General features: G+C 68.6%; 108 protein-coding genes and 1 rRNA gene (1 of these 109 running past the window's edge). 56 read left to right on the top strand and 53 right to left on the bottom strand.

The annotated features are described in order from the left end of the window. From ABZ345_RS29445 to secA2, 3 genes are all read left to right on the top strand, one after another. Positions 1-2,025, top strand: partial view of a carboxyl transferase domain-containing protein gene (locus ABZ345_RS29445; RefSeq protein WP_359855675.1) — the 3' portion only. It extends 1,158 nt beyond the left edge of the window; the window shows 2,025 of its 3,183 coding nt (coding positions 1,159-3,183); its start codon lies beyond the left edge, outside the window; the stop codon is at positions 2,023-2,025. Positions 2,026-2,035: 10 nt separating this feature from the next. Next, the gene (locus tag ABZ345_RS29440; RefSeq protein WP_359855568.1) at positions 2,036-3,319 is read left to right on the top strand and encodes an MFS transporter; all 1,284 of its coding nucleotides are present in this window, start codon (positions 2,036-2,038) and stop codon (positions 3,317-3,319) included. A 185-nt stretch (positions 3,320-3,504) separates the two neighbouring features. Continuing rightward, complete coding sequence (secA2, locus tag ABZ345_RS29435; protein WP_359855566.1) at positions 3,505-5,790, top strand: accessory Sec system translocase SecA2; 2,286 nt, start codon at positions 3,505-3,507, stop codon at positions 5,788-5,790. A 3-nt stretch (positions 5,791-5,793) separates the two neighbouring features. On the opposite strand, the gene ABZ345_RS29430 is transcribed toward secA2, so the two are convergent. From ABZ345_RS29430 to ABZ345_RS29420, 3 genes are read right to left on the bottom strand one after another with little or no spacing between them, the layout of a single operon-like run. Then, positions 5,794-6,045: a hypothetical protein gene (locus ABZ345_RS29430; protein WP_359855672.1), complete on the bottom strand. Its 252-nt coding sequence runs from the start codon at positions 6,043-6,045 to the stop codon at positions 5,794-5,796. A 43-nt stretch (positions 6,046-6,088) separates the two neighbouring features. Then, a complete protein-coding gene (locus tag ABZ345_RS29425) occupies positions 6,089-7,201 on the bottom strand; it encodes an aromatic ring-hydroxylating dioxygenase subunit alpha (protein ID WP_359855563.1) in 1,113 nt (370 codons plus the stop codon). Next, on the bottom strand, positions 7,198-9,570 hold the full coding sequence (locus ABZ345_RS29420) for an FAD-dependent oxidoreductase (RefSeq protein ID WP_359855560.1): 2,373 nt from the start codon (positions 9,568-9,570) through the stop codon (positions 7,198-7,200). The genes ABZ345_RS29425 and ABZ345_RS29420 overlap by 4 nt, the downstream gene beginning before the upstream one ends. Before the next feature lie 120 nt (positions 9,571-9,690). On the opposite strand from ABZ345_RS29420, the gene ABZ345_RS29415 reads away from it, so the two are divergent. Beyond that, entirely contained in the window at positions 9,691-10,095 is a 405-nt protein-coding gene (locus ABZ345_RS29415) for a hypothetical protein (protein WP_359855557.1), read from the top strand. Here ABZ345_RS29415 and ABZ345_RS29410 read toward each other — a convergent pair. After that, positions 10,077-10,850: an IclR family transcriptional regulator gene (locus tag ABZ345_RS29410; RefSeq protein ID WP_359855555.1), complete on the bottom strand. Its 774-nt coding sequence runs from the start codon at positions 10,848-10,850 to the stop codon at positions 10,077-10,079. The genes ABZ345_RS29415 and ABZ345_RS29410 overlap by 19 nt on opposite strands. A gap of 120 nt (positions 10,851-10,970) precedes the next feature. Between ABZ345_RS29410 and ABZ345_RS29405 the strand changes: the two genes are divergently transcribed. The 6 genes from ABZ345_RS29405 (at position 10,971) to ABZ345_RS29380 (ending at position 20,749) form a co-directional block, all read left to right on the top strand. Further along, positions 10,971-11,291 (top strand): bifunctional 3-phenylpropionate/cinnamic acid dioxygenase ferredoxin subunit, encoded by a 321-nt coding sequence (locus ABZ345_RS29405; RefSeq protein ID WP_359855552.1) that lies wholly within the window; start codon positions 10,971-10,973, stop codon positions 11,289-11,291. Next, positions 11,288-12,391 (top strand): FAD-dependent oxidoreductase, encoded by a 1,104-nt coding sequence (locus ABZ345_RS29400; protein WP_359855549.1) that lies wholly within the window; start codon positions 11,288-11,290, stop codon positions 12,389-12,391. Before ABZ345_RS29405 ends, ABZ345_RS29400 begins: the two co-directional genes overlap by 4 nt. A 78-nt stretch (positions 12,392-12,469) precedes the next feature. Beyond that, entirely contained in the window at positions 12,470-13,912 is a 1,443-nt protein-coding gene (locus ABZ345_RS29395) for an aldehyde dehydrogenase family protein (RefSeq protein ID WP_359855547.1), read from the top strand. After that, positions 13,909-15,381, top strand: coding sequence for a GMC oxidoreductase (locus ABZ345_RS29390; protein ID WP_359855544.1), 1,473 nt, complete (start codon positions 13,909-13,911; stop codon positions 15,379-15,381). Before ABZ345_RS29395 ends, ABZ345_RS29390 begins: the two co-directional genes overlap by 4 nt. Then, a complete protein-coding gene (locus tag ABZ345_RS29385) occupies positions 15,381-16,850 on the top strand; it encodes an APC family permease (protein ID WP_359855541.1) in 1,470 nt (489 codons plus the stop codon). Before ABZ345_RS29390 ends, ABZ345_RS29385 begins: the two co-directional genes overlap by 1 nt. 38 nt (positions 16,851-16,888) lie before the next feature. Next, positions 16,889-20,749, top strand: a complete 3,861-nt coding sequence (locus ABZ345_RS29380) for a TIR domain-containing protein (RefSeq protein ID WP_359855538.1) — start codon at positions 16,889-16,891, stop codon at positions 20,747-20,749. Here ABZ345_RS29380 and ABZ345_RS29375 read toward each other — a convergent pair. Further along, on the bottom strand, positions 20,746-21,582 hold the full coding sequence (locus ABZ345_RS29375; RefSeq protein WP_359855535.1) for a PaaX family transcriptional regulator C-terminal domain-containing protein: 837 nt from the start codon (positions 21,580-21,582) through the stop codon (positions 20,746-20,748). The two genes, ABZ345_RS29380 and ABZ345_RS29375, sit on opposite strands and share 4 nt — an antisense overlap. 108 nt (positions 21,583-21,690) lie before the next feature. Here ABZ345_RS29375 and ABZ345_RS29370 point away from each other — a divergent pair, with 108 nt between their 5' ends. Further along, positions 21,691-22,605, top strand: a complete 915-nt coding sequence (locus ABZ345_RS29370; protein WP_359855532.1) for a PHB depolymerase family esterase — start codon at positions 21,691-21,693, stop codon at positions 22,603-22,605. A gap of 3 nt (positions 22,606-22,608) precedes the next feature. On the opposite strand, the gene ABZ345_RS29365 is transcribed toward ABZ345_RS29370, so the two are convergent. The 11 genes from ABZ345_RS29365 to ABZ345_RS29315 all read right to left on the bottom strand — a co-directional run bounded on the left by ABZ345_RS29365 (position 22,609) and on the right by ABZ345_RS29315 (position 32,316). Beyond that, positions 22,609-24,159: a GAF domain-containing protein gene (locus ABZ345_RS29365; protein WP_359855530.1), complete on the bottom strand. Its 1,551-nt coding sequence runs from the start codon at positions 24,157-24,159 to the stop codon at positions 22,609-22,611. Continuing rightward, positions 24,156-25,454 (bottom strand): MFS transporter, encoded by a 1,299-nt coding sequence (locus tag ABZ345_RS29360; RefSeq protein ID WP_359855528.1) that lies wholly within the window; start codon positions 25,452-25,454, stop codon positions 24,156-24,158. Before ABZ345_RS29360 ends, ABZ345_RS29365 begins: the two co-directional genes overlap by 4 nt. Before the next feature lie 10 nt (positions 25,455-25,464). Next, positions 25,465-26,196 carry a 3-hydroxybutyrate dehydrogenase gene (locus tag ABZ345_RS29355; protein ID WP_359855525.1) on the bottom strand — a complete coding sequence of 244 codons (732 nt, stop codon included), beginning with the start codon at positions 26,194-26,196 and terminating at the stop codon, positions 25,465-25,467. Positions 26,197-26,487: 291 nt separating this feature from the next. After that, a complete protein-coding gene (locus ABZ345_RS29350; protein WP_359855523.1) occupies positions 26,488-27,507 on the bottom strand; it encodes an LCP family protein in 1,020 nt (339 codons plus the stop codon). A 75-nt stretch (positions 27,508-27,582) separates the two neighbouring features. Next, a complete protein-coding gene (locus tag ABZ345_RS29345) occupies positions 27,583-27,969 on the bottom strand; it encodes a DUF3037 domain-containing protein (protein ID WP_359855520.1) in 387 nt (128 codons plus the stop codon). Further along, positions 27,953-28,720 carry a HipA family kinase gene (locus ABZ345_RS29340; RefSeq protein ID WP_359855518.1) on the bottom strand — a complete coding sequence of 256 codons (768 nt, stop codon included), beginning with the start codon at positions 28,718-28,720 and terminating at the stop codon, positions 27,953-27,955. Before ABZ345_RS29340 ends, ABZ345_RS29345 begins: the two co-directional genes overlap by 17 nt. Before the next feature lie 10 nt (positions 28,721-28,730). Beyond that, positions 28,731-29,186: an SRPBCC family protein gene (locus ABZ345_RS29335; RefSeq protein ID WP_359855515.1), complete on the bottom strand. Its 456-nt coding sequence runs from the start codon at positions 29,184-29,186 to the stop codon at positions 28,731-28,733. Next, positions 29,183-29,485: a metalloregulator ArsR/SmtB family transcription factor gene (locus ABZ345_RS29330; protein ID WP_359855512.1), complete on the bottom strand. Its 303-nt coding sequence runs from the start codon at positions 29,483-29,485 to the stop codon at positions 29,183-29,185. The genes ABZ345_RS29335 and ABZ345_RS29330 overlap by 4 nt, the downstream gene beginning before the upstream one ends. A 25-nt stretch (positions 29,486-29,510) precedes the next feature. Continuing rightward, the gene (locus ABZ345_RS29325) at positions 29,511-30,233 is read right to left on the bottom strand and encodes an SGNH/GDSL hydrolase family protein (protein ID WP_359855509.1); all 723 of its coding nucleotides are present in this window, start codon (positions 30,231-30,233) and stop codon (positions 29,511-29,513) included. A 50-nt stretch (positions 30,234-30,283) separates the two neighbouring features. Continuing rightward, a complete protein-coding gene (locus ABZ345_RS29320; RefSeq protein ID WP_359855507.1) occupies positions 30,284-31,363 on the bottom strand; it encodes a lactonase family protein in 1,080 nt (359 codons plus the stop codon). Positions 31,364-31,485: 122 nt separating this feature from the next. Beyond that, the gene (locus ABZ345_RS29315; protein ID WP_359855504.1) at positions 31,486-32,316 is read right to left on the bottom strand and encodes a PPK2 family polyphosphate kinase; all 831 of its coding nucleotides are present in this window, start codon (positions 32,314-32,316) and stop codon (positions 31,486-31,488) included. 140 nt (positions 32,317-32,456) lie between these two features. On the opposite strand from ABZ345_RS29315, the gene rocD reads away from it, so the two are divergent. The 3 genes from rocD (at position 32,457) to ABZ345_RS29300 (ending at position 35,616) form a co-directional block, all read left to right on the top strand. Continuing rightward, the gene (rocD, locus tag ABZ345_RS29310) at positions 32,457-33,707 is read left to right on the top strand and encodes an ornithine--oxo-acid transaminase (protein ID WP_359855501.1); all 1,251 of its coding nucleotides are present in this window, start codon (positions 32,457-32,459) and stop codon (positions 33,705-33,707) included. 74 nt (positions 33,708-33,781) lie between these two features. Further along, a complete protein-coding gene (locus tag ABZ345_RS29305; protein ID WP_359855498.1) occupies positions 33,782-35,167 on the top strand; it encodes a DUF2252 domain-containing protein in 1,386 nt (461 codons plus the stop codon). A 44-nt stretch (positions 35,168-35,211) separates the two neighbouring features. After that, the gene (locus ABZ345_RS29300) at positions 35,212-35,616 is read left to right on the top strand and encodes a GNAT family N-acetyltransferase (RefSeq protein ID WP_359855496.1); all 405 of its coding nucleotides are present in this window, start codon (positions 35,212-35,214) and stop codon (positions 35,614-35,616) included. On the opposite strand, the gene ABZ345_RS29295 is transcribed toward ABZ345_RS29300, so the two are convergent. The 5 genes from ABZ345_RS29295 to zapE form a co-directional block, all read right to left on the bottom strand. After that, positions 35,600-35,782, bottom strand: a complete 183-nt coding sequence (locus tag ABZ345_RS29295; protein WP_359855493.1) for a DUF397 domain-containing protein — start codon at positions 35,780-35,782, stop codon at positions 35,600-35,602. The two genes, ABZ345_RS29300 and ABZ345_RS29295, sit on opposite strands and share 17 nt — an antisense overlap. Continuing rightward, the gene (locus ABZ345_RS29290; protein WP_359855490.1) at positions 35,757-36,608 is read right to left on the bottom strand and encodes a helix-turn-helix transcriptional regulator; all 852 of its coding nucleotides are present in this window, start codon (positions 36,606-36,608) and stop codon (positions 35,757-35,759) included. The genes ABZ345_RS29295 and ABZ345_RS29290 overlap by 26 nt, the downstream gene beginning before the upstream one ends. A 57-nt stretch (positions 36,609-36,665) precedes the next feature. Then, positions 36,666-38,261 (bottom strand): ATP-binding cassette domain-containing protein, encoded by a 1,596-nt coding sequence (locus ABZ345_RS29285; protein ID WP_359855487.1) that lies wholly within the window; start codon positions 38,259-38,261, stop codon positions 36,666-36,668. 48 nt (positions 38,262-38,309) lie between these two features. Beyond that, entirely contained in the window at positions 38,310-38,555 is a 246-nt protein-coding gene (locus tag ABZ345_RS29280) for a DUF3040 domain-containing protein (protein ID WP_359855484.1), read from the bottom strand. Positions 38,556-38,879: 324 nt separating this feature from the next. After that, positions 38,880-39,869 (bottom strand): cell division protein ZapE, encoded by a 990-nt coding sequence (gene zapE / locus ABZ345_RS29275; protein WP_359855481.1) that lies wholly within the window; start codon positions 39,867-39,869, stop codon positions 38,880-38,882. 66 nt (positions 39,870-39,935) lie between these two features. Between zapE and ABZ345_RS29270 the strand changes: the two genes are divergently transcribed. Further along, positions 39,936-40,580, top strand: coding sequence for a dihydrofolate reductase family protein (locus tag ABZ345_RS29270; RefSeq protein ID WP_359855479.1), 645 nt, complete (start codon positions 39,936-39,938; stop codon positions 40,578-40,580). 17 nt (positions 40,581-40,597) lie between these two features. Further along, positions 40,598-41,662, top strand: a complete 1,065-nt coding sequence (locus ABZ345_RS29265) for an ATP-dependent DNA ligase (protein WP_359855476.1) — start codon at positions 40,598-40,600, stop codon at positions 41,660-41,662. Here the strand turns inward: ABZ345_RS29265 and ABZ345_RS29260 are convergent. Beyond that, the gene (locus ABZ345_RS29260; protein WP_359855473.1) at positions 41,659-42,528 is read right to left on the bottom strand and encodes an EamA family transporter; all 870 of its coding nucleotides are present in this window, start codon (positions 42,526-42,528) and stop codon (positions 41,659-41,661) included. The genes ABZ345_RS29265 and ABZ345_RS29260 overlap by 4 nt on opposite strands. Positions 42,529-42,689: 161 nt before the next feature. On the opposite strand from ABZ345_RS29260, the gene ABZ345_RS29255 reads away from it, so the two are divergent. Then, positions 42,690-44,192 (top strand): alpha/beta hydrolase, encoded by a 1,503-nt coding sequence (locus ABZ345_RS29255; protein ID WP_359855470.1) that lies wholly within the window; start codon positions 42,690-42,692, stop codon positions 44,190-44,192. A gap of 17 nt (positions 44,193-44,209) precedes the next feature. Next, positions 44,210-46,339, top strand: coding sequence for a tetratricopeptide repeat protein (locus ABZ345_RS29250; protein ID WP_359855467.1), 2,130 nt, complete (start codon positions 44,210-44,212; stop codon positions 46,337-46,339). A gap of 273 nt (positions 46,340-46,612) precedes the next feature. On the opposite strand, the gene ABZ345_RS29245 is transcribed toward ABZ345_RS29250, so the two are convergent. From ABZ345_RS29245 to ABZ345_RS29225, 5 genes are all read right to left on the bottom strand, one after another. Then, positions 46,613-47,296 (bottom strand): DUF6319 family protein, encoded by a 684-nt coding sequence (locus tag ABZ345_RS29245; protein ID WP_359855464.1) that lies wholly within the window; start codon positions 47,294-47,296, stop codon positions 46,613-46,615. An 89-nt stretch (positions 47,297-47,385) separates the two neighbouring features. Beyond that, complete coding sequence (locus ABZ345_RS29240) at positions 47,386-48,300, bottom strand: DUF1996 domain-containing protein (protein ID WP_359855461.1); 915 nt, start codon at positions 48,298-48,300, stop codon at positions 47,386-47,388. 105 nt (positions 48,301-48,405) lie between these two features. Beyond that, positions 48,406-48,606 carry a hypothetical protein gene (locus tag ABZ345_RS29235; RefSeq protein ID WP_359855458.1) on the bottom strand — a complete coding sequence of 67 codons (201 nt, stop codon included), beginning with the start codon at positions 48,604-48,606 and terminating at the stop codon, positions 48,406-48,408. Positions 48,607-48,736: 130 nt separating this feature from the next. Continuing rightward, positions 48,737-49,744, bottom strand: a complete 1,008-nt coding sequence (gene ligD, locus ABZ345_RS29230) for a non-homologous end-joining DNA ligase (protein ID WP_359855455.1) — start codon at positions 49,742-49,744, stop codon at positions 48,737-48,739. 9 nt (positions 49,745-49,753) lie between these two features. Beyond that, positions 49,754-50,353, bottom strand: coding sequence for a TetR family transcriptional regulator (locus ABZ345_RS29225; RefSeq protein WP_359855452.1), 600 nt, complete (start codon positions 50,351-50,353; stop codon positions 49,754-49,756). A 40-nt stretch (positions 50,354-50,393) separates the two neighbouring features. Between ABZ345_RS29225 and ABZ345_RS29220 the strand changes: the two genes are divergently transcribed. Genes ABZ345_RS29220 through ABZ345_RS29205 form a run of 4 tightly spaced genes read left to right on the top strand, consistent with a single transcriptional unit; the run spans position 50,394 to position 54,037 of the window. After that, the gene (locus ABZ345_RS29220) at positions 50,394-51,539 is read left to right on the top strand and encodes an acyl-CoA dehydrogenase family protein (protein ID WP_359855449.1); all 1,146 of its coding nucleotides are present in this window, start codon (positions 50,394-50,396) and stop codon (positions 51,537-51,539) included. A gap of 10 nt (positions 51,540-51,549) precedes the next feature. After that, on the top strand, positions 51,550-52,719 hold the full coding sequence (locus ABZ345_RS29215; RefSeq protein WP_359855448.1) for an acyl-CoA dehydrogenase family protein: 1,170 nt from the start codon (positions 51,550-51,552) through the stop codon (positions 52,717-52,719). A 15-nt stretch (positions 52,720-52,734) separates the two neighbouring features. After that, complete coding sequence (locus tag ABZ345_RS29210) at positions 52,735-53,457, top strand: MaoC/PaaZ C-terminal domain-containing protein (protein WP_359855445.1); 723 nt, start codon at positions 52,735-52,737, stop codon at positions 53,455-53,457. Positions 53,458-53,476: 19 nt separating this feature from the next. Next, complete coding sequence (locus tag ABZ345_RS29205) at positions 53,477-54,037, top strand: helix-turn-helix transcriptional regulator (RefSeq protein WP_359855442.1); 561 nt, start codon at positions 53,477-53,479, stop codon at positions 54,035-54,037. Here ABZ345_RS29205 and ABZ345_RS29200 read toward each other — a convergent pair. Then, positions 54,034-54,216 (bottom strand): hypothetical protein, encoded by a 183-nt coding sequence (locus ABZ345_RS29200; RefSeq protein WP_359855440.1) that lies wholly within the window; start codon positions 54,214-54,216, stop codon positions 54,034-54,036. The two genes, ABZ345_RS29205 and ABZ345_RS29200, sit on opposite strands and share 4 nt — an antisense overlap. Positions 54,217-54,253: 37 nt before the next feature. Further along, on the bottom strand, positions 54,254-56,305 hold the full coding sequence (locus ABZ345_RS29195; RefSeq protein ID WP_359855437.1) for a helix-turn-helix transcriptional regulator: 2,052 nt from the start codon (positions 56,303-56,305) through the stop codon (positions 54,254-54,256). A 243-nt stretch (positions 56,306-56,548) separates the two neighbouring features. On the opposite strand from ABZ345_RS29195, the gene ABZ345_RS29190 reads away from it, so the two are divergent. After that, entirely contained in the window at positions 56,549-56,932 is a 384-nt protein-coding gene (locus ABZ345_RS29190; RefSeq protein WP_359855435.1) for an SsgA family sporulation/cell division regulator, read from the top strand. A 19-nt stretch (positions 56,933-56,951) separates the two neighbouring features. Here the strand turns inward: ABZ345_RS29190 and ABZ345_RS29185 are convergent, their stop codons facing one another. From ABZ345_RS29185 to ABZ345_RS29175, 3 genes are read right to left on the bottom strand one after another with little or no spacing between them, the layout of a single operon-like run. Then, on the bottom strand, positions 56,952-59,294 hold the full coding sequence (locus ABZ345_RS29185) for an NB-ARC domain-containing protein (protein ID WP_359855433.1): 2,343 nt from the start codon (positions 59,292-59,294) through the stop codon (positions 56,952-56,954). Positions 59,295-59,298: 4 nt separating this feature from the next. Next, positions 59,299-61,551 carry a helix-turn-helix domain-containing protein gene (locus ABZ345_RS29180; RefSeq protein WP_359855430.1) on the bottom strand — a complete coding sequence of 751 codons (2,253 nt, stop codon included), beginning with the start codon at positions 61,549-61,551 and terminating at the stop codon, positions 59,299-59,301. A gap of 10 nt (positions 61,552-61,561) precedes the next feature. Continuing rightward, the gene (locus tag ABZ345_RS29175) at positions 61,562-62,215 is read right to left on the bottom strand and encodes a GntR family transcriptional regulator (protein ID WP_359855427.1); all 654 of its coding nucleotides are present in this window, start codon (positions 62,213-62,215) and stop codon (positions 61,562-61,564) included. A 111-nt stretch (positions 62,216-62,326) separates the two neighbouring features. Here ABZ345_RS29175 and ABZ345_RS29170 point away from each other — a divergent pair, with 111 nt between their 5' ends. The 9 genes from ABZ345_RS29170 (at position 62,327) to ABZ345_RS29130 (ending at position 71,666) form a co-directional block, all read left to right on the top strand. After that, positions 62,327-63,280 carry an asparaginase gene (locus ABZ345_RS29170; protein ID WP_359855425.1) on the top strand — a complete coding sequence of 318 codons (954 nt, stop codon included), beginning with the start codon at positions 62,327-62,329 and terminating at the stop codon, positions 63,278-63,280. A 187-nt stretch (positions 63,281-63,467) separates the two neighbouring features. Then, positions 63,468-63,758, top strand: coding sequence for a hypothetical protein (locus ABZ345_RS29165; RefSeq protein ID WP_359855422.1), 291 nt, complete (start codon positions 63,468-63,470; stop codon positions 63,756-63,758). A 95-nt stretch (positions 63,759-63,853) separates the two neighbouring features. Continuing rightward, positions 63,854-64,276, top strand: a complete 423-nt coding sequence (gene msrB / locus ABZ345_RS29160; RefSeq protein ID WP_359855419.1) for a peptide-methionine (R)-S-oxide reductase MsrB — start codon at positions 63,854-63,856, stop codon at positions 64,274-64,276. A gap of 262 nt (positions 64,277-64,538) precedes the next feature. After that, a complete protein-coding gene (locus tag ABZ345_RS29155) occupies positions 64,539-65,444 on the top strand; it encodes a TIGR04222 domain-containing membrane protein (protein WP_359855416.1) in 906 nt (301 codons plus the stop codon). Positions 65,445-65,540: 96 nt separating this feature from the next. Further along, positions 65,541-66,422 (top strand): TIGR04222 domain-containing membrane protein, encoded by an 882-nt coding sequence (locus ABZ345_RS29150; protein ID WP_359855414.1) that lies wholly within the window; start codon positions 65,541-65,543, stop codon positions 66,420-66,422. An 11-nt stretch (positions 66,423-66,433) separates the two neighbouring features. Further along, complete coding sequence (locus ABZ345_RS29145) at positions 66,434-67,231, top strand: TIGR04222 domain-containing membrane protein (RefSeq protein ID WP_359855411.1); 798 nt, start codon at positions 66,434-66,436, stop codon at positions 67,229-67,231. After that, positions 67,231-68,049 carry a DUF692 domain-containing protein gene (locus tag ABZ345_RS29140; protein ID WP_359855408.1) on the top strand — a complete coding sequence of 273 codons (819 nt, stop codon included), beginning with the start codon at positions 67,231-67,233 and terminating at the stop codon, positions 68,047-68,049. The genes ABZ345_RS29145 and ABZ345_RS29140 overlap by 1 nt, the downstream gene beginning before the upstream one ends. Position 68,050: 1 nt before the next feature. Then, positions 68,051-68,413 carry a hypothetical protein gene (locus ABZ345_RS29135; RefSeq protein WP_359855669.1) on the top strand — a complete coding sequence of 121 codons (363 nt, stop codon included), beginning with the start codon at positions 68,051-68,053 and terminating at the stop codon, positions 68,411-68,413. Between the two features lie 175 nt (positions 68,414-68,588). After that, positions 68,589-71,666: a S8 family serine peptidase gene (locus tag ABZ345_RS29130; RefSeq protein ID WP_359855405.1), complete on the top strand. Its 3,078-nt coding sequence runs from the start codon at positions 68,589-68,591 to the stop codon at positions 71,664-71,666. A 62-nt stretch (positions 71,667-71,728) separates the two neighbouring features. On the opposite strand, the gene hemQ is transcribed toward ABZ345_RS29130, so the two are convergent. From hemQ to hemE, 3 genes are read right to left on the bottom strand one after another with little or no spacing between them, the layout of a single operon-like run. Beyond that, entirely contained in the window at positions 71,729-72,421 is a 693-nt protein-coding gene (gene hemQ, locus ABZ345_RS29125; RefSeq protein ID WP_359855402.1) for a hydrogen peroxide-dependent heme synthase, read from the bottom strand. Between the two features lie 23 nt (positions 72,422-72,444). Further along, positions 72,445-73,872, bottom strand: coding sequence for a protoporphyrinogen oxidase (gene hemG, locus ABZ345_RS29120; protein WP_359855399.1), 1,428 nt, complete (start codon positions 73,870-73,872; stop codon positions 72,445-72,447). Further along, positions 73,872-74,909 carry a uroporphyrinogen decarboxylase gene (gene hemE, locus ABZ345_RS29115; protein WP_359855396.1) on the bottom strand — a complete coding sequence of 346 codons (1,038 nt, stop codon included), beginning with the start codon at positions 74,907-74,909 and terminating at the stop codon, positions 73,872-73,874. The genes hemG and hemE overlap by 1 nt, the downstream gene beginning before the upstream one ends. Positions 74,910-75,002: 93 nt before the next feature. Between hemE and ABZ345_RS29110 the strand changes: the two genes are divergently transcribed. Beyond that, positions 75,003-75,548 carry a DUF3000 domain-containing protein gene (locus tag ABZ345_RS29110; RefSeq protein WP_359855393.1) on the top strand — a complete coding sequence of 182 codons (546 nt, stop codon included), beginning with the start codon at positions 75,003-75,005 and terminating at the stop codon, positions 75,546-75,548. 423 nt (positions 75,549-75,971) lie between these two features. Here the strand turns inward: ABZ345_RS29110 and ABZ345_RS29105 are convergent, their stop codons facing one another. After that, positions 75,972-77,108: a dipeptidase gene (locus ABZ345_RS29105; protein ID WP_359855666.1), complete on the bottom strand. Its 1,137-nt coding sequence runs from the start codon at positions 77,106-77,108 to the stop codon at positions 75,972-75,974. 327 nt (positions 77,109-77,435) lie between these two features. Between ABZ345_RS29105 and ABZ345_RS29100 the strand changes: the two genes are divergently transcribed. From ABZ345_RS29100 to ABZ345_RS29085, 4 genes are all read left to right on the top strand, one after another. Further along, positions 77,436-78,089 (top strand): response regulator transcription factor, encoded by a 654-nt coding sequence (locus tag ABZ345_RS29100; RefSeq protein ID WP_181320591.1) that lies wholly within the window; start codon positions 77,436-77,438, stop codon positions 78,087-78,089. 70 nt (positions 78,090-78,159) lie between these two features. Next, complete coding sequence (locus ABZ345_RS29095; RefSeq protein WP_359855390.1) at positions 78,160-79,416, top strand: ribonuclease D; 1,257 nt, start codon at positions 78,160-78,162, stop codon at positions 79,414-79,416. Positions 79,417-79,536: 120 nt separating this feature from the next. Next, entirely contained in the window at positions 79,537-80,019 is a 483-nt protein-coding gene (locus ABZ345_RS29090; RefSeq protein WP_359855387.1) for a GNAT family N-acetyltransferase, read from the top strand. A gap of 313 nt (positions 80,020-80,332) precedes the next feature. Further along, positions 80,333-82,144 carry a discoidin domain-containing protein gene (locus tag ABZ345_RS29085; RefSeq protein ID WP_359855384.1) on the top strand — a complete coding sequence of 604 codons (1,812 nt, stop codon included), beginning with the start codon at positions 80,333-80,335 and terminating at the stop codon, positions 82,142-82,144. Between the two features lie 181 nt (positions 82,145-82,325). On the opposite strand, the gene ABZ345_RS29080 is transcribed toward ABZ345_RS29085, so the two are convergent. Next, entirely contained in the window at positions 82,326-83,006 is a 681-nt protein-coding gene (locus ABZ345_RS29080) for a MerR family transcriptional regulator (protein ID WP_359855381.1), read from the bottom strand. Between the two features lie 73 nt (positions 83,007-83,079). On the opposite strand from ABZ345_RS29080, the gene ABZ345_RS29075 reads away from it, so the two are divergent. From ABZ345_RS29075 to ABZ345_RS29060, 4 genes are all read left to right on the top strand, one after another. After that, positions 83,080-83,988: a hypothetical protein gene (locus ABZ345_RS29075; protein WP_359855378.1), complete on the top strand. Its 909-nt coding sequence runs from the start codon at positions 83,080-83,082 to the stop codon at positions 83,986-83,988. Beyond that, positions 83,985-84,434: an ABA4-like family protein gene (locus ABZ345_RS29070; RefSeq protein ID WP_359855376.1), complete on the top strand. Its 450-nt coding sequence runs from the start codon at positions 83,985-83,987 to the stop codon at positions 84,432-84,434. The genes ABZ345_RS29075 and ABZ345_RS29070 overlap by 4 nt, the downstream gene beginning before the upstream one ends. A gap of 92 nt (positions 84,435-84,526) precedes the next feature. Next, on the top strand, positions 84,527-85,741 hold the full coding sequence (locus ABZ345_RS29065; RefSeq protein ID WP_359855373.1) for a thiolase family protein: 1,215 nt from the start codon (positions 84,527-84,529) through the stop codon (positions 85,739-85,741). Further along, a complete protein-coding gene (locus ABZ345_RS29060; protein ID WP_359855371.1) occupies positions 85,738-87,846 on the top strand; it encodes a 3-hydroxyacyl-CoA dehydrogenase NAD-binding domain-containing protein in 2,109 nt (702 codons plus the stop codon). Before ABZ345_RS29065 ends, ABZ345_RS29060 begins: the two co-directional genes overlap by 4 nt. A 58-nt stretch (positions 87,847-87,904) precedes the next feature. Here the strand turns inward: ABZ345_RS29060 and ABZ345_RS29055 are convergent, their stop codons facing one another. The 5 genes from ABZ345_RS29055 to ABZ345_RS29035 all read right to left on the bottom strand — a co-directional run bounded on the left by ABZ345_RS29055 (position 87,905) and on the right by ABZ345_RS29035 (position 90,568). Then, complete coding sequence (locus ABZ345_RS29055; protein ID WP_359855368.1) at positions 87,905-88,132, bottom strand: hypothetical protein; 228 nt, start codon at positions 88,130-88,132, stop codon at positions 87,905-87,907. Between the two features lie 6 nt (positions 88,133-88,138). Beyond that, entirely contained in the window at positions 88,139-89,410 is a 1,272-nt protein-coding gene (locus ABZ345_RS29050) for a hypothetical protein (RefSeq protein ID WP_359855366.1), read from the bottom strand. After that, positions 89,407-89,709: a type VII secretion target gene (locus ABZ345_RS29045; protein ID WP_359855363.1), complete on the bottom strand. Its 303-nt coding sequence runs from the start codon at positions 89,707-89,709 to the stop codon at positions 89,407-89,409. The genes ABZ345_RS29050 and ABZ345_RS29045 overlap by 4 nt, the downstream gene beginning before the upstream one ends. A gap of 2 nt (positions 89,710-89,711) precedes the next feature. Continuing rightward, entirely contained in the window at positions 89,712-90,182 is a 471-nt protein-coding gene (locus ABZ345_RS29040) for a YbaB/EbfC family nucleoid-associated protein (RefSeq protein WP_359855361.1), read from the bottom strand. A gap of 65 nt (positions 90,183-90,247) precedes the next feature. Further along, complete coding sequence (locus ABZ345_RS29035; protein ID WP_359855358.1) at positions 90,248-90,568, bottom strand: hypothetical protein; 321 nt, start codon at positions 90,566-90,568, stop codon at positions 90,248-90,250. A 59-nt stretch (positions 90,569-90,627) separates the two neighbouring features. Here ABZ345_RS29035 and ABZ345_RS29030 point away from each other — a divergent pair, with 59 nt between their 5' ends. Next, positions 90,628-91,134 (top strand): HAD domain-containing protein, encoded by a 507-nt coding sequence (locus tag ABZ345_RS29030; RefSeq protein ID WP_359855355.1) that lies wholly within the window; start codon positions 90,628-90,630, stop codon positions 91,132-91,134. Here ABZ345_RS29030 and ABZ345_RS29025 read toward each other — a convergent pair. After that, positions 91,131-92,030, bottom strand: coding sequence for a hypothetical protein (locus ABZ345_RS29025; protein WP_359855353.1), 900 nt, complete (start codon positions 92,028-92,030; stop codon positions 91,131-91,133). The genes ABZ345_RS29030 and ABZ345_RS29025 overlap by 4 nt on opposite strands. Positions 92,031-92,035: 5 nt before the next feature. Continuing rightward, positions 92,036-92,380, bottom strand: a complete 345-nt coding sequence (locus ABZ345_RS29020) for a hypothetical protein (protein WP_359855350.1) — start codon at positions 92,378-92,380, stop codon at positions 92,036-92,038. Positions 92,381-92,401: 21 nt separating this feature from the next. Here ABZ345_RS29020 and ABZ345_RS29015 point away from each other — a divergent pair, with 21 nt between their 5' ends. Beyond that, the gene (locus tag ABZ345_RS29015; protein WP_359855347.1) at positions 92,402-96,052 is read left to right on the top strand and encodes a CHAT domain-containing protein; all 3,651 of its coding nucleotides are present in this window, start codon (positions 92,402-92,404) and stop codon (positions 96,050-96,052) included. A gap of 4 nt (positions 96,053-96,056) precedes the next feature. Here the strand turns inward: ABZ345_RS29015 and ABZ345_RS29010 are convergent, their stop codons facing one another. Genes ABZ345_RS29010 through ABZ345_RS29000 form a run of 3 tightly spaced genes read right to left on the bottom strand, consistent with a single transcriptional unit; the run spans position 96,057 to position 97,303 of the window. Next, a complete protein-coding gene (locus ABZ345_RS29010; RefSeq protein WP_359855344.1) occupies positions 96,057-96,560 on the bottom strand; it encodes a DUF2199 domain-containing protein in 504 nt (167 codons plus the stop codon). A 57-nt stretch (positions 96,561-96,617) separates the two neighbouring features. After that, positions 96,618-97,028, bottom strand: coding sequence for a type II toxin-antitoxin system VapC family toxin (locus ABZ345_RS29005; RefSeq protein WP_359855342.1), 411 nt, complete (start codon positions 97,026-97,028; stop codon positions 96,618-96,620). Further along, positions 97,016-97,303 (bottom strand): type II toxin-antitoxin system prevent-host-death family antitoxin, encoded by a 288-nt coding sequence (locus ABZ345_RS29000; protein WP_359855339.1) that lies wholly within the window; start codon positions 97,301-97,303, stop codon positions 97,016-97,018. The genes ABZ345_RS29005 and ABZ345_RS29000 overlap by 13 nt, the downstream gene beginning before the upstream one ends. A gap of 72 nt (positions 97,304-97,375) precedes the next feature. Here ABZ345_RS29000 and ABZ345_RS28995 point away from each other — a divergent pair, with 72 nt between their 5' ends. After that, positions 97,376-98,095 (top strand): DUF72 domain-containing protein, encoded by a 720-nt coding sequence (locus tag ABZ345_RS28995; protein WP_359855338.1) that lies wholly within the window; start codon positions 97,376-97,378, stop codon positions 98,093-98,095. Then, positions 98,092-99,804 (top strand): cellulase family glycosylhydrolase, encoded by a 1,713-nt coding sequence (locus ABZ345_RS28990; protein WP_359855336.1) that lies wholly within the window; start codon positions 98,092-98,094, stop codon positions 99,802-99,804. The genes ABZ345_RS28995 and ABZ345_RS28990 overlap by 4 nt, the downstream gene beginning before the upstream one ends. Here the strand turns inward: ABZ345_RS28990 and ABZ345_RS28985 are convergent. Next, positions 99,759-100,490: an arylamine N-acetyltransferase gene (locus tag ABZ345_RS28985; protein WP_359855333.1), complete on the bottom strand. Its 732-nt coding sequence runs from the start codon at positions 100,488-100,490 to the stop codon at positions 99,759-99,761. The two genes, ABZ345_RS28990 and ABZ345_RS28985, sit on opposite strands and share 46 nt — an antisense overlap. Before the next feature lie 17 nt (positions 100,491-100,507). On the opposite strand from ABZ345_RS28985, the gene ABZ345_RS28980 reads away from it, so the two are divergent. The 6 genes from ABZ345_RS28980 (at position 100,508) to ABZ345_RS28955 (ending at position 108,109) form a co-directional block, all read left to right on the top strand. Continuing rightward, the gene (locus ABZ345_RS28980) at positions 100,508-101,317 is read left to right on the top strand and encodes a DUF72 domain-containing protein (RefSeq protein ID WP_359855331.1); all 810 of its coding nucleotides are present in this window, start codon (positions 100,508-100,510) and stop codon (positions 101,315-101,317) included. A 41-nt stretch (positions 101,318-101,358) separates the two neighbouring features. Next, positions 101,359-101,715 (top strand): peptidase inhibitor family I36 protein, encoded by a 357-nt coding sequence (locus ABZ345_RS28975; protein WP_359855329.1) that lies wholly within the window; start codon positions 101,359-101,361, stop codon positions 101,713-101,715. A 125-nt stretch (positions 101,716-101,840) separates the two neighbouring features. Next, a complete protein-coding gene (locus ABZ345_RS28970; RefSeq protein WP_359855326.1) occupies positions 101,841-104,237 on the top strand; it encodes an AAA family ATPase in 2,397 nt (798 codons plus the stop codon). Then, the gene (locus ABZ345_RS28965) at positions 104,234-104,632 is read left to right on the top strand and encodes a hypothetical protein (RefSeq protein WP_359855323.1); all 399 of its coding nucleotides are present in this window, start codon (positions 104,234-104,236) and stop codon (positions 104,630-104,632) included. Before ABZ345_RS28970 ends, ABZ345_RS28965 begins: the two co-directional genes overlap by 4 nt. Before the next feature lie 10 nt (positions 104,633-104,642). Continuing rightward, positions 104,643-105,482, top strand: a complete 840-nt coding sequence (locus ABZ345_RS28960; protein ID WP_359855320.1) for a metallophosphoesterase — start codon at positions 104,643-104,645, stop codon at positions 105,480-105,482. Then, positions 105,479-108,109 carry an AAA family ATPase gene (locus ABZ345_RS28955; RefSeq protein WP_359855317.1) on the top strand — a complete coding sequence of 877 codons (2,631 nt, stop codon included), beginning with the start codon at positions 105,479-105,481 and terminating at the stop codon, positions 108,107-108,109. The genes ABZ345_RS28960 and ABZ345_RS28955 overlap by 4 nt, the downstream gene beginning before the upstream one ends. Here the strand turns inward: ABZ345_RS28955 and ABZ345_RS28950 are convergent. Continuing rightward, entirely contained in the window at positions 108,090-108,548 is a 459-nt protein-coding gene (locus tag ABZ345_RS28950) for a very short patch repair endonuclease (RefSeq protein ID WP_359855314.1), read from the bottom strand. The two genes, ABZ345_RS28955 and ABZ345_RS28950, sit on opposite strands and share 20 nt — an antisense overlap. A gap of 49 nt (positions 108,549-108,597) precedes the next feature. Here ABZ345_RS28950 and ABZ345_RS28945 point away from each other — a divergent pair, with 49 nt between their 5' ends. Continuing rightward, on the top strand, positions 108,598-109,230 hold the full coding sequence (locus ABZ345_RS28945; protein WP_359855311.1) for a hypothetical protein: 633 nt from the start codon (positions 108,598-108,600) through the stop codon (positions 109,228-109,230). Positions 109,231-109,252: 22 nt separating this feature from the next. Here the strand turns inward: ABZ345_RS28945 and ABZ345_RS28940 are convergent, their stop codons facing one another. Further along, positions 109,253-109,543 carry a hypothetical protein gene (locus tag ABZ345_RS28940; RefSeq protein ID WP_359855308.1) on the bottom strand — a complete coding sequence of 97 codons (291 nt, stop codon included), beginning with the start codon at positions 109,541-109,543 and terminating at the stop codon, positions 109,253-109,255. A 133-nt stretch (positions 109,544-109,676) separates the two neighbouring features. On the opposite strand from ABZ345_RS28940, the gene ABZ345_RS28935 reads away from it, so the two are divergent. Both ABZ345_RS28935 and ABZ345_RS28930 read left to right on the top strand, forming a co-directional pair. Beyond that, positions 109,677-110,567, top strand: a complete 891-nt coding sequence (locus ABZ345_RS28935) for an XRE family transcriptional regulator (RefSeq protein ID WP_359855305.1) — start codon at positions 109,677-109,679, stop codon at positions 110,565-110,567. A gap of 250 nt (positions 110,568-110,817) precedes the next feature. Beyond that, complete coding sequence (locus ABZ345_RS28930) at positions 110,818-111,735, top strand: hypothetical protein (RefSeq protein WP_359855302.1); 918 nt, start codon at positions 110,818-110,820, stop codon at positions 111,733-111,735. Here ABZ345_RS28930 and ABZ345_RS28925 read toward each other — a convergent pair. Next, a complete protein-coding gene (locus ABZ345_RS28925) occupies positions 111,708-112,520 on the bottom strand; it encodes an SDR family NAD(P)-dependent oxidoreductase (RefSeq protein WP_359855299.1) in 813 nt (270 codons plus the stop codon). The genes ABZ345_RS28930 and ABZ345_RS28925 overlap by 28 nt on opposite strands. An 88-nt stretch (positions 112,521-112,608) precedes the next feature. On the opposite strand from ABZ345_RS28925, the gene ABZ345_RS28920 reads away from it, so the two are divergent. Then, complete coding sequence (locus tag ABZ345_RS28920) at positions 112,609-112,980, top strand: nucleotide pyrophosphohydrolase (protein ID WP_359855296.1); 372 nt, start codon at positions 112,609-112,611, stop codon at positions 112,978-112,980. Next, positions 112,977-113,567, top strand: a complete 591-nt coding sequence (locus tag ABZ345_RS28915; protein ID WP_359855294.1) for a hypothetical protein — start codon at positions 112,977-112,979, stop codon at positions 113,565-113,567. Before ABZ345_RS28920 ends, ABZ345_RS28915 begins: the two co-directional genes overlap by 4 nt. Here the strand turns inward: ABZ345_RS28915 and ABZ345_RS28910 are convergent. Beyond that, positions 113,564-113,728, bottom strand: coding sequence for a hypothetical protein (locus ABZ345_RS28910; protein WP_156213378.1), 165 nt, complete (start codon positions 113,726-113,728; stop codon positions 113,564-113,566). The genes ABZ345_RS28915 and ABZ345_RS28910 overlap by 4 nt on opposite strands. A gap of 154 nt (positions 113,729-113,882) precedes the next feature. Next, positions 113,883-113,975, bottom strand: a 5S ribosomal RNA gene (rrf, locus tag ABZ345_RS28905); the annotation flags it as partial.

The raw sequence follows: 113,975 nt of genomic DNA, 5'->3' as shown, positions 1-113,975 counted from the left end.
ATCGAGGGTGTCTCGACGAACCTGGACTTTCTCCATTCGCTGCTGTCCCAGGACATCGTGGGCGCCCCGACCAATTTCGTGGCCGAGGAGCCGGTCGACGGCATGCGGGCTCCGCTGGCGGGCACGGTGGTCGCGGTCTCCGCCGACTCGGTCGTGCTGGAAGCGATGAAGATGCAGCACGTCGTCCGGGTGTCGGGCGACGTTCTGGTGTCGGTGGGCGACACGGTGTCCGAGGGTCAGCTGCTCGCGTCCGGCGCCGGTGAGTCCACTGAGGACTCTTTGGCCGTCGATCTCGATCACGTCCGCCCGGATCTGGCCGAAGTGCTGGCACGGCACGAGTTCGATCGCCCCGAGGCCGCCGCTCGGCGGCACGCCGCGGGTGGCCGGACCGCCCGCGAGAACATCGCGGACCTCTGCTCCGACTTCGTCGAGTACGGGGGCCTGGCGATCGCCGCCCAACGCCAGCGCCGTTCGCTACCGGAGTTGATCGAACGCACCCCCGCGGACGGCATGGTGGCGGGCATCGGCGTGGTCAACGGCCAACGGGTCGTGGCGATGTCCTACGACTACGCAGTGCTCGCCGGCACGCAGGGCCTGCGCAACCACCAGAAGAAGGACAGGCTGTTCGCGCTCGCCCAGCAGGAGAACCTGCCGGTGGTGCTCTTCGCGGAGGGCGGCGGCGGACGTCCCGGCGACACCGACCACAGCATGGTCAGCGGCCTGGACTGCGGCTCGTTCCACGCGTTCGCGCAACTGAGCGGCCAGGTGCCTCTCGTCGGCGTCGTCGCGGGCCGCTGCTTCGCGGGCAACGCGGTGCTGCTCGGCACGTGCGACGTGATCATCGCGGTCGAGGGCGCGAACATCGGCATGGGCGGCCCGGCGATGATCGAGGGAGGCGGGCTGGGCGTCTTCCGGCCGGAGGACATCGGGCCGCTCGACGTCCAGGTGCCCAACGGCGTGGTGGACATCGCGGTGGCGACCGAAGAAGAAGCCGTCGCCGTCGCGAAGAAGTACCTCGCCTACTTCCAGACGCCTGCGGGCTCGCAGGCCTCCGCAGGCTTCCACGTTCCCGCAGGCTTCCAGGCCCACGCAGGCTTCCGCGCTCCCGGAGGCGACCAGGCTCCCGCAGGCGTCCAACCGTCCTCCGGCGTCCAAGCTCCCGCAGGCGTCCCCTCCTCGAGTGCGCAGCCTTCGCCGCCGCCCTCGGGGGGACCCCTGAAATCAATTCTCCCAGACAGCACTGACAATTTCGGATCGTGGAAGTGCGCGGACCAGCGCCTCCTCCGCCACGCGATCCCCGAGAACCGCCTCCGCGCCTACGACATCCGCAAGCTCATCACCACCCTCGCCGACACCGGCAGCGTGCTCGAACTCCGCCAAGGCTTCGGCAAGGCCATCGTCACCGCCCTGATCCGCGTGGAAGGCCGCCCGATCGCCCTGATCGCCAACGACCCGAACGTCCTGGGCGGCGCGATCGACGCCGACGCGGCCGACAAGTGCGCTCGTTTCCTCCAGCTCGCGGATGCCTTCGACATCCCAGTCATCTCCCTCGCGGACACCCCGGGCTTCATGGTCGGCCCGGACGCCGAACGCACCGCCACCGTCCGCCACCTGACCCGCATGGTCGTGACGGGCGCCAACCTCACCGTCCCGTTCGGACTCGTCATCCTCCGCAAGGCCTACGGTCTGGGCGCCCAGGCGATGGCGGCGGGCTCGCTCAAAGTCCCCCAGTTCGCCATCTCGTGGCCCACCGGCGAGTTCGGCCCGATGGGACTCGAAGGCGCCGTCAAGCTCGGCTTCAAGCGAGAACTGGACGCCATCGAGGACCCGGACGAACGCCGTCAGCGCTACGACCAGATGGTCGCGGCCGCGTACGAACACGGCAAAGCGCTGAACGTCGCGAGTGTCTTCGAGATCGACGACGTGATCGACCCGGCCGACACCCGCCGCTGGATCGCGACGGCGCTGGCCCCCTCAACTTCCCGCCCTCAGGGGAAGAAACGCCCGTTCATCGACACGTGGTGAAGGAGAAGCCGTGGTCAGTGTTGCCCCGGAGAAGAAGACCCTGCGCAGGCTCATGGCCGCCGGACTCGTCGGCAGCAGTATTGAGTGGTACGACTTTTTCATCTACGCAACAGCTGCGGCACTTGTGTTCCCCAAACTGTTCTTCCCAGAGGCCACCCCGATCGTCGGCCTGCTGCTGAGCTTCAGCACGTTCTGGGCCGGCTTCATCGCGAGGCCCATCGGCGGCCTGGTCTTCGGCCACGTCGGCGACAAGGTCGGCCGCAAGCCCGCCCTGGTCATCTGCCTGGCCCTGATGGCCGCCGCGACGTTCCTCATCGGCCTGCTCCCGACGTCGGGCAGCATCGGCGTGGGCGCACCGATCCTTCTCGTCCTCCTCCGCTTCCTGCAGGGCATCGCGGTCGGCGGCCAGTGGGGCGGCGTGGTGCTGCTGCTCACCGAGTCGGCCAGGCCCGGCAAACGCGGCTTCGCGGGCACGTTCGGTCAGGCCGGTGTCCCGATCGGCGTGTTCCTGGGCAACGTGGCGTTCATCCTGGCCACCACCACCCTGTCCAAAGAGGACTTCGCGGCGTGGGGCTGGCGCATCCCGTTCCTGGCCTCGGCACTGCTCTTCCCGGTGGTCCTCTTCATCCAGCTGAAGGTCGAGGACAGCCCGGTCTTCCGCGAACTGAAGGAACGCCGCAGCGACGCACCGGCCCCCGCACCGTTGAAGGAGGCCCTGCGCACCCACCGCAAGCCGATCCTGCTCGGCGCGGGGCTGATGTTCGCCTCCAACGCGATCTTCTACGTGTCGATCGCCGGCGTCCTGTCCTACGCCACGACCACGCTCGGCCTGTCCCGCGAGTCCGTCCTGATCGTCAGCCTGCTCTCGTCCGTCGTGAGCATCCCGGTGATCCTCTGGGCGGGCCACGCATCCGACCGCATGGGCCGCCGCCCGCTGATCATCGCGGGCGCCATCGGCCTGGTCGTGTGGGCGTTCCCGTACTTCCTGCTCGTGGACACCGGGTCCCTCGTGTTGTTGTTCGTCGCCGCAACGGTCGGAGGCATCGCGTCCTCTCTCGTGTACGGCCCGATCGCCGCGTACCTGGGCGAACTGTTCGAGCCGCACGTCCGATACTCGGGCGCCTCGCTCGCCTACCAGCTGGCGTCGATCCTGGTCAGCGGCGGCACGCCGTTCATCATGACGGCGCTGCTCGGGGCGACGGGCACGTCGATGTCGGTGTCCGCGTTCCTCTGCCTGATGGGCCTGGCCACGCTGTTCTCGGCGCTCAAGCTGCCCGAAACCAACCCGGCCTGAACTCTGCTTCCGGTTGGTGCTACCGCTGTAGCACCAACCGGAAGCAGCCGTACTCACCTCAAGTCCCAGTGACCAGGGCAAACTCGCGGACGCGGTCAGCGCGCAGGTGCCACTGATCGGACATTTCCGGCTTCACTGTCAAGACCTCTGCGGAACCTCCGGCCGATGCCGTACGTTCCTGCGTCGTGACCACTCTCATGGCGCGCTTCAAGCAGCGGATGCGCCGGTTCGCGCAGAAACCGGCGTCGGTTGACCTCACCCCGTTCTCGGCACTGCTCAAGGACGTGGAGAAACACGCTGACACGTTCAAAGCGTTCAGCGACGAGGAGCTGACGGCACACGCCGTGAAGCTGCGCGAGGAGCACGAGGACACCGAGCTGGTGGCCCTCACGCGTGAGGCCGCCGAGCGCGCCATCGGGCAGCGTCCGTTCGACGTGCAGGTCCTGGGTGCGCTGGGCATGCTCAGCGGGCTCGTCGTCGAGATGGCCACCGGTGAGGGCAAGACGCTCGCGGGCGCCATGGCCGCGGCCGGGTTCGCCATCAAGGGCAAGCGCGTCCACGTGGTCAGCGTCAACGACTACCTCGCCCAGCGCGACGCGGAGTGGATGGGGCCGCTGTACCGGCTGCTCGGTGTCACGGTGGGCTGGATCAACGGCAGCTCGAAGGCCGAGGAGCGCCGCGAGGCCTACCAGTGCGAGGTCACGTACGCGCCGGTCAGCGAGATCGGGTTCGACATCCTGCGCGACCGGATCGTCACGAGGCCCGAGGACCTGATCGTGCCCGAGCCGGAGGTCGCGCTGATCGACGAGGCCGACTCGGTGCTCGTCGACGAGGCCCGCGTGCCGCTCGTGCTCGCCGGCTCGACCAGCGCCGAGGCCGCCGACCCCGTCATCGCGGACCTGGTGAAGCGCCTGCGCCAGAACCTGCACTACGAGATCGACGACGAGGAGCGCAACGTCTTCCTCACGGGTGCGGGCTCCGAGGCCGTCGAGCGCGCGCTCGGCGAGATCGACCTGTACTCGCAGGAGCACGTCACCTCCACGCTGTCGAAGGTGAACGTCGCCCTGCACGCCCAGGTGCTGCTGCACCGCGACGTCGACTACATCGTGCGCGACGGCAGGGTGCACCTGATCAACGACACCCGCGGCCGCGTCGCGAAGCTGCAGCGGTGGCCGGACGGCCTGCAGGCCGCGGTCGAGGCCAAGGAGAACGTCCAGACGACCGAGTCGGGCGAGATCCTCGACTCGATGACGGTGCAGGCACTGCTGTCGCGGTACCCGACGCGCTGCGGCATGACCGGTACCGCGGTCGCCGTCGCGGAGACCCTGCGCGAGTTCTACGAGCTCGAGGTGCTCGTGATCCCGCCGAACAAGGAGAACATCCGCGAGGACGAGCACTTCCGCCTCTACGCGACGCTGGAGCAGAAGGAAGACGCGATCGTCGAGGAGATCAAGACCGTCCACGAGACCGGGCGCCCGATCCTCGTCGGCACGCTCGACGTCGCGGAGTCCGAGCGGATCTCCTCCAAGCTGCGCGACGCCGGGCTCGAGTGCGTCGTGCTGAACGCGAAGAACGACGCCGAGGAAGCGGCGATCATCGCCGACGCCGGCTCGTACCAGCGCATCACCGTCTCCACGCAGATGGCCGGTCGCGGTACGGACATCCGCCTCGGTGGCCACGAGGGCGAGGACCACGACCGGATCGCCGAGCTGGGCGGCCTGTACGTGATCGGCACCGGCCGCCACTCGTCCTCACGCCTGGACGACCAGCTGCGCGGCCGCGCGGGCCGTCAGGGCGACCCCGGCGGCTCGGTGTTCTTCTCGTCGCTGCACGACGAGCTGATCACCCAGTACGCGCCGGACGCCGAGGATCCGTCCGATGTGGACAACGACGGCCGGGTCAACGACAAGGGCCTGATCCACACCTTCGAGCACGCGCAGCGCGTCGCCGAGGGCGTGAACCTGGAGATCCACCGCAACACGTGGCGCTACAACAAGCTCATCGAGCACCAGCGCGACCTGCTGCTCAAGCATCGCGACGTGGTGCTGCGCACGGACGCGGCCCTGGACAAGCTCGGCAAGAAGGAAGGCGTGTCCGACGAGGTGGCCGGTGACGCCGCCCGCAAGATCACGCTGTTCTACCTCGACGACCTGTGGACGCACCACCTGACGTTCCTGTCAGACCTGCGTGAGGGCATCCACCTGCGCGCGCTGGCCCGGCAGAACCCGCTCGACGAGTTCCACCGCGAGGCGATCCCGGCGTTCAACAAGATCGTGCCGGAGTCGTGGGCGCAGTCCCAGGACAAGTACGACGCCGCGAAGATCACCGACGACGGCTACGACCTCGCCGATGCGGGTGTGAAGCGCCCGAGCTCGACGTGGACGTACCTGGTGCACGACAACCCGTTCGGCTCCGGGCTGGAAGAGACGATGAAGGGCCTGGTCAAGATGGTGCGCGGCCAGCGCCGCTGAGCGTCACCACCGCTCGCCGACGAGATCGTCCGCGGGTCTGGCGGGCCGGGGCAACGCCTCGGCCCGTCTCGCTGTGGTCATCTCCTCGGTGAGCGCTCTGATCTCCGCGAGGATGTCCAGGTGCTCCTGCGACGGCGGCGGGCCAACGAGGTTGGACCGGTTGTGCGCCGTCCGTTCCGCGCGCTCGGCCAGTTGCCGGATGCGGCGGAGGAGATCGTGCTCCCCGTCCGGGAGCAAGAAGTCCGTCTGCTCCATCACCTGTGCCAGCTTTCGCGTGCACGGGTGACGCGTCGATCCCCTAGTCGGCTGATTCGAGTTTCTGGACCAGCCACTCGTGGAAACCGCCGATGTGGTGCTCCGAGGGCACCAGCACTCCGCCATGTGCGTAGGCACGCGACGCCATCGCGGGCTGACAACGCTCGCAGGCTTCGAAGTCCTGCTCGTTCACCCGGTGGAACAGCTCGACCGAGCGAGAGACATCACGCCCGGTGTTGACCACTTCCTTTGCATACAACCAATCGCACTCGACGACCGTGCGGTCGGCCGCCATCGGGTACATGCGGTGCAGGATGACGTGGTCCGGCACGAGGTTGATGAAAACCTGCGGCTTGATGGTGATGGCGTAGTACTTCCGGTCGCGTTCTTCCTCGAGGGCGGCAAGTTTTCCGAAGCCCTCGCTGCCGTCGACGGTGAACCCCTTGATCTCGTCACCGAACTCCGCGCCGTGCCCGACGTAGTACTGCGCCGCGTAGCCGTCGGCGAACTCGGGCAGCACCTCGGTGAGCTCGGGGTGGATCGTCGCGCAGTGGTAGCACTCCATGAAGTTCTCGATGATCAGCTTCCAGTTGGCCTTGACGTCGTAGACGATTCGTTTGCCCACGGACAACTGGTCGATCTCGTACCCGTCGATGCCCTCCAGCGAGCCGAGGCGTTCCGTCACGGCGCTCAGGACGTCGTCCTCGAAGCTGGGCGGGTCGTCGGCGAGGTTCACCCAGGCGTAGCCGAGCCACTCGCGCAGATGCACTTTCGTCAGGCCGTACTCGACGCGGTCGATGTCCGGCATCGACGTGAGGTTCGGCGCGGCGATCAGCTTGCCGTCCAACGCGTAGGTCCACGCGTGGTACGGGCACTGGAACGCCCGCTTGACGCTGCCCGCCTCGTCGAGGCAGATGCGCGCGCCGCGGTGCCGGCAGACGTTGAGGAACGCGTTGAGGGCACCGTGGCGGTCCCGCGCGATCAGCACGCTCTCCCGCCCCACCTGCACGGTGCGGAAGTCGCCGGGGTTCGCGAGGTCGCTCGAGCGGACCGCGCAGAACCACATCTGCTCGAAGATGTTCGCCTGCTCCTGGGCGAAGATCTGCGGGTCGGTGTAGTAGCGGCCCTGCAGGGTGGAGATCAGGCTGCCGGTCATGCTCCGCCTCTCAGACGCTTCATCTCAGGGTCGAACAACGGCTCCTGCGCCGGGCGGGCTTTCACGCGTTCGCCGAAGTACTCGATCTCCACCTCGTCGACGTCACCGGGCAGCCACGCGTACGCGATGTTCAGCCCGGTCGTGTACCCGTACGCGGCGCTCGTGACGTACCCGACCGGCTTGCCCTGGTGGAAAACGGGTTCACTGCCCATGACAACGCTCTGCGGATCAGCAATCGTGAGGCAGGTGAGTTTCCTGGACGACTTCCTGGCCTCCAGCGCCTCCTTGCCCAGGAAGTCCTTGTCCTTGCGGACCGCGAACCCCAGCCCCGCCTCGAACGGGTCGTGCTCGTCGGTCATGTCCGTGCCCCACGACCGATAGCCCTTCTCCAGCCGCAGGCTGTTGAACGCCCCGCGCCCGGCCGCGATGACCCCGAACTCCTGCCCGGCCTCCCACAGCGTGTCCCACAGCTTCGGGCCGAGGTCCGCGGTGGTGTAGAGCTCCCAGCCGAGTTCGCCCACATAGGACAGTCGCAGCGCCGTCACCGGAACGTTCTTGATGAACGCCTTCTGCGCCGTGAAGTAACCCTTCTGCGTGTCCAGCGTGTGCGGGATCCGCTCCACGAGGTCACGTGCGTGCGGCCCCCACAGCCCGATGCAGCACGTCCCGGCCGTGATGTCCCGGATGTAGACGTCGGAAGGCGCGTGCTTGGTGAGCCACGCGAGGTCGAGGTTGCCGTTCGCGCCGACCTGGAAGGTGTCGAAGTCGAGCCGCGTGATCGTGAGGTCGCTCCGGACGCCACCCGTCTCGTCCAGCAGCAACGTGTAGACCACCGCGCCGGGCTTGCGGTTGAGGTTGTTGGTCGTCATGCGCTGCAAGAACTCCAGCGCTCCCGCCCCGCTGACCTCCAGCCGCTTCAACGGCGTCATGTCGAACATCGCCACGCGCCTGCGCGTCACCAAGGCCTCGGCGCCGCAGATCGGTGACCAGTACCGGCTCGCCCAGTCACCCCGTCCCGGCACCTCGGCGACCTCGGGCAGGTTCGCGTTGGCCTCGTACCAGTGCGGCCGCTCCCACCCGGACGCCTCCAGGAAGAACGCCCCGAGCTCCTTCTGCCTGCTGTAGAACGGACTCGTGCGGATCGGCCGCGGACTCTCCATGGGCTGCAACGGATGCAACAGGTCGTACACCTCGACGAAGTTCTGGCAGCTCCGCTCCAGCACGTAGTCCGGCGCCAGCTGCACCTGCTCGAACCGGTTGAGGTCGCTGGAATGCAGGTCCAGCTCCGGCCGCCCGTGGACGATCCACTCCGCCATCGCCTTGGCCACACCCGCGGAGTGCGTGATCCACACGGCCTCCGCGACCCAGAACCCGTTCAGCCCGGGATGCTCGCCCAGCAACGGCATCCCGTCACTGGTGAACGAGAACAGCCCGTTGAACCCGCGATCCACCCCGGCCTCGGCCAGCGCCGGGAACAGCTCGACGGCCGACTCCCACGACGCCTCGAAGTCCTCCTTGGTGAACGGCAGTTCCGACCCGGTGATGTCGCGGGCCGCGATCGGCATGGGCCGATGCCCGTAAGCCCCGATGCCCAGCGCCCGCCCGTGCGACCGGAAGTACAGGTCCGCTTCCTGATGCCGCAGAATCGGTTGCCGCGCAAGCGCTTCCGCACTGACGCCGGCCAGGTCGCCCGTGAACGCGTACTGGTGCGCCATCGGCACCAGCGGAATGGTCAGCCCGACCATCTCTCCCAGCAGCGGCCCCCACATCCCGGCGCACGACACCACGACGTCGGCCGCGAACGTGCCGGTCTCGGTCCGCACCCCGGTGACCCGATCGCCGGCCGTCTCCACGGCGACGACCTTCTGCCCGAACTCGAACCGAGCGCCCCTCTCGACCGCTCGGGACGCCTGGATCTCCGCCGCCAGCACGGGCTTCGCGAGCCCGTCGCTCGGAATCAGGAACCCGCCGAGGATCTGCTCCCGGTCCAGCAACGGGTGCAGCCGCGCCACCTCGTCCGGCCCGACGACCCGGCTCTCCACGCCCCACGACGTGGCCCAGCCCTGCCGTCGCGACAGGTCGGCCAGGCGCGCCTCGGTGGTGGCGATCTCCAGACCACCGATCTGGTCGAAGCAGCCCAGGGCCGTGTACTTCTCGACCGTGTACCGGGCGAAGGCGGTCATGCTCCGGCACGAGTTCGTCTGGAACACCAGCCCCGGCGCGTGGCTGCTCGACCCGCCGGCGGCGAACCCCTGCGCCTGGTCCAGAACCGTGACGTCGGTGAAGCCCCGTGCGGTGAGCTCGTCGGCCAGCGCGCACCCGACGATCCCCGCTCCCACGAGCACCACGCGAGGCACTTCACCAGGCATCAGGACACCCCTTCGCCGCCGTTGCTGTTCCGCTATCTGCAACAAGTTGCGGCCAGTGCGTCCGGCTGTCAATACCGCCGTTCGAGCAACCGGCGTTCGACGGTCCGTGAAACCGGGCAAATGAGGAGGTTGGCCCCGCAATCGTCCAGCAGAATCCCCCGGCGCGGCATCGGTGGCCACACCGACGAGGAGAAGCTGATCTACCCGCGGTACCACGTGGCAGACGCGATGCTGAGCGAAGTCGAACGACTCGACCCCGACGACCTGCCGCCACCGGAGCGGCTCGCCGCCGTCCTCGCCACCGCTGCCACGACGGCGCAGCCGATCTTCACAGCCACCACGGGCACGATCGAGGCGGAGGCGACCGCGGCGGAACGCGAGCTGTTCCGCAAAGCGATCGCCTACGCCTCGCACGAGTCGTCGGTGGCGTTCGCCGGCACGCTCGCCGACCGCCTGAGATCCTCCTGGCCGGACCTGGACGACTGGGCCCAGGTCCCGCGGTGGGATCAGTCCGACGCGAAGTAGCCGAGCTGCGCGGACAGATCCCCGGCCGCCGACACCATCGCCGGCACGATCTCCTCGACCCGCTGCCGCGACAGCCGATACGACGGCCCGGAAGCGCTCATCGCGGCCACGACCTCACCCCGATGCCCGCGCACCGGGACGGCGACCGCGTGCAGCCCCAGCTCCAGCTCCTCGAAGCAGGCCGCGAACCCCTGCTTCGCGACCTCCTCCAGTTCGGACAGCAGTCGCGAAGCCTCCACGACGGTGTTCTCGGTGTACGAGTCGAGCGGGAGCGACGCCAGGCGACGGCGTTCGTCGAGGGGCAGGTACGCGAGCAGGACCTTGCCGGACGAGGTGGCGTGCAGCGGCGTGCGCTGGCCGATCCAGTTCACGGCCGACACGGCCGCGGAGCCGCGGGCCTGGGTGATGTTGATGGCGACGCCGGCGTCGTGCACGGCGATGTTCACGGTCTCGCCGAAGGAGTCGGCGAGCGTCTGGCACACGGGCTGCCCGAGCTTGGTCAGGTCCATGCGACCGGTCGCCGCGCCGGCCAATCTCACAACCCCGAAGCCGATGGCGTATTTGCCTCTTTCGCCGAGCTGCTCGACCAGGCCGCGGGCCTCCAGGACGGACACGAGTCTGGACACCGTGGACTTGTGCACACCCAGCTCACCTGCGATTTCGGTGATACCGGCCTCGCCCTGGGCCAGTAGTTCGAGCACGCTGATGGCTCTGTCGACGGACTGCACCTGAGCTGCCGAGTCGGAGTTGCTCATCGCGCAACAGTAACCGGCAGGCAAAACAACCCGCTCGACCTCTTGACGGCGCGTCGGAAGAGCCGCACATTGTGTTGCGTCATTCGGAACGTGTGTCGCGTCACGCAACGGAGGCCGACGATGATCCGCGCCTGCGCTCTCATGGACCTGCCCCCGGGAGAGGCGGTGCGCATCGTCGGCCCTCCTGCCCCGATCGCGGTGTTCAACGCCGACGGGATTCTGTATGCCGTCGACGATACGTGCACTCACCAGGAAGCCTCCCTCAGCGAGGGGTGGCTGGAGGGCTGTTTCGTCGAATGCCCGCTGCACGCGGCGAGCTTCGACCTTCGCACCGGCGAGCCGAGTTGCCTGCCCGCCAAAAGACCGGTGAAGACCTACCCCGTCTTTGTGGAGGATGGAGTGGTCTATGTCGATGTCGAGGTGAACAAGGACGTGGCGTGAGGACGATCGCGATCATCGGCGCTTCGCTCGCCGGCTTGAGGTCGGCGCAGGCACTGCGCCAGCAGGGGTTCGACGGACGGCTCGTCATCGTCGGCGATGAGGTGCATCTCCCGTACGACCGACCTCCTCTCTCGAAGGACTTCCTCCTCGGCAAGGTCGAGGCGGTACCTCTCGCCGACCAGGAGGATCTCGACGCGCTCGAGGCCGACTGGAGGCTCGGCGTCCAGGCCACCGGACTGCTCTCCGCCCAGGAGGTCGCGCTCAGCGACGGCACCACGGTCGAGGCCGACGGCTTCGTCATCGCGACGGGCGGTATACCGCGGACAATCTCCAACACACACGTCCTGCGCTCCCTCGACGACGCCATCAAGCTCCGCGACGCCATCAACAACGCGCAGCACGTCGGAGTCATCGGGGCCGGGTTCATCGGCGCGGAGATCGCGTCGAGTGCGCGCGCTCTGGGCAAGGACGTCACGGTCATCGAGGCGCTCCCAACGCCGCTCACGCGTGTGCTGGGTGCCGAGATGGGTGCCGCATGCGGACAGCTGCACGCCGACCACGGATCAACGTTGATTACAGGAATCAACGTTGACTCAGTCAACATTGACGGCGGAATCAACCTCGCGGACGGGCGGCACATCAACGCCGACGTCGTCGTCGCGGGCATCGGCACTCGCCCGGCCACCGACTGGCTCGCCGGCGGACCCGTCAAGGTCGACAACGGCGTCGTGTGCGACGCGGGCGGCGTGACGAACCTGAAGAACGTCGTGGCCGTCGGCGACGTCGCGAACTGCGCGGGCCACCGCGCGGAGCACTGGACGTCCGCGACCGAGCAGGCGCAAGTCGCCACCCGCAACTTGCTCGCGGGCGAGACGATCGCGACGCACACCAACGGCGGTTATGTCTGGTCCGACCAGTACGGCGTGCGGATCCAGTTCATCGGACGGGCGACGAACGACGTTCGCGTCGAAGATGGGTCCATTGAGGACCGGAAGTTCGTGGCGACCTATCGAGACGGCGGCAACCCGGAAGACGTCGTCGGCATCGTGGCCATGAGCAACGCTCGGCTTTTCACCCGACTGCGCAGGAACTTGAGGTAGAGACGGTCGTCACGGTTTGACCGACACCGGCGGCCGGCTATACCCCAATGTCCTACGTGGACATACGAACAGGGAGGCGTGTCGCCGGTGCGGCAGATCATCAACCCCTTCGACCAGAGTGTTCTCACCGAGGTCGAGGACCAAACCCGCGAACAGGCGATCTCAGCGATCGCGAAGGCCAGAAACGCCTTCGACCACGGCGACTGGCAGCACGCGAGCCCCGAGCACCGCGCCGCCGTGCTGAACCGGGTGGCGGACCTGCTGGAGCGCGACAAGGAGGACATCGCCCGCACCGAGACGCTCGACACCGGCAAGACGCTGGTCGAGAGCCGCATCGACGTGGACGACGTCTGTGCCGTGTTCCGCTACTACGGCAACCTCGCCGGCCTGCTGCACCCGAAGGTCGTCCAGGGTGCCCCGGCGGACGTCATCAGCCGCATCGACTACGAACCGGTCGGCGTGTGCGGCCTGATCGCGCCCTGGAACTATCCGCTGCTGCAGATCTCCTGGAAGATCGCGCCTGCGCTGCTCGCCGGCAACACGCTCGTGGCGAAGCCCAGCGAGATCACGCCGCTCACCACCATCAAGCTGTTCGAGCTGTTGCAGGAAGCCGGACTGCCCGACGGCGTCGCGAACCTCGTCCTCGGCACCGGCCCCGAAGTCGGCGCACCTCTGTCGGAGCACCCGGACGTCGACCTCGTCTCGTTCACCGGCAGCCTCGCCACCGGTCAGCGGATCATGGCGTCCGCGGCGAAGACCGTGAAGAAGGTCGCCCTCGAGCTCGGCGGCAAGAACCCGAACATCGTCTTCGCGGACGCGGACATCGACACCGCCGTCGACTACGCGCTCACCGCGGCGTTCTTCCACGCCGGCCAGGTCTGCTCGTCCGGCACGAGGCTCATCGTGCACAGCAGCATCTACGACGACTTCGTCGACGAGGTCGCGCGCCGGGCCGACAGGATCAAGCTGGGCAACGGTTTCGACGAGGACACCGAGTCCGGGCCACTCGTCAGCGCCGAGCACCGGGCCAAGGTCGAGAGCTACGTCGAGCTCGCGAAGCAGGAGGGCGCCACCCTCAAGGCTGGCGGCCGCAGGCCGGATGACCCCGAGCTGCAGAACGGTTTCTTCTTCCGCCCCACGGTCTACGCGGACTGCACCAGGGACATGAGGCTCGTCCAGGACGAGACGTTCGGCCCGATCATCACCGCCGAGCGCTTCGAGACCGAGGAAGAGGCCATCTACCTCGGCAACGACACGGAGTACGGCCTCGCCGGCGGTGTCTGGAGCCAGGACCTCGACAAGGCCCAGCGCGTCGCGAAGAAGCTCCGCCACGGCACGGTCTGGATCAACGAGTTCGGCCCGTACCTGCCGCAGGCCGAGTGGGGCGGCTTCAAGCGCAGCGGTGTCGGCCGTGAGCTCGGCACCGCGGGCCTGCACGAGTACACCGAGCCCAAGCACGTCTACCAGAACCTCAAGCCAGCTGCCCAGAACTGGTTCGCGCGAAAGGATTCCGCCCAGTGACCGCATATGACTACGTGATCGTCGGCGGCGGAACGGCGGGCTGCGTGCTCGCCGCGAGACTCACCGAAGACGAGAACGTCACGGTCGCGGTCATCGAGGGCGGGCCGTCCGACGTCGGCGACGAGAAGATCCTGAACCTGCGCAACTGGATCAACCTGCTCGAGACCGAGTACGACTACGACTACCCCACGGTCGAGCAGCCGCGCGGCAACTCGCACATCCGGCACAGCCGCGCGAAGGTCCTCGGCGGATGTTCCAGCCACAACACGCTGATCTGCTTCAACCCGCTGCCCCAGGACTTCGACGACTGGGGCCACGGCTGGACGTGGGACGCGCTGGGCCCGTACTACGACAAGGTCCAGCTCAACATCATCCCGGTCGAGGAGAAGGACCGGAACCCGATCGCCAAGGACTTCGTCAGCGCCGCGCAACAGGCCGTGAACGTCCCGGAGATCAACGACTTCAACGCCAAGCCGTTCGAGGACGGCGCCGGCTTCTTCTCCATCGCCTACCACCCGGAGAAGAACAACCAGCGCTCGTCGGCCTCGACGGCGTACCTGCACCCGATCCTCGACACCCGCAAGAACCTGACCCTGCTGCTCGACACCTGGGCCGGCAGGATCGAGTTCGACGGCAAGCGCGCGATCGGCGTGCACACCGACAAGGGTTACATCGAGGCCACCAAAGAGGTTCTGCTCTGCGCGGGCGCGATCGACACGCCCCGCCTGCTCAACCTGTCCGGTGTGGGCGACGCCGAGCACCTGAGCAGCATCGGCATCGAGGTCAGGCACGACCTGCCCGGCGTCGGCGAGAACCTGCTCGACCACCCGGAGTCGGTCATCGTCTGGGAGACCACGAAACCGCTGCCGGAGAACTCGGTGATGGACTCCGACGCGGGCCTGTTCATCCGCCGCGACGAGTCGGATCCGCGCCCGGACCTGATGTTCCACTTCTACCAAATCCCGTTCACCACCAACACGGAACGCCTCGGCTACCCGAAGGTGGAGCACGGGGTCTGCATGACGCCGAACATCCCCAGGCCGCACAGCAAGGGCAAGCTGTGGCTGAAGTCCAGCGACCCCACCGAGAAGCCCGCCCTGGACTTCGGGTACTTCACGAACCCCGACGGCTACGACGAGCAGACCCTGGTCGACGGCTTCAAGATCGCGCGCAAGATCGCCGAGCAGGAACCGCTGAAGTCGTGGCTCAAGCGGGAGATCGCGCCCGGCCCGGACGTCACGAGCGACGAGGCTCTGTCCGAGTACGGCCGCAAGGCCGCCCACACCGTCTACCACCCGGCCGGCACGTGCGCCATCGGGTCCGTTGTGGACGGTGAACTGAAGGTCATCGGTCTCGAGGGCCTGCGAGTTGTCGACGCGTCCGTTTTTCCCACCATGCCGACCGTGAACCCGATGGTCACGGTTCTCATGATTGGAGAGCGCGCCGCCGACCTGATCAAGGAGGCGTAGTGACGGCTCTCACCGCCGAAGATCGGCTGAAGGACCTCGGGTACACGTCGGAGTTCAAGCGGGACATGAGTCCCTGGGCGAACTTCTCGCTCGGCTTCACCTACCTCTCCCCCGTGGTCAGCACGTACACGTTGTTCGGCACCGCCCTCGCCCTGGGCGGTCCGCCGATGATCTGGAGCTTCGTCGTCGCGGGTGTGGGCCAGTTCCTGGTCGCGCTGATCTTCGGTGAGCTCGTGGCGCAGTACCCGGTCGCGGGCGGCGTGTACCCCTGGGCGCGCCGCCTGTGGGGAAAGCGCTGGGCGTGGATGACCGGCTGGGTCTACATGATCGCCCTGCTGGTCACCATCGCGTCCGTCAGCTACGGCGCGGGCCCTTACCTGGCAACACTTCTCGGTTACACCGCCACCGTCGGGAACACCGTGCTGTGCGCGATCGCGATCATCGTGGTCTCCACGCTGATCAACTACGCGGGCACGAAGGTTCTCAGCTGGGCCGCCATCTTCGGGTTCGCCGCGGAGATCGTCGGCGCGCTCGCGGTCGGCATCTGGCTGCTGGTCAACCACCGGCTGCACGGCCTCGGAGTGCTGTTCGACAGCTTCGGCGCCGGCGGATCGGGCAGCTACCTGCCCGCGTTCTTCGCGGCGGGCATCATCGGCCTCTACCAGTACTACGGCTTCGAGGCCTGCGGTGACACCGCGGAAGAGGTCAAGGACCCCGGCAAGGTCATCCCGAAGGCCATGCGCCGCACCATCTACATCGGCGGCGCGGCGGCCACGTTCGCGTGCCTGTCGCTGCTGCTCGCGGTACCGGACTTCGGCAAGGTCATCAGCGGCGAGAACGCCGACCCCGTCACGAACATCTTGACCAATGCGTTCGGCCCGGTCGGGTACAAGATCGTGATCGCGGTCGTGCTGATCTCGTTCCTGTCCTGCACGATGTCCCTGCAGGCGGCGGCGTCCCGGCTGACCTACTCCTACGCCCGCGACAAGATGCTGTTCGGGCACAAGGCACTCGCGAAGTTCAACCAGAAGCGGCACATCCCGCCGTACGCGCTCGCACTCGCCGGCCTGATCCCGGTGATCATCGTGTTCGCGTCGATGCTGTCCACGAACGCGCTGGACAAGATCGTGTCGTTCGCGACGCTCGGCATCTACCTGGGCTTCCAGATGGTCGTGTTCGCCGCGCTGCGGGCCCGCCTCAAGGGGTGGACGCCGTCAGGCGAGTTCACCCTCGGCCGCTGGGGCCTGGTCATCAACGTCCTGGCGCTCGCGTACGGCGTCGCGGCGATGATCAACATGGTGTGGCCGCGCACTCCGGACGGACCCTGGTACGACAACTACGTCGTGATCCTGAGCGGTGCTCTCGTGGTCGGCATCGGCCTCGTCTACATGGCGATCGCCAAGCCGTTCGGCAACTCCGACGCTCCGGCCGGAGATGCCGTCAGCTCGTTCCGACCCGAACGGGTGTAAATCGGCGGGTCCGGCGAGAGCGCTGCTTGTGCTCGCCGATGGCCAGAGTCTTTCTCAGCTATTCCGTGGCGGACGAACACCTCGCGGCGGATGTGCGCCGGATGCTGGTGGTCGAGGGACACGACGTGTTCCTCGACCACGATCCGCAGGCCGGGATCAGACCGGGTCAGGCGTGGGAAGCGGGTCTGCACGCCCAGCTGCGGCAAGCCGACGTGACGGTGTGCCTGATGACCGCCACCTATGTCGAGTCGCGGTGGTGCTTCGCGGAGATCTTCACCGCGCAGACCCTGGGTCAACTGGTCGTGCCGCTGCTCCTGCAGCGCGGCGTCACGCACCGGCTGCTGGACGCCGTCCAGCACATCGACTTCACCGCCGAGGACGGACCGGCCCGGCTGGCGGCGAGGTTGCGCGAGGTCGACGCGTGCGGCGGCGTCGGCTGGGCGGACGGACTGAGCCCCTTCCCGGGACTGCGTGCCTTCGACGCGAGGTGGCGGCAGGCGTTCCGCGGGCGTGACCAGGAGATCCGCGAACTGTCCGCACTGGTGGCGTCCTCGAAGGAGATGCTGCTGCTGGTCGGCCCTTCCGGCTGCGGCAAGTCGTCACTGGTCCGCGCCGGCCTGGTTCCCGCGGTGGCGGCCGAACCGGGCTGGCTGACGGTGCGGCCGGTGGTCCCCGGCGAACGCGTGGTGGCCGAACTGGCCCTGGTGCTCACCCAGCGGGCTCGCGAGCTCGGTCCGGAGTGGACGGTCGCCGAGGTGCGCGCCACCCTCGCGACCGACTGCGGCCTGGCGAGTGTCGCCGACGAGCTGCTGGCCGCCGCTCCAGGGCGACGAGACCGGCTGCTGCTCGTGGTGGACCAGTTCGAGGAACTCGTGACGCAGACCGGAACCGAAGCACGCCAACGGTTCGCGCGCCTGCTCGCGGAAGGACTGCGTGGACGGGTGTCGATCGTGGCCACCCTGCGCCCGGAGTTCCTCGCCGCGGTGCAGGCCGACGAGGCCCTGGACGCGCTGCCCCGCAAGCTGGTCGAGGTACGGGTGCTGCGCAGGCGAACCCTGCCCGCGGTGATCGAGCAACCCGCCCGGCTCGCCGGTCTCGAGATCGACGCCGAGCTGGTGGACCGGCTGGTGGCCGACACCGACAACGGCGAAGCGTTGCCCCTGCTGGCCTTCACCCTGCAGCAACTGGCCGAGGGCGTGGGCAGGGGCGGGCAGTTGTCGGCCGAGCGGTACGACCGGCTCGGCGGGGTCGCCGGGGCGCTGGCGGGCCAGGCGGACCGGGCGCTCGCCGCCGCCGTCGAACGGACCGGCCGCCGGCCCGACGAGGTGATCGCGGGCCTGGTGCGCCTGGTCACCGTGGACGAGCACGGCCTCCCGGCCCGCTGGCGGGTCGCCGCGGACGACCTGCCCGACCACCACCGCGCCGCGCTGGACGAGTTCGTCGCCCGCCGATTGCTCGTCACCGACACCCATCAGGGCGCCGCCACGATCACCGTTGCGCACGAAGCGTTCCTGACCTCGTGGCCACCATTGGCCGACGCCATCGCGGAGGCCGGTGCGGCGTTGAAGGCGCGTCCACAGATCGAACGCGCGGCCAGGGAGTGGCGCGAATCCGGCAACGCGCCGTTGCACCTGTGGAGCGGCCCCCAACTGGCCAGGGCGACGGCCGACATCGGCGCGCACGACCTCGGCGAGGAAGGCCGCGAGTTCCTCGACGCGAGCCGGCGCCGGGAACGCCGCCTCCGCACCCGGCTCGTCAGCGTGCTGACGGGTCTGCTCGTCCTGGCCCTGATCGCGGCCGGGCTCGCGATCTACGGCCAGCAGAACGCCCTGCGCGAGCAACGCCTGGCCACCGTGAACGCCCTGATCACCCAGACCGACGCGATCCGCGACCGCGATCCCCGCACTGCACTACGACTCGCCGTTGCCGCACAACACTTCTCCGACGACGAACGCACGCAGATCAACCTGTTCAACGCCTACAAGGACATGAACGTCCTCGCCTCCCTGCCCGGCCACACCAAGTGGGTGCGGCAGGTCGCGTGGTCACCGGACAGCCGCACGCTCGCCACGGCCAGCGCCGACAAAACGGTGCTGCTGTGGGACATGACCGACGACAAACCGCGCCGCCTGGCGACGCTCACCGGCCACCCCAACATCGAGGTGTCGCTGGCGTGGTCACCGGACAGCCGCACGCTCGCGACCGCGGGTGGCAGCGAAGTCCTCCTGTGGGACCTCACCGACCGGGAACGTCCCCAGCGCACGGCCGGCCTCGTCGGACACACCGGCGGCGTGCTGTCGATGGCGTGGTCGCACAACGGCAAAACCCTTGCCACCGCGGGCTTCGACCACACCATCCGCCTCCGGGACCCCATACGGCACGTCGGCACGCTCACCGGCCACAACGACTCGGTGGAGTCGCTGTCGTGGTCCCCCGACGACCGCACCCTCGCCAGCGCGAGCCGCGACCACGACGTCCGCTTGTGGGACTTCACCGAACCGGAGAGCCCCCACCTCGCAGGAGATCCGCTGCACCACGACACCGACGTGTTGTCGGCGGCCTGGTCACCCGACGGCCGCACCCTGGCCACCACCAGCGGCTGGGGCGTCCACCTCTGGGATCCCGCCACACGCCGCCACACCAGGCTCGACGGCCACATCGAGGAGGTCTTGGCAGCCGCCTGGTCCCCTGACGGCCGCACCCTCGCCAGCGCGAGCAACGACAACACGGTCCGCCTCTGGGACCCCGCCACCGGACTGCAGATCGGCAACACTCTCATCGGCCACACCAACAACGTGCTGTCGATCGCCTGGGCACCGGACGGCCGCTCCTTCGCCACCGCGGGCAACGACCTGAGCGTCATCGTGTGGGACGTCGCCGCGCGCACCCGCCCCCGCCGCCTCGGCAAGCTCACCGACCCGGCGCGCATCGCGGCGTGGGCACCGGACGGCCACACCCTCGCGGCCGCCAGTGACAACATCATCCGCCTGTGGGACCTCAGCGAGCGAAACCGGCCGCGCCGCACCGGAATCACCCTGACCGGACCGGAAGCCTCGGCACTGGCATGGTCCCCGGACGGCAAGTTCCTCGCCATCGCCAACACGGACCTGACCATCGCCCTCTGGGACGTGAGCGCGGAGCCGCGCCGCATCGCCACCCTCACCGGACACAGCAAGCGAGCGCGAGCGATGGCGTGGTCGCCGAACGGCCGCATTCTCGCCACCGCGAGCGAAGACAACACCGTGCACCTCTGGGACACGACGGGCCCGCAACCCCGCCGGATCGCCGCGCTGACCGACCACACCGACGTGGTCCGGTCGGTGGCGTGGTCGCCGGACAGCCGCACCCTCGCCACCGCGAGCAACGACCAGACCGTCATCCTCTGGGACGTCACCGCCGAACCACGCCGCGTCGGCACGCTCATCGGCCACCAGGAGGGCGTGCGCGCGGTGGCGTGGTCCCCGGACGGTCAGACGATCGCGACCGGCAGCTACGACGACACCATCCTCATCTGGGACGTCACTCAAAAGCAGGTCATCGCGGCCGTCATCGGCCACATCAACGACGTGGTCTCGCTGGCGTGGTCCGCGGACGGCCGCACCCTCGCCAGCGCGAGCAGTGACCGGATGGCGATCCTGTGGGACTTCACCGCACGGGACGAGCCACGCCGCCTCGCGAACCTCAACGGCCACACGGGAGGTCTCACGTCGGTGACGTGGTCACGAGACCTCCTGGCCACCACGAGCGAGGACAACACCGTGCAACTGTGGGATCTCACCGGCCTCGACGAGTTGAGCAAACACGGTGCCGACTGGGCCTGCGTGAGCGCCGGAGGGGGCCTCACCGAGCAGGAGTGGAGCCGTTACGCGCCAACCCTTCCGTACGAGCAGACCTGCTAGCGGTCCACAATGGACTCGAGGACGTCCGCAGCCTGTTCCTCCGCCTGGCGCGCCCACTCGTGCCGCAGCGTGTGGAACAGTGCGGCGGCCGGAGTTCCGGGCCACCCCTGCGGCAACAGCACGGACGGCAGCACCGGGTCGCGCCGGATCAGCAGCAACCACTCCGCGCCCAGCAGGATCCGCCTGGACAGTTCGCCGAGATGCTCGACACCCCCGTCCGCCCAGCGCCGCAGGAAGTTCTCGTAGCCCGCGGCGATCGCCGGCAGGTCCCAGGCCTCCGCCGCGATGCGCGCGGGATCGGTCCACCGGGACGCCTCGGCCCGGAACACCTCGGCGTGCTCGAGCAGGTCGAGCTCCGCCAGCGTCGCCGAGACGTCCGCGTCCGACGTCGAGACCCACAGGCCGCTGCGCAACGGCCCGAACCCGAACCAGCCCAGGCGGGTGCGCAACGCGTGCCGATCAGCGCGCCTGCTCTCCGGGACCGAGAACGTCAGCAGCGTCCACCGCCCGTCCCAGTCCCGGTCGACGACCTCTCCGTCGAGTTTGCGCTGCCCGTCGTGCAGCACGGCCGTCCCGTGTTCGGTGAGCCCCAGGAACGCCTGGCGCCCTTGGCGGACCGTGCGGAGCAGACCGCGGCGACCCATCCGGCTCAGCGCCGTCCTCGCTGCGGCCTCACTCACGCCGAGCCGCCCGAGCGCGGCGACGACACCGCCCGTCGACACGGCCACCCGCCGGTCGAGCACGTGATCACCGAACAGGGCGAGCGCAGCGGTTTCCGGGCGCACGGGCGACCCCGCCGCGCCGCCGTCCGGTGGAGTCACAGCTGCAGACATCCGGCTCATTATTCGTCGAACGCCGCGCCACGTCATTCGCCAAAAGATTGACGGCCGTCACGGATCTGAATACCTTCGGAGCCCCGGAACCCTGACCGGAGGTCCACGATGACCGCACGCAGAACCCTCATGACGCTCGTCAGCATTCTGATCACCGCCGCCGGCGTCCTGCTCGCGCCACCGGCGTCCGCCGCGTCCCTGGTGGAGGTGACCAACTTCGGCACCAACCCCGGCGGGATGCGCATGCACGTCTACGTTCCGGACGTCCGCCCGGCCCATCCCGCGATCGTGGTCGCGATGCACGGCTGCGGCGGCTCGGGTCCCGGCTTCTACGCGGGCAGCGAGTTCGCCTCGCTCGCCAACAAGTACGGGTTCGTCGTCATCTACCCGAGCGCACAACAGCAGGCCGGGTTCGGGAAGTGCTTCGACACCTGGTCCGCCGCCGCGAAGCGCCGTGGCGGCGGCAGCGACCCGGTGTCGATCGTCTCGATGGTGAGCTACACCGAGCAGCGCTACGGCGGCGACCCGAACCGGGTCTTCGCGACCGGGTCGTCCTCCGGCGGCATGATGACCCAGCACATGCTCGCCCTCTACCCGGACGTGTTCAAGGCGGGCGCGGCGTTCATGGGCGTGCCCTTCAACTGCTTCGCCAACGCCGCCGACTTCCCGCCGCCCGGCAGCAAGTGCACCAACGGAACCATGAACCGCACCCCGCAGCAGTGGGGTGACGCGGTCCGGCAGGCCAACCCCGGCTACACCGGCCCCCGGCCGCGAATCCAGCTGTGGCACGGCACCGCCGACACCCTCGTGCCGTACTCGTTGCTGCAGGAGTCGATCGAGCAGTGGACCAACGTGTTCGGTCTGAGCCAGACGCCGACGTCCACCGACACCCCGCGCCCCAACTGGAACCGCCGCCGCTACGGCGACAAGGTCGAGGCCTACAGCATCCAGGGCGCGGGCCACACCCTGCCGTCAGCCGGAATGGCCGCCGTGGCACTGGAGTTCTTCGGCCTCGCCCGTTAACCACTAGCCCTGCAAGCGAAGCAGGCGCAGCGCGAGCTGCACCTCCAGCACGCGGTCCGGCGACTGCCAGTCGCCGAGCAACGACGAGACCCGGTCGAGTCGTTGCGTGACCGTGTTGACGTGGAGGTGCAGCTCCGCCTTGGCACGACTGAGGTTCGCGCCGCAGCGGAAGTAGACCTCCAGCGTGTGCACGAGTTCCGTGCCGCGCTCGGCGTCGTAGTCCAGCACCGGCCCGAGCACCGACCGCACGTACCCGGACACGTCCGCCCGGTCGCCCAGCAGCACGCCGACGAACCCGAGATCGGCCAGCGTCGCGGCGTCCTTCTCCCGCCCCAGCTGCCGCAACGCGCGCAGGCACCGCCGCGCTTCCTCGAAGGCCGCGGCGATCGCCACCGGCCCCACGACAGGTCCGCACGCGCCAACCGTCGCATCCAACGCCTTTGCGACGTCGCGTGCGATGTCCGTGGACGTCGAAGGCAAGGCCAGCACGACATCACGGCCGCGCGACCCGGCGAGTCCTCTGTGGACCGAGGAGTAGTGCGTCGCGGCGGAGAGGTTCCCGTCCGCGACCAGAACCACGTGCGGGTCGCTCAGTTCGACGCCGACCCGGCGCGCGCGAGCCACCAGCCCCGCCGGATCCCGCCCGTCCAGGATGTCGGTGATCAGCTCGCCGCGGACCTTGTTCTCCGCCTCCGCAACGGTCCTGCGCAGCAGCAACAACAACGCCGTCACCGCCGCCGACCGCTCGAAGACCCGCCGGTCCGCGTCCGGCAGGTCAGGCCGCCCGGCCAGCGCGATCCCGCCCAGCAGCTCCGAGCCGGCCAGCACCGCGCACACCCACACGCCGTCGAGCAGCACAGCCCGTCCATTGGCCCGCACCGCCGGCGTGGGCACGGTTTCCAGCACCTCGACCGGCCCGCCGAGCAGCTCCCCCACCGCGGCCGCCACCTCGGCCGAGGAACCACCGCGCAGCACCAGGTCCGTGAGCCGGTCGTGCGCCTCCTCGGCCCGTTTCATGGCCTCGTTGTGCGACTGGATCGTGGCGAACAACGACGCCGTGTCGATCGCGATGGCCGCGTGATCAGCCAGCGACTGCAGCAGAGCGACTTCTTCCGCGGGGAACTCGCGCGAGGTCCGGTCGGCCGCGTACAGCACCCCGATGACCTTCGAGTCGAGCTTCAGCGGCACGCCCAGGATCGCCACCAGGCCTTCGTCGTGCACGGCCGAGTCGATCGGGTTGGTGTGGTTGAACCGGGCGTCGGCGAAGTAGTCGGAGGTGGCGTACGGGCGGGCGGTCTGCGCCACCAGCCCGCCCAGCCCCTCGCCGAGCCCGAGCCGCACCTTCTGGAACAACGGCGAGAACGACCCGTCCGTCACCCGCATGTAGGTGCCGTTCGGGTCGTCGTTCATCGACAGGTACGACACGTCGGTGCTGAGCAGCGTCCGTGCCCTGCGCACGATCGAACGGAGAACCGCGTCCGGGTCGCGCATGCCCGCGAGCTCGGACGCGGTCTCGAACAACGCCGCCAGTTCGGCCTCACGCCGTCGTGTCACACCCCAACCCTGTCACGTTCCTCCAGATCCGCACCACGGGTCTCCCGCGCCAGGGCGATCGCCGCGACCGTGATCACGCACGTGATCACCACGTACAGAGCGATCGGGAACGACGACTTGTACTCCTTCAGCAACGCCGTCGCGATCAGCGGCGCCAGTGCACCCGCCACGATCGACGCCAACTGGTAGCCGACCGACGCACCCGAGTACCGCACCCGCGTCCCGAACAGCTCCGAGAAGAACGCCGCCTGCGGCCCGTACATCGCGCCGTGCAGCACGAGTCCGACGGTGGTGGCCAACGTGATCAGCACCGGGTCCTTGGTGTTCAGCAAAGCGAAGAACGCGAAGATCCACGCGCCCATGCCGACCGCGCCGATGAGGTAGATCGACCGCCGCCCGAACTTGTCCGACAGATGGCCCCACACCGGAATCGTCACCAGGTGCACGGCCGACGCGACCAGCACCGCGTTGAGCCCCACCGACTTCGACAACCCGAGCCCGGTCACCACGTAGACCAGGATGAACGCCGTGATCACGTAGTACGACACGTTCTCCGCGAACCGCGCGCCCATCGCGATCAGCACCTCGCGCCAGTTGTGCTTCAGCAGCACCAACGCGGGCGCCTTCTCCATCTTGGGAGCGTTCTCCTGGGCAGCCTTCTTCTGGGCCGCCAGGAAGACCGGCGACTCCGACACCGAAAGCCGGATCCACAGACCGATCACCACGAGCACGCCCGAGAGCAGGAACGGAATCCGCCAGCCCCACGCCAGGAAGTCCGCGTCCGACTGCACCGACGCCAGCACCGCGAGCACCGCCGTCGCCAGCAGGTTGCCGCACGGCACACCGGCCTGCGGCCACGACGCCCAGAAACCGCGCCGCGCCGGATCACCGTGCTCCGACACGATCAGCACGGCCCCACCCCACTCACCGCCCAGAGCAAAGCCCTGCACCAGCCGCAGCAAAGTCAGCAGAACGGGAGCCAGCACACCCACCGACGCGTACGTCGGCAGCACGCCCATCAGCATCGTCGCGCCACCCATCAGCAGCAACGACAACACCAGCAACTTCTTGCGCCCCAACCGGTCCCCGAAGTGACCGAAAACAAGCCCGCCCAAAGGCCGTGCCAGGAACCCGATCGCGTAAGTGGTGAACGCGAGCAAAGTGCCGTTCAAGGGATCCGCGGTCGGGAAGAACAGCTTGTTGAACACCAGCGCCGCGGCAGACCCGTAGAGGAAGAAGTCGTACCACTCGACAGTTGTTCCGATGAGCGATGCGCCTACCACTTTCTTGATCATCGACAACTCCTCATTGAGCAGTCCAGCCGCCGTCGACGGCCAACGACGTACCAGTGACAAAACTGTTGTCGCACAACCACAGCACGGCGTCCGCGACCTCGGAAGGCTCGATCAGCCGTTTGATGGCAGTGCGCTGCAGGAAGATTTGAGACGAGACCTCGTCCTCGGAGATCTCGTGAACTCGCGCCTGATCGGCGATCTGCTTCTCCACCAACGGAGTCCGCACATATCCCGGAGCCACGCAGTTCGACGTGACACCGTGCGGAGCGCCTTCCAGAGCCGCGACCTTGGAAAACCCCTCGAGGCCGTGCTTCGCGGCGACGTAAGCGGATTTGAACGCGGACGCGCGCACCCCGTGCACGCTGGAGATGTGGACCAACCGGCCCCAGCCGCGCGAGTACATGTGCGGCAGCACGTGCCGGGTCAACCGGAACGCGGCCCCGAGCATCAGTTCGAGCATCGAGGAGAACCGCGCGACCGGGAACTCGTGAATCGGTGCGACGTGCTGGACACCTGCGTTGTTGACCAGCACGTCGACCTCGGCGGGCAACGCGTCCACCGGCGAGGTCAGGTCGAGAACGTGCCCGACCCCACCGATCTCGGACGCGATGTCCCGCACGCGTGGGTCGAGGTCGACCAGATGAACCTTGGCGCCCGCGGACGACAACGCGCGGGCGCAGGCCAGGCCGATGCCGCTGGCGGCTCCGGTGATCAGCGCGGTGTGACCCGTGACACTCGACATGACCGGAAACGGTAGGCGTCACGCGACGTGATCGACATGTGGCCTGCGCACATAATGCCTGGCTATGAGGTGGATTTAGCCAACATTTAGCGTCTCAATGGCATAGGAGGCGGAAAGAACGGGTACAGGGGCGTAAGCTCCCGTCACCTGAACGGGGGAAGATCCACAAGAGGGGGCTACACCATGTCAGCGACACCGATTTACGACGACCTCCTGCGCGAGCTCGACGAGATCGCACAGGAGGCCGGGTTGACCAGCTCGGAGCCCACTTCCGAGCCCGTCAAGCCTTAGTTACTTCGGAGGGGCGATCAGTTCAGCCGGCACCGGCTGGTCCTTGCTGATCAGGTCGAACAGCTGCGACGCCTTCTCCTTGTTCCACTGCACGACCGACTGGCCGCCGATCGTCGGGGTCCCCCCGACCGGCACGGTGCCGGAGGTCGCGTCGCTGATGTTCAGCGCGACGCTCGCGAGGTTCCACACGTGGTCGCTCTCGTTGACCGACACCGAGCCGGACGCCGCGTTCATCAGCGGCACCATGCGGAACGGGTTCGCGAGCGTGGCCGGGCTCTTGACCTTCTCGAACAACGCGGACAGGAACTTCCGCTGGTTCTGCACGCGCTGCAGGTCTGAGGTCGCGAACGTGTAGCGGGTTCGCACGAACCCGAGCGCTTTCGGACCGTCGAGTTCCTGACACCCCGCGGGCAGGTCGATGCCGGCCATCGGGTCCTTGATCGCCTCGTCGAGGCAGATGTCGACGCCACCCACCGCGTCGACGATGTTCGAGAACCCGCCGAAGCCGATCTCCATGTAGTGGTCGATCCGCACGCCGGTAGCACCCTCGACGGTCTTCACGAGCAGCTGCGGCCCGCCGATCGCGAAGGAAGCGTTGATCTTGTTGCGGCCGTTGCCCTCGATCGCCACGTAGGAGTCGCGCGGGATCGACAGCAGCACCGGCTTGGCGGCGCTGTTGTCCGGCAGGTGCAGCATCATGATGGAGTCGGTGCGGCTGCCTGCCGCGTCACCGGTGGCGAGCTTGTCCTTCTCCTCCTGCGTCAGCCCATCGCGTGCGTCGGAACCGACGAGCAGCCATGTGGTGCCCGGCGTCTCGGCAGGACGGCCCTGGTAGTCCGGCAGCGCGTCGATCCGCTTCAACGTCGAGTCGACGTAGAAACCGAATCCGACCACACCCACCACCAGGACGAGCAACAGCACCAGAATGACGCGTCCGGGACGCCTCTTCTTCTTCATCGGCCGCTGCGGCGGCATGGGACGCCGCGGCTGCTGGTAGCCGTGGTGATACCCAGCGCTCATGTGTCGCCAACCCCGATCGCTTTAGATTCGCTTTGCAACTGAGGACGCAGTGCGGCCGTTCAGGTTGCGACGAACCTACCGGGGCGGGAGCACCAGCGCTTCGAAAAGCCGTGTGACCTCGGCCGACGGGTTTTCGGTGAACCCCGTATGCGCTGGTGAGGTCTGCACGATGGTGCTGCGGGGTGCCGTCAGCCAGCGGAACCGTTGTCCAACCGTTGTCCTGCTGACCGGACCTGCGTCGGGCGTGCCGTCGCACGAGTTCGTGAGGTGCTTCAGCGACGTCTCGAGCATTTCGACGTCCAGCAGCGGGTCGAGCGCCCGCAGCCTCTCACCGTCCACATAGGTCTTCGCGCACAGGAAATCCAGGTCGCGGCAGTAGACGATGACGCCGACGTTCATGAACTCGCCACGCTCCTGCCGCGGCACCGCCCGCAGCAGCGCGTACTCAAACACGTGCGGCACGCGCGGCCTCCAGCGAGTCGACCCAGCCTCGATGGGCGAGGCGGTAGGTGAAGAAGTCCTTGTAGCGCTGACGGAGTTCGGCCGGATCGCCTTCCAGCCACTCGTCCGGAACGAGCGCGAGGACCTCGTCGAGCAGCTCGGGAGTGATCTTGGCGGCCATCTCCGCGTCTACTTCGGACACTGAACCCGCGCTCGGCAGCATGGCGTGGTCGGACGCGTCGTACTTGTACTCCTTGGTGGCCGGACGATCCTCGCTCCAGGAGTAGTGGAAGTACAACGCGGCGCCGTGGTCGATCAACCACGGTTCGCGGTGCCACAGCAGCATGTTCGGGTTGCGCCAGCTGCGGTCGACGTTGAGCACCAGCGCGTCCAGCCACAGCAGCTTCGTCGCGAGCTCGGTGCCGGGGTCGCGCACGATCGGGTTAAAGTCGAACGACCCGGGCAGGTAGTCGAAGCCTATGTTGAGGCCGCCGCTGGCCCGCAGCAGCTCCTGGACCTCCTGGTCCGGTTCCGCGCGCGCCAGCTCCGGGTCGAGGTGCACGAGCACGATCTCGGGTATCCGGAAGCCCAGCCGCCGGGCCAGCTCGCCGACGATGATCTCGGCGACCAGCACCTTCACGCCCTGTCCGGCGCCGCGGAACTTCACCACGTACATACCCAGGTCGTCGGCCTCGACCAGCCCCGGCATCGACCCGCCCTCGCGGAACGGCGTCACATACCGGGTGGCCGTGACCTCCCTCAACGAATTCACTGGCGCATGATCACACGAACGCGTTGGCAAAGCCGAGCAGAATTCCGCCCCAGCCGCCCTCGCCGCTGACGCCGCTCTCAACCCGCTCCGGCTTGGTGAAGTGCCGCTCGAAGTTGCGATGCACCAGCTCAACGCGTGTGCCGGAACCCTCTGAGCTGAAGGTGATCTCCACTTCGGACGCCCGCTGCGGGTCCGGGTCGTAATCCCAGTCACCGTTGAGGTGCCAGGCCAGCAGCAACCGCGACGGCGGCTCCCACGCCTTCACCGAACCCCACTCGCACTCGGCACCGTCCGTGCCCACCTCATACCAACGACCGCCCTCGTGCGGTTCGACGACGACGTCCTTCAGCTCCGCCTCGCCGATGTGGTGCGCGGCCGGCCACCACGTCACGAACTTCTCCGTGAACACCTTGAACGCGTGGTCCGCACCGGCGTTCACCAGCACAGATCTCCGTACTTCCGTCATGTCTCCTCCACCACCGCAGCGAAGTTCGCGAGTGCTTGACCCCACACGTCGTCGAGGTAGTCGCGCATCGCGGCCACCCCGACGTGGTCGACTGAATACAGTCGACGAGTTCCCTCGGCCTCGACCCGGACCAGCCGTGCCTCCTTGAGCACCTTGAGGTGCTGGGACACGGCCGGCCGCGACACGGGCAGCTCGGCGGCGATCTCCCCCACCGCCCGCGGTCTGGCCACGAGCAGCGTGAAGATCTCGCGGCGGGTCGGGTCGCCGAGCGCCGCGAACGCCACTTGGTAAGTCTCCACGAACGGTAAGTTAGAACTTACGGAGTCATCCTGTCAATGCCGCGAAGTAAGCCGCCTGCCCGGCCTTGTTCGGGTGGTAGGAGTCGCCGGTCGGGTTGACCAGCGCGTTGATCCACGGCTCGTCCGAGCAGACGCCGTGGCCCGCAAACGCTTCCCTCACGTCGACGTACCGTGCACCAGCCCGTGATGCCGCTTCGGAGATCACCCTGGACAGCTCGTCGGCGGCGTCGTTGAGCGCCTGCCGCTTCCGCTTGGAGAGGGTGCGGCACCCGTCGTTCGGCGTGAACAGCCGCGGATACCCGAGAACGACGAGCTGCGCCCTCGGTGCCGCTTCCTTGATCGCGGAGTAGGTGGTGTCGAGCCGGCCGGGCAACTGGTCGCGGGTGAAGGCTCGGGTCTTCGCGACCCGCCTCTCGCACGAGCTGTTGCCGTTGAGCGTGCAGGTCGTCATCACGTCGACGAACCCGAGATCGTTGCCGCCGATGGTGATCGTCACGAACGACGTCGCCGGGGTCAGCGCCTTGAACTGCGGCTTGAGCGACTTCGTGGTCGCACCCGAACACGCCACGAACTTGAACGACGGGAAGTTCTTGCCCTGCAACGCCGGATAGGCGTTCGAACTTCGGCGGCACGAACCGTCCACATAAGAACCAGCGCCCGCACCGGACGCGTAGGAGTCGCCGAGTGCGACGTACTCCGGTGCGAACGGCGCGGGCGCCAGCAGAGCTACTGCGAGTACTCCAGCCATAAGTCCCATACGGCCTGGAGTACCACTGTGGATGATCGACTAGAAGGGCGTTAACCCAGACGTGTGGGCAGCACGCAGACCGGGATCGGGGTCTGCAGCGCCGTGCCGGACGGGGTCAGCTTGCCGCTCGCCCGGTCCACCGCGAACGACGTCACGTTGTTCGAGTTCTGGTTGGCCGCGAACAGGAACCCACCCGACGCGTCGAGGGCGATGTGCCGCGGGTACTTGCCACCGACCGGCGTGTGCCCGACCAGCGCCAGCTCAGACCCGCTCACCGAGAAGTGCGCGACGCTGTCGTGCCCGCGGTTCGACAGGTACACGTGCTTGCCGTCGCCCGAGACCAGCACCTCGGCCGGGTAGTTCCGCGCGCCACCGGACGGCGCGGTCTTCAACGACTGCCCCGGCGTGAGCTTCCCGTCGGCGTACGAGCAGACCACGATCGTCGAGTCCAGCTCGTTCGCGACATAAGCCGTCTTGCCGTTGGGGTGGAACGCGATGTGCCGCGGCCCGGCTCCGGGCTTGAACTTGGCCGTCGACACGAGCTTGAGCTGGCCGCCCGTGAACGAGTAGACGAACACCGAGTCCGCGCCCAGATCGACGGCGGCCGCGTACTTCCCGACCGGGTCGAACACGATGTGATGCGCGTGCGGGCCTTCCTGACGCTCGGGGTCCGGCCCGGACCCTTTGTGCTGCACCTTCTGCGTGCGCGGGCCGAGACTGCCGTCCGCCTTGACCGGGAAGACGCTCAAAGACCCGGACGAGTAGTCCGCGGTGATCAGGAACTTCCCGGACGGGTCGAGCGTCAGGTGGCACGGGTCGGCGCCGCCGGTCGCGACCTTGTTGATCACCTTGAGCGTAGCCGCGTTGATCGCGGTGACCTCGCCCTTGGTGTTCTCGTTGACCGCGTACAGAAACCGGCCGTCACGCGACTCGATCACGAACGACGGGTTGACCACACCAGTGATCACACCTGTCGTCTTCAGCTGACCGTTCGCCGTGTCATAGGTGCCGATGCCGATACCTTTGGCGCCACCGCTCCACGTCGTGTAGGCGCCGAAGAACACTCTCTTCGTGGCAGGTGCCGCCCCAGCGGTTCCTCCGGTCATCAGCAGCCCAACTCCCACACCCATGGCTCCGAGAAAACGTCGCCGGTCCACACCCACGTCCGCACCTCCGGATACTCTCGTCGGCGGCGCAGACCACAGTGGCCTAGACCATCACGGCTAGGCAAGAGATGCAACGAAGATTGCATCTAGCGCAACGGGTCGTTCGAGATCAACCGGGCTTTCTCGGCCTCGATGTCATAGGCGGGCGGCGGGAACTTCGGGTCCATCTCACGCATGGTCTCCAGCAGCAGCCGCGACACCGCCCAGTTGCGATACCACTTGCGGTCACTGGGAATCGCGTACCAGGGCGTGTCCGCGCAGTTCTTCAACGCCTGCGTGTAGGCGTCCTGATATTTGGACCACTTCGACCGCACGTCGATGTCCGCGGGGTTGTACTTCCAGTGCTTGCGTGGGTCGTCCAAGCGGGCAAGCAACCGTTCCTTCTGGACCTCCGGCGAGATGTGCAGGAAGCACTTGATCACCGTGGTGCCGCCGTCCGCGAGCTCCTTCTCGAACGCGTTGATCTCCTTGTAGCGACCCCGGATCTCCGCGGCCGTGAGCAGGCGCTCGACCTTCGGCACGAGCACGTCCTCGTAGTGGGAGCGGTCGAACGCGCCGATGCGCCCCTTCTCGGGCAGCACCTTCCTGATCCGCGTGAGGAAGTGCTGACGGCGTTCGGCGGGAGTCGGCTTCTTGAACGACGCGATGCGCACGCCCTGCGGGTTCACCAGGCCGACGACGTGGCTGATCACGCCACCCTTGCCCGAGGTGTCCATGCCTTGCAGCACGAGCAGCACCGCGCGAGAGTTCTCCGCGTACAGAGCCTCCTGCAGGTCGTCCAGCTCGGCCCCGGTGGCGGCGAGGTCCTCGGCCGCCTCCTTCTTGCTCTTGGGACCGATCGGACGGCCCGCGGGGTCGAGGGTGGAGAGATCCACCTCATCGAGTCGCAGAGCTTCACGAACCGACTTCTTCGCCATCGACCGAGCGTAGCGATGAACCGTTGATTCCGCCCGTCGCGCAAAGATCACCCACTGTTCGGTGAATCTCTGCAACGTTTGACGGTTCTCCGCAACACTTCGCGGATGAAATCGCTTGTTCCGGCCCCTAGCCTTGGAGGATGACCGCCATCGCTGAGCACCAGACCGCCGGCACACCCAATCTGGCTAGCGCTGACTACATCTCCATGGACGAGGAGTGGAGCACTCACAACTACCACCCGCTGCCGGTGGTCCTGTCGCATGGCGAGGGAGCGTGGGTCACCGACGTCGACGGCCGCCGCTACCTGGACTTCCTGTCCGGCTACTCGTCGCTGAACTTCGGCCACCGCCACCCCGCCCTGGTGGCCGCGACGATCGAGCAGCTCGGCCGCGTGACGCTGACCAGCCGCGCGTTCCACCACGACCAGTTCGGCCTGTTCTGCCGTGAGCTCGCCGCGCTGACCGGCACCGAGATGGTGCTCGCGATGAACTCCGGCGCCGAGGCCGTGGAGTCCGCGATCAAGGTCGCGCGCAAGTGGGCGTACCAGGTCAAGGGCGTGCCGGAGGGCACCGCCGAGATCATCGTGGCCGGGTCGAACTTCCACGGCCGCACCACGACGATCGTGTCGTTCTCGACCGACGAGACCGCGCGCAACGACTTCGGGCCGTTCACGCCGGGCTTCAAGGTCGTCAAGTACGGCAACCTCGACGAGATCGAGTCCGCGATCTCGCCGCGCACCGCCGCCATCCTGATCGAGCCGATCCAGGGCGAGGCCGGCGTCGTCGTGCCGCCCGCCGGATACCTGCCCGGGATCCGCCGCCTGTGCGACGAGCACAACGTGCTGATGATCGCCGACGAGATCCAGTCCGGGCTCGGCCGCACCGGTGACCTGTTCGCGCTGGACCACGACGGTGTGCGCGCCGACCTCTACACGCTCGGCAAGGCGCTGGGTGGCGGCATCCTGCCGGTGTCCGCGGTGGTCGGGTCGCGTGCGGTGCTGGGCGTGCTGAAGCCCGGTGAGCACGGGTCGACGTTCGGCGGCAACCCGCTGGCCTGCGCCGTCGGCCGCGCGGTCGTGCGGCTGCTGGAGACCGGCGAGTACCAGGAGCGCTCGCGTGAGCTGGGTGCGTACCTGCACGCCGAGCTGGGCAAGCTGGTCGGTCACGGGATCGCCGAGGTGCGCGGGCGTGGCCTGTGGGCCGGTGTCGAGATCTCCCCCGGTGGCCCGGTCGGCCGTTCGGCTTCCGAGGCGCTGGCGGCTCGTGGCGTGCTGTGCAAGGAGACGCAGGCGACCACGTTGCGCGTCGCTCCCCCGCTGGTGATCACGCGTGACGAGATCGACATGGGCGTTCAGGCGATCGCTGAGGTGGTTCGCCCCGATTTGGGGTGATTTCGTTCCGTTGGTAGGTCACAAATGCGGCGGACGGGCCTCGTGGCTCGTCCGCCGCAGGCATGATGACTCGTATGGGTGAACGGGTTCGCGCTGAGGCTGCCGCCGCTTTGGGCACGTGGACAGAGCCGGAAGAGGTCTACGCGGCCGGTCGCGAGCTTCGGTCCTCTGTGGACTTCAAGGCGCACCGCGCCGTGTCGCTGGCTGCTTCACGGCCTTCCGTGCTGGAGTTCATGAACGCCAGCAACTCCGGGCGCCTGGAGCACCTGATCCCGTTGCGCGTGGGCAGGATGCTCGCCAACCCGTTCGCGTTCTTCCGCGGTGCCGCCGGACTTCAGGCGGGCGATCTCGCCACCGGGTGCGCGACCGGCCTTCACGCTCAGTTGTGCGGTGATGCACACGCAGCGAACTTCGGCCTCTACGGCACGCCCGAGGGCCAGATCGTCATGGACATCAACGACTTCGACGAGACGCTGCCCGGCCCGTGGGAGTGGGACCTCAAGCGGCTAGTGGCCTCCCTGGTGCTGGCCGGCCGGACCGGTGGCGTGTCGGACAAGGGCTGCCGCGAAGCCGCCGAGGACGCCGTGCGCGCCTACCGCGGCGCGATCCGTCACCTCGCCGAGCAGCCGTTCATGGACTCGTGGACCGCGCTCGGCGACGAGTCGGTGCTATCGAAGGTCAAAGCCGACGACCTGCTCAACGACTTCTCCAAGGCCGCCGAGAAGTCGCGCAAGAACACCAGCGCCCGCTTCGCCGCGAAGTGGACCGCGCACGACGGCGAGCGCTGGCGGTTCGTCACGAACCCGCCGACGTTCACCGACGTCTCCGCCGAGACCGAAGCCGCCGTGATCGCCGCCTTGCCGTCCTACGTGGACACTCTGCGCGAATCCCGCCGCAACCTGATCATGCGCTACGGCGTGTCGGACGTGGCGTTCCGAGTCGTCGGCACCGGCAGCGTCGGCTTGCGCAACTACCTCATCCTGCTGCACGGCAACGGAACCGAGGCCCTGGTGCTGCAGGCCAAGGAAGCCCGGCCCTCCGCACTGGAACCGTTCCTGGACGTCGAGCCCGCCAAGCACGAGGGCAAGCGAATCGTGCACGGCGCGCGCCTCGTTCAGGCCGAGACCGACATCCTGCTGGGCTGGACGACGATCGAGGGCCGTCCGTTCATCGTCCGGCAGTTCCGCAACCGCAAGGGCGAGATCGACGCGACCACGCTGAAGCGCGACGACCTCGACGACTACGGCCGTTTCGCAGGCGCTCTGCTGGCTCGTGCGCACACGCGTTCCCTCGACCCGCGACTGCTCGCCGGCTACTTCCAGAACGGCGGCGGCGACGACCTCGACGAGGCCTTCGCCAAATACGCGTTCGACTACGCCGACCAGACCGAGGCCGACCACACCGAACTGGAGTCGCTGGTCAAGGCCGGCAAGCTGCCCGCGCTCGTCGAGGACCGCTGACGCGCCTTCCGGCCTGTCCGGCGGAGTTCACCTAGCCTGACGGTATGAAGATCCGCCGCGCCGCCTCCCCCGACGACGTGTTCGCCGCAGCGCACCTGTTCGACGCGCCTCCGGTGGCGGACGCGACCGCGCGGTTCCTCGCCCAGGAGCACAGCCACCTGTTGATCGCCTACGTCGGCGACCAGCCAGCCGGGTTCGTGTCCGGAGTGGAGACAACGCACCCGGACAAGGGCACCGAGATGTTCCTCTACGAGCTGGGCGTGGACGACGCGTTCCTGCGCCGCGGCATCGGCACCGCCCTGGTCGAGGCGCTGAAAGCCCTTGCCGCGGAACGGGGTTGCTACGCGATGTGGACCGGCACCGCCGCGGGCGACGTGGCGGCGCAGTCCACCTACAAGAAGGCGGGCGGGTCGGTCGACGACGGCGCCTTCGTCAGCTGGGAGCTTTGACCTGCCCGACCAGCGCCTGCCACGCCTGGGCGGAGAACGCGAGAACCGCATCCACGTTCTTGGAGTCGCGCACGAGTGCGTTGTGAGCCAGCGATACCTCCACACAGTCGCTGTTGACCGTGCCGTCGCTGTAGGTGCTCTTACGCCAGGTCCGTCCCTGAGCCATGAAGATCCCCTCGTAGTCCGCTGACGTACTCCGCCAGCTTCTTACGAGATTGTTCCTCATCCAAGGCGATGGCATCGAGCCGCGCGAAGGTATTCCTGGCGCGCTCGACGGCTGCTGAGTCCTGAGCGAACACCATCGCCGTGTCGGTCGGGCTGACGACAGTGGGCAACGCCTTCTCGAACTCGAACAGGATGCACTTCGACAGCAGTGCGGCAGTCCTCGCGCCGACTGGGACGATCCGCAGCATGTGCGTGTTGAAGAGCAAGCGGAGGTACTGCTCCTCCATCAGCTGCGCGTCGCCCAGCCGCATCTGAAGAGCGAGTTCGTGGATGTAAAACACGCACTCCGGCCGATTTTGCCTCCGCATGATCGTCTGCCGCTGGATGCGCAGCTCGACGCCCTTCTTGATGTTCTCCGGCGTCTCGATGCCCTTCTCGATCATCAGCTCGCGCGCGTAGGCCTCTGTCTGCAGAAGCCCGGTGATCATCAGGACGTCATAAGCGATGATCTTCTTGGCCGTCGACTCCGTCATCGCGAGGGTGCGGAGTTCGGTCGGCACCTGGGCGAAGTACTGGTCGAAAGCGTGGTGGTAGCGGCGCTTGAACTCCTCCAGGAAGTCGAGGTCCTTGCCGCAGGCTGTGAAGAGCTGCGTGAGGTCGATCTCGCTGGCGCGGGCGCGGCCGTGCTCGATGTTGGACACCTTGCTTGGATCCCATCCAAGTTTTGTGGCCAACGCACGGCCGTTCAGACCCGTACAGGTCACGCGCAACCGGCGCAGTTCGTCGCCCAGGTCCCGGCTGTACGCGGTAGAGGTGAACGCAGTCATAGCCTTCGACGCTATTCCTTGGAGTCGCTCCCAGGACCGCGCTCGTTCGGGTGAAAACTACGTCCAGACCGGTTCGTCCACTTCGGACACCTTACCGTCCGCGCGGAAGTGCAGGAACCGGTCGAACGACTTGGCGAACCACCTGTCGTGCGTGACCGCGACGACCGTGCCCTCGAAGTCGTTCAGCGCGTTCTGCAACGCTTCCGCCGACGCGAGGTCGAGGTTGTCCGTGGGTTCGTCGAGCAGCAGCAACGTGGCCCCGGACAGCTCCAGCAGCAAGATCTGGAACCGGGCCTGCTGGCCGCCGGAGAGGTTCTCGAAGCGCTGGTCGCCCGCCTTGTCGAGCCCGTACCGGCTCAGCACGGACATCGCGGCGCCGCGGTCCTTGCCTGAGCGTTGACCCTCGCCGTGCCAGAGGATGTCCACGAGCGTGCGGCCGAGCCACTCCGGGTGCTGGTGCGTCTGTGCGAACAGTCCGGGCACCACACGCGCGCCGAGCTTCCACGCGCCGTTGGTGTTCACGGTGTCGCCGCCCAGCAGCCGCAGGAAGTGGCTCTTGCCGGAGCCGTTCGAGCCGAGCACCGCGACCCGGTCGCCGAAGAAGATCTCCTGCGAGAAGGGCTTCATCAGCCCGGTCAGTTCCAGCTCCTCGCACGTGATCGCGCGAACGCCCGTGCGGCCGCCCTTGAGCCGGGGGTTGACCGTCTCGTCCTGAGGGATCTCCGGCGGCGGGCCCGCCTCTTCGAACCGTTCGAGGCGCCCACACATGACGCGGTACTTCGGCGCCATCGACTCGTAGTACTTCGCCTGCTGCTGCAGCGTTCGCACGAGCTCTTTCAACCGCTCGTGTTCTTCGTTCCAGCGTCGGTGATCTTCCCTGAGCTTCTCGATGCGCTTGTGGCGGGCACCGTGCCAGGTGCCGAACGAACCGGCGTGCGTCCACGCGGAGTGCGCCTCGACCGTGACGACGTGCGTGGCGGCGTTGGCCAGCAGCTCGCGGTCGTGGCTGACGACGAACACGGCCTTGTCGGTGGCACGGAGACGATCTTCCAGCCAGCGTTTGCCGGGGACGTCGAGGTAGTTGTCGGGCTCGTCGAGCAGCAGTACCTGCTCGTGGCCGCGCAACAACGTTTCCAGAACCAAGCGCTTTTGTTCGCCACCGGACAACGTGCGGACCTCGCGGAACCGTGCGCGGTCATAGGGCAGACCGAGTGCGGCGACGGTGACGGTGTCCCAGAGGACCTCGATGTCGTACCCGCCGGCCTCGCCGTAGGTCGTCAACGCGTTCGCGTAGCGCATCTGGGCGGCTTCGTCGTCGGTGTCCATCAACGCGAGCTCGGCGTCATCGAGCTCCTGGGCGGCATCGCGCAGCGCTGAAGGTGCGACGGAGAGCAACAGGTCGTGCACGAGTGACTCGTCCCGGACCGAGCCGATGAACTGCGGCATCACCGCGAGTCCGCCCTGCACGTGCACGCTGCCCTGCTTGGGTGTGAGCTCGCCGGACAGGATGCGCTGCAGCGTCGTCTTGCCCACGCCGTTGGCACCAACCAGCGCGACAACCGTGCCACCGCTCACCTTGAACGAGACGTCGCGGAACAGCTCCCTGCCGTCAGGCAAGGCGTACGCGAGCCCGTTCGCTTCCAGATACCCCACGCCGGAGATGGTCGAGCCTCGCTGGTGGGAACGCCAGCGAGTTTCCGGCTACCGGAGGCGGATCGGGTATCTGCGCAACACCAGCACGCCGGCCGTGACCAGCAGGCACTGGAAGGCCGGGCCGAACGCGCCGATCACCGTCAGCAGCACCGTGAGGCCACCGAAGACGAGCAGCAGGGAGTAGAACAGCCACGGTCGCACCTGGCGGTTCATGGTGCGAGCGAGTCTCGGTTCTTCGGCTAACAACCGCTGCTCGATCTCCTCGAGCGAGCGGCGTTCGGCTTCACTCAGCATGGGTGCCTCCGGAAGACGTCGGGACGTCATCATTCCCGCTCGTCACCCAGTGGATACTCGAACGCCGCCGGAGTCAAACTCCAAGACGCTCATTCAGTCGTACTCCCGCGCATGCCTGGGGGACTTTCCAAGTAGCTCGCGCTCAGACTCGACGCGCAGCAGTACGCCGCGTATGAGGGCACGCCGCCCACCCGTCCGCACTGGACGGCCGCTCGCATCGTGTTGATCGGCGTGTCCGCGCTGATGACGGCGCTGGTGGCGGGGGCTCGAATCGATGCCGAACTGCACCGCTTCTACGCCCGCGCGGGCCGCGCCATGGCCTGGTCAGCGGCTTAGCGCGACCAACCGGGAGACTGCGCGGAGGTACTTCTTGCGGTACCCGCCCTTGAGCATCTCCTCGGTGAACAACTCCGAGAGCGGCTGCCCGGACACCGCGACCGGGATGTCGCGGTCGTAGAGCCGGTCGCCGAACGCCACGAGCCGCAGCCCGACGTTCTGGTCCGGTGCCGGCTTGACGTCCTTGAGGTGCACGGCGCTGACCCCGTCGAGGAGCCTGCCGTACTTCGACGGGTGGATGCGGGCCAGCGCTTTGCACAGGTCGTCGAAGTCGTCGATGGTCGAGCCCTCGGTGTTAGAGGCTCTAACAACCAATTCAGTGTCTGACATCGGTGAAGGGGCGTCCGGCAGGCCGCGGTGGCGGTAGTCGGGGCCGTCGACGCGGACGACGTCGAACTTCGAGGACATCGACTGGATCTCGCGCAGGAAGTCGGCGGCGGCGAACCGGCCCTCGCCGAGCTTGTCGGGCAGCGTGTTCGAGGTGGCGGCCACGAACACTCCGGCCGCGGTCAGCTCCTTGATCAGGCGCGTGACCAGCATGGTGTCGCCGGGGTCGTCGAGCTCGAACTCGTCGATCGCGAGCAGCTTGTGACCGCTCAGGCGCCGCACGGCCTCGGGGAACGTGAGCATGCCGACGAGGTTCGTCAGCTCGACGAACGTGCCGTACGCCTTGGGACCGGGGACCGCGTGCCAGAGCGAGGCGAGCAGGTGGGTCTTGCCGACGCCGAAGCCGCCGTCGAGGTAGAGGCCGAGCTTGCCCTCTTCCTCCTTCGAGCTGAACAGCGACCACTTCTTGCGCTTCGTCAGGCTCACGCGCGCGGCGAAAAGGCGGCCGGCCTCGACCGCGGCGGCCTGGCTGGGCTCGTCCGGGTTGGGGAGGTAGCTGTCGAAGCTGACCTTGTTGAACCTCGGCGGCGGGACCAGGCCCTCGATCAGTTCGTCGGCCCCGATCTGGGGATCCCGGTCGGACAAGCGCATGCCCGCAGCCTATCGGCGTGATGGGATGGGTTCGTGCAGATGTTGTGGCCCTCACCGGGCGTTGAGATGACCGACACAGACCTCGAGTCGCTCTACGCGTATCCACCGGACCGGACGTGGGTGACCGCGAACTTCGTGTCCAGCGTGGACGGTGCGGTGTCGGTCGACGGACGGTCCGCGGGGCTGGGTTCGCCCGCCGACAAGCAGATCTTCGTGCTCGGCCGCCACCTCGCCGACGTGGTGATGGTCGGCGCCGGGACCGTGCTGATCGAGGGCTACCGGCCGTCGAAGCAGCTGCCGATCGCCGTGGTGACCGCGCGCGGGACGTTGACGGCGGACCTCCCGCTGTTCGCCGATCCCGCGGTGCCGCCGATCGTGATCACCTGCGCTGCCGCTCAACTGCCGTCGCTGCCCGCTGACGTGATCGTCGCCGGGGAGGACGAGGTCGATCTCGCGCTGGCGGTGTCCGAGCTCGCGGCGCGGGGGCTGCACAAGATCAACCTGGAGGGCGGGCCGCGGCTGTTCGGGTCGATGATCGCCGACGGTCTGGTGGACGCGGTGAACCTGACCGTGTCGCCGTTGCTGGCGGTGGGCGACTCCTCGCGGATCGCGCACGGCGCGGTGATCCCGCCGGTGGACCTGGAGCTGGCGTCGGTGCTGCGGGCGGACGACGTGCTGTTGCTGCGGTATCAGCGGCGAAATTCCAGCTGAAGAGGCAGGATGTGCGCGTGGACCTACCGCTGACGCCACCTCTGCAGCCCATGCTCGCCACCGCGGTCGACGGTATACCGGATACTGCCGACCTGGTGTTCGAGCCCAAGTGGGACGGTTTCCGCTGCGTGGTGTTCCGCTCCGGCGACGAGGTCTTCCTGCAGTCACGCAGCGGCAAGCCGCTCAACCGCTACTTCCCCGAGGTCGTCGCCTCGATGCTCGAGGTGCTGCCCGAACGCGCTGTCGTCGACGGCGAGCTGGTCGTGGCCAAGAACGAGGAGCTCGACTTCGACGCGCTGTCCGAGCGCATCCACCCGGCGGCCTCGCGCGTGACGATGCTGTCGGAGTCGACGCCGGCCACGTTCGTCGCGTTCGACCTGCTGGCGCTGGGGTCCGAGGTGTTGCTGGAGCAGCCGACCGTGGCCCGGCGCGAGGCCCTGCTGAAGCTCCCGGACCTCAACATCACGCCCGCGACGACGTCGGTGGAGACCGCGCGCGAGTGGTTCACGCTCTTCGAGGGCGCGGGACTGGACGGCGTGATGGGCAAGCCGGCCGACGGCCCGTACACGCCGGGCAAGCGTTCGATGATCAAGGTGAAGCACGCCCGCACGGCCGATGTCGTGCTGGCGGGCCTGCGCTGGCACAAGGACACCGAGCCCGGCACCGCGGTCGGCTCGCTGCTTCTGGGCGTCTACGACTCGAACGACCTGCTGCACCACATCGGCGTCTGCGGCTCCTTCAAGGCGGAAGAACGCCGTTCCCTGGCGACCGAGCTGGCACCGTTGATCACCGAGTCCGACGATCACCCGTGGGCGAATCCCCAGCCGGGGCAACGGATTCCGGGCGAGATCAACCGGTGGCGCGGCAAGCAGGCCGAGTACGTGGCGTTGCGGCCCGAACGCGTCCTGGAGATCCACTACACCCAGACCGAGGGCGAACAACCCGTGCGGCTGCGGCACAACGGCCAGTTCGCGCGGTGGCGTCCCGACCGCGAGCCGCTGTCGTGCCGCTACGACCAGCTGGAGATCCCGGCCCGCTACGACGTGGCCTCCGTGCTGAAGGGCGAGCTGCGCGCTCGTTAGACGTCCGGACGGGCCGACCGCGTCGCACCGACAGAAGCGATGACGACGCAGCACACGGCGACCCACTGTGCCGGCTTGAGCTGTTCGCCGAGCAGCACCAGACCGGCCACCGCGGCCACCGCCGGTTCCATCGACATCAGGATGCCGAACACGCGCGGAGGCATGCGCCGCAACGCTTCCAGCTCCAGCGAGTACGGGATCACCGACGACATCAACGCCACCGCGAACCCCGCCGCGAGCACCACCGGGTCGAGCATCGCGGTCCCTGCCGACGTGACGCCGAACGGCAACGCGACCACCGCGCCCACCACCATCGCCAGCGCGAGGCCCTTGCCGTCGGACGTCTTGCTGCCGAGCTTGGCCGTCACCAGGATGTACGCCGCCCAGCACGCCCCCGCGGCCAGCGCGAACAGCACGCCCGACAACGCCAGCCCGCCCTGCACGCGCGTCAGCAGCACGACACCGAGGCCCGCGAGCAGCACCCACAGTCCGTCGAGCCACCGCCGTGAGCCGAACACGGCCACCGCCAGCGGGCCGAGGAACTCGATGGTCACCGCGGCACCGAGCGGGATGCGGGCGAGCGCGGCGTAGAAGCAGAGGTTCATCGCGGCGAGCACCACGCCGTAGGTCACGACGACGGCCAGCGTCCGGCGGTCCAGGCGCAACGACGGCCGCCAGATCACGACCAGCACGAGTGCGGCGACGACGAGGCGCAGGGTCACCGTGCCCGCCGCGCCCGCGACCGTGAAGAGCTGCTTCGCGACGGCCGCGCCGACCTGGACGCTCACGATGCCGAGCAGCACCAGCGCGGTCGGCGGGATCCCGCCCATCAACCGGGCGACGGGGAGCCGATCCGCGTGAGCCATGGTCCCCATCCTCACTCACGGCCGTCGGGCGAAGCATGCGAAATACCACACACAAACCTGACTCACCGTTTTCTCACCTGCAGCGTGCGAGGCTCAACCTCTCCGGAGAGTGAACGAGAGTGAGGACATCTGTGCGTCGCGCTGCCTTGGCCCTACTGGCAGTGAGCGTGCTGACGGCGTGCAGCGCGGGGCCCTCGACCCGGCCGGTGATCGCGGTCAAAGGCGAGGAGAACCAGCCCGTCGACCAGAGCACCCTCGCGGGGCCGCAGCCCGTGCCACCGCTCGGCGAGTACAAGACGGACTCGCTGGGCTGGTCGCCGTGCAACGAGCAGATGAAGGACCGCCTCGGCGCCGACGCTCCGCAGGGCGACCTGACGTACGAGTGCTCGCGCATGACCGTCGTGCTCGACCCGCCGGGCCGTCCCGGGCGCGGCACGCTCGGCATCGCGTTGGTGCGCGTCGGCACCGGCAAGAGCGCGCTGGTCGTGGTCAACGACCCCGGCGGCGAACCCGGCACGATGAAGGCCGCGCGGCTCGCGGCGTCGTTGCCGAAGGACATCCTCAGCACGTACACGATCATCGGCATGGATCGGCGCGGCACGGGCCGTTCGGACGGCATGTCGTGCGTGCCCCCGGCAACGCGCGCGCAGCTCGTCGAGTACGACCCCGCCGAGACCGAGCAGTCGTCCCTCGTCGTCGCCGCCGGTGAAGCCTCGCAGGAATGCGTGCTCGACCTCGAAGGCAGGCTGACCGCGTTCGACTCGTGGCGCGCGGCCTCCGACCTCGAACGCCTCCGCGACTACCTCGGCACCGACCGCCTCAACGCCGTCGGCCTCGGCGAGGGCTCGCGCGTGCTCACCACTTACGCCCAGCGCTACCCGAACCGCATCGGCCGCATGGTGCTCGACGGCGCCCCGGACCCGACGCTCGACCAGGTGGGCGTGCTGGAGTCCCGTGCCGTCGCGGCCGAGGCGACGCTCGACGCGTTCGCCCGCGACTGCAAGACCCGCGGCTGCGCCCTCGCGAACCCGCGCGAGGACGTCCAGGCGTTGCTGACCCAGCTGCGCGGCGGACGCGTGCGCGGCGAGTACGTCGACCTCACGCCCGGCTCCGCGCTGAACGCGATCGTGACCGGACTGGCCGACCGGGCCCGCTGGCCCCAGCTGGCCGACGCGATCGCGAAGGCTCGCACGGGCGACGGCAGCGGCCTGTTCACGCTGCTCGACGCGATCGTCAACGACCTCGACGAGAACCCGCCCCGCTTCGACGCGGGCCTGGTGATCGGCTGCAACGACACCGCGACCCGCATCCCGCCGGACCGCGTGAAGGCCCTCACCGCCGACTGGCAGGGCAAGTACAAGCTGTTCGGCGCCCTGTTCGCCCGCCAGCTGCTGCACTGCAACCCGTTCCCGCCGCCCAAGACCGAGAAGCTCGACGCGCTGAAGAGCGCGCCGCCGATCGTGTTGCTCAGCACGGCCAACGACGTCTCCACGCCCGCATCCGGTACCGAGCACACGGCACAGCGCCTGCCGGGTTCGGCGTTGATCGGGTGGCAGGGCAGCGGGCACGGCGCGTTGACGCTCTCCGGCTGTGCGACGACGGCGGTGCGGGACTACCTGGTCGACGCGAAGGTGCCGGCGAACGGCACGGTCTGCCCGCCCTGATCCGTAGCCTCGACGGCATGGACGGTGAGCCGGCGAACCAGTTCCACGGCGACGCGACCAACGTCGTCCAGGTCCGGGACGTTCACGGCGATCTCCACCTGCACCAACCTCAACCGTCCATCCATCTGGTGACGCCACACCAGCTTCCGGCGGACGTCCGGCAGTTCAGCGGCCGCGACAGCGAACTCCGGCAACTCGACGCGCTGCTCGCCGAAGCGCCTGCCGAAGTGGTCGTCTGCGCGATCGCCGGCACTGCGGGCGTCGGCAAGACCGCCTTGGCTGTGCGGTGGGCACACCGGGCACGAGAGCATTTCCCCGACGGCCAGCTGTACGTCGACCTGCTCGGCTACTCCCCCGACGCACCCGTCACGCCCGCTCAAGCCCTGGAAGGCTTTCTGCACGCCCTCGGCGCGTCCGGCGACGCGGTTCCGCCGCGGCTGCACGACCAGGCCGCGCTCTACCGATCGCTTCTGGACGGACGCAGAGCACTCGTAGTGCTCGACAACGCGAGCTCACCGGACCAGGTGCGCCCGCTCCTGCCCGGTTCGAGCACCTGCTTCGTGCTCGTCACCAGTCGCAGCGACCTGTCCGGTCTCGTCGTCCGCAACGGCGCCCAGCGGCTGACCCTGGACCTGTTGTCCCGCAACGACTCCCTCCACCTTCTCCGCGATCTCGTCGGCGCTCGGGTGGACGCCGAGCCGCAGTCCGCCACGACGCTGGCCGACCAGTGCGGCCGGCTGCCGCTGGCGCTGCGGGTGGCGGGCGAACGAGCCGCGGCCGAGCCGGACCTGCCTCTGAGCGAACTGACCGTGGAGCTGAAGGACGAGCGCGGTCGCCTGGACGTCCTCGCCAGTGACGACGACCGGGACGCGAGCACCGCCGTCCGGGCGGTCCTGTCGTGGTCGTACCGCAACCTGCCACCGCTCGAGGCCAGGCTGTTCCGCTTGCTCGGCCTGCACCCCGGTCCCGACTTCAGCGCGCCGGTAGCCGCCGCGCTGGCCGATGTCGCCTTGCCGCAAGCGAAACGGCTCCTGCAGGCGCTCGCGGGGGCACACCTCGTTGAGGTGAGCGGTCCGGGCAGGTACCGGTTCCACGACGTGCTGCGCCTCTACGCGGCGGAGCTCGCCGAGTCGGAGGAGCCTGCCGCACCGCGTCTCAAGGCGGCTCGCCGCATGCTCTGCTGGTATCTCCATGCCGCGAGCACAGCCGACCGCCTTCTCCTGCCACTGTTCACCGCACCCCACGTCGAGCTGCCGGAACCGCCGGTCACTCCCCCGCCGTTCACCTCCCGCCCGGAAGCCCTGGCGTGGTGCGAGGTCGAAGCGACCAACCTCGCCGCAGCCACCCGCTACGCGGCTCAGCTCGGCGAACACTTGTTGGCGGCGCAGTTTCCCCGAGCCATGTGGAGCTACTACGACCTGCGCAAGCCGTGGACCGACTGGATCGCCACCTTCGAGGTCGGGCTGTCGTCCGCGCGCGTGCTGGGAGATGACAGGAGCCGTGCCTGGATCGTCAGATCGCTCGGCGTCGCCTACTACGACCTCCAGCGTTATGACGAGGCCGCGGTGCTCTTCGAGGAGTCTCTGACGATTCGCCGGAGCATCGGCGACATCGCGGGCATCCCCGGCAGTCTCGACATGCTCGGCTCCACCTACCGCAAACAGGGGTACTCCGACGCCGCCCTCGAGCGCCACCAGGAAGCGCTCGAGATCCGCCTCCAAGGCGACAACAAGCGCGGCCTGGCCGTCACTCTGAACCGGCTCGGTTCCACCTATCGTGATCTCCGGCGGTTCGACGAGTCGCTCGAGCACCTGCATCGCTCTCTCGCACTCAGGCAGGAGATCGGCGATCTTCACGGACAGGGCTTCGCGCTGCACAGCATCGCGGCCACCCACGATCAGCTCGGCCAGCTGGACAAGGCCATGGAGGCCTACGAGCTCTCACTGGCCGCTCGCAGGGAGATCGGCGACCGGCGTGGCGAGGCCGAGGTCCTGCACTGCCTCGGGATCATCCAGCTTCGCCGAGGCCAAGTCGATCACGCACGCGAAGCGTGGACGGAAGCTCTCGCGATCTTCACCGAGCTCGGCGCGCCTCAAGCGGCGGATGCGCGCCGTGAGCTTCAGGCCCTCGGCTCCGAGGAGTCGTAGCGGCCGGACATGGCTCGGGGAGCCTCCCGCGGCCAGAACGCGGACAGGCTCCCCGCCCGAATCTTCGTGTCAGCAGCTCGAACAGCAACCGCAGCCGGGACCCGTGCACCCGGAACAGCACCCACACGTACCCATCAGGGCCTCCCCGTCCTCCAAGCCGGACCTGCGCGGGACATCCGCGCACCCCACGGTCCGCCCCGGCACCAGCCCTGGGAACCCCTCTCACCCGAACGCGTAAGGACAACCACCGGGGAGTCGCAGCGCGTGATATCGCTACGCGCCCAGGTCGTCCAAAGCCTTCTGAGCTGCCTCCAGTTCGGCGCGCAACTGCTCCACGCGAGCGAGTTGCTGAGCACGCGCCGCGTTCAGGACGCCCTCGACGATCTCGGCGACCTCGGGCGTGAGCAGCTTCGCGGCCTGGGCCACCGACGCCGGGGACACCGGGGTCGGGCGGACCGTCTTGCGGGTGCCCTGCAGCACTTCCACTGTCCACTCGCCCTCGCCGACGGACACGAGCGACACCGTGACCTCGGGGGTGGAGCCCTTCGCGGCCGGCTTGCGCGCGGGCTTGGCCGGCGCGGGAGCGGGCTCGGCCACAGGAGCGGGTTTCGGCTTGGGGGCCGCGGGTTTCACCGGCGCCTCCGGAACGTAGGGATGGAGGATCTCAGTCTCTCGCGGCGGCTCCGGCGGCGCAGGGGCCGGGGCCTTCTTGCGTGGCGGCGGTTTCTCCAGCGTCAGCTCGGCAGGGCCGAACGACATCTCGTCCTTCGACCCGGTCGGGCGAACCTGGATGAAATCGCCCTCCTCCGGTTCGGTGAAGGCGAGGAGCTTCGCCGACCTCCCCGCCTCCATGCCCACCGCGGCCGCTGTGAACCACACCAGCGGCTGGGTGCCTCCGTCCAGCTGCGAGCGCAGGCTGTCGACATCCTCCGCCGACAGCCCGCTCTTCTTCGCCATGGCGCTGCCTCCCGCCGTTCGAACACCTGTGCCCCAGCATGCCCTACACCCCTGACAATTCTGAGCACCGGGTCCAACGACAAGATCAGCTACGGGTTTCCGTCGGTCCCGCAGATGTAGCCGGCGTTGATGCAGTTGCGGACGCGTCGCTCCAGTTCGGCCTGATCCCAGGCGTTCATGAAGTCACCGTGGAACGTGTAGCCGGGCGCGCTGGTCACGTTCGTCCCGTTGAGCGTGCCTCCCAATGACAACCCGGTCCCGTTCACCGGATAGGTGATCAGGAACTCGAGCCGCGGCACCACCACCGGATGCGACGCGGGACAGACCAGCCCGACCGCGAACGCCATGTGGTCACGGTGGTTCGCCGAGTCGAGATCCCTGCCGTTCCAACAGGTCGGGAAGTCCAGATACGTCTCGACCTTGGTGCCGGCCGGGCAGTTCAGGAAGTCGCGGCTCGACGGCGACTGCGTGGTGCACGACCACCGTGCCGCAGGGTTCTGGTCCGGAGACGTGGCCTTCGAGTTGCCCACCACGTACCGCAGCCCCTGGGGATACGCGACCGCCTTCTGCCGGTCGTGAATGCCCTGGTAGTAGATCGTCACGCTGTCGGGCGCGACGGCCTGCCCGTTCTTGTACAGCGTCGGCACCCAGTACGCCGACTTGTCCGACACGGGGTTGCAGTTGGTCGTCCCCGCCCGCAGCGACGTCAGCGTCGACTGCGCGTTCGTCGTCCGGTTGCCGAAGAACTCGTGCATGTGTGAGACGCCGGGCTGGTTCTGAAACACGATCGGGTCATCTTGTCGACGATGACTGGACCCGCAGTTGGCCCGGAATTCCGAACCAGGAATCGCCTGCTGCTCGACCATCGCCCGCGCCTGCTCAGCGCTGTAGACGTAACTGTGCCCGGCGTGGGACACACCGGGCTGTGTCAGGACATGCCCCGCCGCCACGAGCGACATCGCCACCGCCGCGACGCCGATCGCTCCTCGAATCCGCACGTGCATGGAATCTCCTCTCGCACCACAGTGTGTGAGAGCGCTCTCATGACAGGTACGGTAAACCTAGTTGCCACTGCGTGTCCACGTGAGGGTTGCTCAGGCCTCTGTTGCTCAGGCTTCCTCGGCCCGCAGCCGGTACTCGCATCCGTACTCGACCGCGTACTGGAGGTCGTAGATGTGCACGATCTTGGGACCGCCGTGCAGGTGCACGTACGTCACCGTCTGCTTCGGGTCCTCCGGCGTGGACGGCAACGAGTCGACCCGGCCGTCGAGGGGACCGCCGACGTACCGCACGACATAGGGTTGAGACACAGCGACCTCCTCTCGCGTTTCTGTCATTCTACGAGGTCGCGTACTAGATTCGTGCCCGATACAGCCGGTTGGCGCACTCGCCAGACCAAGATGCAGCCGCGCAACACATCCGGCCTTGTACGGGCTGCCGTCAATCCTGCTTGCGGGCGCGCGAGGGCTGCACGCGCATCGGCTCGCCCGGCATCTTCGGGTAGTCCGGCGGGTACGGCATCTCGCCGCGCGGGTCGGCGGCGTACCACTCCAGCAGGGTCTCGATGCCGAACGCCTCGGAGTCCAGCCCGGCGTGCAGGTCGCGACGTTCCTCCAGGAACTTCGGCACGGTCAGCACGTCGAAGTCATCTGGATCCACAGTGGACAGTTCGTCCCAGGTGACCGGTGTCGAGACGGTCGCGCGCGGAGTGCCCCGCACCGACCAGGCCGAGGCGATGGTGCGGTCGCGGGCGGCCTGGTTGAAGTCGATGAAGACGCGAGAGCCGCGTTCTTCCTTCCACCACGCCGAAGTCGCCTGATCGGGGGCCCGCTTCTCCACCTCGCGGGCCAGCGCGATCACGGCGTGGCGCACGTCGATGAAGTCCCACGAAGGCCGGATCCGCACGGCGACGTGGATGCCGCGACCGCCGGAAGTCTTGGGATAGCCGGTCAGGCCGGCGTCGGCCAGGACCTCGCGCAGAACGGCGGCGACGGCGGCCGCGTCGCGGAAGTCGGTGCCGGGCTGCGGGTCCAGGTCGATGCGCAGCTCGTCCGGGTGGTCGACGTCGGAACGGCGCACGGGCCAGGGGTGGAAGTCGAAGGTGCCCAGGTTGGCTGCCCACACGATCACGGCTTCGGAGGTGGGGCAGATCTCGTCGGCTGGGCGGCCGGAGGGGAAGCGGACCTGCACTGTCTCGACGTAGTCAGGGGCGCCTTTGGGCACGCGCTTCTGGTAGAACGCCTCGCCTTCGACGCCGTCGACGTAGCGCTTCAGGACGACGGGGCGGTCGCGCAGGACCGACAGGAGAGCGGGAGCGACGGTGCGGTAGTACTCGACCACCTGGCCCTTGGTGATGCCCCGCGCGGGGAAGTACGGCTTGTCCGGGTTGGACACCCGCACCAGCTGGTCACCGACTTCTAGCTCGATCGCCTTCGACTTGGCAGCCACGCCAGAACACTAAAGGCCCCGGACGAACGCCGCGAGCGCCAACTCGAAGCTGTCGCGGTCCAGTTGAGGCGCGACGGCCGGCAGCAGGTGGGCGCGGTCGAGGTGCGGGTAGCGGTCCGAGTAGTCGGCGGGGTCGGCGGAGAAGCCGCTCGAGAACGTGCTCAGGGCCGAGCCGAACACGATGTACATGAGGCCGGCGGCGATCATCGTGGCTTCCCGGCGCGACCATCCCGCGTCGACCAGGGCTCCGTGCAGCAGGTCCAGGCGTTGCAGCGACTCGTCACGGCCCGCGGGGCCGTAGGCCAGGAACGGGACGATGTTCGGGTGTGATGACAGCGCCGCACGGTACGAGCGCGCGCACCGGAGAAGACCTTCCCGCCAGTCGACGTCGAAGCCCGAGACGTCGACTGTAGACAATATGGAGGATGCGATTTCATTGAGCAGCTGATCCTTGGTGCGGACGTGCCCGTACAGCGAGGCAGCTTGAACACCCAGCTCAGCAGCCAGCTTGCGCATCGAGAGGCCGTCGAGGCCGTCACGGTCGATGATGGCCAGAGCGGTCGACCGTATGCGATCGGGACTCAACAGAGGGGTGCTCGGCCGGGGCATGTGGGTTAACCTAACACTGTTCGGTTAATCGGGAGGGCCTGTGGACTTGACGCTTTCGGACGAACACCGGCAGCTCCAAGAGCTGGCGCGGCGCTTCACTGACGAGCGCATCGTCCCCAACGCGACACGCTGGGACCGCGAGGAGGCCATCGACAAAGAGCTGGTCCCCGCGCTCGGCGAGGTCGGGTTCCTCGGGCTCGGCATCGACGAGCGCTACGGCGGGTCCGGCGGCGACAACCTGGCGTACTGCCTGGTGCTCGAAGAGGTCGCGCGCGGCGACTCCGCGGTGAGAGGCATCATCTCGGTCTCGCTCGGGCTGGTCGCCAAGTCGATCGCGAAGCACGGCACCGAAGAGCAGAAGCAACGCTGGCTGCCCGGCCTCACGAGCGGAACCCGGGTCGGCTGCTTCGCCCTCACCGAACCCGGCACCGGCAGCGACGCGGGCAGCCTCGTCACCAAGGCCACGAAGACGGACGACGGCTGGGTGCTCAACGGCCGCAAGGTCTTCATTACCAACGGCACGTGGGCGGACGTCGCGCTGGTGTTCGCGCGCACCGGAGGCCCAGGTCCGAAGGGCATCAGCGCCTTCCTGGTTCCCACGAACGCCGAAGGCTTCACCGCCACCGAGATCAAGGGCAAGCTCGGCATGCGCGGCCAGGCCACCGCGGAGATCACCCTCGAAGACGTCCACGTCCCCCACGACGCCCTGCTCAGCGAAGAAGGCTTCAAGCTCGCGATGCAGGCGCTCGACAAAGGCCGCATGTCGGTGGCGGCAGGCTGTGTCGGAGCGGCGAGAGGTGCGCTCGAGGCGGCGCTGAAGTACGCCAAGGAACGCGAACAGTTCGGCAAGCCCATCGCGGGCTTCCAGCTGGTCCAGGAACTCCTGGCCGACATGGCCGTGGAAACCGACGCCGCGAGGCTGCTGACCTGGCGCGTCGCCGACCTCGCCGACCGCGGCCAGCCGTTCAGCACCGAGGCCAGCATGGCCAAGCTCTACGCCAGCGAAGCGGCCGTGAAAGTCGCCAACAACGCCATCCAGGTCTTCGGCGGCTACGGCTACATCGACGAGTACCCCGTGGGCAAGTACCTCCGCGACGCCCGCGTCACCACCCTCTACGAGGGCACCAGCCAGATCCAGAAACTGCTCATCGGCCGAGCGCTGACGGGCATCAACGCGTTCATCTGAAAGGGCAGAAATGGACTTCACGCTCGACGAAGAGCAGAAGGAGATCCGCGACTGGGTGCGGACCTTCGTGCGCAAGGAGATCATCCCGCTGGAGCCCGAGGTGCTGCGCCGCGAACGGGCCGGCCAGCCGGGTCTGCCGAAGGAAGAGCTCAAGGCGCTGCAGGACAAGGCGAAGCAGGCCGGGTTCTTCGGCGTGAACACGCCGCAGGAGTACGGCGGCATGGGCCTCGGCGCGATGATGACCGCGCTCATCGAGGGCGAGCTCGGCCGCAGCTTCGTCCCGTTCCGGTTCGGCGGCTACGCGGACAACATCCTGTTCCACGGCAACGAGGAGCAGAAGCAGCGCTACCTGCTGCCGACGATCTCCGGCGAGCGCGTGTCGTGCTTCGCGATCACCGAGCCCGGCGCCGGCAGTGACGCCAAGGCCATCCGCACGACCGCCGTCAAGGACGGCAGCGAGTGGGTGATCAACGGCGAGAAGACGTTCATCACGCAGGGCAACGAGGCCGACTTCGTGATGGTCTTCGCCATCACCGACAAGGAGAAGGGCGCCGACGGCGGCGTCACGTGCTTCCTCGTCGACCGCGACATGGGCTGGAAGTCCGAGCCCATCCCGACCATGGGCCAGTGGGGCCCGGCGGCGCTCGTGTTCGACAACGTGCGGGTGCCGGAGGAGAACATCCTCGGCGAGCTCGGCAAGGGCTTCAACCTGGCGATGCAGTGGATCGGCCAGGGCCGCTACCTGCTGCCCGCCCGTGCGCTGGGCAGTGTCGAGCGGCTCGTCGAGATGGCGATCGAGCAGGCCAAGAACCGCGTCACCTTCGGGCAGCCCATCGCCGAGTACCAGGCGATCCAGTGGATGATCGCGGACTCCGCGGTCGAGATCGAGGCACTGCGCTGGCTCGTGCTGCACGCCGCGTGGCTCGTCGACCAGAAGCAGGACTCGCGGCAGGCGCAGTCCATCGCGAAGCTCTACGGCGGCATCAAGGCCAACGAGATCGTCGACCGCGTCCTGCAGATCCACGGCGGCATGGGCTACACGCGCGAGCTGCCGATCGAGCGCTGGTACCGCGAGCTGCGGCTGCTGCGGATCTACGAGGGCACCGACGAGATCCAGCGCCGCACGATCGCCCGCAACCTCCTCAAGGGCCACGCGAACATCCGGGGCACGCTCGGATAGTTCTATCTTGGGTGAATGCTCCAGCACGACATCCTCGGCGTCGTCGAACGACAGGTCCGCACCTGGTCGGCCGACGACGCCGAGGTGTACGCGGCGGCGACCGGCGGCTACTCCCCCGCGTTCGCCATCCCGTTGCTGCAGCACGGCGGCCCGCAACTGGGGCTGACCGGCGCCGACATGACCCAGGTCCTGCACGCCGAACAGTCGCTGTGGCTGCACAAGCCGCTCCCCCGGCACGGCTCGGCGGTCGTCACCAAGACCGTCACCGACATCTACGACAAGGGCTCGGGAGCTCTGGTCGTCAGCACCTGGGAGTCGGAGTTCGCGAAGACCCGCTCGTCGTGCTTCCTCAAGGGCGAGGGCGGTTTCGGCGGCGAACGCGGCGAAAACCGGACGTTCGCGGTCCCCGGCACCGAGCCCGAGGTCAGCTTCTTCAGCACGAAGACCGACCAGGCACTCAGGTACTGCGAAACGGGCGACGTGAACCCGATGCACCACGACGAGGAGTTCGCGAAACGGGCCGGATTCCCCAGACCGATCCTGCACGGCCTGTGCACGCTCGGAATCACCGTGCGCGGCAAGAACTTCACCGAGCTGCACGCCCGCTTCACCGCCCCGGTGCTCCCGGGAGACGAGCTCAGGATCGAGCACTGGCCGACCGGTGAGTTCCGCACGTCGACGCGCGAGAAACAGGTAATCATCGGATGGGTTCGGTTTTCCGAAGTGGACGGCCGCTGAAAGTACGCACGATCGCACCATGAGTAGTGCCCTGGCGACCGTGGACACCGGATTCGACCCGGTCCGCGTTGCGGTGGAGTCCCGAGACCTGATCAGCGCGGCCGGTGTGACGCACCTGTTGAAGACATCACCGCGCGTGCGTGTGGTGCAGGAACGCACGGACGCGCAAGTCTTACTCGCTGTCGTGAACGAGCTGTGCGCGCAGCAGGCGGCACGGCTGCGGGCCATCGGCTCGTCGAGGATCGTGGTGATCGCGGCACGGGTGCACGACCTCACGCCGTCGATCGCCGCTCAGGCCGGGCTCGCGAACCCCTTGCGGCGCGCGGACGTCAACGCCGAACGCCTGATCAAGATCCTCGTCGCCGGCCAGTCGGTGCAGGAGCGGTCGGCGGTGCTGAACGACCGTGACCTGCAACTGCTGCGGCTGCTGGCCGACGGCGCGACGATCGCGGAGGTCGCCGCGCGGCTGTTCTGCTCGGAGCGGACCGTGAAGTACGCGCTGCACCAGCTGCTGGAACGGTTCGGGCTGCGCAACCGGGTGCACGCCGTGGCGTGGGCCATCCGCTCGGGTCTGCTCTAGGCCGCGCGGGAAGCGTGGTACTGGTCCCACGTGATCGTGCCCTGCAGCACGTCGTGCACGTCGTGCTCGGGTGCGGCGGGCACGATCGGGGTGCGCTGCGGAGCGTTGTCGTGGTGGCCGGACATCGTGAGGGCTCCCGTCGTTTCGTTGCTGTTGCTGGCAAAGAACGACGAGATCACAGCACCCGGTTCACCTCCGTTTGGGTGACAACGAGTCTCAAATGGCTCCGAAGACCGAGGACAGCTGCACCCGCCTGCTGATTCCGGCCTTGCGGTAGACGCGGGTCAGATGCAGCTCGACGGCGCGCTGGGTCACGTTGAACCGTGTGGCGATCTCCCGGTTCGTCTCCCCTTCCAGCGCCAGCTCGACGATCCGCGACTCGTGCGGCGTGAGCTTCCCCCACGCGCCACAGCGCACAAGTGCGGGCCGCTCGACCAACGCCGCCCGCGCCTGCTCCACCAGCTCGGCGACTCCGGCACGTTCCGCGTCGGCCAACGCGGCCCGCGGCGCACCCAGGGCGAGCTGCAGGCGCGCCCGCTGGTGCAGCAGCACCGTGCACACCCACGCGGGTGACAACGTGCCCGTGTAACCCAGCCGCACCAACATCTCCCGCGCCTCGCCGAGCCGTCCGCAGTCCACACAGGACGCCACGAACGCCGCTGCCGCCAGAGCCGCACAGCCTCGTGCCGGGGAAACGTGCTCCGCCAACGAGTTCATGAGCCGGAACACCTCGGCGTGACGACCGTTCGCCCCGTGCGCCCACATCTCCAGGGCGACCAGCCAGTCGTTCTCCGTGCCCACGAGCCGGTCCCGCGGCGCGAGATCCAGCAGGACGCGCGGGGACCCACCGCGCAGAAGTCCAAGCCCCGCAAGGACGAACGACGGCATCGCGTGCTTCGGCAGGTCGCCGAACACCTGCTCGGCACCCTCGCCCGACCAGAACGCGCGCAACGCGGGCGCGACCGGTGAGTCGACGACCTCCCGCTCGCTCAACGGACTCATGGCCATCGCGACCGCCCGGAACGACTCCGGCGGCCCTTCGTCACCGGCGGGCACACCGAGAACGTCCTCGTCGCACTGCCAGTCCAGCACCACGGCGGCGAGCCGGTCCAGGGCACCGTCCGGGTTCCCCTCGGCGGAAAGCCGCTGCCAGCACCGCGCCAACTCGTCGGCCCTGGGCGCCATCCCGCACCTCAGATGAAGGTCCGCCATCCCGATCGCCACCTGGGCCGCGACCTGACGGCTCATCGGCTCGCGCAGCGCCGCCCGCAGGCACCGGATCGCCTGCTCGGGCCGCGCCGCCGCCCTGTGCAGCCGGGCCGCCGTGCGCAACACCGGCGCCGCCCACCGCGTCCCGACAGGGTCAGCGCACGCCACGAGGTGCTCGGCCACCGCGGTCGCCGGATCCGCTCGGCGGTGCATCGTTCCCGCGGCCGCGCGGTGCAGGCGTTCCCGCGAACCAGGTGCCATTTCATGCCAGACCGCACGGCTCAGCGCGGGCGTCCGGAGACGCATCGGTTCGCCGGCGACAAGGCGAGCGTCCAATAGCCGCTCAAAAGCGGCGAGCGTGTCGCACGACCCCATTCCGGCGACCTCGCACAGCAGGTCCAACGGCGCATTCCCCAGCACCGCGAGCGCGCGGGCAACGGTCACCGCGTCGGCGTCCAGCACCTCCCACCACCGCCGCACGGCCCGCAGCAGACGGGGCAGCCGCAATCCGCGCAACGAATCGGCACAGAGTTCGGCGGGTTCCACAAGATCGAGGACATCGCTCAGGACGCCCGGCGCGCCCCCGGTGTACTCGAGGCACAGCGCGGTCAGTTCGGGTGAGGCCTCGACGTCGGCCCGGCGGCGGATCAACTCGGCCACCGCGTCGGCGCCGACAGGCCGCAACGGCACCCGCACGGCGTCCGGCACCAGGCCCTCGGGATCGTGGTCCCCGGCGAGCACCACCGCACCCCGGAACCGTGCCAGCCGCTCGATGTCCTCGGCGCTGAGCTGCTCGACGTCGTCCACCAGGAGCAACGTGCCTGCCCCCGACAACGCCCGCAGCCCGCGCACCGGTCGCATTCCGCTGCGCACCGCGATCGACGAAGCGACGGACAACAACGCGCTCTTGCCCATGCCCGTTGCGCCGTGCACAACGCACGACCGCCCAGCGCCCAGCGCGGCCGTCAACGCGGCGATCTCCCGCTCCCGGCCCGCCAGCACGCCACCGGCCTGGCGCACAACGGCCTCGACGAGGCCAGGGCGGAACGGGGCAACCATGTGTTCCAGCAAAACGCCGGGAGCTGGGAAGAACCATGCAGAAGAACCGGCAGAAATTCCGCAGGTCTGCCCGTTCGCACAGGTCCGTCTCGATTGGCGGGCCTTCATTGGCAAGTCTGGCATTCCCCGTGAATTCCATTGACAGCACGATGGAATCGGTAAAGGCGACAGGTCACCTTGAACCAATTCGGGAGCCATTACGTGAGAACTGCTGAACACCGGCGAACACCTCAGGGAGTCCCGATGCGGGTCGCATCACGCACCGTCTTCGACTTCGTCCGGCCGAGCGGCACCACCGCCCCGGTCGAGACCGAGCTGCTCTACCAGGCGGACGACCCGTTCGCGGTGACGATGAGATTCCACGCGGGAGGCTCGGTCGCGACCTGGATCATGAGCAGGGACCTGCTGGCCGAGGGCATGACCAAGGCGACGGGCATCGGCGACGTCCGGCTGCGGCCGCACGCGAGCCGCACGCTGGTGCTGGAACTGGTCTCCGACCTGCACGTCACCGTGTTCCGGCTGCCGACCGGGACGCTGCGCAAGTTCCTCGACGCGACCTACCGGCTCGTGCCGCCCGGCGCCGAGCACTTCGACGCGGACGCGTTCCTGGAAACGGTTCTGCGCTGATGGTTCTGCGCTGACGGTTCTACGCCGGCAGTTCTACCCCTGGCAGCCTGAGCGCCGCAGTCAGCTCGTGCTGCAGCTTGGTCATGCCGGGCGACTCGTAGCCGTCAGACTCCGCGAGCGCGCGCACCCTGTGCCGTCTGGCCGCGTCGTGGTCGTTCATCCGGTCGCAGACGGCCGCGAGCGCGATCAGGGCCGACACCTTGGCCTCCGGGTCGGCCACCCCCTCGGCGGCGGCGGTGAGCTCGCCACGTGCCTCGGCGAGACGTCCGGCGGTGGACAGCGCGAGGCCGCGCGTGTGGTGCAGCAACGCCCGCACGCTCGCCACTGAGTCGCCCATGAGCGCGCCCGCCTCGGCCGTCACGGCCAGTGCCTCGTCGATGTCGCCCGCCGCGGTGAGGCAGTCCGAGAGCCGGAGCATCAACTGGGCGGCGTTCTCCTTCGCCACGCCACCCCTGGTGCCGCGCACCGCCCGTTCCTCGGCGACGCACGCACGGTGGGTCTCCACCCCTTCGGCGTATCGGCCGAGCCGTTGCAGCAGCACTCCCGCGAACGACAGGGAGATCACCACGCCCAGCGGCAACTCGGCCTCGCGGAACAGCTCGGCAGCGAGACGAGCGTGCGTCACACCCGTCTCGTGGCTGCCGGTGCGGGTCTCGATGGCCGCGCGGTAGTAGTGCGCCCAGGCCGTTTCGAGCACCGAACCGCACTCCTCGGCAACGCACAGGGCTCGCTCGTATGTCGCCATGGCCAGCGGAATGTTCGTTACACGCGCTGTATACACCCAGCACACGAAGTTGAGCTGCTGGGCTTCCTGCTCCTGTATACCGAGTGCATGCGCCGCGTCGACACCGGCCGAGTAGACCTCCAGCCAGAGGTCCCCCGCGCCGCGATGGTCCGAGTACCAGTGCATCGACCGGGCCAGCGCCAGCACCTGCTCGTGCGCGCCCTCTTCGACCGCCTCGCGGAACGCGGCACGCCAGTTCGTGAGCTCGGCGGAGAGCCAGCGGTCCGCGCTCGCCAGATCTGACGCGCCTTGGTCGTCGGGGTGGAACGACGACGCGGCGAGCGTTGCGGTCGTCAGCAACCAATCGCGCGTACGCAGGCGGTGTGCGTCGAGGTCGGGCTCCTCGCTGTGCAAGCGTTCGCGCGCGTAGTCGCGGATCAGGTCGTGGCACGAGTACCGGCCCGGAAGCTCCGGCCGCAGCAGCGACGCGTCGACGAGCTCCTCCAGCAACGTCTCGGCGTCCTCAGCCGGGATGTCCGCGGCGACCGCGGCCAGCGCGACGGACGTGTCCGGGCCGTGCACCAGCGCGAGCCTGCGGAAGATGGTCCGGGTGTCCGGCGCGAGCTGGCGGTAGGACAGCTCGAACGCCGACCGCACCTGGACGTCTCCTGCCGCGAGCACGTCGAGGCGTTCGCGTTCGTCGGAGAGCTGGTCGGCGAGGTGGCGCAACGACCACGTGGTGCGGCCGGTCAGCCGGTGGCCCGCGATGGCCAGCGCCAGCGGAACTCCCCCGCACAGCGTCGCGACGAGGTCAGCGGACTCCTGGTCGGCCTCGACCCGCTCGGCTCCCGCAGCCGCGGCGAGCAGCGTGACGGCATCGTCGTGGCGCAGCGGGCCGAGGTCGAAGCGGGACCGGCAGTCCAGGCCCGCCAGCACGTTGCGGCTGGTCACCAGCACGAGCGAGCCGGGACTCGCGGCGAGCAGCGGCCGGACCTGGGCCTCGTTCGCAGCGTTGTCGAGTACGAGCAGCACGGTCCGTTCACGCAGCATCGACCGGTACAGACGGAAACGGTCGTCGGCGTCGGACGGCATCCGCACGTCCGGCACCCCGAACGCCCGCAGCACTCGCTCCGCCGCGCGTTCCGGGGTGAGCGGGGCGGTGTCCATGCCGCGCAGGTCGAGATAGAGCACGCCGTCGGTGAACGTGCCAGCGAACCGGTGCGCGGCGTCGACCGCGAGAGAGGTCTTGCCGACGCCGGGCGGTCCGTGCACGACGACGACGTCCAGCACCGACGACGCGTTCGCACGCCCGATGCACTCCGCGAGGTCTTGTTGCTCCTGAGCGCGGCCAACGAGAACCTTGGCCGCGGGGAGCGCGCAGTCGGTGCGTTCAGAGCGGGGTGCGGAGACTTCCGGCGACCGGGCGAGCGCGACGAACTCCCGCGCCTCGCCGTCGTCGAGGCCGAGTCCGGTCACCAAAAGGTCGACCGTCTGTGCCTGCGGGGTCTGCACGCGGCCGCGTTCGAGGTCGCTCAACGTGCGCACGCTCAACCCGGTGCGCGCGGCGAGATCCTCCTGCGTGAGGGTCGCCCGGCGCCGATAGAACCGCAAAAACTCGCTGAAGGTGGTCGCCCGCATTCCCTCACCCTCTGGCCAGACACTCCCGCACCTCGGCGGCGATCTTGCGCGTCACGTCCGTGTCCCACCGTTCGCACGCCGTCAGCGAGTCTCGCAGATGATGTTGATACGCGCTGTCGTCACCCAGTGACCTGGCGTTGTCCGCGAGCGCGCGCAACGCCTCGATCTCTCTCACGCCGTCACCGGACTCGCGGAACCCATCGAGTGCCCGGTGAAGGTCCTCGTCGGACTCGGCGATCCGACCCGCAACCCGGTGAGCCTCGGCACGACCCCGCAGTGCGCGCGCACGCCACGACTTCATCTGTGCGCGCTCATAGACCTTCTCGGCTTCGGTCAGCGCCGATACGGCTTCGTCCGGCCTGTGCGCGTCTATCAGGGCGAGGCCGAGCCACCCGAGTGTGCGGCCGAGCGCGGAAAGTTCGTAAGTGGTGCGAGCAAAGGCACTCAGCTCGTTCGCCACCTCTGTGTGTACGGCTACCGCGGCGTCCGCACGGTTCATCCGCTGCCACAACACACCGAGCACGGACCGCGCGTAGAGCACGTCCATCGGTTCGCGCATCCACTCGATCGCCTTGCGGCACACGCGTTCCGCTTCGCCGAGGTCGCCGAGCCCGCTGTGCGAGGCCGCCGCGACGAGCCACACCCAGCCGATGTGCCCGGTCTCCCCCGTCGCCTCGGCCCGCCGTGCCGCTCGGGTCAGCACCTCCAGCGCGTCCGCCGGCCGTCCGACCATGTCGAAGAGGACCCAGCCGAGCTGGCTGAGCACGACGATCTCCTGCCACGGCTGGTGCGCCGACGCGAGCGCGGTGCGGTAGATGCGTTCCCAGACCGGGCCGGGTTCGATGGACGCGTAGTGCGAGAGTGCGATCACCGCGCGCGCCACGTCGTCGTGCATGCCTTGACACTGAGCCTGTTCGACGATCTCGGGCATCAGGTCGCGGTGCTCGTCCAGCCACCGTCTCGCCGTCACGATGTCCATCTGGCCGTGCGGGTGCACGCGCCGTGCGTCACCCGTCTGTCCGAAGAGGACTCCTGCGGTGACCGTGGTTTCCAGCAGCCACGCGAGCATCTTGCGCCGCGCATCGTCGTCAGCACAGTCGATCAGGCCGTTGGCGAACGTGCGGACGAGGCCGTGGATCGAGTAACCGTGGTCGTCGGCGTCGAGCAGGCTGACGTCGGTGAGCTCCTCGAGCGCCTGTTCCGCCTCAGCCACGCCGACTCCGGCCAGTTCGGCGGCGAGCTCGGCCGTGACGTGGGTGCCGATCAGCAGACCCAGCCTGCGGAACACGAGCTTCGCGTTGTCCGGCAGGTGCGCCAGCGAGACCTCGAACGCGCCGCGCACCTCCAGGTCGCCCGCGGTGAGCGCGGCCAGCCGGCGTTCCTCGATCTGCTCGACCAGGTGCCCGAGCGGCCAGCGCGGGCGGCTGGCGAGCCGGTTGCCCGCGATTCTCAACGCGAGCGGCGACGTCCCGCACAACCGCACGAGCTCACGTGCGGTCTTGAGGTCTTCTCCGACGCGCTGGGGTCCGATGATCGACGCGAGCAGCTCCAGCGCCGCTTCCTCGGTGAGCCCGCCCAGCCTGATCCAGGTGGCGCCCGTGAGCCCGGCGAGCCGCCGTCGGGACGTCACGATCGTGAGGCAGCCCGGCAGTACAGCCGCGAGCGTGTGGACCTCCTCCTCACTGCTCGCACCGTCGAGCACGAGCAGAAGGCGCCTCCCCGCGAGCAACGACCGGTAAAGCCTGGTCTGGCCCTCTGCGTCTTCCGGCAGGAGTTGGGCAGCGACGCCGAGGTCCTTGAGCAACCGCTGGAGCGGCGGTGTGGAGCCGTCGAGCTCGATGAGCAGCTGACCGTCCGGAAACTGCTCCTCGAGCAGATGGGCGGCCCTCACGGCGAGGCTCGTCTTACCGGTCCCCGCGGCGCCGTGGACCACGACGAGACCGCTGCGTTTCTCGGCGATCGTGAAGAGCTCCGGGTCGCGGCCGACGAGGTCCGCCACGTACATCGGCAACGACCAGACGGGCCCCGGCAGCGCGACCTTGCCCGTCCTGGCGAGCCTGCGCAGCTCGTCGCGAGCCGGTTCGTCGAGGTCGAGGGCGTCGAGCAGGGCTTCGGTCGTCCGCCGCTGGGGTGATTTCGCCCGACCGCGTTCCATGTCGCTGATCGCGCGGACGCTGACGCCGGACCGCTCGCTGAGCTCTTCCTGGCTGAGCCCGGCGCTCTTGCGGTGGTGAACGAGCCGGGCGCCGAACGTCATGACCCCGAAACTAGCGGTTCAGGCTCGTCAGCATCTGCGCACACACGCGAGAGAGGTGTCGCCGCATCACCGTGGACGCCCTGGCCGCGTCACCGTCCTCGACCGCCTTGACGAGCTCGTCGTGGTCGTCCATCGACGCGTGCTGGTGCGGCGGGTCGTCCTCCAGCGCGCTGCGCAGAAGCACCACGCGTTGCTGCACGAGCTTGACCTGCCCGGCGATGTGCGGGCTGCGCGCCGCGTCGATCAGCGTCTGGTGGAACGCGAGGTCCAGCCGGTACGGGAAAGGCTGCCCGGCCTTGTAGTTGCGGCGGCTCTCCGCGCACACCTCGTGCAGCCGCACCAGGTCGACGTCGGTCCGGCGGGACGCCGCCAGTTCGGCCGCCGCGCATTCCAGGGCCGCGCGCAGCTCGAACAGCGCCTTGACCTCGTCGGAGTCGGCGGCGGGCACGAACGCGCCCCGGTGCGGCACGAGCGTCAGCAGGCCCTCCGACGCCAGGTGCCGGATCGCCTCGCGCAACGGCCCGCGGCTGATGCCGAGCTTCTGCGCCACCTCGACCTCGTTGACCCGCGAGCCTGGAGGGATTTCCCCAGTGAGCACCTGCTCGCGCAAGACGTCGACAGCCTGCCCGGCCAGACTGAGGTGCAGCGGGGTCGGAGGTGTCACTTTCGTCTCCTGCTCTGGACGGTACCGGCCGTCTCCTGGTTACACTAGCCACGTTGTCAACTGTCGACAGTTGGCAGTTTGGGCAGGTCTTCGGGATGTAGGAGGGGTGGCATGGGACACGAGGTTGTGGCAGAGGTCTGGCGTGGCGACTTCCTGGAGTCGGTGCACCACGGCACCGTCGTCGCCACCGACGCATCCGGCACCCCGCGCCTGGAGATCGGCCGCCCCGGCGACGTCGCGTTCCCGCGTTCGTCCAACAAGCCGCTCCAGGCCCTCGCGATGCTCCGCAGCGGTCTCGACCTGGACGGCGAACTGCTCGCGCTGGCCTGCGCGTCGCACTCGGGCGAGGACTTCCACATCGAGGGCGCGCTCCAGATCCTCGCGTCAGCGGGTCTGGGCGAGGAAGCCCTGCAGTGCACCCCGGATCTCCCGATCGGCGAACAGGCCCGCGCCCAGCACCTCGCCCGCGGACTCGGAGCCGCTCCGAAGTACATGAACTGCTCCGGCAAGCACGCCGCCATGCTCGCCACCTGCGTCGTCAACGGCTGGTCCACCGACGACTACCTCGACCCCACGCACCCGTTGCAGGTCGCCACGCGCGAGACGATCGAGGACGTGGCCGGCGAGCCCGTCGCGCAGGTCGGCGTCGACGGCTGTGGCGCCCCGATCTTCGCGATCAGCCTCACGGGTCTGGCGCGCGCGTTCGGCCGGTTGGCCAGCGCTCCCGCCGGCACCCTGGAACACCGCGTGGCCGCCGCCATGAGCGCGTACCCGCAGTGGGTCGGCGGTACGGGCCGTGACGTCACCGTGCTGATGGACGCCCTGCCCGGCGTCATCGCCAAGGACGGCGCCGAGGGTGTCTACGCGGTCGGCCTGCCCACCGGCGAAGGCGTGGCGTTGAAGATCGCCGACGGCTCGTCGCGCGCCCGCGCGGTCGTCATCGTGGCGGTGCTCAAGCGCCTCGGGGTGGACGTGAGCAAGGTCGAGGACCTCGCGACCGTGCCGGTGCTGGGTCACGGGCGAACCGTTGGTGCCGTGAAGCCCTCACTTGCCCTGGCCAGTTGATCCTGAGCGACAAGTGCCGTGGCCGCCGGCCTTTGCCCCATCTTCGGCGGTCAGACGGGCGCATCGCGGTGCCGGCCCCACGTCCTCATCCTGGTTGGATGTGGGCGTGGGGCCGGTGCCGCGAGGTGCCCTGCTGATCGTCGAAGATGCGGTGAAGGTTGGCGGCCACGGCACTAGGCTGGGGGTTATGGGCGATTCGAAGGACGAGAACGAGAAGTTCCAGGAGGAACTGATCGGCCTCGACCCGCACGATCCCGAGACCCAGGCGTTCGCCAAGCACCTGGACAAGATGAAGCGCCAGCGTCCCGGCTACACCGTCGAGGGCTACCTCGAGGGCGTGCAGGACTTCGCCGACTCGGCGAACCGCACGACGGGCCACCAGCGACTGGTGGCCGTCATGGTGGTGGGGCTGATCCTGCTCGGCGTGATCCTCACGATCTGGTTCGCGCTGGGCGACATCCTCGCCATCATCTTCTGATCCAAACGAGAACGACTTCTTAACGAGCGCTTACGACGGCTCACACCGGGACGCCGCCGGGAAGCCCCGCACGGGTGCCCGCGTTATAAAGGGACATGGAACCTGTTGTCGGCGCCACCCCCAAAGTCGTGCGTTCCGAAGAGGAATGGCGCGCCCAGCTGAACCCCGCCGAGTACGCGGTGCTGCGCCAGGCAGGCACCGAGCGTCCGTGGACGGGCGAGTACACCGAGACCAAGACCGAGGGCGTCTACGAGTGTCGTGCGTGCGGAGCCGAGTTGTTCCGCAGCGACACCAAGTTCGACTCGCACTGCGGCTGGCCGTCGTTCTTCTCGCCGCTGGCCGGAGACTCGGTCATCCTGCGTGAGGACCGCGCGCTCGGCATGACCCGCGTGGAGGTGCTGTGCGCCACATGTCACAGCCACCTCGGACATGTTTTCGAAGGTGAGGGGTACCCCACTCCGACGGACCAGCGGTACTGCATCAACTCCGTCTCCTTGAAACTCGTCGAGTCCGAATAGGAGACTGAGCCGAGTCCGGTCCACCGGACTGGACCGACCTGGGAGGCGCAATGTACTTCTTCGGCACCGACGGTGAAGGCTCCAGCGGAGTCGACGGCGGCTCGTCCAGCTAGCTCTTGTCGCCAAGAGTGAGCGATGGCCTCGTTTCAGTGACAGAAGATGGACAACCCTAAGGCTTCGTCAACAAGCATTGCGGGCCTGTGGCCCGGACCACACCATGGACTCCACCGAAGCATTTCGGGGCAGTCAGGGGGTGGGTCGCATGCAAAGGCCTTGGGGATTGTCCGGACCGGAGTTCCTTCAGCTGTACTGGATCGGGCTGGCACTGGCCGTGCTGGTCGCGATCATCGTCCGGGTTCGCGTACGGGCGGGCCACAGCAGCCAGCCCGTGCGCTCCCTGGACATGGACGAGCTCGCATACCTTGCGGGCGGTCCAAGGCGCGTGGTCGAGACGGCCATCGCGCGACTGCTCACCGCGGGTGAGCTTCGCACTTCCCGGCGTGGCACCGTTCAGGCCACGTCCGCCACGAGTTCTCTCAACGCGGTGGACCGCGCCGTCATCACCGACAGCCAGCGCTACACCAACCGCACCGTCAGCCTGATGATCGCCTCGGTCTCCAAGGACGACGCCGTCACGGCGATCGGCCGGCGGCTGGAGGAGATGGGCCTGGTCGTCCACCCGGACGTCGCGAAAAGCGCGCTGCGCAAGGGATCCGTCCTGTTGTGGGTGCTGCTGGCGGTCGGCGTCGTCCGCCTGGTCAACGGTCTCGCGATCGGCGCGCCCGTGGGCTATCTGGCTCTGCTGCTCATCCTCACCGGCGGGCTCGTCTTCCTGCTGACCCGGCGTGGCAAGCACGTGCGCACGAGCAAGGGCAACAGCGTGCTCGCCGCGGCTCGGACCTCTGGCAGCAGCAGGCTGGCCACGTCCGACGACGCCCTGTACGCGGGTGCGGCCGGGCTCGTTCTCTTCGGCGGCCTGGCCGTCTACCCGGACCTCGCGGTGCGCAGCTCGTTGCTGGCGGCGTCCGGCAGCACGTCCGGCGGCGGCTACGGCGGTGACGGCGGGGCCAGTTACAGCTCGTGTTCGTCGAGTTCTTCTTCGTGTTCAGGCGGAAGCAGCTGCGGCGGGGGCGGCGGCTGTGGTGGCGGCTGCGGGGGCGGCGGCTGACGTTTTTCCGTTGTTCGGTCCTATTCAGGTAACACGAGGAACCCAGGGGTAGATCTCACGTCGAAGATGCACTGGCACCAGTGAAGGGGAGTGCTGATGGCCAAGTCTTCGACGCCGCGCAGGGACTGGAGCGCGGAGGAGATCGGGTTCCTCGCAGGGGGACCGGGCAGGGCGGCCGAGGCCGCGCTCGCCCGGCTGATGGACGGCGGTCTCGTGCGGATCTCCCGAGAGGGACTCGTGACCGCCGTCCACCAGAACGGTTATGGCGCCACGACACGGATCGAGGCGTTCATCCTCACCGCGTTGAACGGCTCGGGCCGCCCGATCGGTCACGTGGTGGGACCGGCGTCGCACAGCCAGGAGATGGGCTCGCTGCGGCAGAGCCTCACCGACCGGGCGATCATCCGCCGCAGGTGGGGCAAGGCGAACAGCGGCAGGGCGGCGTGGCGGGTGCTGCTGTTCGTGCTCGGCTTCGGCTTCCTGATCGCGGGCATCGCCGTCGACAGGAACCTCTTGGCCGTCGCGGTCGTGGCGTTGCTCGTGGCGTTCCTCCTGCGCGGCAAGAAGATGCTCACACCGCTCGGCAAAGGTGCGCTGGAGCACGCGCGGCAGAACCAGCGCGGCCGGGTGGACGCCGTGGCGCTGTACGGGCTGCGGGGCGTGGTGGGGCGTCAGCGGGTCTGCGACCTGTTCGGCCTGCCGCCCGCCATCCTGTTCGCCGCGCCGGGCAGCCTCAACCACGGCAGGCGGAAGTCCCATTCGGACAGTGGTTGCGGCGGCAGTTCCGACAGCTGCGGCAGCACGTCCACCTGTTCCAGCAGTAGTTGTTCGAGCAACAGCTGCAACAGCACCAGCAGCTGCGGTAGTTCAAGTAGTTGCAGCAGCTCCAGCAGCTGTTCGAGCAGCAGTAGCAGCTGCAGCAGCAGTTCGTCGAGTTGCAGCAGCAGTAGCAGTAGCTGCAGCAGTTCCAGCAGTTGAGGGGGAAACTGATGGCCACACCGACGACCACACAGGTGACGCGGCTGTCCGCGGAGGAGATCGGCTACCTGACGGCCGGACCTGGTCGTGCCGCGGAGACCGTGCTGGCCCGGCTGCTCGACGTCGGCGCGGTGCGGGTGTCGCGCGACGGCTACGTCACCGCTGTGCAGCAGAACAGCTATCAGGCGACGACGAGTGTCGAAGCGCGGATCCTGAGCTACGCGCGCACGCCGGTCCAGTTCGGCACGATCGTGCAGTCGACCGCGCACAGCACCGAGATGGCTTCGCTGCATCAGCACCTGCTCGGCAAGGGGATGATGCAACGTCCCCGCCGCCGCAACCCGGCGTGGGTGTTCTCCCTGGCGCTCGCGGCTTTGCTGCTCCTGCTCGGGATGTCGACGCCGGTGCTCCTGCTCGCGGTGCCGATCGCCCTGGCGTTCGGCCTGTGGCAGCGCGGCAGGAAGGCCGTCACCACCGCCGGCAAGGAGGTCCTGCGGACAGCGATCGCGACCGACCGCGTGCTCGCCGTGGCGCTCTACGGCTTCTGCGGCAAGATCAGCGGCCAGGCCGTCGGCGACCTGTTCGAGCTGCCCCAGAGCGTCGTCAAGATGCTGCCGCTCAAGACGCAGCGCAAGCGGCGGTCCTCTTCGGACGGTGGCGGGTGCGGGTCGAGCTGCAGCAGCTGCGGCAGCGGGTGTGGTAGCAGTAGCTGTTCGTCGTCGAGCAGCAGTTGTTCGTCGAGCAGCAGCAGTTGTTCGTCCGGTAGTAGTTGCGGGAGCAGCTGCGGTGGCGGAGGAGGAGGCGACTGATGGCGGGAATCACGGACCTGGGCGTCGGCATCGGCTGGCGTTCGGAGATCGACCTGACCGTGGAACGGCTGCCCGGCGTGGACTTCGTCGAGGTCGTCGCCGAGAACCTCCACATCGGGCACCTGCCGGAGTCGGTGACGCTGCTGCTGGAACGCGGCGTCCCGGTGCTCCCCCACGCCGTGTCGCTGTCGCTGGGCGGCGCGGACCCGGTCGACCTGGCCCGCGTCGAGCACCTCGGCAGGATCGCCGAGGCCGTCGGCGCGCCGATGGTGAGCGACCACGTGTGCTTCGTCCGCGCCGGCGGTCTCGACTCAGGCCACCTGATGCCGGTGCCGCGCACCAAGGACGCGCTCGACGTGCTGGTCGCGAACGTCAAGCTGGCGCAGGACAACCTGCCCGTCCCGCTCGCGCTGGAGAACGTCGCCGCGCTGCTGGAGTGGCCGGACGGCGAGCTGTCGGAGGGCCAGTTCCTCGCCGAGCTGGTCGAGCGCACGGACTGCTGGCTGCTCGTCGACGTCGCGAACCTGTACGCGAACGCCCGCAACATCGGCACGGACCCCGAGCGGTTCCTGGACGAGATCCCGTTGGAACGCCTGGCTTACGTGCACGTGGCGGGCGGCGAGGAGCACGGCGACATCTACCACGACACGCACGCCCACGCGGTGCTGCCCGAGGTGCTCGGCGTCCTCGACGAACTGTGCTCGCGCGTCAAGCCACCCGGCGTTCTGCTGGAACGCGACGACAACTACCCGTCCGACACCGAAATCGCGACGGAACTCGCCGCGATCCGCGCCGTCGTGGACAAACACCGTGGCTGAAATGATCGACGAAAATGATGTTTCGTCCGCACGCGAAAGGCTTGCCAAGCAGCAGGAAGCGCTGCTCAATGCATTGCTCGCGAACGGGCCGGCCCCGGCGGGATTCGACGAACAACGGCTCGGCGTCGAACGGCGCGCGTTGCTGTCGAAACGCCGCGGCATCGTGCGGATGCTGGGTCCCGCCGTCGCCGACGAGCTCGGCGACCGGTTCCGGCCGCTCTTCGACGCGTACGCCGTGGAAAACCCACGTCGCGCGGGCTCCCGCGCGCGTGAGGATGCCGCGTCGTTCGCGGAATGGTGCCGTGCCTCAGGAGAACTGTCAGTGAATCGCAAGGCGCGCTGGAAGTTCTGGCGGTCGAACTGACGGGCGAACAGAACACCCTCAAGAATCGCCCGTTCAGCCCTGTGTGACTCCAGCCACCCTCGATACGTTCGAAAGGGTCGGGGGACCTTTTCGCATTGCCTTCGCTTTGCCGCGGAAGGCCTTCCGGCCTGCGCGGACCACAGCGCGCAGAAATTCGAACCATGAGGGGATTCGAATGCGCGGAAATGCGAAAGTGCTGGGCGCCGCCATCGCGGCGCTGGCACTGACCGCGGGAACGGCCACAGCAGCGTCGGCCGCACCGCAGCACGGCAACGCGAAACGGGCCATCGACGAGGTCACCCTCGTCACCGGGGACAAGGTCCTTCTGGGACAGGGACAGCAGGTCGTCGCGATTCAGCCCGGCGACGGCCGCAAGGGCATGACGTTCAAGACCCACCGCGGTGCCGACGGGCACACGACGGTCGTACCCAAGGATGCGTTCGGGCCCCTGGCGGCGGGCCGGCTCGACCGCAGACTCTTCGACGTCACCACGTTGCTGGAGTTCGGGTACCGCGACCGGATGCCGTTGATCGTGGACGGTCACGCGAGACTCTCGGCCCGGTCGTCGACCGAGTGGACCGCTCTCAAGACCGCGGCGGACTCCGGTGACAAGATCTGGCTCGACGGCATCCGCAAGCCGAGCCTCGACCGCAGCGTCAAGCAGATCGGCGCACCGGCCGCCCACGAGCGCGGCATCACCGGCAAGGGCGTGAAGGTCGCGATCGTCGACACCGGCGTGGACGAGAACCACCCGGACCTCAAGGGTCAGCAGATCGCGGAGAAGAACTTCACGACCGACCCCGACAACACCGACAAGGTCGGCCACGGCACGCACGTCGGTTCGACGGTCGCGAGCCACGACTCGAAGTACGGCGGCGTGGCACCGGGCGCGCAGCTGATCGACGCCAAGGTCTGCGTCGAGTACGGCTGCCAGGAGTCCTGGATCCTCGACGGCATGCGCTGGGCCGCCGAGCAGGGCGCCCAGGTCGTCAACATGAGCCTCGGCGGTAACGACACCCCGGAGATCGACCCGCTGGAGCAGGCGGTCAACGACCTGACGGCCCAGTACGGCACGTTGTTCGTCATCGCGGCGGGCAACGCGGGTGGCACGGGCACGGTCAGCTCGCCCAGCACCGCGGAGGCCGCGTTGTCGGTCGGCGCCGTGGACCGGGACGACTCGCTCGCCCCGTTCTCCAGCAAGGGTCCTCGTGTCGGAGACAGCGGACTCAAGCCCGAGGTGACCGCACCGGGCGTCGGCATCGTCGCCGCCAAGGCCGGCACGAACGGCGAGCACCTCGCGGCCAGCGGCACGTCCATGGCGACTCCGCACGTGGCGGGTGCCGCGGCGCTGCTCAAGTCGCAACACCCGGAGTGGACGGCGGCGCAGCTCAAGTCGGTGCTGGCCAGCACTGCCAAGCCGACCGCGGGCGTCAGCGCGTTCGACCAGGGCGCGGGCCGCATCGACGTCGCCAAGGCGATCAACCAGGTGCTGACCGCCGACGTCGTCGCCGTCAACCTCGGCCGTCACGAGTGGCCGCACGGTGACGACAAGCCCGAGACCAAGGCGATCACGTACACCAACCCGACCGACGCGGCGATCACCCTCGACGTGAAGCTGACCAGCGGTGCGCCGCAGGGCATGTTCTCGCTGGGCGCCTCGAAGGTCACGGTTCCCGCCAAGGGCACCGCGTCCGTCAACATCACCGGTGACACCCGCGTCGGCACCCAGGACGCCACGTACACCGGCGAGATCATCGCCACGTCCGGCACGCACACCGTCCGCACGCTCGTCGGTGTCGACCGCGAGGTCGAGAGCTACACCCTCGCCATCGACCTGACCGCCAAGGACGGGCAGGACCCCGCGAACGCGGTGACGTTCATCGACGGCCTGGACAGCAGGGGGTTCAAGGCGATCTTCGGTGCCGGCGACCAGAAGATCCGCATGCCGAAGGGCACCTACTCGGTCGAGTCGACGATGAGCTCACCGCAGGGCCTGGACATGGTGCTCCAGCCGACCGTGAAGCTGACCCGCGACCTGACGATCAAGCAGGACGCCCGGCTGGCGCAGCCGCTGTCGGTGACGGCGCCGGAACCCACTGGCAACTTCCTCGTCGGTGAGCTCTCCTACCGGCGCACGTACGGAGCGCAGACCGTGCAGGCGGGGCTGATCTCGTTCGGCGGCTTCGAGGGCATCTCGGCGGCCCAGGTCGGCGGGCCGCTCTCGCCGAAGGAGCTGTCGTCGCTGGCGACGTTGCACGCCAGCTCCGCCGCCGACGCCAACACCTACTACCGGTTGTCCTACCCGGTCGGCGGCAGCCTGCCGAACGGGCTGACCCGCGCGCCGGAGAAGAAGGACCTGGCTCGCGTCGAGGCCACCATCGGCGGCGTCAAGCCGGACACCGTGACGACCAAGGGCGAGTTCCCGACGTCGGTGCACGGCCTGAGCGGCGGTTCGGCGCTCTACCCGGTGCCGCCGGGCAGCAAGGCGGTCGACTACGTGACGACCGAGGACCTGCGCTGGCAGTCGATCGTGAGCCTCTCGCACGCGAACGGCAGCCGAGAGGAGACCATCTCCGGCTACCGCACGTACGAGGCAGGCAAGACCTACCAGGAGCGGGAGAACCAGCCGGTGTTCTCGCCGGCGTTGCCTGAGGCTCCGTACCCGTACGCCCAGCGGTCCGGCACCCAGCTGTTCGTCGGCGTCCCGATGCTGAGCGACGCGAACAACGGCCAGGGCGGTTCCACTGTGGACGGTTTCCGGGCCGCCCTGTACCGCAACGGTGTGCTGCTCGGGGAGAACACCGGCGACGCCTTCCAGAACGTGCCGCTGCCGGAGGCCGACTTCCGCTTCGAGGCGAACCTCGACCGGAGCTCGAAGTTCGAGTTCAGCAGCAAGGTGTCCGCGGCGTGGACGTTCAGGTCCAAGGGCACGCCCGGCGTGGTCGACACCATTCCGCTGAACGTCGTGCGGTTCACGCCGAAGCTCGACGACAACGGCGCGGTGCCCCGAGGAACGTTGCAGCGCATCGGTTTGGTCACCCAGTCGCAGGGCGACACGGGCAAGGTGCGCATCACCGGCGTGCAGTACTCGCACGACGACGGCCAGTCGTGGCGCAACGCGGGCGTGGCCGGAAACAGCGCGCTGGTCTACAACCCGGCGGGCTCGAAGTGGACCTCGTTGAAGGCAACGGCGAAGGACGCCAAGGGGAACACCGTTGAGCTGACGGTGATCCACGCCTACAAGGTGAGCTAGGGCGAAGGGCCGCCTGGACTCCGGGCGGCCCTTTCTCCTCGCTCCTCGCTCCTCGCTCCTCGCTACGGCAGGTTCGTGACCAGCTCGGCGGCCGGGACGCGGGTGCCCGTGTAGAAGGGGACTTCCTCACGCACGTGCAGCCGCGCCTCGGTGCCGCGCAGGTGCCGCATCAGGTCGACGATGCGGTGCAGCTCGTCGGCCTCGAACGCGAGCATCCACTCGTAGTCGCCGAGCGCGAACGACGCGACGGTGTTCGCGCGCACGTCCGGGTAGTCGCGGGCTTCCTTGCCGTGGTCCGCCAGCATCTTGCGGCGGTCCTCCTCCGGCAGCAGGTACCACTCGTAGGACCGCACGAACGGGTAGACGCACACGTACTTGCGCGGCTCCTCGTTCGCCAGGAACGCGGGGATGTGGCTGCGGTTGAACTCGGCCGGGCGGTGCAGGGCGACCTGCGACCAGACCGGCGTCGAGACCTTGCCGAGCGGGGTGCGGCGGAAGCCCGTGTAGGCCGCCTGGACCTGCTCGATCTCCTCGGCGTGCCACCAGATCATGAAGTCGGCGTCGGCGCGCAGGCCGGCCAGGTCGTAGACGCCGCGGACGACGACGCCCTTGCCCTCCAACGCGTCCAGGTAGTTCTGGGTCTCCGCGGCGGCGGCGCTGCGGTCCTCCGGGAGGTTGCCCGGCTCGACCCGGAACACCGACCACATCGTGTAGCGGATGGTGTCGTTGAGCTCGTTGTAGTTCAGGCGTGCCATACGTCCATCTTGGCACGGCGGCTTCAGCGGCGAACGCGGCCCAGCAGGTGGGCTGCGACACGGGCGGCGGCCGAGTCGGCCGTGGCGATGCAGGCCGGGACGCCGACGCCGTGCAGCGTGGCGCCCGCGACCGCGATGCCCGGGACGTGGGCGATGCCGCGCTCGATCGTGTCGACCAGGTCGACGTGGCCGACGCCGTACTGCGGCAGGCCTCCGCCCCAGCGTTGCACCACGTAGTCGATGGGGTCGGCCCTGACGCCCGTCAGTTCGTACAGGTCGTTGCGCACGGCCTTCACGAGGTCGGCGTCGCTGCGCTGCAGGAGCGCCGTCTCGCCGTGACGCCCGACCGAGCCGCGCAGGATGACCGGTTCGCCGTAGTGGGCCCACTTGCGGCTGGAGAACGTGAACGCCTTGGCGGTGAACGGGGTGATGCGGTCGCTGTACCGCTCCCCCTCCGCGATCAGGATGCCGGAGCGGTCCGGCAGCTCGGTGCCGGGCGGCAGTGCCAGCGCGACGACGGCCATCGAGGCGACCTCGACCTTGCCGTACGCGGCGGACACCTGCGGTGCGATCTCGGACAGCAGCTTGCGCGCCGACGGTGCCGGGACCGCGAGCACGACGCCGTCGCACTCCAGGTACTCGGGGGTGGCGGCCGAACCGATCTCGAGCCGCCAGCCGTCTCCCTGCCACGACAGCACCCGGACGGGCAGACCGAGCCGGATCTCCGGTTTCGCGACCTCGGCGAGCCGGTCGACGAGCGACGACACCCCGTTGGCGAGGCTGGCGAACACCGGCGGCCGCGCTGCCCGTGGCTGCGGCGGCGCGGGCATCATCGTCGCGGCGGCCGCGAGCAGTGAGCCGACGCCCTTGTCCAGCAGCGTGGCGATCTGCGGCATCGTGGCGCGCAGGCCGAGCTCGTCCGCGCGGCCCGCGTAGACGCCGCCCAGCAACGGGCTGACGAGCCGGTCGGCGACCTCGGGGCCGAACCTGTCCTTCATCAGAGTGCCGACCGCGACGTCGCCGCCCCTGAGCTCGATCGGCGGCAGCGTCGGTTCCATCTCGACCCGCAGCGCGCCCTCGGACGACAGCATGTGCCGAACGGTCTCGACGCTCGCCGGAACACCCATGAACGTGTGCGCGGGCAGCTGATGCGTGCGTCCCGCGGCGTGTACTGAAGCTTTCGCGGCCGTCGGATGCACGACGTGGTCCTGCAGCCCGACCTCGGCGATCAGCTCCTGCGCCTCGGGCTTGCGGTGCAGGAACGCCTCCGCGCCCACGTCGAACCGCACGCCCGCGAGCTCGGTCGTCCGCAACTTGCCGCCGAGCCGGTCGCCCTGCTCGATCACCGTGATCCTGGCCTGCGGTCCCAGCAGCATCCGCAGCCGGTGCGCGGCGGCCAGCCCGGAGATGCCTCCCCCGACGACTGCGACGTGCGGCGCTCTACCGTGCATTACAAGCTGTGGATCAGTTCGACGGTCCGGGTGATGATCTCCGGATCGGTGTCGGGAAGCACGCCGTGGCCGAGGTTGAAGATGTGCCCCGCCGCGGCCTTGCCCTCGGCGTGGATGCGGCGGACCTCGCGTTCGACGGCCTCGAAGCCCGCGAAGAACAGCGCCGGGTCGAGGTTGCCCTGCACGACCGGCTTCGGCAGCTCGGGGTGCGCCTGCTCCAGCCGCCGAACCGCGACGTCGAGCGGAATCCGCCAGTCGACGCCCACGACGTCCGCCCCGGCCTCGCGCATCGCGGGCAGCAGCTCACCCGTGCCGACGCCGAAGTGGATGCGCGGCACCGTCGTGATCGTTTCGAGCACGCGCGTCGAGTGCGGCAGGACGAACTCGCGGTAGTCGCGCTCGGACAGCGCGCCCGCCCACGAGTCGAACAGCTGCACCGCCTGCACCCCGGCGTCGAGCTGCGCGTGCAGGAAGGCCGACGTGATGCCGGCGATCTTCGCGAGCAGCGCGTGCCACAGCTCGGGGTTGCCGTGCATGAGCGCCTTGGTGCGCTCGTGGTTCTTGCTGGGCCCGCCCTCGACGAGGTAGCTCGCCAGCGTGAACGGCGCTCCGGCGAACCCGATCAGCGCGACCTGCTCCGGAAGTTCCTTGAGCAGCAACCCGATGGCGTCCGCGACGGGCTGGACCTGCTCGGCGTGCAGCTCGGGCAGGTTCTCGACGTCCTCGATCGTCCTGACCGGGTTCGCGACGACCGGCCCGGTGCCCGCGACGATGTCCAGGTCGACACCGGCCGCCTTCAGCGGCACCACGATGTCGGAGAAGAGGATCGCACCGTCGACACCGTGCCGCCGGACGGGCTGCATGGTGATCTCGCAGACCATCTCGGGATCCATGCACGCGTCGAGCATCGCGGTGCCCTGCCGGAGCGCCCGGTACTCGGGCAGAGACCGTCCCGCCTGCCGCATGAACCAGACAGGGGTGTGCGACGGGGTGCCGCCGTGCGCGGCCACGAGAAGAGGCGCCGAAGAGTTGGACACTGTGCAGTCATCTCTCTTTCTTTCCCCTTCATGGTCCCACGTCCCGGCGTGCCGCCATCACCCGGCCGGATTGCGAGGCATACAGTCAGTTGTGTGACCGAGCCGGAAATCTTCCGCCGGGCGGTGGGGACGCTCAAGTCGGTTCGCACCAGGCCCGAGATAGAACTCACCGAGGTCCGCCCACCGCAGCGGCTCGCGCCGTGGGCGTACGCGCTGACGGCTGAGGTCACCGGCCCGTCCGACGAACTGTCCACCGGCCGCCTTGTACTCCTGCACGACCCGGACGGCGACGAGGCGTGGGGCGGCGTCCTGCGAGTGGTCGCCTACGTGCGGGTCGAACTGGACCACGAACTGGCCTCCGACCCCCTGCTGCCCGAGGTCGGCTGGTCCTGGCTGACCGAGGCCCTCGAACAGTCGGGCGCCGGCTTCACGGCCCTGGGCGGCACCGTCACCCAGACCTCGTCCGCGCGCTTCGGCGACATCGCCGGCCCGGCCCGCACCGACGACCTGGAACTGCGCGCCTCCTGGACGGCCCTTGACGGCGAGCTCGCCGAGCACGGCACTGCCTTCTACGAACTGATGGCCACCGCGGTGGGCCTCCCGCCCGTCGGCGTCACCCTCTTCGGCCAACGCTCCTGACCCAGCCCGTCCCGCCCGCCGCCTTTCGTTCCGCGGCGGGCGCTTTCGTGCTCGACCACGCTCCTGGGCCACCGATATATCCGTGGCCGGGCCACCCAGCCCGCTCCCCTGCCCGCCGCCCCCACCTCCGCGGCGGGCGCATTCGTGCTCGGCCACGCTCCCGAGCCACCGATATATCAGTCGCCCAGCCGCCCAGTCCGCTCCCACCCGGCCCGCTCCCACCCGGCCCGGCCAGCCCGGTGCTTCCCGCCAGTCCGCTGCCCACCCAGTCCGCTGCCCGCCCTGTCCGCTCCCCGACCACCGCTGCCCGTGCCCTTGCAATGACTCGTTTGCGGACGAAGTCCAAAGTCTCATTGCTAAGTCGCAGGTCAGCGTCGTCCGGGCCCGTAGGGGGAACTGATATATCGGCTGGCCGGTGCCAGATCAGCTGTCGGCGTCGCGCAGCACGCGGAGGATGTTCGCCCCGGCGAGCTTCGCGCAGTCGTCCTCGGACCAGCCCTTGTCGAGCAGCGCGCCGACCAGGTTCGGGTACGTCGAGACGTCCTCGAGTCCCTCCGGCAGGGCCTGGACGCCGTCGTAGTCGCCACCGAGGCCGAGGTGGTCGATCCCGACGACCTCGCGGGCGTGCTCGAGGTGCAGGACGACGTCGTCGAGCGTGGCGCCGGGCTTCGGGTTGTCGACGATCCACTTCTCGCTGAACGTCTTGCGCTCGGTCATGTCGGCGTGGTCGGCGCCCGCCGCGGTCATGGCCGCACGAAGGGCTGCGTCCCATTCAGCGACACGGGGTGACACGAAGTCCGGAACGAATGTGATCATGGCCACACCGCCGTTGGTCTTGAGCTTGACCAGGACGTCGTCAGGGATGTTGCGCGGGTGATCCGCAACGTGGCGGCAGGAGGAGTGGCTGAAGATGACCGGCTTGACACTCGTGTCGAGCGCGGCGTGCATCGTGCTCGGCGCGACGTGCGAGAGGTCGACGAGCATGCCGATGCGGTTCATCTCGCGGACGACGTCGCGGCCGAAGTCGGTCAGGCCGCCGTGTTCTGGCTGGTCAGTGGCCGAATCGGCCCACGGCGTGTTGTCGTTGTGCGTGAGCGTCATGTAGCGGACGCCCAGGCGGCGCAGGGCGCGCAGAACTCCGAGTGAAGAGTTGATGGAATGTCCGCCCTCGGCCCCCAGGAGGGACGCGACACGCCCGGACGCGAAAACTTTTTCAGCCTCTGCGGCGGTGGTCGCGATGCCCAGGTGATCGGAGTAGCGATCGGCCAGCTCGTGAACCAGTTCGACCTGCTCCAGCACGGCGGTGACGGCGCCGTCGCCCGCCAGCCGGCAAGGAATCCAGACGGACCAGAACTGCATACCGAGGCCGCCCTCGCGCATTTTCACGATGTCCGTGTGCAAGCTGGGATGACGTTCCGTGAGATCGATCTTCGCGGCGGTCGTGTAGACGTCCTCGCCCGTTCCTTCACCGAACTCCCGCAGAGCCCACGGCAGATCGTTGTGGCCGTCGACGAGGGGCACACGCTGCAGCAACGCCCGCGCTCGCTCGGGACCGGTCAGGCTCGGCACAACCAACTCCTATACGTCGTCATGAGGGGATCTCGTGTTACTCCCCCTATCTAGTTGTCATCCGATCGTGTGACAGATGAGTCCATCTGTCACAACTCAATAGGGATAGATACCCGATTGATCGTCCCGTAGACCCGCATGGGCGGCTACGCTGCCCCAGACGACACCACTTTCGGTCGATCAGTGGCGCGGCTGATTGGACGAAAGTCTCCGGTGCCGGTCGGGGGGCACGACCGACTCCAGGGAGGTAGTGACGTGGCTGCCGTCGGCTTAGGTCAGGCCGTTCGTACCACGCCAGCCGGCTCGTTGCCGGCGAACATGGTCCCGCACCCGCGGGAAGAGCTTTTTTCAGTGCTGGTGGTCGACGACCACCCACTGCTGAGGGAGGCGATATCAGCTCGGCTCACCCAAATGGGAGCCGGGACAGTGCATGAGGCCGCATCGGTGGCAGAGGCTCGGGCGCGGGCACTTGCAACCGGACCGTGCGACCTCGCGATCCTCGATCTGGGTCTGCCGGATGGCACCGGCATCGACCTGGTCACGGAACTCCGTGCCCAGGGCTGGCCCCGCATCGTGGTCCTCGCATCCTCCGACGACCCCTACGCGGTCAGGTCGGCCTTCCAGGCGGGCGCCCAGGCGTACCTCCTGAAGTCCGCCTCTCCGATGGTGGTCACCGACGGGGTGCGCCGGGTTCTCGATGGCGGCGTTTACGCAGATCCGAGCGTGGCACCAGTACTCGCAGCGGGTACTCGGGTGCCGGGCACCGACAACACACCGCGGGAACTTTCCGCGCGTGAGGTCGAGGTGCTCCAGCTGGTCGCCGATGGCCAGAGCAACAAGGAAATCGGCGAGGCTCTGAGCTTGTCCGCGTTGACGGTGAAGTCTCACCTGTCGCGGATCGGCCGGAAGCTGGGCACCGGGGATCGCGCTCAGATGGTCGCGCTGGCCATGCGTGCCGGCGTGATCCGTTAGATACCGGTTTGAAGCACTGAACCGGCCGAGAACACCTGTGAGTGGTGCGATCGTCGTAGGGTCATCCGCTGTGGATGTACCCGCCGACGAGCCAACCGCACCAACCGGACCAGATCCGGTACCGCTGACGGAACCTGCTGATGGGGTCCCGCCCGTGGTCGCCGATCCTGCTGCGCTCCGGCGAGCCGCTGACGCGCTCGCCGGGGCGAAGGGCCCGGTCGCGGTGGACACCGAGCGAGCCTCGGGCTACCGCTACTCACAGCGTGCCTATCTGGTGCAACTGCGCCGGGAGGGCGCCGGCACTTGGTTGGTCGACCCGATCGCCCTAGGCGGACGGCTAGACCCACTGGTGCAGGCGTTGGACGGCACTGAGTGGGTGTTGCACGCGGCGTCTCAGGACCTGCCGTGCCTCGCCGAACTCGGGCTGCGACCCGGCGCGCTGTTCGACACCGAGCTGGCGGGCAGGCTGGCTGGGTTCGAACGCGTTGCATTGGGCACGCTGGTCGAGCGACTGCTCGGCTTTCGGCTGGAGAAGGGGCACGGCGCGGCCGACTGGTCGCGCCGCCCCCTTCCTGCCGACTGGCTGACGTATGCCGCTTTGGACGTGGAGCTGCTCGTTCAGCTGCGCGACGTTCTCGAAACCGAGCTGGAGCGCCAAGGCAAACTCGCCTGGGCGCTCGAGGAGTTCGAGGCGGTACGGACGGCGCCATTGCCGCGCCCCCGTACCGACCCCTGGCGGCGCACGTCGGGTATCCACCGCGTGCGCAACCAGCGTCAACTAGCACTCGTCCGCGCGCTCTGGGAAGCCCGCGACACCGTGGCCCGCGACCGCGACATCGCCCCCGGCCGAGTCCTCCCCGACTCCGCCCTGATGGAGGCAGCCGCCCGCAACCCCGCTTCGGAAGCCGAACTGCTGGCGCTTCCGGTCTTCCGCGGACGAGCCCAGCGCCGCATGTCCGGCGTCTGGATGAACGCTCTCCGCAAGGCCGCCGAACTGCCCAAGTCGGACCTCCCCGAGCCCGCCGGCCAGCACGACGGCCCGCCCCCGCCCAACCGCTGGGCGGACAAGGACCCGGACGCCGCAGCCCGCCTGGCCGCGGCCCGCACGGGACTGGCGACCATCGCCGAGGCCAACACCCTCCCGGTGGAGAACCTGCTGCTGCCCGACCTGGTGCGCCGCACCTGCTGGCAACCGCCCGCCGACCTGTCCCCCGAGTCCGTGGCCACCGTGCTGCGCGAGGGCGGGGCCCGGTCGTGGCAGATCGAGCTCACCCTCGAAGCCACGTCCAAGGCCCTGACAGCAACGGCCCCAACCCCAGCCACCTAGCGGCATCAGCACACCCGATATCCGATATATCAGCTGGCCAACCCCTTGCTGACCTGCCCCTTAGCAATGAGACTTTGGACGTCGTCCGCAAAAGACTCATTGCAAGGGGCAGGTTTTGGCATGATCAGCACCGACCGGCTGGACCTGCTGCCGCTCCGAGTCGAGCACGCCGCCGAGATGGCCGAGGTGCTGGCGGACCCGGCGCTGCACACCTTCATCGGCGGCGCCCCGTACACCCCGGAAGCACTCCGCACCCGCTACGAGCGACTGGTCGCGGGCTCCCCCTCCCCAGCCGAACAGTGGCTCAACTGGGTGATCTCGCTGCGCGACGAAGGCCGCCTCGTCGGCACCGTCCAGGCGACCATCGCGGACCAGGTCGCCGAGATCGCCTGGGTCGTCGGCACGCCGTGGCAGGGCCGAGGCATCGCCGGCGAGGCGGCACGAGGTCTCGTCGGCTGGCTGGCCACCCAGCCGGTGCACACGGTCGTCGCCCACATCCACCCTGACCACCACGCGTCCGCTGCCGTCGCCGCGTCCGCCGGGCTCGCCGCCACCGACGAGCGCCACGACGGCGAGGTCCGCTGGCAACGGCCTTTGCAATGACTTGTTTGCGGACGATGTCCAAAGAGTCATTGCTAAGCAGCAGCTCATAGGGCGTGAACAAGCCGATATATCAGTTGACCAGCCGCGAAGACGACCACTGGTCATGCGCTTCGGCTATGCCCGAACGCCCAGAAAGCCCTGGGAAATTCTCGGCTGGTTGTCGCCTCCGTTGGGCGCATTTCAAGCCTCAGCAGGACCGGTAAGCTTCCCGGTACCGCCGCTCTGACAACGTTGTCACGACGGATTGGGAGCTCTACCGATGCAGAGATCATCACGTCGTCGTCAGATTTCCCGGCTCATCACAGGCCTGCTGTTGACCACAGCGGCGACTGTCGCCACCGCCCCACAAGCCGCGGCGGCGACCAACGTGGCGCTGAACAAACCAGCCAGCGGATCCGCGAGTTGCGTGCCGGAGGAGTCACCGGCGAAGGCGGTCAACGGGAGCGTGACCGGCGGAAACACCGACAAGTGGTGCTCGGCGGCGGCCACGAAGTACCTGCAGGTCGACCTCGGCGCGCCCACCACGATCGCCAGGTTCGTGGTCCGGCACGCGGGTGCGGGCGGCGAGGGCCAGGACCTCAACACACGCGCCTTCACCATCCAGACGAGTACCAACGGCACGACGTGGACCACCACGACGAGCGTCACGAACAACACCGCTGACGTGTCCACTCATGACATCGCTGCCACCAGCGCCCGGTACGTCAGGCTCACCATCACCCAGGCTGAGCAGCAGAGCAGCGGAACCGCGCGGATCTACGAGTTCGAGGTGTTCGACGCCGACGGCCAGCAACCGTCGGGCAACCTCGCCCTCAACCGCCCGGCCACGGGCAGCACGCCGTGCGCTGCGAGCGAAGGTCCGGAGAAGGCCGTCAACGGCAGCGTCAGCGGCGGCCTGAGCGACAAGTGGTGCTCGTCGGCGGCCACGAGGTTCCTGCAGGTCGATCTGCAGGCCGGCCGGACCGTCGGCGGCGCGATCATCCGCCACGCCGGGGCCGGTGGCGAGGAAGGCAACACCAGCTCGTTCACCATCCAGACGAGCACCGACGGCACGAACTTCACGACGGTCGCGACCGCAACGGGCAACACCGCCAACGTCACGAGGCACACGTGGAGCCAGCGCAACGCGCGGTATGTGAGGCTCAACGTCAACGACGCCACGGCGCGGATCTACGAGTTCGAGGTCTACCTCGACCCGCCACCGATCGGTGGCGACCCCGGGACGTGCCACCCCGACGCCCCGCCGACCGTGACCGACTACGTCGCCGAGCACACGCCGTTGATGACCAGGGTGTCGTGCAACGCCGACGCGGCCGTGTACTTCGACCCCGCACTCCTCGCGCTGCCGCCATCGCAGACGGCGTGGGCGATCCCGTTCGTCGCCGAGGTCTGGCGCCACTACCGGGAGACCTACGGCAGCTGCGCGGTCAACCGGCCGCTTCCTGCGCCGATCGGACCGAACTGCACGAGGTTCGGCTACCCCAAGCCGCTGATCGCGTTCTTCCACGAGGGCCGCTACCACGGCGGCACGGTCGTGAACCGGTTCGACGAATTCGCTGGTTTCCGCAACACGATCGATGTCGGCGACGACGGCTGGAGCGTGAACAACGCGACCCTGCGCGACGTCATCACGCACGAGGAGTGCCACATCGTCGAGGGCGCGAGCCAGGGCGTGCACGAGTCCCCCGCGTACGGCGAGATCTGGGGCGACAGCAAGTGGGCCGAGATCTGCCAGTACGACTTCTACCGCAAGTCCGGCCGCACCGACGACGCGAAGAGGGTGTTCAACCAGTACATGAACAACCGCGACGATCTGCCGCAGGGTGCGAGGCAGGCGGCCTGGTTCCGCGACTGGTTCTACCCGCTGTACCAGGAGACCGGCAGCACCATGGCGTTCATGGACCGCTTCTTCGGGTTGCTCAACCAGCACTTCCCCAAGCGGCAGGAGAACGACAACCGCAACCTGATCTACACGCGCAGGATGAACGCCGGTGAGTTCGTCCACTTCATGAGCGGCGCCGTCGGCCGGGACCTCAGCGGCATGGCGCAGCAGGCGTTCAACAGCGGGTTCAACCGTGCCCAGTTCGACCAGGCACGCGCGGCCTTCCCGGGAATCACCTACTGAAGACCGGCCTCTCCTGACGGCCACCGTTGAAACGAAATCTCGCTCGCCGTGGTCAGCCTCGCGCTGGCCACGGCGTTCATCGGCGCCACCCTTGCAATGACTCGTTTGCGGACGAAGTCCAAAGAGTCATTGCAAAGATGCAGGTCACAGGCGGCTCCGGACTGATATATCGGCCGATATATCAGTCCGAGGAGGAGGAGGAGGAGGAGGAGGAGGAGGAGGGCGGGGAGCCGGGTCCGTCGCCGATCACCGCGCGCGACACCTGGGCGTGCGCGAGCCGTCGCACCGCCTTGAGGACGGTGTCGCCGATCAGGGTGCCGATGACCATCGCCTCGATGACGTCGTCGCGCGAACCCTGCCGGGCGATGTAGTCGAGGTCGGCTTGAGCGATGATCTTCAGCCCCTCCAGGTAGGGGTCGAGCAGCTCGCCGAAGTGGTCGTGCCCGACCGAGCGGGCCGCGGACAGCGCGGCGGCCAGCATGTGGGTCACGTTGCTCTGGGTCACGTCGACGCAGTCGGACTCGCCCTGCCGCGCGAAGAAGGCCTGGGTGTCCTCCACGGCGAGCGGGTCCAGCTCGACCGAGCCCGGCTGGCTGATCGCCTCCTGCACGGCGCCGAGCTTGTTGTGCAGTGAGTCGTCGCGGGTGTCGACAGCGGCGAGAACCTCGCGCACCGACGCGATGGACAGGCCGCCGACGTCCACGAGGGCGCGCACCAGCCGTAGGCGGCGAAGGTGCTCGTCGTCGTAGTGGGCCTGATTTGGGCTGGTCAGCACGCCGGCGGGCAGCAGTCCCTCGCGCAGGTAGTACTTGATCGTCGCCACCGGGACGCCGCTTCTCTTCGAAAGCTCGCCAACGCGCATATGGATAGTGTACCTTTCCGATAGCGGAGAGCGCCGCTATCCATTCACTGAAGGTCCAACGCAGGGGGCTCCGATGTTGAAGACCGCGTACAACTGGCACCGCCCGTTAATGCTCTTCACGCTGTCCATGGTCGTACTGACTCCGGTCGCCGCGCTCGGCATGCTGCTGGACGACCGGATGCTGCTCGACTCGCCGATCTGGTTCAAGCCGTTCAAGTTCGCGGTGTCGTTCACGCTCTACAGCGCCTCCCTGGCGTGGTTCACCAGCCTGCTCCAGGGTCGGCTGCACAAGATCGCGTGGTGGCTCGGCACGGTGTTCGCGGCGGCCGGCGTCGCCGAGATGGCGATCATCGTCACGCAGGTGACCAGGGGGAAGCGCAGCCACTTCAACTTCGAGACACCGCTGGACGGTGCGTTGTTCGGCGCCATGGGCCTGCTGGCCATGGTCCTGTTCAGCACGAGCCTGGTCATCGCGGTGATCCTGTTCCGCAAGAAGTTCGACAACGCCGCCCAGAAGTGGTCGGTCCGGCTCAGCCTGCTCATCGCGCTCGTCGGCATGAGCGTCGGCTTCCTCATGACCCAGCCGCGCGCCGGACAGTCCCCGGCGAAGGGCATCGTCGGCAGCCACTCGATCGGCGGACCCGACGGCGGCTCGTACATGCCGCTCACCGGCTGGAGCACCGTCCACGGCGACCTGCGCATCGGCCACTTCATCGGCATGCACGCGGTGCAGGTGCTGCCCTTGCTGATCTTCTTCGCCGGCCGGTGGGCCAACGCGCGCCTCGCGTGGGTGCTCAGCGGCGGCTACCTCGGCATGACCCTGCTCTTCATCTGGCAGGCGCTGCGCGGTCAGTCGCTCATCAAGCCTGACGCGCTCACTCTCACCGTTGCCGCCGCCCTTGTCGTCGCGACCGCACTGGGCGTGGCGTGGGCACGGCAGTCGCCCAACCAGAACAACAACAAGGAGCTCGTGCACGCATGACCGCCACCCTGTTCAGCCTGACGTTCCTGCTGGCCGCGCCGTTCTGGGCGCTCATGATCTTCGCGCCGAAGTGGTCGTGGACGAAGAGGATCGCCGAGTCGTACCTGATCATCCTGCCCATCGTCGCGATCTACGTCGTGCTGATGATCCCCGTGCTGCCGGAGCTGCTGCCGCTGGTGACACGGCCCGAACTCCCCGCGCTGGCCAAGTTCATGAGCACCGACACGGGCGCGACGCTGGTGTGGGCGCACATGCTCGCGTGGGACCTGTTCGTCGGGCGCTGGATGTACCTGGAGGGGCGTCGCCTGAACGTCCACCCGCTGGTCATGGCACCCGTTCTGGTGATCACGATCCTGCTGGCCCCCGTCGGGTTGCCGCTGTTCCTGATCGTGCGCAAGGTGTGTGACGCAACGAACAAGGGTGCCACTGTGGTTACTCACCAGTAACTAGGGTTAGAGTTGGCGTTACCGACCGGTAGGGATGTCGCGCACCCCCTGCCGGAGTGGACAGAGTTGTCACCACAAGTGGAGGAGACGCCGTGGCCGCACCAGCAGCGCCGGCACGCGTTCGGAACGTGGTCTTCGTCGAAGGTGTCCGTACGCCGTTCGGCAAGGCCGGTCCCAAGGGCATTTTCGCCGAGACCCGTGCAGACGACCTCATCGTGAAGGTCATCCGTGAGCTGCTGCGCAGGCACCCCGAGCTGCCGCCGGAGCGCGTCGACGAGGTCGCCATCGCGGCGACCACGCAGATCGGCGACCAGGGCCTCACGCTCGGTCGCACGGCGGCGCTGCTCGCGGGCCTGCCGAAGTCGGTCCCCGGTTACTCGATCGACCGCATGTGCGCGGGCGCGATGACCGCTGTGACCACCGCGGCGAGCGGCATCGCGTTCGGTGCCTACGACGTCGCCATCGCCGGCGGCGTCGAGCACATGGGCCGGCACCCGATGGGCGAGGGCGTCGACCCGAACCCGCGCTTCCTGTCGGACCGGATCGTCGACACCAGCGCGCTCGTCATGGGCCAGACCGCGGAGAACCTGCACGACCGGTTCCCGCACATCACCAAGGAGCGCACGGACGCCTACGCGGCCGCCTCCCAGGCCAAGTACGCCGACGCGGTCAAGAACGGCAAGATCGGGCCGGAGCTCGTGCCCGTCGCGACCCGTTCCGCGGAGCACGGCTGGGGCCTCGCGACGGCCGACGAGCCGCCGCGTCCGGGCACCACGGTCGACGACCTCGCCAAGCTCAAGACGCCGTTCCGCCCGCACGGCCGGATCACCGCGGGCAACGCGGCCGGTCTGAACGACGGCGCGACCGGCTGCATCCTGGCCGAGGAGGAGACCGCGCGCGAGCTCGGCCTGCCCATCGGCATGCGGATGGTCGGCTACTCGTTCCTGGGCGTCGAGCCCGAGGTCATGGGCATCGGCCCGGTGCCGGCCACCGAGAAGGCTCTCGAGCGCGCCGGTCTGTCCATTGAGGACATCGGCCTGTTCGAGGTCAACGAGGCGTTCGCGATCCAGGTGCTCGCGTTCCTCGACCACTTCGGCATCGCCGACGACGACCCCCGCGTGAACCAGTGGGGCGGCGCGATCGCGACCGGTCACCCGCTGGCTTCCAGCGGCGTGCGTCTGATGACGCAGCTGTCGCGCCAGTTCGCTGAGCGTCCGGACGTCCGTTACGGCCTCACCACCATGTGCATCGGTATCGGCATGGGTGGAACGGTCATCTGGGAGAACCCGAACTGGAGTGGCAAGTGACCATCACCGCTGAGGAAGCAAAGGCGATCTTCCCCGACGAGGTCGTCACCGTTGCCAAGACCCGGCTGATCTCGGTGCCGGGCCTGGACAAGCCGGTCGCGTTCATCACGATCGACAACGGCCTGGACCACACCCGTCCGTCGACGTTCGGCCCGCAGTCGCTCGTGTCGCTCGGTGCGGCGTTCGACGAGGCGTACGCGGCGGGTCCCGCCGCCATCGCGGTGACCGGCAAGCCGTTCATCTTCGCCGTGGGCGCGGACCTGACGGCCGTCGAGCAGGCGACCGACCGTTCGCAGGGCGTGACGATCGGCAAGCTGGGCCACGAGGTCTTCAAGAAGTTCACCGACTCGGACATCCCGACCTTCGCCTTCGTCAACGGCGCGGTCATGGGCGGTGGCCTCGAGCTCGCGCTGTCGTGCCACTACCGCACGCTGGCGTCGAACGCGGCCGCGATCGCGCTGCCCGAGGTGTTCCTGGGCTTGTTCCCGGGCTGGGGCGGCACGCAGTTGCTGCCGAACCTGATCGGCGCCAACGACGCCGTGACGGTGATCTTCGAGAACGCGTTGAACCAGAACAAGATGCTCAAGCCGAAGGAAGCTCTCGCGCTGGGCATCGCGGACGTGCTGTTCGACTCCGCGGACTACCTGGAGCAGTCGCTGCTGTGGCTGTCCGGTGTGGTGCGTGGCGAGATCACCGTGCCGCGCAAGGAGATCGACCGCGGCGAGGCGTGGGACGCCGCCGTCGCGCGGGCGAAGGCCATTGTGGACGGCAAGACCAAGGGCGCGGCGCCGGGTGCGTTGAAGGCCCTGGAACTGCTGGAGCTGGCCCGCGAGAACGACCTGGACAAGGGCTACGCCGCCGAGACCGAGGGCCTCGCGGACCTCGTCATGAGCGACGAGCTGCGTGCCGGTCTGTACTCGTTCAACCTGGTGCAGAAGCGCGCGAAGCGTCCGGCCGGCGCGCCGGACAAGTCGCTGGCGCGCAAGGTCACCAAGGTCGGTGTTGTCGGCGCCGGTCTGATGGCGTCGCAGATGGCGCTGCTGTTCATCCGCCGCCTGCACGTGCCGGTCGTGCTGACCGACATCGACCAGGCGCGCGTGGACAAGGGCGTCGGCTATGTCCACAGCGAGATCGACAAGCTGGCGTCGAAGAAGCGGATCTCGCCGGACGAGGCGAACCGCCTGAAGGCGCTGGTGTCCGGTTCGCTGGACAAGGCCGCCTTCTCCGACGCCGACTTCGTGATCGAGGCCGTGTTCGAGGACCTGGGCGTGAAGCAGCAGGTCTTCGCCGAGGTCGAGGAGCACGTCTCCCCCGAGGCCATCCTCGCCACGAACACCTCCTCGCTGTCCATCACGGACATGGCGTCGAAGCTCAAGCACCCCGAGCGGGTCGTGGGCTTCCACTTCTTCAACCCGGTCGCGGTCATGCCGCTGCTGGAGATCGTGCGCGCCGAGCAGACCGACGACGCCACGCTGGCGACGGCGTTCGCGGTCGGCAAGCAGCTGAAGAAGTCCTCGGTGCTCGTGAAGGACGCGCCCGCGTTCGTCGTGAACCGCCTGCTGACCCGCTTCATGGGCGAGGTCATCAAGTCGGTCGACGAGGGCACCTCCTTCGAGGTCGCCGACAAGGCCACCGAGCCGCTCGGCCTGCCGATGTCGCCGATGATCCTGCTGCAGCTGGTCGGTTCCGCCGTCGCGCTGCACGTGTCGGAGACGATGCACGGCGCGTTCCCCGACCGCTTCTCGGTGTCGGAGAACATGAAGAAGTTCGTCGCCGCGGGCAAGGGCGCTGTCTGGCAGTGGGACTCCGCCGGCAAGCAGACCGTCGACCCCGAGGTCCAGGCGCTGTGGGAGTTCGGCACCTCGCCGCTGACCGGTGACGAGGTCAAGACCCGCGCGCTGGAGGCGTTGGCCGAGGAGATCCGGATCATGCTCGACGAGGGCGTGGTCGCGGAGGCGCAGGACATCGACCTGTGCATGCTCCTGGGCGCCGGATGGCCGTTCTGGCTGGGCGGCATCACGCCGTACCTGGACCGTGCCGGCATCTCGGAGAAGGTGACGGGCAAGCGGTTCCTGGCACCGGGCGTGGCTTCGGTCCCCGCCTAGGTCGCTCGTACGTGAAGCCCCGGCTCCTCCTCGACGGAGCCGGGGCTTTCCCGTGTGCTCAGGCTTGGTAGACCAGCTTTTCCGGTGCCTGGCCGCTGCCCCACGCCTTGGCGAGCTTGCCGGCGGCGGCGCGGAAGACCCCGTCGGTGTTGCCGTCGTCGGGCAGGATCGTCTCCGCCTGCTTGTCGAGGACGAGGTGGCGCACCGCTCCGCCGTCGGTGTGGAACCGGTAGCGGACCGCGGTCGCCGTCTCCTCTTCCTTGTGCAGGTACACGAGCATCGCCATCCGGCACTACCTCCACGGCTTGCTGAAGTCTTCGTCACCCGACGGCGGAATCTGGCTCTCCCACCGGGAAACCTGGTTCGCCGCCGCGTGCGCGTCCCTGTACGACGCGTTCGGGTTCTGCTGCCAGTACCGGCTCTCGGCGAGCTCGTGCTCCAGCAACGCGACGTCCTCCGGCCGCTGCCTCCCGGCACGAAGGCGCAGCCACGCCTCCGCCATGTCCGGATTGGAGTCGAACCGGGCCATCACCGTACCGCCGGCGTCACCCTCGAGCGGGTGCAGGTCCTCGAAGACGTGCTTCTTGATCTGCTCGATCTCGGCGGGCGTGAAGCCCCGGCTGCCGTCCGCCCGTGGCACGTCACCGACGTTGCGCGCGACGTCGCCGACGTCGTCCGAGCCTCTGATCGACTGGTAGGCGTCGTCCGCCCACCGCTCGGTCCGCTCGTACGACTTGATGGAGCCGTCGTTCTTGGGCCGCGCGCCACCGGTCTGGCCGGGTACCGGCGCCTCGTCACCCCTGCGGGCCGGCTTCTTGAGGTCGTCCATCACCTTGCGGACACGCCGGAAGACGTCGCCGAGCTGCCGCAGCAACGGCATCAGCTTGTTGATCGTGCGCACCAGCTTCTTGATGATGTCGCCGATCTTCGCGCCCCACCTGGCGACCGCCGACGCCGCCTGCGCCGCGACCAGCGGAGCCGCGAACCCCGCCGTGGCCGCCACCTCGGCCGCCCACACGATCAACCGCCCGACCAGGTCCGCCACGAGATCGCGGACGAACTCCCGCACCACGCCGACGACGGTGCCCGCCATCTCGACGGCGGACCCGAACCCGTTCGCGGCGCTCGACGCGCCCTTCAGCACGTCCGCGGTCTTGGCCGCGGCCGCCCGGTACGCGTCGCCGGCCGCACCCTGCCAGCCCGAGGTGTCCGCTGCGACGTCCCGGACGTAGTCGTCGTGGACCTCGCTCACCGCGTTGCCGACGTTGTGCCACGTCCTTCCGTGCGCGCCGACCAGGTCGGCGTTGCCCGCCAGCCAGTCCAGGGCGTCCGACAACGGTTTGACGTGCTCGATCAACCAGGACACGCCGGCCGAGAGCAGCGACCCGAGCGGGTCGACGTAGATGCTGAGCCCTTCGAGCGCGACACCGGCGACACCGAGCCCGATGTCGATCCAGTTGCCGCTCTCGATGCCCGCCTTGAGATCCGCCGCCGAGTCCGCGATGCCGATCCCGGTGTGCCAGGTGGTGCTGTCCTCCTCCTGGGCGATCAGCGGGTTGTTCACCTCAGGCCGCCGAACGTCACCGCTCCGTCGTCATCGCGGCGTTCGTACTCGTCCGCGGTGTGCCGGATGTTGGTCGCGATCTCGGTGACGCCGGTGTCACCCGCGACGAGCGCGTCGTAGGCCTGCTGCTCGATGTCCCTGATCAACGGCGGCAGGAAGGCGCAGATCTTCCCGTACGCGGCGTCGTCCATGTTCACCTGGCGCGCGGCGTGCAGGGCCTGGCCGAGTCGCTCGGCGAGGCCGTCGAGCTTGCTCGCGTGCGACCGCAGCTCGGTCGGCAGAACGTCGAAGCCGGTCATCCTCACCACCCCGGCCTGACGTAGGACTCGTCCCCGAAGTCGTCATCCGGTCCTCGGCGCGGACGTTCCGGGGGCGGCGCGTCGCCGAACTTCTCCCGGTAGCTGTCGACGACCATCTGCCTGGTCTCCGGCAGGTCGTCTCCCACCGCGGCCGTCGTCGCCTCCCGCACCTGCTGCGCGATACGCGACTGCGCGGTTCTGATGCACCCCATGACCAGCGGCCCGAGTTCTCGCGGCGGCACGCTGCCCACCCGGTCGCCGAAGCGGACGTCGATCGGCTTGCCGGTGGCGTCGACGGTCACCGTGACAGCGCCGTTCGGGCTGGTCTCGGTCACCTGGATCCGGTCTACCTGCGTTTTCAGCCGCTGCAACCGGTCCGCGCGTTGCCGCAGGCCTTCGACCCACTCGTCGACCCCGCGTTCGACCTGTGCCGGATCGCCGTTGAACAACGTGTCCCACTGAGGTTCTGGCATGTCGTCACCCCCCGCGTTCGGTTATAGCGGGTGGTTGATCGACTCGCCAACGGGTTCGGAGTTCCCTACTCCTCGATCTCCGGCTGGTACTGCTCCGCGCTGCCGTCCTGGCGGATGAAGTAGGCCTCGATGTTGGTCGCGCGCAGCGTCACCTCGGACCCGGCCACCAGGTCCCGGTAGCGCAGCAGGTCCGGCAGGCCCATCGCGACGATGTCGAACGGGTGCTTCTGGCGCAGCATCAACGACCTGCGCAACGCCTCGCTGAACGCCCGGCGCGGTGAGTCGTCGTCCTCGGGGACCTCCACCAGCGCGCCCTCGAGCTGACGTTCGAGCGCGGCCCGCACGTGGTCCGCCGTGCACCAGGCCGCGATCTCCGTGAGAGTCATGTGTCCCGTATCGGGGAAAATCGCGGGATCATTAGCAGTCGGGATGTTTCGATCAGGTCATGTTCTCGCGACCGGCGATCCTGGTCGACGTCGACGGCCCGCTGAATCCCTATCTGGCGAAGCCGACTCGGCGTCCGGCCGGCTACACCACGCACCGCATCCGTCCGATGGGGTTCTCCCGGCCGCTGCGCGTGTGGCTCGACCCGTCACACGGTCCGTGGCTGCTCTCTCTAGCCGCCGCGACCGGTGCTGACCTGGTGTGGGCGACGACGTGGGAGCACGAGGCGAACGAGTTCATCGGACCGCGTCTCGGACTGCCCGAGCTGGAGTGGATCGACTTCGGCGGCCGCGGCTCCGATCACCGCGACGGCCGGCACGGCAAGGTTCCCGCGATCACCGAGTGGGCGGGCACGCGGCCGATCGCGTGGCTCGACGACGAGTTCCAGCGGGGTGACGCCGAGTGGGCGGCCGCACGCCCAGGCACCCTGCTCGTGCCGGTCGACCCGCGCAAAGGCATCGGCATCGGGCACCTCGACCAGGTCGAGGCGTTCCTCACCGACCGTTAGCGGCCCTTCCTCATCAGGTGGGTCGCCTGCTCGCCCTCGGCGACCGTCAGCGGGCCGGATCCGTCCGGCTCGACGACGCCCAGTGCGGCGGCGAGTTCACGTCCGTGCAGGTCGACGGCGGCTTCCGCGAGTGCGGTCAGGTCCGTGATCGCGGAACGGGCGCGCGCCCAGCCGGTCAGGCCGGTCGCGGCGGCCACCAGCGCCGCGGGCCACCACAGGGTCGCGAGCACCAGGTACGGCACGGCCCAGGTGCCGGTCGCCACCGCGGCGGCGAAGGCGGCGTGCGCGTTGCCCAGTTCGGTCCGGGTGGTGTCCGGCAGGAGCAGCCACAGCCGTGGCCACCCGAAGGTCAGGTCGAGGCCGGCGCGATTCAGCGCGACCGCTTCGACGGCGTGCACCCGGTCGCCCATCCAGGTGGGTCTGCCCGGCTCCGCCATGGCCAGCCGGTTCACCCGGTGCGCGGCGGCGTCGACGCGGTCCTGATCCTCCCGCGAGCGCGGTTCCCGGCTGTCCGCTTCCAGCCGGCGGCGCTTCGCCACGAGCTTGTGCCACCGCGCGCGACGGCGGCGGACCAGCGGGGCCGCGAGCAGGCGTGGCCACTGGCCGAGCCACCACCGCCGGGTCAGACCGGCGAGAGCCTGGACGGCGAGACCGATTCCCGCGGCGGCGGCCAGGAACGCCATCACCCCGAGCACCTGCGCGCCGGCCGGCAGCTTCGTCAACGCGGTGGCCCCCGAAGTGGCGCGCTGGACCAGCAGCGTGTGGTCCCACGCCCTTGCGTGCCCGAGACTCACGGCGGGCCAGGCAGCCAGGATGAAGAACGCGCCCGGCAACGCGAGCAGGCTGAGCCACCTCTGGGCCAGGACCTTGGCCAGCTCCTGGAAGAACCCACCCATCGCGGTTACGCCCGTCGCATGGGCAGGCCGGTCACCCGGCAGCGCGGCAGGGCACCCGCCGGCGGCGGCACCTCGATCCGGTCGCAGGCGCCGTCCGGGCAGCCGAACCGCTCCTCGCTCGCCCGGCCGGGTCCCGTCCCGGGCAGGCCTGCGCCCAGCGCGCGCAACGTCGTGTCGGGGTCGGCGCCCAGCAACCGGCTGAGCAGGCCGAGCACGGGCCGCCGGGAGCCGGCCTCGGTCAGAATCCGGTCCAGCAACTGCTCGCGGTCAGCCGAATGCCGTCGCGCCTCTTCGCGCAACGCGTCGACTTCCCCGCACAGACTCGTCAAAGCCGCCCGTTCCACATCCACGCCGGAAGATACTGTCAGATCGTGGCTCCAAGATCCGATGGCGCGCTGTCCCTGTCCGATACCGCGCTCAGGCTCTGGAACCGGGCGAAGGAGACCGGGACGCTCGACGACGTCGACCTCGCCATCGGTCTGGCCCGCAGAGCACTGGCCGCGGGCGGCACCGGCCACCCCGACCACCTCACCTTCCTGGGCAACGTGGGCACGTACCTCCTCACGAGGTTCAGCCTCAGCGGGCAGGTGGCGGACCTGGACCAGGCGATCAGCTACCTGGGTCAGAGCGTGGCGGTTCCCGGCGGGGCACATCACGCGTTGTTCTGCGGCAACCTCGGCGCGACGTACCTGGCGAGGTTCGAGATGACCGGTCAGGCGGCGGACCTCGACCGGGCCGTCGAGCACCTCGGCGCCGCGCTGGCCGGAGCGTCCCCGCACACCAGCACGTTCATCGGCAACCTCGGCGTGGCGCACTGGACCAGGTTCGGGACCGCCGGTGACCCCGCCGATCTCGCCCACGCCATCAACGCGTTCCGGCAGGCGGTCGCCACGGGCGGGGACGACTCCAACCGGGTGCTGTTCCTCGGCAACCTGGGGGCGGCGTTCCACTCCCAGTACGAACGCACAGGTGACCTGGCCGATCTCGACGAAGCCCTGGACGCCGCGCAGGGGGCGATCGCCGAGGGTCCGGGCAACCCGCACCTGGCGTTGTTCCTGAGCACGGCGGGGACGGTGCTGCTCGCCCGGTTCGAACGCACCGGCCGGGTCACCGACCTCGACCAGGCGATCGACCACCTCGAACGGGCGGTGGTGACCAACCCCGACCGGCACACCGGCATCGCGGCCCGCTGGTCCAACCTCGGTCAGGCCCTGGTGTCGAGGTTCGAACGCACCGGACGGCTGGCAGACCTCGACCGGGCCATCGACGCGGGCGAGCGAGCGGTCGCGCTGGCAGGTGACTCGCCCCGCACCTCGACCTGGCTCTCCAACCTCGGTATCTGCTACCAGACCAGGTTCGACCGCATCGGCCGGCTCACCGACCTCGACCTCGCCGTCGCGCTCAAGGAACGAGCGGTCGCCGCGACCCCAGGCGGGCACCCCGAGCTGGGGATCCGGCTGACCAACCTCACAACGGCGTACTGCGTGCGGTACGAGCGCACCGGCGTCCTCGCCGACATCGACCGGGCGGTCGAAGCCGGGAAGGGGGCTGTGGCCGCCATACCGGACGGCCACACCGGAAGGGCGACGGCTGTGGCGAACCTCGGCCTGGCCCACCACCACCGGTTCGACCGCACCGGAGACCTGACCGACCTCGAGCAGGCCGTCTCGCACAAGGAACGGGCGCTGGCGCTCACCCCCGCCGACCACCCGGGACGCGCGCTGACCGAGTCGAGTCTGGGGATCGCCTACCAGGCACGCCACGTGCGCACCGGCAGCCTCGCCGACCTGGACCTCGCCGTCGAAGCCGGCCGCTCGGCGGTCGCGGCCACCCCCTCCGACCACCCCGACCTCGGCCTGCGACTGAACAACGCGTCGTCCGCCTACGTCGAGAGGTTCGCGGTTCTCGGCGGTCTGTCCGATCTGGACAGTGCGGTCGATCTCCTCGAACGCGCGGTGGCGGCCACGCCGGACGACCACAGCCGGCTGGTCGTCTTCCTGAGCAACCTCGGGAACGCCTACCTGGAGCGGGGCAGGCGAACGCCCTCACTGTCCGATGTGGACGCCGCGATCGCCGCGCAACGACGCGCGATCGCCGCCACCCCAGCCGGCCACGCCGACCTGGCGCAACGCCTGAGCAACCTCTCGTCGATGCACCTGGAACGCTTCGAGCAGAACGGTTCCCTCGACGACGCCACCACGTCCGCGGGCCTCGCCCGGCAGGCGCTCGCCGTCATACCGGAGGGCCACCCGCTACGCGGAGGCTGCCTGTCGAACCTCAGCGCCGCCCATCAGGCCCGATATCGGCACACCGGCTCGGTGTCCGATGTGGACGAAGCGGTCGCGGCGGCCCGGCGGGCACTCGCGGTGACACCCGCGAACCACCCGGTCCGCGCGGCGCGGGTCTACCGTCTCGCGATCGCACAGCAGAACCTCCTGGACGCCGCCGGGCGACAGCCGGCCCGCGACGAGTTCGAGACGCTGGTCAGCGAGGTGGAAGGCCTGCACACGGCCCCGCCGCGCAGCCGGATCATGGCGGGCTGGACCGTCGGCCGGCTGGCCCAGTCGCTGGACGAGCCCGAGACCGCACGCCGTCTGCTGGACGCCGCTGTGCGGTTGCTGCCGGCGGTCGCCTCCCGCGAGACCCCGCACACCGACCAGGAGCACCGTCTCGGCGGGCGGATCGGGCTGGTGGGCGAGGCGATCAGCGCACACTGCGCGCTGGGCGACCCCGGCGGAGCGCTTCAGGTGGCCGAGCACAGCCGGGGTGTCCTGCTCGGCGCGCAGCTGGACAGCCGAACCGACCTGACCGACCTCACCGCCGCACACCCGGAGCTGGCCCGCCGGTTCCGCGACGTGCGCGACCGGCTCAACGCCCTCGACCTCGGACCGGACGTGGTCGAACGTCGCGCACGGCTGTGGGAGGAGTACGACGCCCGGCTGGCCGAAATCCGGCGGCACCCCGGACACGAACGGTTCCTGCTGCCGCGTTCGTGGGAGGAACTCCGGCCGTGGGGAGGAGTCGTGGTGCTCCTCAACGCCGGTCGCGGGCACGGCGACGCCATCGTCGTCTCGGACGGCGAGCCCGTGCACGTGCCGCTGCCACGGTTGACCGCGGCCGACGTCGCGTCGTGGGCGACAGACCTGTCCAACGCCATCAACGACCCCAGCGCGCTCGCGGGTGAGCTGCGACGCCAGCGGGTCGTGTCAGACCTGCTCACCTGGCTGTGGGACGCGGCCGTCGGCCCGGTGCTGGACGTCGCCGCACCCGCCGGCTCCCCGGTGCGGCGCGTCTGGTGGATGCCGACCGGCCGGCTCGGCCTCCTCCCCCTGCACGCCGCCACCCCACCGGGCGGGCCAGGCGCACTGGATCGCGTGATCTCCTCGTACACGCCCACCTTGCGCGCGCTCGCGAACTCACGCGGACGCGCGCCGGCGTCGGCACGCCGCCAGATCGTCGTCGCGATGCAGCACACCCCGGGTCTGCCGGACCTCCCCGCGACGGTCACCGAGGCGACCGGTCCGCAGTCGGGCCACCCCGGCACGTTGATCGGCGACGAACACGCCACGGTGGACCGCGTGCTGGCCGCGCTGCCGGTCACGAGCTGGGCGCACTTCGCCTGCCACGCGAGCACGAACCCCCGCACACCGTCGGAAGGCGGGCTCCACCTGCACGACGGCGTGCTGCCGGTCGCGCGGATCAACCGCCTCGAGCTGCACGAGGCGGAACTCGCGTACCTCTCGGCGTGCTCGACCGGGCAGACGGGCTGGCGGCACGCCGACGAGTCCATCCACCTGGCCTCGGCGTTCCAGCTGGCAGGGTTCCGGCACGTGATCGCGAGCCTCTGGCCGCTCGACGACAGGACCGCGGCCACCGCGGCCGAACGCTTCTACGCGCTCATGCCGCCCACACCGTCCGCCGACAACAGCCCGGACGTGCTGCACGCCGTGACGCGGGAGCTCCGCGCGACGTTCCCCGACCGCCCGCACCTGTGGGCACCGCTCATCCACAGCGGCGCATGAGTGCTCACTGGTGCAGCGCGAGCTCGGCGAACTCCTGGACGCGCGCGAGGGTGATGCCCTCGCGCTGCTCCACCGCGAGCGGATGATCAGTCGGCTCGAGCTCGATCAACGGCCGGACGCCGAGCTCCTGCGTGTGCAGGTTGGTCTTGAGGTTGAGCGTCGTGGGCTCGTAGCCGGGCAGGACCGTCGACAGCCACCCGAAGTACGGCGGCTCGTTCACGCGGGCCGGGTCCTCGAAGACCTCGCCCGTGCGGATGAAGTTCGCCTTCGACAGCGACACCCACACGCCCCACTCGAAGTCCTCACCGGCGTCGCGCACCGGCAGCACGATCCGGCCGCGCACGAAGTAGTGCTCGCCGTCGATCGAGCAGTGCTCGTCGCCGAGCACGTTGCCAGGTTTCCCGGCGAGCTCCGGCGACCAGTAGACGGGCGCGGCCATCGCGTAGGCGAAGGGCAGGCCGTCGTGCTCCTGACCGCAACACGTGCAGGTGAACGCCGAGGAGATCATGCACGCCAGCCTAGAGACGAACCGTTGCCGTCAAAGGCGTTTCGGCGCACTCGACCGTCAGACCTGACGGATCGGCACGACGTCCACGAGCCGGTCGAGGTCCTTGAAGTCCTTGACGTTCATCGTCAGCACAGGAATGCGCGCGACCGACGCCGTGGCCGCGATCTGCAGGTCCATCCTGCGCGGCCGCGGACTGCGCCCCGCACGCCGCACCAGCGAGGCCATCTGCCCGTAGATCTTGGCCTCCTCCACGCCGAACGGCAGCACCTCGAACGTCTGCAGCGCCGCGTAGTACCGCTCCGTGCGGGCGAAGCGCTCGACCGGGTCGTCCGTGTCGAGCCCGAACGCCAGCTCCGCGATCGTGACCGCGCTGAGGAACGGCTGGGCGTTCACGTACTCGCCCAGGTTCGCCCGCTCGAGCCTGATCAGCACACAGGTGTCGAGCAGGCAGCGGTTCACCTCTGCCACGGGTCTTCCAGCGGGTCGTCCGCGCCGAAGACCTCGTCAGCCGCCTTCCGGTCCGCCTCCCAGCGCTCCGCGTCGACCGGCGGCAGAGTGCCGAACAGCACCTGGATGTCACCGAGCGGCGGACGGGACATGGCTTCCTCCCGATACGGCGAGAGCTGCGCGACCGGCTTGTTGTTGCGGGTGACGACGAAACTCTCACCCGCCTCGACACGGCGCATGATCTCCGCGTTGTCGTTGCGGAGTTCGCGCTGCCCAATAGCTTTGAGCTGCTGCATAGCACCAATGTAGCCCAAGTCGAAGAAAAGTGCTACAGAGTAGCTACGGCCCGCCCGGGATACCCCGCAGACATGATCAGGATCGGCACGTCGGGCTGGCGCTACCCGGAGTGGCGCGACGGCTTCTACCGCAACGTCCCGCAACGCCGCTGGCTCAGCCACCTGGCCGGCCACGTGAGCACGATCGAGATCAACAGCTCGTTCTACCGGCTCCAGCCACCGTCGAACTACCGCAAGTGGTACGCCGAAACACCGCCGGATTTCACCTTCGCCGTCAAAGGCCCGAAGCTGATCACGCACCTCAAGCGGTTGCGGTACATCGAAGACCCGCTCAAGACCTTCCTCGACTCGCTCGCACTGGGCCCGAAGCAGGGCCCGATCATCTGGCAGCTGCCGCCGTCACTGCGGTTCGACCGCGCGATCCTGAGTGACTTCCTCGCCGCCCTCCCGCCGGGCAGGCACGCGATCGAGCCGCGCCACGAGTCGTTCCGCACCGACGCCTACTTCGACCTGCTGCACGCACACAACGCCGCCCACGTCGTGTCGGACGCGCCGACGTTCCCGTGCATCGAGGCCGTGACCGCCGACTTCGCCTACATCAGGTTGCACGGGCACGACGAGCTGTACATCAGCTCCTACGACGACGAGCAGCTCGACGAGTGGGCGCGGAAGATCCGCGACTGGAACCGCGACACGTACGTCTACTTCGACAACACGATGCACGGCGCCGCACCGGGAAACGCCCAGGCCCTGGCGCAACGCCTGGGCATCCCACTAGCTTCACGTACGTGAAATTCACTCGCGTCTCGGCCACCCTGCTCCTGGCCGCGAGTCTCGTTGCTCCCGCGCAGGCGGAACCGGCGTCCTGGACCGGTCCGCTGAGCACGCGCGGACGGTGGATCGTCGACTCCCACGGCGACCGCTTCAAGCTCAAGTCCGGCAACTGGCACGGTGCGAGCGGCACCTGGAACGGTTCCGGCGACATCAACGACCCCGCCAACCACCACGCCGGCGAGAAGGCCGACCAGGTTCCGCTCGGCCTGGACCGCGCGAGCATGGCCACGATCATCAGCGGCTTCAAGGAGATCGGCGTCAACAGCGTCCGGTTGCCGTTCTCCAGCCAGATGATCAAGGACGGCAACCCGGTCAACGGGCTGAAGGACGCGCGGCTCAACGGCAAGCGGCCGCTGGAGATCTACGACGCGGTCGTCAGCGAGCTGACCGCCAACAATCTCGCCGTCATTCTCAACAACCACACCACCACGTCCCGGTGGTGCTGCGGTGTCGACGGCAACGAGCGGTGGAACACCAGCCAGAGCACGGACCAGTGGGTCAACGACTGGGCGTTCATGGCTGACCGGTACAAGGCCAACAAACGGGTCGTGGGCGCGGACCTCTACAACGAGGTGCGCCGCAACATCTGGGACGACCCCAACTGGGGTTGGGGCAACGACCACGACTGGCACAAGGCGTCACAGCAGGCTGCAGACCGTATACAGCAGACAGCGCCGGACCTTCTGGTCATCGTCGAGGGCATCAACTGGACGGGCATCCCGGTCGACGGCTTCGCGCACGGCAGGCCCACACTGGAGCCGGTCAGGTTCCTCAGCCACACGCTCGCCAACCCCGAGAAGCTCGTCTACAGCGCCCACTTCTACGGCTACACCGGGCCGAACCACAGCGGCGCCACCGGAACCGGCGAAACGAGCGACCCGCGCTACCAGGACCTCTCGCCGCAGGAGCTGACGGACGTCCTGCAGCGCCAGGCGTTCTACATCACCGAGGCGCAGAAGCACTTCACCGCGCCGTTGTGGATCAGCGAGTTCGGCGTCGGCGGCATCGACGAGTCCAACCAGAAGGCGCGGGCCTGGTTCGAGCGCTTCGTCGACCAGCTGATCGCCACGGACACCGACTTCGCCTACTGGCCGTTGGTCGGCTTCCACACCAACAAGACCGGCAACAGCTGGGCGCTGCTTCGCTGGGACGCCAGCGGAAACCGCATCAGCGTCAACGACGGTGACGACTGGCGCGCGTCCGCCTGGAACCGGCTTGTCAACGCACCACAACGATCCAGTCAGATCCCGCGCGAGACCCGGTGGAACATGCTCCTCAAGGAATCGTGCCCGCAGAACGAGAAGCTCGTCGGCATCAGCCACACGGGCAACCGCGGCCTGTGCGTCAGCGGTCCACAGTGGAGCAGCACCACCAGAGTCACCAACGAGCAGTACGTGACCAACGACTGGGCGTCCGGCTACACGAAACTCCAGTGCCCGAACGGAAACGCGGCCGTCGGCTATGCGAACTTCACGCTGGTCTGCGCGCCCATCGCCACCGCGGCGAGCTCACGGGTCCTGTGGTTCGACCGCGGTGACAACCGGCCGGACCAGGGCGGCGACTGGGCCAACGGGAACTACAAGGGCCAGTGCGCGCAGGACGAGCACATCGCCGGCGTCGCCTACAACTGGCGCAGGACACCGGACGCGTTGCTCTGCCGGAAGTGAATTCCGAAATGCTCGAGGAAGGCGGCCGCAGGATCTTCGACAGGAGTTGAGGTCTTGTGGCCGTCTTTCGTGATCACGATCTTCTCGTTGGTCACGGTGATCCGCCCGTCCAGCCTGGCCAGCGTCGCCCGAGGCGCCTTGCGGAAGCCCGACTCCGGCGCGGTCTGCTGCCACCAGCACGTCGGCACGAACTCCGCCAACGAGCGCGGCCGCCGTTCCAGCCGGTACGCGGGCGAGCCGTCCATCAGCACGTCGACATCTGAGCCGTGATCGACCAGCCGGAACGTCCCGAACGGATCCTGCTGGTCCTCCCGCGACGTCCACGACAACGGGTGCAGCGAGAACGCGCCGAACCCCACGTCGGCCAGCCACGCGCCGTCCACCACCAACGCCAGGTGGTCGAACGGCGGCCCGAACGCCTCGCCGTTGAACACCCGCGCGGCCAGCAGCTCGACGGAATAGCCCAAGTCCCGCAACAACTCCGCGAACAACCCGTTGAGCTCGTAGCAGAACCCGCCCCGCCGCCGCGTCACGATCTTGTCGTACAGCCACGGGATCTCCAGCACGATGCGGGTGTCCATGTGGGTGTCGAGGTTCTCGAACGGGACGCTCAGCAGGTGCCGTTCGTGCAGCTCCGCCAACGACGAGTCCCGCGAGGCACCGATGCGCTGTAGGTATTCGTCCACCGTGCCAACATAGCCACATGGGCGAGGTCAGGATCGGCACTTCGGGATGGGTCTACCCACCCTGGCGCGGCAAGTTCTACCCCAAGGGCGTCACGCAGAAGCGCGAGCTGGCCTACCTCAGCGAGCAGCTCAACTCGGTGGAGATCAACGGCTCCTTCTACTCGCTGCAACGCCCGTCCAGCTACCAGAAATGGGCCGCGGAGACCCCGGACGACTTCAAGTTCGCCGTCAAGGGCAGCCGTTTCATCACCCACATGAAGCGCCTCAAGGACGGCAACGAGCTGCTCGCGAACTACCTCGCGTCCGGTGTCCTCGCCCTGGGCCCGAAGCTCGGCCCGATCCTCTGGCAGCTCCCGCCCACGCTGCAGTTCGACGCCGACCTGCTCACCAGCTTCTTCGAGGGCCTCCCCCGCACCACGACGGAGGCGGCCGAGGTCGCCAAGCGCCACGACCACCGCGTCGACCCGGCGCACACCACCACGGACGCCGAACGCCCGATGCGGTACGCCCTCGAAGTCCGTCACGACAGCTTCAAGACGCCGGAGTTCGTCGACCTCCTCAAGCGCCACGACATCGCGCTCGTGGTCGCGGACGCCGCCGGCAAGTACCCGCTGATCGAAGAGGTCACCAGCGACTTCGTCTACGTGCGGCTGCACGGCCACGACGAGCTGTACGTCAGCGGCTACACCGACGAGGGTCTCGACATGTGGGCGAAGAAGGTCAGGAAGTGGCGCAAGCACGGCGACGTCTTCGTGTACTTCGACAACGACGCGAAGGCCTACGCCCCACGTGACGCCAAGGCGCTTCAAGATCGTCTCGCCGATTGACCCAAACGGACGCACACTCGTTTTCTGACGGAGGTGCGCCCATGTCGACGAAGAGCCTCATCGCCGCCTTGGTGATCACTGCGGGCGCGGTTGCCTCCAGTGGTATCGCTGTTGCACAGAGTGACAAGAACTGCGACAAGGGCGAGTTCTGCGTGTGGGCCGGGCCGGACTACACAGGTGCTGTGCAGCGGCTCGACCTGGAGGCCGCGAACCCCGGCGAGTGCATCCCGCTGACCCTCACCGGACGATCCTTCGTGAACCGCCTGAGCAGGGACGCGAGCGTGTACCAGCGCGAGAACTGCTCGACCGAGGCCGAGTTCACCACCTACCCGAAGCACGGCACCTACGTGCCCGACGCGTACTTCGTGATCCGGGCCGTGGAAGTGTGGGGGCCATAACGAGGGCGGACTACTTTAGTCACCCTATGTAACACCACCCGATCGTGTGAGTACTCACCAGTAGGTCTCATTTGGTGCCTAGGTTGCCGCCCTATCGAGTGGTGGCAGCTGGAGGAAATGTGACCGTGGCGGGTGAAGCCGGGTTACTCGAACTGATGGCCGGGCGACTGGCCAAAGACGATCTCACCCCACGTGCGGCGGAACTGGTGCTGGCGGCGTGCCGTGGCGAAGCAGCGCTGGAACGCGCGCTCGCCGGTGTGCCGGCCAAGGAGGAGGTGCCGCGAGAACGCACGGACGGGCCCGGCCAGGGGATTTTCGTGTCGGAGATCCGGGTGCGCGGCTTCCGGGGCATCGGCCCCCAGGCACGCCTGCCGCTGGCACCGGGACCCGGCCTGACCGTCGTCACCGGACGCAACGGAAGTGGCAAGTCGAGCTTCGCCGAGGCCGCGGAACTGGCGCTGACCGGCTACAACGCCCGCTGGACCCGCGCGCGGCACGACGTGTGGCGGCAGGGCTGGCGCAACCTGCACCAGAACGACACCGCCGTCGAGTTGGAGCTCGTCCAAGCCGGGCAGGCGGACCGGACGACGATCCGAAGACGCTGGGCGGCCGACGACGACCTCGCGCAGGGCGACTGGACGCAGGACGACGCGCCGTTCGACGACAGCAGATGGCACGACGCGTTGGAGACCTACCGGCCGTTTCTGCCTTACAGCGAACTGGGGACCGTTCTCGACGCGCAGCCTGAGGACCTCTACGAAGCGCTACACCGTCTGCTGGGGTTAGAAGCTATAACCGAAGCTCAACAGTCTCTCGCTGAGCACCGCAAACGCCTCGCCGAGATCGTCGCCAGACCCTATGACAGGCGTGAACGTGTTCGCACGGAACTGGCAGCGTCTGCCGACGAACGCGCTCGGCGTGCCGCAGAACTGCTCGGCAGCGACTCGCCCGACCTCGATGCGATCGCGGACCTGGCCCTCGGCGCGGAGGTCGGCAGCGGAACGAACCTGCTGCACCAGATCGTGGACCTGCCGCTGCCGCCCGACGACGAGATCGACCGGTGCCGCGAGACCCTCGATCTGGCGTTAGGGGCTGTAACAGTCGTTGCAACGGATAACGCGCAGGACTCGCTCAGGTGCAGCGAGATCCTGCGCCTCGCGATCCAGCTGCAGGAGTCCGGCGGCAACCAGTCGTGCCCGGTGTGCGACCTGGGCCGGCTCGACGGGATGTGGCTCAGCAAGGCCAGGGACCGCGCCGAGCACCTCGCCAAGGCCGCCGCGGAACTGCACGACGCCGCCGACCGGCTGGACGTGGCCGTGGCGGCCACACGGGCGTTGTGCCAGCCGGCGCCGGACGTGCTGAAGGAAGCCCAGGACATGCTGGACACGACCACGGCGCTGCAGGCCTGGCAGGCGTGGGACGACTGCGTCTCGATCGACGACCCGGTGCGGCTGCGGCGAGAACTGTTCGACCGGTATGCAGAGCTCGTACAGGCTGTGGACCAGCTGAAATCCGTCGCCCGTGAGCAGATCGACCGGCGCGACCTGGTGTGGCGGCCGATGGCGCTCGCGTTGTTCGAGTGGCACTCGCAGGCGCAGCAAGCGCTTGCGGACGCCGAGGTGCTCGCCGACGTGACCGAGGCGGAGAACTGGATCCGCAAGACCGCGACGACGTTGCGGTCGGAGCGCATCGCCCCGTTCGCCAAGGAGTCGCAGCGGATCTGGCAGCGCCTGCGGCAGCAGAGCAACGTCGACCTCGGCGCGGTGCGGCTCGGCGGCACCCGCAACGTCGAGCTGGACGTGTCGGTCGACGGCGTCTCGAACTCGGCGCTGGCGGTGATGAGCCAGGGCGAGCTGCACTCGCTGGGGCTCGCGTTGTTCCTGCCGCGCGCGATGGTGGACGAGAGCCCGTTCCGGTTCGTGGTGATCGACGACCCGGTGCAGGCGATGGACCCGTCCAAAGTGGACGGCCTCGCGCAGGTGCTCGCCGATGTCGGGCTGACACGCCAGGTCGTGGTCTTCACCCACGACGAACGTCTGGTCGAAGCACTGCGGCGGTTGCGTTTGAGCGCGACCGTGTGGGAGGTCTGCCGCGGCGAGGAGTCCGTCGTGCAGGTGCGGATGTCCGACGATCCCGTCGGACGGTGCCTGAACGACGCCCGAGCGATGCGCGGTGACGAGGACCTGCCGGAGACGTTGCGGACCGAGCTGGTGGCGTCGTGCTGCCGGGCGGCCCTGGAAGCGGCGTCGCACGCCCGGTTCCGGCGCGAACGGCTCGGGCGCGGCATGGCGCACGCCGAGGTGGAACGCGTGCTGGAGTGCGCGCTGACGACCAGGCAGAAGATCGCGCTGGCCGTGCTCGACGACCTCGGCGAGCCGGGGAAGCTGTTGCCGCACTTGGAGGACGTCGTCGGTTCGTGGGCCGTCGATCTGCTGCAGGCGTGCCGTGTCGGCGGTGACGGTGGCGATCTCGACGTGCTGATCCGCGACACCGAACTGCTCGCGGGGTGGTTGCAGAGATGAGCCTTCCCCCGAACATCCCCGCGGACGTGCGAGACCGCCTGATCTGCGTCGCGAACCTGCTGGCACGCCCCGAGCAGCTCGACGGCGTGCGAATACGGTGCTGCGCGGAGCTGTTGCGCACGGCGGTGGAACGCTCGGTCGCTCGTGCTTGTGGCGCCGAGAACACCGACCAGCCCGTGCACGCGTTGCTGATCAGCCTTCCGTCCCAAGTGGACGCTGACGTGGCGCACGACGCTTCCCAGCTGTGGCACGCGCTGAGCCGCGCTATTCGACACCACGGTTACGAGCTGAACCCGACCGTCGCGGAGCTGCGTGGCTGGCACGCCGACACCGCGTCCGTGGTCGAAGCGCTTCAACCGACCTTGACCCTGTCCGGCACAATCGACCTCACCTGAAGGCGCACCGGTGAAACTGCTGCTGTTCGCAGACCTGCACCTGGACACGCGTTTCGACGACGCCGGTCCCGCGCGGCGCCTGGCGTTGCGCGACACGCTGGGCCGCATCGTGGACCTCGCCCAGGAATCCAACGTCGACGCGGTCCTCTGCGCCGGCGACCTCTACGAGCACGATCGCTGTTCCCCTTCCACGGCTTCGTTCCTGCAGACGTCGTTCGACTGCTCGGTGCCCGTCTTCCTGGTGCCGGGCAACGACGACTGGTACGGGCCGCAGTCCGTCTACCAACAGGTGGACTGGACTCCGAACGTGCACGTGTTCTCCTCGGAGAACATGACGCCCGTGGAGCTCGCCGACGGCGTCACGCTGTGGGGTGCCGCGCACGTCGGCCCCGGCCCGGCGCGGGACTTCCTGGACGGCTTCACGGTCAACCGGTCCGGCGTGAACCTGGCCCTGTGCCACGGATCCGCGCCGGGCGACGTCGCGATCACCGGCCTGGACCACGCGTTCCTGGGCCACGAGCACACGCCCGAGCACGCCGCTCACTACACGTTCCCCGGCAATCCGGACCCGCTGACCGCGGGCGAGACGGGCGAGCGCGGCGCCGTTCTGTGCACCGTGCACGACGACGGCACGGTGTCACGCGAAGTGTTCGACGTGTCGGCGTCCCGGTCGCTCGGCCTGCTGGCCGAGTCGTCGGAGGCTTTTCCGTTGCTCTACTTCGATTCCGTTGCCGCTGAACGAACCGTGCGCGGCCAGTTCGTGCGTGACGTGCTGGCGGATCCGTCTCTGGACGCTGGTATGCGCGGCCGCGTGCTCGCGACGGGCCTGCGCGCGCTGGAGGAACGATGAAGATCGAGTCGGTGACCGCGGACGCCTTCGGGCCTCTGCACGGCCGGACCCTGCCGCTGGCGCCGGGCCTGACCGTGGTGTCGGGCGTGAACGAGTCCGCGAAGTCCTCCTGGCACGCCGCCATCCGTGCGGCTCTGTGCGGCGAACCGTCGACACGGCACCGGCCCTGGCACGGCGAGTCCTGGCGCGTGGCCGCCACGGTGTCGCTGGAGTCAGGCGAGGTCGTGTGCGTCGACCGCGACCTCAACAACGACACGGCTCCCGACGTCGCGCGGCGGCTCGGCCTGGACCGCACGTCGTTCGCCGCCACCGCCTGCGTCGACCAGGCTCAGCTCCTGTCGGTGCTGGACGCGGCCGACGGCCTGCAGGACCACCTGCGCCGTGCCGCCGCCACCGCCGGCACGGACGGCACCGTCGAACAGGCTTTGCAACGCCTGAACGCGCCTGTCGACGCGCTGCGCGACGCCCGCAACCGCTTGCGTGAAGCCGAAACGGACCTGGGCGTGGCTCGCCGCGAACACGCGCGGTACCTGGAGCTGAGGACGCAAGCCCGTTCCGCCGCCGCTGCCCGCGCGCGCTTGGCCGTCCAGTCGCACGCCGAGTCGTTGGAAGCGCTGACCACTCGTGCCGCTCGCCTGGCGTCGCTGCAGGAACGTTTCGGCGACGCGCCACCGTCCGGCCTGGCCGCCCAGGAGGAGCTGACCCACCTGGTCAACCGCGCGCTGGCCGCGTGGCGCGCCGCACCGACACCGCGCGTGCTGACCGGCCCGTCGGCGTCGACCCTGGAAGGCGAACTGGAGGCCCTGCCTCAGTTCCCCATCGGCGAGACCGCGCTGGACGACGAACTCCGCGTGGTGGCCAGCGCCTACGAAACCGCTTCCGCCGTCGCCGCCGCCCACAACGAACGCCGCCCCATGCCCGAGACGTCCGCCGAACCGTCGGTTCTTCGCGGCTTGGCCACACGTCTGGACCCGGTCAGCGGCTCCCGTCTCACCACCGCGTCCATCGAGGTGGACGGCGCCCGCCAGTTCCAGGACGAGGCCGCCGCCAACGCGGCCCGCGTGCAGGTCGAGGCCGACGTGGCGGCCGCGCGGGTGCAGGAGATCGCGATGCCGAACCCGTTCCTGCGCAACACCTTGCTGGCCCTGAGCTGCCTGACCTCGGTGGTCGGCGTGCTGCTCTTCCTGGTGGACCAGCAGATGGCCGCCATCGGTGTCCTCGTCGCGGCCCTGATCGCCGGCATCGGCGGCGCCCTGGCCCGCGGCAACGCACCCCAGCGCGAAGCGGCCGTCACCTTCGCCGCCGAAAAAGCGGCCGCCGCGAACCAGGCGCGCAGCCTGCTGTTCGTGGCGGACCGCGAACTCGCCGAGGCCGAGGGCCAGCGCGCGGTGGCGCTGGAAGCCGCGCGCGTGCACGAAGAAGCTGTCGCGTCGTGTGCCGCACTGGGCGTGCCGGCCGACCGCGAAACGTTGTGGCGCCTGGCCAATCGCCCGGCCTGGGAAGCCTCGCACACCGACCTGGTGTGCGAGGTGGCCCGCACCGAGAAGGCCGTCCGCGTGGAACTAGCCGCGCGAGGCAAGATCGACAACACGATGTCCGTGCCCGACCTGCTGATCGACTACGAGACCGACTGCAAGGTCCGCGCGCGCCAGGCGTTGATGGCCGCCCAACGCCCGTTGCTCGCCCAAGCCCTGGAAGACCGCCGCATGGCCGAGGCCACCGTCGCCGAGGCCAAGATCGCGCACAACCGCGCACTGTTCTTGCTGCGCAACGCCGTGACGGCGATAGGCGGCTCCGGCGAACGCCCCGAGGACCTGCTGCGCGCCGTCGCCGAGTGGCAACGCGGCTGGGACCGCATGCTGCGTGAGGCCGAGGAGGAGCGCAACGCGTGGGCCGAACTGCAATCTCTCCTGGCGAACGGCACTTTGGACGATCTGGAGGCCCAGCTCTCCGCCGCCCAGACCCACCACGCATCACTGATCGAGGACGCCGATCGTTACGCCGCATGCGATCCCGTTGATCCGTCGATGGCTGCGTCTTGTGAGTCCCTGGCGGCGACCGTTGCCGAGGTGGCACGGGTTCTGCGCAGCGTTCCGGAGGCTGAGGAGGCGGTGTCGTCCGCCACCGCCGTGCTGGCCGAGGTGACGGCTGAGGTGGAGGCGATCGACCTGGCGTCGCGGTATCTGACCGCGGCTCGGGAGAAGGTGCACAGCACGATCGCTCCGGCGCTGGAAGGCACTTTGCGCTCGTGGCTGCCTTCGGTGACCGACGGGCGGTACGTGGATGCTGCCGTGGATCCGGTGTCGTTGACCGTGCGTGTGTGTGCGGCTTCTGAGGCGTGGCACCAGGCTTCGCGTCTGTCCTTGGGCACGGCGGAGCAGGTCTATCTGCTGCTGCGGGTGGCGCTGGCTCAGCACCTTGCTACCGAGGCGTGCCCGTTGTTGTTGGACGACGTGACCGTGCAGGCCGATGATGCCCGCACTCGTGCGGTGCTGGACCTGTTGCTGCGGTTGTCGGAGGACCGGCAGATCGTGTTGTTCGCTCAGGAGACCGCGGTGGTGGAGTGGGCGAAGGAGCGGCTGGGTGAGCGGGACTTGCTGCACCAGCTCACGCCCGTGGCGGCCTGAACCGGCGAGAGGGCACGAGCGCGACGACCCGGTCGGCAACGTCCTCCGGGTCGTCGTGCTCCCACACGCGTACAACGAGCCAGCCTGCGGCCGCGAGCTGCACATCGGTGTCCCGATCGCGGACGACCACACCGTGCAGCTTGACCTCCCACCAGTCGCGGTTCGCCTTCGGCAGTTGGCCGTGCTCCGGGCACGAGTGCCAGAAGCACCCGTCGACGAACAACGCGATCCTGGCCCCTCGCAGCAGCACGTCGACGCGTCTGTGCCGATTGGTGCCAGGCGGCGCGACGTCCACGAGGTAGCGCAACCCCCTCCGGTGCAGCGCCCGCCGGACCGCCAACTCGGGCGCGGTGCCGGTTCTGCGAGTCCTGCGCATCACCCGCGAGGTCGCCTCCGAGGTGGCGGGCGGTGCGGGTCCTGCATCGACGTAGCGGTACATGAGCTGCAGTTTCCCGGAATTGTCAGACCCCGTCGCTACCGTCGGACCCATGACCAACGCCGCCTTCCGCAAGCTGACCCCGAGCACCGACGAGAGGCTCGCCGAGCTGGGGCTGCGCCTCGCCGTCCTGGACCGCGCGATCGCCGCCGGCATCGACGCGCGGGCCGCCTCGCCTCCGTTCGGGCCGACCAACGCGCCGGGGCTGCTCGACTGGATTCACCGGGTGGGCACGTTGCGGCGGTTGCTGGCGGCGGAGGGGTGGCAGCGGCTCGACCACTGGAACGCGGGGCTCGTGCGGCATCCGTCCCGGCCGATCGTCCTGGGGACGTTGCAGGGGAATCGGGGGACGGGGTCGCAGGACGCGCCATTGCGCAGTGACTACGCGAAGGGGCCTGCGATCGCGGCGATGATGCGGGACAACGACCACGACCAGTTCGCGCTGTTCGAGAACGTGCGCACCGAGGGGCTGAAGCTGTGGTTCCTGGTCACATATCCGTTGCAGCTGGAGGATCGGCTGGTGGTGTTGCGGGAGGTGTCGCAGCCGGAACCGACGCCGCAGAACCAAATCATCGAACGGTGGGCGCATCGGATTCCGTTGCCGCCGCTGGAGTTCCCGCTGCTCAAGGCGCCCAATGTGGACGGGCCCGAGGAGGTGGACTTTCCGATCGCGTTGAGGCGGTGAGCCAACACCAGAGGCGAACGCGTCACCGGGCGACGTTCAGCGCGACCTCGGCCAGTGCTCCGGCGCCCACCAGGAGCACCAGGGTGAGCACGGCCAGCAAGATCGTCTCGCCACGGCCGGTCGCACGCCCGATCCGGTAGTTCGCGGCGAGGCCCAGCAGTGCGCAGCAGAGCGGAGCCGCCCACACCGGGTGCGGCCACCTGATCATGCCCACTAGCGGCAACGCCAGGAGCGCCAAGCCGAGCAGCCAGGCGCCCACGCGGGCGTTGCGCAGGATCGAGTCCTGCGTCAGGTCGTCATCCCTCGGGGCCACGCCACCACGTCCGATCAGAGACGTGCTCGAAGCTACGGCAACCGGCGGCAGCACGCCGAGCGTTCGAATCTTCGTCCGGCTTACCGAGGCCCGCGTGGCATCGCGACGCGGCAGAGGTGACAATGGCCGGATCATGCTCACCCCCTCGCGACTCACGCTGGCCCGCACCCGGCGCGGACTCACCGCGGCCGAGCTCGCGCGCAAGTCCGGGGTACCGGCGCGGGCGATCGGCGAGTACGAGCGCGGGGTGCGCAGTCCGCGGCCGTCCACAACGGAGTCGCTGGCGGCGGCCCTCGGCTTTCCGGCGTCCTTTCTGACGGCGACGGAACCGCCGCGGCCGCAGAACGCCCCCGAAGGCGTGGCCACGGCGGCCGCACAGTTGGCGATCGAGTTCAACGCGTGGCTGGAGCGGCTGTTCGTCCTGCCGCAGCCGGACCTGCCGCCGCCGAGGACGTCGCCGGAAGAGACGCGGCGAGGGTGGCGGCTCGACACGCTGCCGGCGCCGAACATGGTGCAGCTGCTGGAGTCGCGCGGCGTGCGGGTGTTCTCGCTGCCGGTGGACTGCGCCGAGCAGGAGGCGTTCTCCTGCTGGCACAACGGGACGCCCTACGTGTTCCTCAACCCGGCGGCGACGCCGGAGCAGGCTCGGTTCGACGCCGTGACGCAGCTAGCCGTCCTGCTCGGGCATGAGGAAGCGGAGAGCTACGCCGCCGAGTTCCTCATGCCCGGGAAGATGCTGCACGGCACGGACCACAGCCATTGGCACGTCTCCGAGGCGCAGTTCGCGACGCGCGCGAACTCGAGCAGGCAAGGCCACATGGCTCGCCGGGAGACGTCGAAGCTGCTGACCAAGGTGTTCAAGGTGCTGCGCGAGAACGGCACGACGCCGCTCCACGTCGCCAAAGAGCTGAATCTGGGCCTGGAAGAGCTCAACGGCCTGGTGTTCGGGCTGGTGCTCACGGCGCTGCCCGGTGGCGGAGAACCCGGGCCGAGAGGCCGCGCGCGCCTGACCCTGGTCCACTGATCGAAGGCCTGACGAACTACGCGTTCTGACCGCCCACGGCCGCGATGTCCGGTTATGCGGTGTTCCGCGTAGAAGCTCACCGAGGAAATCGCGGCCACCGATGGCTGACGATCCCGACTCCTCGGCACGTCCTGGTCACGCGCTGGAGTTTCCGACTGGTTGTACTAGGCCAAACGAGCGGTTTGTGAAACGCAGCGCCCCGGATACCCGACACTGAGAGTGACGGGTAGCTGAGTCGGGAGGACAGCCCATGACGATGCAGCAACGCACAGAGCCTTCGCCCGCCGCAGTCTTGATCTCCGTTGCCGTGCTCGCGCTGGTTCTGACCGTTGCTTTCGGCCCGCTGGGCTTCGTCATCGGGCTCGCGTTGTTCGCGTTGATGTTCATCGGCACCAAGAACAGAGCGACGGAGCAGCTCGTCCCCGTGCGCACCCGCTCCCGCATCCGCCGCCTGTCCACGGCGGGGCGGGTCGCGATCGTCGGCGAGTCGCACTACCAGGACGCCATCGCCGAGGTCGCGAGGCACGCGACGGCGCGGACGATCGAGGAAGCCATCCCGGCGACCGCGGTCCTCGTGCCCGAACCGGTCAACCGCCACGACCACCAGGCCGTCCGGGTCGACCTGCTGCGCGGCGACGGCTCCGCGATCACCGCCGGCTACCTGCGCGGCGACCAGGCCGCCGGCTACCAGCCGCTTCTCGTCCAACTCGCCGAGCGCGGCGAGGTCGGATCGTGCCCGGCCCGGATCGTGGGCGGTGGCCAGCGCTACTACGGCGTCCACCTGCACCTAGGCGCTCCGCGGTTGCTGCTGCTCGACCACGAGGCCCTCGGCACCGCACCGACGATGCCCGCCGAGCACCAGGTCAACGTCACGGGCGAGGAAGCCCATCAGCACGTGCTGCACCGCGTGGTCAACGGGCGGACGCCCGTCCACGTCATCGCGGAACTCCGCGACTGCCGCATCGCCAAGGGAACACACGTCGGCGAGCACACGCTCGAGGTGCTCCTGGAAGGCGAACGCGTCGGCCAGCTCAGCTACGCGATGGGGTTGCGCTACTGCGACCTGGCGCAGGAGTGGCGCGCCCGCACGGGGCGGGCGCTCTGCGAAGCCGTCATCACCAACGAGGGCACGCGGGGCCTTCAGACGAATCTGCTGCTGCCCAAGTAGTCGTCGAACGTGCGCGGCTCACGACCCAGAACGCGCTGCACGCCGTCGGACAGATGCGCCTCTTCTCCCGTGCGGATGCGCACGAGCAGCATCGTGACGAGGTCGGCGATCTCGTCCGGGTAGCCGAGCTCGCGCATCGAGGCGGCGAACTCGTCCGCAGCGACGTCTGTATACAGAATGGGGTCGCCAGTCACCGTGACGATGCGCGCCAGCATCTCGGCGAACGACAGCGACTCGGAGCCGCTCAACTCGTAGGTCTGGCCGGCGTGGCCTGGCTGGGTCAGCGCGACGACTGCGACCTCGGCAATATCCAGTACATCAATGAACGGGTGGATGCCCTGACCTGCGGGGACGGCCAGCTCGCCGTGCTGGACGGGCGCGGCGAACATGTCCTCGTCGAAGTTCTGCATGAACCACGTCGGGCGCAGGATCGTCCACTCGACGCCCGACTCCTTGATCGCGGCCTCGAAGGGATCGTCATCGGGAGCGCCGCGCATGGAGAGCAGGACGAGGCGGGTGACGCCGGACTTCACGGCCAGTGCAACGAACTCCGGGAGCAGCGCGGGGTTGTCCGGCGGGACGACGTAGACCGCGGTGGTGCCGGCGAGGGCGGGCTCCCAGGTGTCGGCGTCGTTCCAGTCGAACCTCGTGGACGACGACCTAGACGCCGGTCGGGCTGCTCGACCGAGGAGTGCGGTGACGCGGCGGCCGGTCTTGCCGGTGGCGGCGAGCACGAGGACGGTGTCCGATTCGAGGGCGGGCTTGATGTCGTTCGGCGTTGTCATGACTAGAGCTAATCAACGTTGACGCGGACGATCCATGCTTGATCGACCGGCATCCTTGCTCGTTCGTCCACGTGGTACTTAGTGGGTCATGAGTGAGCGTGATCTCGTGGACCTGAGGGATGCGTTGCGGGCCTTTGCCGCCGCCCGCGACTGGGACAGCTACCACACGCCCAAGAATCTGGTGATGGCGTTGTCCGCGGAGGTCGGCGAGCTCACCGACCTCTTCCAGTGGCTCACGCCCGAAGAGGCGAAGAATGCAATGAAAGACCCAGACCTCGCTTGGAACGTGCGAGACGAGCTCGCGGACGTGATGCACTACCTCACCAGGCTGGCGGACAAGCTCGGAGTCGACCTCGTCGAGGCCGCGTTCGCCAAGATCGAACGCAATGAGCGGCGGTTCCCCACCGGCAGCCTGCGTCCTGTCCCCCTAGATGACGCCGTCGAGAAGGGTGAGCTGTGAGTCTCCAGAGCGTGCAGGCACTGCACGTGCACCAAAAGGTCACGTTCATGTCCAACCGTTACGAGGTCTTCGCCGACAACGCCGGCGAGCCCGGCGAACTGGTCGGGTACGCGGAGCAGAAGAAGTTCAAGATCAAGGAACGGATCACGATCTACACCGACTCGTCCAAGAGCCAGGTGCTGTTCGAGTTCAACGCCCGCAAGGCGCTCGATCTGGGTAGCGGCTACGACGTGACGGACGCGCACGGGCAGTCGATCGGGGTGTTCCGCAAGGACTTCGCGAAGTCCTTGCTGCGCTCGACGTGGCACCTGGAGCAGCCGGGCTGGGGCACCACGACGGGCGCCGAGCGGAACAAGGTGTTCGCGGTGATCCGCCGGCTGTGGGGCTGGATCCCGTACATCGGCGAAGCGCCGTTCCCCATGCGGTACCACTTCGACTTCACGCAGGAGAACGGCGCTCCCGTGTTCAGCGTCGACAAGAAGACCTGGATCCGCGACCACTACGTGGTGCCGATCCAGGATCCCGGCGTCGACCGGCGGCTCGTGATCGCTCAAGCCGTCGCGCTCGACGCGCTGCAGTCCCGCTAGAGGTACGTGAGCAGGAGGAGGATCAGGCACACCAGCAGCACGACGCCGAGCACTGCGGGCAGGAATGACTGCGAGGACGGCGCGGGCTCGCGGGCGTGCCTGCCCCGCCTCCTGCGCGCTCGCCACCGCAAAGGTGCCTCCCCTGCCCACTGACCGTTCATGACGATCACGGTAGGGACCGGGAAGCCGGGCTTGACTCGCGTCACCCGCTCGCCAGGGGTACGTCACCCTGACGGCCGCTCCCAGGCAATTAGGCGCAGTCGAAAAAGCCCTGCGGGGAGCGCGTGAAGCGCTCAACCCGCAGGGCCAAATTAAGTTCGGCGGCGACCTACTCTCCCACACCGTAACCAGTGCAGTACCATCGGCGCAGAAGGGCTTAACTACCGGGTTCGGAATGGGACCGGGTGT

The organism is Lentzea sp. NPDC005914 (assembly GCF_040629405.1).
Classification (GTDB): domain Bacteria; phylum Actinomycetota; class Actinomycetes; order Mycobacteriales; family Pseudonocardiaceae; genus Lentzea.
This window is presented reverse-complemented; position numbering and strand designations above follow the sequence as displayed.

Bases quoted from the DNA above. Each gene is read 5' to 3' on its own strand.
- ABZ345_RS29430 (WP_359855672.1), bottom strand. From the start codon at position 6,045: ATGGAGCAGACGGACTTCTTGCTCCCGGACGGGGAGCACGATCTCCTC.
- ABZ345_RS29425 (WP_359855563.1), bottom strand. From the start codon at position 7,201: ATGACCGGCAGCCTGATCTCCACCCTGCAGGGCCGCTACTACACCGAC.
- ABZ345_RS29420 (WP_359855560.1), bottom strand. From the start codon at position 9,570: ATGCCTGGTGAAGTGCCTCGCGTGGTGCTCGTGGGAGCGGGGATCGTC.
- ABZ345_RS29415 (WP_359855557.1), top strand. From the start codon at position 9,691: ATGAGGAGGTTGGCCCCGCAATCGTCCAGCAGAATCCCCCGGCGCGGC.
- ABZ345_RS29410 (WP_359855555.1), bottom strand. From the start codon at position 10,850: ATGAGCAACTCCGACTCGGCAGCTCAGGTGCAGTCCGTCGACAGAGCC.
- ABZ345_RS29405 (WP_359855552.1), top strand. From the start codon at position 10,971: ATGATCCGCGCCTGCGCTCTCATGGACCTGCCCCCGGGAGAGGCGGTG.
- ABZ345_RS29380 (WP_359855538.1), top strand. From the start codon at position 16,889: ATGGCCAGAGTCTTTCTCAGCTATTCCGTGGCGGACGAACACCTCGCG.
- ABZ345_RS29375 (WP_359855535.1), bottom strand. From the start codon at position 21,582: ATGTCTGCAGCTGTGACTCCACCGGACGGCGGCGCGGCGGGGTCGCCC.
- ABZ345_RS29370 (WP_359855532.1), top strand. From the start codon at position 21,691: ATGACCGCACGCAGAACCCTCATGACGCTCGTCAGCATTCTGATCACC.
- ABZ345_RS29360 (WP_359855528.1), bottom strand. From the start codon at position 25,454: ATGATCAAGAAAGTGGTAGGCGCATCGCTCATCGGAACAACTGTCGAG.
- ABZ345_RS29355 (WP_359855525.1), bottom strand. From the start codon at position 26,196: ATGTCGAGTGTCACGGGTCACACCGCGCTGATCACCGGAGCCGCCAGC.
- ABZ345_RS29350 (WP_359855523.1), bottom strand. From the start codon at position 27,507: ATGAGCGCTGGGTATCACCACGGCTACCAGCAGCCGCGGCGTCCCATG.
- ABZ345_RS29335 (WP_359855515.1), bottom strand. From the start codon at position 29,186: ATGACGGAAGTACGGAGATCTGTGCTGGTGAACGCCGGTGCGGACCAC.
- ABZ345_RS29325 (WP_359855509.1), bottom strand. From the start codon at position 30,233: ATGGCTGGAGTACTCGCAGTAGCTCTGCTGGCGCCCGCGCCGTTCGCA.
- ABZ345_RS29320 (WP_359855507.1), bottom strand. From the start codon at position 31,363: ATGGGTGTGGGAGTTGGGCTGCTGATGACCGGAGGAACCGCTGGGGCG.
- ABZ345_RS29315 (WP_359855504.1), bottom strand. From the start codon at position 32,316: ATGGCGAAGAAGTCGGTTCGTGAAGCTCTGCGACTCGATGAGGTGGAT.
- rocD (WP_359855501.1), top strand. From the start codon at position 32,457: ATGACCGCCATCGCTGAGCACCAGACCGCCGGCACACCCAATCTGGCT.
- ABZ345_RS29305 (WP_359855498.1), top strand. From the start codon at position 33,782: ATGGGTGAACGGGTTCGCGCTGAGGCTGCCGCCGCTTTGGGCACGTGG.
- ABZ345_RS29300 (WP_359855496.1), top strand. From the start codon at position 35,212: ATGAAGATCCGCCGCGCCGCCTCCCCCGACGACGTGTTCGCCGCAGCG.
- ABZ345_RS29295 (WP_359855493.1), bottom strand. From the start codon at position 35,782: ATGGCTCAGGGACGGACCTGGCGTAAGAGCACCTACAGCGACGGCACG.
- ABZ345_RS29290 (WP_359855490.1), bottom strand. From the start codon at position 36,608: ATGACTGCGTTCACCTCTACCGCGTACAGCCGGGACCTGGGCGACGAA.
- ABZ345_RS29280 (WP_359855484.1), bottom strand. From the start codon at position 38,555: ATGCTGAGTGAAGCCGAACGCCGCTCGCTCGAGGAGATCGAGCAGCGG.
- zapE (WP_359855481.1), bottom strand. From the start codon at position 39,869: ATGCGCTTGTCCGACCGGGATCCCCAGATCGGGGCCGACGAACTGATC.
- ABZ345_RS29270 (WP_359855479.1), top strand. From the start codon at position 39,936: ATGACCGACACAGACCTCGAGTCGCTCTACGCGTATCCACCGGACCGG.
- ABZ345_RS29260 (WP_359855473.1), bottom strand. From the start codon at position 42,528: ATGGCTCACGCGGATCGGCTCCCCGTCGCCCGGTTGATGGGCGGGATC.
- ABZ345_RS29250 (WP_359855467.1), top strand. From the start codon at position 44,210: ATGGACGGTGAGCCGGCGAACCAGTTCCACGGCGACGCGACCAACGTC.
- ABZ345_RS29245 (WP_359855464.1), bottom strand. From the start codon at position 47,296: ATGGCGAAGAAGAGCGGGCTGTCGGCGGAGGATGTCGACAGCCTGCGC.
- ABZ345_RS29240 (WP_359855461.1), bottom strand. From the start codon at position 48,300: ATGCACGTGCGGATTCGAGGAGCGATCGGCGTCGCGGCGGTGGCGATG.
- ABZ345_RS29225 (WP_359855452.1), bottom strand. From the start codon at position 50,353: ATGCCCCGGCCGAGCACCCCTCTGTTGAGTCCCGATCGCATACGGTCG.
- ABZ345_RS29215 (WP_359855448.1), top strand. From the start codon at position 51,550: ATGGACTTCACGCTCGACGAAGAGCAGAAGGAGATCCGCGACTGGGTG.
- ABZ345_RS29210 (WP_359855445.1), top strand. From the start codon at position 52,735: ATGCTCCAGCACGACATCCTCGGCGTCGTCGAACGACAGGTCCGCACC.
- ABZ345_RS29205 (WP_359855442.1), top strand. From the start codon at position 53,477: ATGAGTAGTGCCCTGGCGACCGTGGACACCGGATTCGACCCGGTCCGC.
- ABZ345_RS29195 (WP_359855437.1), bottom strand. From the start codon at position 56,305: ATGGTTGCCCCGTTCCGCCCTGGCCTCGTCGAGGCCGTTGTGCGCCAG.
- ABZ345_RS29190 (WP_359855435.1), top strand. From the start codon at position 56,549: ATGCGGGTCGCATCACGCACCGTCTTCGACTTCGTCCGGCCGAGCGGC.
- ABZ345_RS29185 (WP_359855433.1), bottom strand. From the start codon at position 59,294: ATGCGGGCGACCACCTTCAGCGAGTTTTTGCGGTTCTATCGGCGCCGG.
- ABZ345_RS29180 (WP_359855430.1), bottom strand. From the start codon at position 61,551: ATGACGTTCGGCGCCCGGCTCGTTCACCACCGCAAGAGCGCCGGGCTC.
- ABZ345_RS29170 (WP_359855425.1), top strand. From the start codon at position 62,327: ATGGGACACGAGGTTGTGGCAGAGGTCTGGCGTGGCGACTTCCTGGAG.
- ABZ345_RS29165 (WP_359855422.1), top strand. From the start codon at position 63,468: ATGGGCGATTCGAAGGACGAGAACGAGAAGTTCCAGGAGGAACTGATC.
- msrB (WP_359855419.1), top strand. From the start codon at position 63,854: ATGGAACCTGTTGTCGGCGCCACCCCCAAAGTCGTGCGTTCCGAAGAG.
- ABZ345_RS29155 (WP_359855416.1), top strand. From the start codon at position 64,539: ATGCAAAGGCCTTGGGGATTGTCCGGACCGGAGTTCCTTCAGCTGTAC.
- ABZ345_RS29150 (WP_359855414.1), top strand. From the start codon at position 65,541: ATGGCCAAGTCTTCGACGCCGCGCAGGGACTGGAGCGCGGAGGAGATC.
- ABZ345_RS29145 (WP_359855411.1), top strand. From the start codon at position 66,434: ATGGCCACACCGACGACCACACAGGTGACGCGGCTGTCCGCGGAGGAG.
- ABZ345_RS29140 (WP_359855408.1), top strand. From the start codon at position 67,231: ATGGCGGGAATCACGGACCTGGGCGTCGGCATCGGCTGGCGTTCGGAG.
- ABZ345_RS29135 (WP_359855669.1), top strand. From the start codon at position 68,051: ATGATCGACGAAAATGATGTTTCGTCCGCACGCGAAAGGCTTGCCAAG.
- ABZ345_RS29130 (WP_359855405.1), top strand. From the start codon at position 68,589: ATGCGCGGAAATGCGAAAGTGCTGGGCGCCGCCATCGCGGCGCTGGCA.
- hemQ (WP_359855402.1), bottom strand. From the start codon at position 72,421: ATGGCACGCCTGAACTACAACGAGCTCAACGACACCATCCGCTACACG.
- hemG (WP_359855399.1), bottom strand. From the start codon at position 73,872: ATGCACGGTAGAGCGCCGCACGTCGCAGTCGTCGGGGGAGGCATCTCC.
- ABZ345_RS29100 (WP_181320591.1), top strand. From the start codon at position 77,436: ATGGTCCCGCACCCGCGGGAAGAGCTTTTTTCAGTGCTGGTGGTCGAC.
- ABZ345_RS29090 (WP_359855387.1), top strand. From the start codon at position 79,537: ATGATCAGCACCGACCGGCTGGACCTGCTGCCGCTCCGAGTCGAGCAC.
- ABZ345_RS29080 (WP_359855381.1), bottom strand. From the start codon at position 83,006: ATGCGCGTTGGCGAGCTTTCGAAGAGAAGCGGCGTCCCGGTGGCGACG.
- ABZ345_RS29075 (WP_359855378.1), top strand. From the start codon at position 83,080: ATGTTGAAGACCGCGTACAACTGGCACCGCCCGTTAATGCTCTTCACG.
- ABZ345_RS29070 (WP_359855376.1), top strand. From the start codon at position 83,985: ATGACCGCCACCCTGTTCAGCCTGACGTTCCTGCTGGCCGCGCCGTTC.
- ABZ345_RS29055 (WP_359855368.1), bottom strand. From the start codon at position 88,132: ATGGCGATGCTCGTGTACCTGCACAAGGAAGAGGAGACGGCGACCGCG.
- ABZ345_RS29045 (WP_359855363.1), bottom strand. From the start codon at position 89,709: ATGACCGGCTTCGACGTTCTGCCGACCGAGCTGCGGTCGCACGCGAGC.
- ABZ345_RS29040 (WP_359855361.1), bottom strand. From the start codon at position 90,182: ATGCCAGAACCTCAGTGGGACACGTTGTTCAACGGCGATCCGGCACAG.
- ABZ345_RS29035 (WP_359855358.1), bottom strand. From the start codon at position 90,568: ATGACTCTCACGGAGATCGCGGCCTGGTGCACGGCGGACCACGTGCGG.
- ABZ345_RS29030 (WP_359855355.1), top strand. From the start codon at position 90,628: ATGTTCTCGCGACCGGCGATCCTGGTCGACGTCGACGGCCCGCTGAAT.
- ABZ345_RS29025 (WP_359855353.1), bottom strand. From the start codon at position 92,030: ATGGGTGGGTTCTTCCAGGAGCTGGCCAAGGTCCTGGCCCAGAGGTGG.
- ABZ345_RS29010 (WP_359855344.1), bottom strand. From the start codon at position 96,560: ATGATCTCCTCGGCGTTCACCTGCACGTGTTGCGGTCAGGAGCACGAC.
- ABZ345_RS29000 (WP_359855339.1), bottom strand. From the start codon at position 97,303: ATGCAGCAGCTCAAAGCTATTGGGCAGCGCGAACTCCGCAACGACAAC.
- ABZ345_RS28995 (WP_359855338.1), top strand. From the start codon at position 97,376: ATGATCAGGATCGGCACGTCGGGCTGGCGCTACCCGGAGTGGCGCGAC.
- ABZ345_RS28980 (WP_359855331.1), top strand. From the start codon at position 100,508: ATGGGCGAGGTCAGGATCGGCACTTCGGGATGGGTCTACCCACCCTGG.
- ABZ345_RS28975 (WP_359855329.1), top strand. From the start codon at position 101,359: ATGTCGACGAAGAGCCTCATCGCCGCCTTGGTGATCACTGCGGGCGCG.
- ABZ345_RS28965 (WP_359855323.1), top strand. From the start codon at position 104,234: ATGAGCCTTCCCCCGAACATCCCCGCGGACGTGCGAGACCGCCTGATC.
- ABZ345_RS28955 (WP_359855317.1), top strand. From the start codon at position 105,479: ATGAAGATCGAGTCGGTGACCGCGGACGCCTTCGGGCCTCTGCACGGC.
- ABZ345_RS28950 (WP_359855314.1), bottom strand. From the start codon at position 108,548: ATGTACCGCTACGTCGATGCAGGACCCGCACCGCCCGCCACCTCGGAG.
- ABZ345_RS28945 (WP_359855311.1), top strand. From the start codon at position 108,598: ATGACCAACGCCGCCTTCCGCAAGCTGACCCCGAGCACCGACGAGAGG.
- ABZ345_RS28935 (WP_359855305.1), top strand. From the start codon at position 109,677: ATGCTCACCCCCTCGCGACTCACGCTGGCCCGCACCCGGCGCGGACTC.
- ABZ345_RS28930 (WP_359855302.1), top strand. From the start codon at position 110,818: ATGACGATGCAGCAACGCACAGAGCCTTCGCCCGCCGCAGTCTTGATC.
- ABZ345_RS28925 (WP_359855299.1), bottom strand. From the start codon at position 112,520: ATGACAACGCCGAACGACATCAAGCCCGCCCTCGAATCGGACACCGTC.
- ABZ345_RS28920 (WP_359855296.1), top strand. From the start codon at position 112,609: ATGAGTGAGCGTGATCTCGTGGACCTGAGGGATGCGTTGCGGGCCTTT.
- ABZ345_RS28910 (WP_156213378.1), bottom strand. From the start codon at position 113,728: ATGAACGGTCAGTGGGCAGGGGAGGCACCTTTGCGGTGGCGAGCGCGC.